The 96,350-nt window shown below is 71.7% G+C and carries 70 protein-coding genes and 1 pseudogene (1 of these 71 cut by a window edge); 50 read left to right on the top strand and 21 right to left on the bottom strand.

Annotation, left to right across the window (positions count from 1 at the left end; translation table 11 throughout):
• The 3 genes from ACFO0B_RS14110 to ACFO0B_RS14100 form a co-directional block, all read right to left on the bottom strand.
• On the bottom strand, nucleotides 1-1,305 hold a 1,305-nt coding region (locus tag ACFO0B_RS14110; RefSeq protein ID WP_378612857.1), incomplete at its 3' end, for a tetratricopeptide repeat protein.
• Nucleotides 1,244-1,828: a hypothetical protein gene (locus ACFO0B_RS14105; RefSeq protein WP_378612856.1), complete on the bottom strand. Its 585-nt coding sequence runs from the start codon at nucleotides 1,826-1,828 to the stop codon at nucleotides 1,244-1,246. The genes ACFO0B_RS14110 and ACFO0B_RS14105, both read right to left, overlap by 62 nt.
• Before the next feature lie 329 nt (nucleotides 1,829-2,157).
• A complete protein-coding gene (locus ACFO0B_RS14100; RefSeq protein WP_378612855.1) occupies nucleotides 2,158-2,634 on the bottom strand; it encodes a hypothetical protein in 477 nt (158 codons plus the stop codon).
• A 247-nt stretch (nucleotides 2,635-2,881) separates the two neighbouring features.
• On the opposite strand from ACFO0B_RS14100, the pseudogene ACFO0B_RS14095 reads away from it, so the two are divergent.
• Both ACFO0B_RS14095 and ACFO0B_RS14090 read left to right on the top strand, forming a co-directional pair.
• Nucleotides 2,882-3,210, top strand: a pseudogene (locus ACFO0B_RS14095) (transposase); the annotation flags it as partial.
• Entirely contained in the window at nucleotides 3,190-3,621 is a 432-nt protein-coding gene (locus ACFO0B_RS14090) for a hypothetical protein (RefSeq protein WP_378612890.1), read from the top strand. The pseudogene ACFO0B_RS14095 and the gene ACFO0B_RS14090, both read left to right, overlap by 21 nt.
• A 493-nt stretch (nucleotides 3,622-4,114) precedes the next feature.
• Here the strand turns inward: ACFO0B_RS14090 and ACFO0B_RS14085 are convergent, their stop codons facing one another.
• Nucleotides 4,115-5,881, bottom strand: coding sequence for a zinc-ribbon domain-containing protein (locus tag ACFO0B_RS14085; protein ID WP_378612888.1), 1,767 nt, complete (start codon nucleotides 5,879-5,881; stop codon nucleotides 4,115-4,117).
• 46 nt (nucleotides 5,882-5,927) lie between these two features.
• Here ACFO0B_RS14085 and ACFO0B_RS14080 point away from each other — a divergent pair, with 46 nt between their 5' ends.
• Nucleotides 5,928-7,349: an AlbA family DNA-binding domain-containing protein gene (locus tag ACFO0B_RS14080; RefSeq protein WP_378612854.1), complete on the top strand. Its 1,422-nt coding sequence runs from the start codon at nucleotides 5,928-5,930 to the stop codon at nucleotides 7,347-7,349.
• Nucleotides 7,350-7,450: 101 nt separating this feature from the next.
• On the opposite strand, the gene ACFO0B_RS14075 is transcribed toward ACFO0B_RS14080, so the two are convergent.
• On the bottom strand, nucleotides 7,451-8,692 hold the full coding sequence (locus ACFO0B_RS14075) for a tyrosine-type recombinase/integrase (RefSeq protein WP_378612853.1): 1,242 nt from the start codon (nucleotides 8,690-8,692) through the stop codon (nucleotides 7,451-7,453).
• A 394-nt stretch (nucleotides 8,693-9,086) separates the two neighbouring features.
• On the opposite strand from ACFO0B_RS14075, the gene ACFO0B_RS14070 reads away from it, so the two are divergent.
• From ACFO0B_RS14070 to ACFO0B_RS14060, 3 genes are all read left to right on the top strand, one after another.
• Nucleotides 9,087-9,293 (top strand): hypothetical protein, encoded by a 207-nt coding sequence (locus ACFO0B_RS14070; RefSeq protein WP_378612852.1) that lies wholly within the window; start codon nucleotides 9,087-9,089, stop codon nucleotides 9,291-9,293.
• Between the two features lie 31 nt (nucleotides 9,294-9,324).
• Nucleotides 9,325-9,804: a DUF3995 domain-containing protein gene (locus ACFO0B_RS14065; RefSeq protein ID WP_378612851.1), complete on the top strand. Its 480-nt coding sequence runs from the start codon at nucleotides 9,325-9,327 to the stop codon at nucleotides 9,802-9,804.
• Between the two features lie 294 nt (nucleotides 9,805-10,098).
• Nucleotides 10,099-17,601: a LamG-like jellyroll fold domain-containing protein gene (locus ACFO0B_RS14060; RefSeq protein WP_378612850.1), complete on the top strand. Its 7,503-nt coding sequence runs from the start codon at nucleotides 10,099-10,101 to the stop codon at nucleotides 17,599-17,601.
• A 186-nt stretch (nucleotides 17,602-17,787) separates the two neighbouring features.
• Here ACFO0B_RS14060 and ACFO0B_RS14055 read toward each other — a convergent pair whose 3' ends face one another.
• The 3 genes from ACFO0B_RS14055 to ACFO0B_RS14045 all read right to left on the bottom strand — a co-directional run bounded on the left by ACFO0B_RS14055 (nucleotide 17,788) and on the right by ACFO0B_RS14045 (nucleotide 20,875).
• Nucleotides 17,788-19,005: a PucR family transcriptional regulator gene (locus ACFO0B_RS14055; protein ID WP_378612849.1), complete on the bottom strand. Its 1,218-nt coding sequence runs from the start codon at nucleotides 19,003-19,005 to the stop codon at nucleotides 17,788-17,790.
• Nucleotides 19,006-19,184: 179 nt separating this feature from the next.
• Nucleotides 19,185-20,168, bottom strand: coding sequence for an alpha/beta hydrolase family esterase (locus ACFO0B_RS14050; protein ID WP_378612848.1), 984 nt, complete (start codon nucleotides 20,166-20,168; stop codon nucleotides 19,185-19,187).
• Nucleotides 20,169-20,344: 176 nt separating this feature from the next.
• A complete protein-coding gene (locus tag ACFO0B_RS14045; protein WP_378612847.1) occupies nucleotides 20,345-20,875 on the bottom strand; it encodes a hypothetical protein in 531 nt (176 codons plus the stop codon).
• Between the two features lie 241 nt (nucleotides 20,876-21,116).
• Between ACFO0B_RS14045 and ACFO0B_RS14040 the strand changes: the two genes are divergently transcribed.
• From ACFO0B_RS14040 to ACFO0B_RS14025, 4 genes are read left to right on the top strand one after another with little or no spacing between them, the layout of a single operon-like run.
• Nucleotides 21,117-22,049 carry an aldo/keto reductase gene (locus tag ACFO0B_RS14040; RefSeq protein WP_378612846.1) on the top strand — a complete coding sequence of 311 codons (933 nt, stop codon included), beginning with the start codon at nucleotides 21,117-21,119 and terminating at the stop codon, nucleotides 22,047-22,049.
• Nucleotides 22,050-22,105: 56 nt separating this feature from the next.
• Nucleotides 22,106-23,158, top strand: coding sequence for an aKG-HExxH-type peptide beta-hydroxylase (locus ACFO0B_RS14035; RefSeq protein ID WP_378612845.1), 1,053 nt, complete (start codon nucleotides 22,106-22,108; stop codon nucleotides 23,156-23,158).
• Nucleotides 23,158-23,820 carry a class I SAM-dependent methyltransferase gene (locus ACFO0B_RS14030; RefSeq protein ID WP_378612844.1) on the top strand — a complete coding sequence of 221 codons (663 nt, stop codon included), beginning with the start codon at nucleotides 23,158-23,160 and terminating at the stop codon, nucleotides 23,818-23,820. The genes ACFO0B_RS14035 and ACFO0B_RS14030 overlap by 1 nt, the downstream gene beginning before the upstream one ends.
• Nucleotides 23,821-23,850: 30 nt before the next feature.
• Nucleotides 23,851-24,636 carry a spermidine synthase gene (locus ACFO0B_RS14025; RefSeq protein ID WP_378612843.1) on the top strand — a complete coding sequence of 262 codons (786 nt, stop codon included), beginning with the start codon at nucleotides 23,851-23,853 and terminating at the stop codon, nucleotides 24,634-24,636.
• Between the two features lie 18 nt (nucleotides 24,637-24,654).
• Here ACFO0B_RS14025 and ACFO0B_RS14020 read toward each other — a convergent pair whose 3' ends face one another.
• The 9 genes from ACFO0B_RS14020 to ACFO0B_RS13980 form a co-directional block, all read right to left on the bottom strand.
• Nucleotides 24,655-26,148 carry a radical SAM protein gene (locus tag ACFO0B_RS14020; protein ID WP_378612842.1) on the bottom strand — a complete coding sequence of 498 codons (1,494 nt, stop codon included), beginning with the start codon at nucleotides 26,146-26,148 and terminating at the stop codon, nucleotides 24,655-24,657.
• Nucleotides 26,148-27,176, bottom strand: a complete 1,029-nt coding sequence (locus ACFO0B_RS14015; protein ID WP_378612841.1) for a radical SAM protein — start codon at nucleotides 27,174-27,176, stop codon at nucleotides 26,148-26,150. Before ACFO0B_RS14015 ends, ACFO0B_RS14020 begins: the two co-directional genes overlap by 1 nt.
• Entirely contained in the window at nucleotides 27,173-28,396 is a 1,224-nt protein-coding gene (locus tag ACFO0B_RS14010) for an FxsB family cyclophane-forming radical SAM/SPASM peptide maturase (protein ID WP_378612840.1), read from the bottom strand. Before ACFO0B_RS14010 ends, ACFO0B_RS14015 begins: the two co-directional genes overlap by 4 nt.
• A 17-nt stretch (nucleotides 28,397-28,413) precedes the next feature.
• A complete protein-coding gene (locus ACFO0B_RS14005) occupies nucleotides 28,414-28,590 on the bottom strand; it encodes a hypothetical protein (RefSeq protein WP_378612839.1) in 177 nt (58 codons plus the stop codon).
• Nucleotides 28,591-28,683: 93 nt separating this feature from the next.
• Nucleotides 28,684-29,931, bottom strand: a complete 1,248-nt coding sequence (locus tag ACFO0B_RS14000) for an amidohydrolase family protein (protein ID WP_378612838.1) — start codon at nucleotides 29,929-29,931, stop codon at nucleotides 28,684-28,686.
• A complete protein-coding gene (locus tag ACFO0B_RS13995; RefSeq protein WP_378612837.1) occupies nucleotides 29,931-30,815 on the bottom strand; it encodes an LLM class flavin-dependent oxidoreductase in 885 nt (294 codons plus the stop codon). The genes ACFO0B_RS14000 and ACFO0B_RS13995 overlap by 1 nt, the downstream gene beginning before the upstream one ends.
• Before the next feature lie 295 nt (nucleotides 30,816-31,110).
• On the bottom strand, nucleotides 31,111-31,545 hold the full coding sequence (locus ACFO0B_RS13990) for an SgcJ/EcaC family oxidoreductase (protein ID WP_378612836.1): 435 nt from the start codon (nucleotides 31,543-31,545) through the stop codon (nucleotides 31,111-31,113).
• 209 nt (nucleotides 31,546-31,754) lie between these two features.
• The gene (locus ACFO0B_RS13985) at nucleotides 31,755-34,745 is read right to left on the bottom strand and encodes an AfsR/SARP family transcriptional regulator (protein ID WP_378612835.1); all 2,991 of its coding nucleotides are present in this window, start codon (nucleotides 34,743-34,745) and stop codon (nucleotides 31,755-31,757) included.
• 104 nt (nucleotides 34,746-34,849) lie between these two features.
• The gene (locus ACFO0B_RS13980; RefSeq protein ID WP_378612834.1) at nucleotides 34,850-35,383 is read right to left on the bottom strand and encodes a MerR family transcriptional regulator; all 534 of its coding nucleotides are present in this window, start codon (nucleotides 35,381-35,383) and stop codon (nucleotides 34,850-34,852) included.
• Between the two features lie 350 nt (nucleotides 35,384-35,733).
• On the opposite strand from ACFO0B_RS13980, the gene ACFO0B_RS13975 reads away from it, so the two are divergent.
• From ACFO0B_RS13975 to ACFO0B_RS13930, 10 genes are all read left to right on the top strand, one after another.
• A complete protein-coding gene (locus ACFO0B_RS13975) occupies nucleotides 35,734-36,105 on the top strand; it encodes a hypothetical protein (protein WP_378612833.1) in 372 nt (123 codons plus the stop codon).
• A complete protein-coding gene (locus ACFO0B_RS13970; protein ID WP_378612832.1) occupies nucleotides 36,102-36,992 on the top strand; it encodes an ROK family protein in 891 nt (296 codons plus the stop codon). The genes ACFO0B_RS13975 and ACFO0B_RS13970 overlap by 4 nt, the downstream gene beginning before the upstream one ends.
• A 100-nt stretch (nucleotides 36,993-37,092) precedes the next feature.
• Nucleotides 37,093-38,223, top strand: a complete 1,131-nt coding sequence (locus ACFO0B_RS13965; RefSeq protein WP_378612831.1) for a GAF domain-containing protein — start codon at nucleotides 37,093-37,095, stop codon at nucleotides 38,221-38,223.
• Between the two features lie 65 nt (nucleotides 38,224-38,288).
• On the top strand, nucleotides 38,289-39,287 hold the full coding sequence (locus ACFO0B_RS13960) for a conjugal transfer protein (protein ID WP_378612830.1): 999 nt from the start codon (nucleotides 38,289-38,291) through the stop codon (nucleotides 39,285-39,287).
• Nucleotides 39,288-39,306: 19 nt separating this feature from the next.
• Nucleotides 39,307-39,567: a hypothetical protein gene (locus ACFO0B_RS13955; protein WP_233019411.1), complete on the top strand. Its 261-nt coding sequence runs from the start codon at nucleotides 39,307-39,309 to the stop codon at nucleotides 39,565-39,567.
• Nucleotides 39,564-39,971 carry a hypothetical protein gene (locus ACFO0B_RS13950; RefSeq protein WP_378612829.1) on the top strand — a complete coding sequence of 136 codons (408 nt, stop codon included), beginning with the start codon at nucleotides 39,564-39,566 and terminating at the stop codon, nucleotides 39,969-39,971. Before ACFO0B_RS13955 ends, ACFO0B_RS13950 begins: the two co-directional genes overlap by 4 nt.
• 3 nt (nucleotides 39,972-39,974) lie before the next feature.
• Complete coding sequence (locus ACFO0B_RS13945) at nucleotides 39,975-42,476, top strand: ATP-binding protein (RefSeq protein ID WP_378612828.1); 2,502 nt, start codon at nucleotides 39,975-39,977, stop codon at nucleotides 42,474-42,476.
• Nucleotides 42,473-44,869 (top strand): hypothetical protein, encoded by a 2,397-nt coding sequence (locus ACFO0B_RS13940; protein WP_378612827.1) that lies wholly within the window; start codon nucleotides 42,473-42,475, stop codon nucleotides 44,867-44,869. Before ACFO0B_RS13945 ends, ACFO0B_RS13940 begins: the two co-directional genes overlap by 4 nt.
• 21 nt (nucleotides 44,870-44,890) lie before the next feature.
• Nucleotides 44,891-45,733, top strand: coding sequence for a hypothetical protein (locus ACFO0B_RS13935; RefSeq protein ID WP_378612825.1), 843 nt, complete (start codon nucleotides 44,891-44,893; stop codon nucleotides 45,731-45,733).
• Complete coding sequence (locus ACFO0B_RS13930; protein WP_378612824.1) at nucleotides 45,730-47,223, top strand: C40 family peptidase; 1,494 nt, start codon at nucleotides 45,730-45,732, stop codon at nucleotides 47,221-47,223. Before ACFO0B_RS13935 ends, ACFO0B_RS13930 begins: the two co-directional genes overlap by 4 nt.
• Nucleotides 47,224-47,227: 4 nt before the next feature.
• Here ACFO0B_RS13930 and ACFO0B_RS13925 read toward each other — a convergent pair whose 3' ends face one another.
• Entirely contained in the window at nucleotides 47,228-48,430 is a 1,203-nt protein-coding gene (locus tag ACFO0B_RS13925) for a transglycosylase SLT domain-containing protein (RefSeq protein ID WP_378612822.1), read from the bottom strand.
• A complete protein-coding gene (locus ACFO0B_RS13920; RefSeq protein ID WP_378612821.1) occupies nucleotides 48,430-49,836 on the bottom strand; it encodes a DUF4226 domain-containing protein in 1,407 nt (468 codons plus the stop codon). Before ACFO0B_RS13920 ends, ACFO0B_RS13925 begins: the two co-directional genes overlap by 1 nt.
• A gap of 178 nt (nucleotides 49,837-50,014) precedes the next feature.
• Here ACFO0B_RS13920 and ACFO0B_RS13915 point away from each other — a divergent pair, with 178 nt between their 5' ends.
• Genes ACFO0B_RS13915 through ACFO0B_RS13870 form a run of 10 tightly spaced genes read left to right on the top strand, consistent with a single transcriptional unit; the run spans nucleotide 50,015 to nucleotide 64,295 of the window.
• Nucleotides 50,015-52,162, top strand: a complete 2,148-nt coding sequence (locus tag ACFO0B_RS13915; RefSeq protein WP_378612820.1) for a hypothetical protein — start codon at nucleotides 50,015-50,017, stop codon at nucleotides 52,160-52,162.
• A gap of 9 nt (nucleotides 52,163-52,171) precedes the next feature.
• Nucleotides 52,172-54,634 (top strand): hypothetical protein, encoded by a 2,463-nt coding sequence (locus ACFO0B_RS13910; RefSeq protein ID WP_378612819.1) that lies wholly within the window; start codon nucleotides 52,172-52,174, stop codon nucleotides 54,632-54,634.
• Nucleotides 54,635-54,649: 15 nt separating this feature from the next.
• On the top strand, nucleotides 54,650-56,128 hold the full coding sequence (locus ACFO0B_RS13905) for a hypothetical protein (RefSeq protein ID WP_378612818.1): 1,479 nt from the start codon (nucleotides 54,650-54,652) through the stop codon (nucleotides 56,126-56,128).
• Nucleotides 56,125-56,436, top strand: coding sequence for a hypothetical protein (locus ACFO0B_RS13900; RefSeq protein ID WP_378612817.1), 312 nt, complete (start codon nucleotides 56,125-56,127; stop codon nucleotides 56,434-56,436). Before ACFO0B_RS13905 ends, ACFO0B_RS13900 begins: the two co-directional genes overlap by 4 nt.
• Complete coding sequence (locus ACFO0B_RS13895; RefSeq protein WP_378612816.1) at nucleotides 56,433-57,125, top strand: hypothetical protein; 693 nt, start codon at nucleotides 56,433-56,435, stop codon at nucleotides 57,123-57,125. Before ACFO0B_RS13900 ends, ACFO0B_RS13895 begins: the two co-directional genes overlap by 4 nt.
• The gene (locus ACFO0B_RS13890) at nucleotides 57,122-57,481 is read left to right on the top strand and encodes a hypothetical protein (protein ID WP_378612815.1); all 360 of its coding nucleotides are present in this window, start codon (nucleotides 57,122-57,124) and stop codon (nucleotides 57,479-57,481) included. Before ACFO0B_RS13895 ends, ACFO0B_RS13890 begins: the two co-directional genes overlap by 4 nt.
• On the top strand, nucleotides 57,478-57,789 hold the full coding sequence (locus ACFO0B_RS13885; RefSeq protein ID WP_378612814.1) for a hypothetical protein: 312 nt from the start codon (nucleotides 57,478-57,480) through the stop codon (nucleotides 57,787-57,789). The genes ACFO0B_RS13890 and ACFO0B_RS13885 overlap by 4 nt, the downstream gene beginning before the upstream one ends.
• Before the next feature lie 7 nt (nucleotides 57,790-57,796).
• Nucleotides 57,797-60,274 (top strand): hypothetical protein, encoded by a 2,478-nt coding sequence (locus ACFO0B_RS13880; protein WP_378612813.1) that lies wholly within the window; start codon nucleotides 57,797-57,799, stop codon nucleotides 60,272-60,274.
• A gap of 38 nt (nucleotides 60,275-60,312) precedes the next feature.
• Nucleotides 60,313-62,220, top strand: a complete 1,908-nt coding sequence (locus ACFO0B_RS13875; protein ID WP_378612812.1) for a type VII secretion target — start codon at nucleotides 60,313-60,315, stop codon at nucleotides 62,218-62,220.
• A complete protein-coding gene (locus ACFO0B_RS13870) occupies nucleotides 62,220-64,295 on the top strand; it encodes a hypothetical protein (protein WP_378612811.1) in 2,076 nt (691 codons plus the stop codon). Before ACFO0B_RS13875 ends, ACFO0B_RS13870 begins: the two co-directional genes overlap by 1 nt.
• Nucleotides 64,296-64,441: 146 nt before the next feature.
• On the opposite strand, the gene ACFO0B_RS13865 is transcribed toward ACFO0B_RS13870, so the two are convergent.
• The gene (locus tag ACFO0B_RS13865) at nucleotides 64,442-65,344 is read right to left on the bottom strand and encodes a hypothetical protein (RefSeq protein ID WP_378612810.1); all 903 of its coding nucleotides are present in this window, start codon (nucleotides 65,342-65,344) and stop codon (nucleotides 64,442-64,444) included.
• Nucleotides 65,345-65,513: 169 nt separating this feature from the next.
• On the opposite strand from ACFO0B_RS13865, the gene ACFO0B_RS13860 reads away from it, so the two are divergent.
• The 18 genes from ACFO0B_RS13860 to ACFO0B_RS13775 all read left to right on the top strand — a co-directional run bounded on the left by ACFO0B_RS13860 (nucleotide 65,514) and on the right by ACFO0B_RS13775 (nucleotide 91,486).
• Nucleotides 65,514-66,539 (top strand): C40 family peptidase, encoded by a 1,026-nt coding sequence (locus ACFO0B_RS13860; RefSeq protein ID WP_378612809.1) that lies wholly within the window; start codon nucleotides 65,514-65,516, stop codon nucleotides 66,537-66,539.
• A complete protein-coding gene (locus ACFO0B_RS13855) occupies nucleotides 66,520-66,972 on the top strand; it encodes a hypothetical protein (RefSeq protein ID WP_378612808.1) in 453 nt (150 codons plus the stop codon). The genes ACFO0B_RS13860 and ACFO0B_RS13855 overlap by 20 nt, the downstream gene beginning before the upstream one ends.
• A gap of 328 nt (nucleotides 66,973-67,300) precedes the next feature.
• Nucleotides 67,301-69,061 carry a type VII secretion AAA-ATPase EccA gene (eccA, locus tag ACFO0B_RS13850; protein ID WP_378612807.1) on the top strand — a complete coding sequence of 587 codons (1,761 nt, stop codon included), beginning with the start codon at nucleotides 67,301-67,303 and terminating at the stop codon, nucleotides 69,059-69,061.
• A gap of 32 nt (nucleotides 69,062-69,093) precedes the next feature.
• Nucleotides 69,094-70,647, top strand: a complete 1,554-nt coding sequence (gene eccB, locus ACFO0B_RS13845) for a type VII secretion protein EccB (protein ID WP_378612806.1) — start codon at nucleotides 69,094-69,096, stop codon at nucleotides 70,645-70,647.
• Nucleotides 70,644-74,660, top strand: coding sequence for a type VII secretion protein EccCa (gene eccCa / locus ACFO0B_RS13840; protein WP_378612805.1), 4,017 nt, complete (start codon nucleotides 70,644-70,646; stop codon nucleotides 74,658-74,660). The genes eccB and eccCa overlap by 4 nt, the downstream gene beginning before the upstream one ends.
• Before the next feature lie 99 nt (nucleotides 74,661-74,759).
• A complete protein-coding gene (locus ACFO0B_RS13835) occupies nucleotides 74,760-75,086 on the top strand; it encodes a hypothetical protein (RefSeq protein ID WP_378612804.1) in 327 nt (108 codons plus the stop codon).
• A 33-nt stretch (nucleotides 75,087-75,119) separates the two neighbouring features.
• On the top strand, nucleotides 75,120-76,454 hold the full coding sequence (locus tag ACFO0B_RS13830) for a PPE family protein (protein WP_378612803.1): 1,335 nt from the start codon (nucleotides 75,120-75,122) through the stop codon (nucleotides 76,452-76,454).
• Nucleotides 76,455-76,469: 15 nt separating this feature from the next.
• The gene (locus ACFO0B_RS13825; protein ID WP_378612802.1) at nucleotides 76,470-76,835 is read left to right on the top strand and encodes a WXG100 family type VII secretion target; all 366 of its coding nucleotides are present in this window, start codon (nucleotides 76,470-76,472) and stop codon (nucleotides 76,833-76,835) included.
• Between the two features lie 51 nt (nucleotides 76,836-76,886).
• Nucleotides 76,887-77,195, top strand: coding sequence for a WXG100 family type VII secretion target (locus ACFO0B_RS13820; protein WP_378612801.1), 309 nt, complete (start codon nucleotides 76,887-76,889; stop codon nucleotides 77,193-77,195).
• Nucleotides 77,196-77,216: 21 nt separating this feature from the next.
• Nucleotides 77,217-78,047 carry an ESX secretion-associated protein EspG gene (locus tag ACFO0B_RS13815; RefSeq protein ID WP_378612800.1) on the top strand — a complete coding sequence of 277 codons (831 nt, stop codon included), beginning with the start codon at nucleotides 77,217-77,219 and terminating at the stop codon, nucleotides 78,045-78,047.
• Between the two features lie 14 nt (nucleotides 78,048-78,061).
• Entirely contained in the window at nucleotides 78,062-79,801 is a 1,740-nt protein-coding gene (locus ACFO0B_RS13810) for a nucleotide-binding protein (protein ID WP_378612799.1), read from the top strand.
• Nucleotides 79,798-81,312 carry a type VII secretion integral membrane protein EccD gene (gene eccD, locus ACFO0B_RS13805; protein WP_378612798.1) on the top strand — a complete coding sequence of 505 codons (1,515 nt, stop codon included), beginning with the start codon at nucleotides 79,798-79,800 and terminating at the stop codon, nucleotides 81,310-81,312. The genes ACFO0B_RS13810 and eccD overlap by 4 nt, the downstream gene beginning before the upstream one ends.
• A complete protein-coding gene (mycP, locus tag ACFO0B_RS13800; RefSeq protein WP_378612797.1) occupies nucleotides 81,312-82,709 on the top strand; it encodes a type VII secretion-associated serine protease mycosin in 1,398 nt (465 codons plus the stop codon). The genes eccD and mycP overlap by 1 nt, the downstream gene beginning before the upstream one ends.
• A gap of 26 nt (nucleotides 82,710-82,735) precedes the next feature.
• On the top strand, nucleotides 82,736-84,421 hold the full coding sequence (gene eccE, locus ACFO0B_RS13795) for a type VII secretion protein EccE (protein WP_378612796.1): 1,686 nt from the start codon (nucleotides 82,736-82,738) through the stop codon (nucleotides 84,419-84,421).
• 17 nt (nucleotides 84,422-84,438) lie between these two features.
• Nucleotides 84,439-84,774: a helix-turn-helix transcriptional regulator gene (locus ACFO0B_RS13790; protein ID WP_357029350.1), complete on the top strand. Its 336-nt coding sequence runs from the start codon at nucleotides 84,439-84,441 to the stop codon at nucleotides 84,772-84,774.
• Between the two features lie 67 nt (nucleotides 84,775-84,841).
• Nucleotides 84,842-85,789, top strand: a complete 948-nt coding sequence (locus tag ACFO0B_RS13785) for a hypothetical protein (RefSeq protein ID WP_378612795.1) — start codon at nucleotides 84,842-84,844, stop codon at nucleotides 85,787-85,789.
• Nucleotides 85,786-86,475 (top strand): hypothetical protein, encoded by a 690-nt coding sequence (locus ACFO0B_RS13780; protein ID WP_378612794.1) that lies wholly within the window; start codon nucleotides 85,786-85,788, stop codon nucleotides 86,473-86,475. Before ACFO0B_RS13785 ends, ACFO0B_RS13780 begins: the two co-directional genes overlap by 4 nt.
• Before the next feature lie 124 nt (nucleotides 86,476-86,599).
• Complete coding sequence (locus tag ACFO0B_RS13775) at nucleotides 86,600-91,486, top strand: NAD-glutamate dehydrogenase (RefSeq protein ID WP_378612793.1); 4,887 nt, start codon at nucleotides 86,600-86,602, stop codon at nucleotides 91,484-91,486.
• A gap of 138 nt (nucleotides 91,487-91,624) precedes the next feature.
• Here the strand turns inward: ACFO0B_RS13775 and ACFO0B_RS13770 are convergent, their stop codons facing one another.
• Nucleotides 91,625-92,662 (bottom strand): SPFH domain-containing protein, encoded by a 1,038-nt coding sequence (locus ACFO0B_RS13770; RefSeq protein ID WP_378612792.1) that lies wholly within the window; start codon nucleotides 92,660-92,662, stop codon nucleotides 91,625-91,627.
• A 135-nt stretch (nucleotides 92,663-92,797) separates the two neighbouring features.
• Here ACFO0B_RS13770 and ACFO0B_RS13765 point away from each other — a divergent pair, with 135 nt between their 5' ends.
• Complete coding sequence (locus tag ACFO0B_RS13765) at nucleotides 92,798-94,345, top strand: amino acid permease (RefSeq protein WP_378612791.1); 1,548 nt, start codon at nucleotides 92,798-92,800, stop codon at nucleotides 94,343-94,345.
• Between the two features lie 133 nt (nucleotides 94,346-94,478).
• Nucleotides 94,479-96,350, top strand: the 5' portion of a protein-coding gene (locus ACFO0B_RS13760; RefSeq protein WP_378612790.1) for a serine/threonine-protein kinase. Its footprint extends 546 nt past the window's final position; the window shows 1,872 of its 2,418 coding nt (coding positions 1-1,872); it begins with the start codon at nucleotides 94,479-94,481; its stop codon lies beyond the right edge, outside the window.

The following is a 96,350-nucleotide window of genomic DNA, read 5'->3' as shown; positions in this document are numbered from 1 at the left end:
ACCCAGAACCCGTTCACTCTCGGCAAGAGTTCGTTCGTAGAGTTCGATGGCCTCGGCAACCCGTCCTGCCGACTCGTACGCGCCCGCCAGATTGTTGTGAGATGTCAGTGTGTCGGGGTGATCGGGACCGAGGACCCGTTCACGATCGTGGAGGGTCTGTTGGTAGAGCTCGATGGCGTGGTCGAGGCGCCCGGCCGTTCGGTATGCGCCGGCGAGGTTGTTGCGGGATGCCAGTGTATCGGGGTGATCGGGACCCAAGGCCCGTTCACTCTCGGCAAGAGTTCGTTCGTAGAGTTCGATGGCCTCGGCAACCCGTCCTGCCGACTCGTACGCGTAGGCGAGGTTGTTGCGGGATGTCAGTGTGGCGGGGTGATCGGGACCCAGAACCCGTTCACTCTCGGCAAGAGTTCGTTCGTAGAGTTCGATGGCCTCGGCAACCCGTCCTGCCGACTCGTACGCGTAGGCAAGGTTGTTGCGGGATGCCAGTGTGTCGGGGTGATCGGGACCGAGGACCCGTTCACGATCGTGGAGGGTCTGTTGGTAGAGCTCGATGGCGTGGTCGAGGCGCCCGGCCGTTCGGTATGCGCCGGCGAGGTTGTTGCGGGATGCCAGTGTGTCGGGGTGATCGGGACCGAGGACCCGTTCACGATCGTGGAGGGTCTGTTGGTAAATTGCGATCGCTCGTCCGAGGTCGCCCAGCGACAGGTAGGCGCGGGCAAGGTTGGACATCAGGGCGGTCACATTGGGTACACGACTTGCAGGTCCAGCTGTAGCAAGCCGGCGAGAAATCGCTACGGCCTCTGCAGTCGCTGTTAGCGCCTCTTGGACGCGTCCAACACCCCACAAGCGATTGCCAAAGTTACTGAGCGTGAATGCAAGGTCAGGTTCAAAGTCGGCGGGATTGGCGGCAGCAAGCTGACGGTAATGCACCACTGCCTCCGCGGTCACCGTGAGGGCCTCCTGCGGATATCCTGCCGATGCCAACGCAGTACCCATATTGTTTAGGAGCGCCGGATCAGCAGACCCTTGGCGAACCGCGTACTTGGCCAAGGCAATGGCCTTGTGTAGGTCGGAAAGGCTACCCGTCTTTCCGAAACGAGCCAACAATTCTTTGCTCAGGCCCTCGGCGACGATTTGCGGATGGTGCAAGGTAGCTCGCGAAATATCGCCGAATAGTAGTCCGGTCGACTCCTTGCTGGAAGAGTGTCCAGCCTGCTCAATGCGGATCCACGCGGGAGGCTGTTCAGAGCCGCTCATCAAAGCCTCCTGTCGCCTTGAAGAACTCAACGGCTGTTTGCTGATCATTGAAACTTATCGTACCTAGACGAGGATGCTCCCAGCGAATAAGGGCACCCTGCGGTGATTGTGAAGCTGGATAATCCTCACGAGGAGGCGGATTTAGCCGAAAGGATTCGGACACGCGAACGGGCGGATGGTACCCCACGGAGCGAGAAAATGCTGTAAGCCGATAAGGGTGAGCGGTAGCCGCAGGATGTTCGGCTGGTATGGGCAGTGACAAATCGCTGCGGCTAGCCGTGATTATCCGCAGGTTCGGGTGTGGATGACGCGGCAGCAAGGCTACGATCGGCGGATTACCGACGTCTTCGTCGAGGCCATCCACCAAAAGCGCCAGGCGTCGACCCTCTGCCGCTTCCCGCTCGGCGGCCAGCTTGAGCGAGTGATCACGTAGTCCATCAAGATGTGCGGTCGCCGCGGTGATGATTTTCGCTTGATCAGGTAGCAACTCCGCCAATTGATCCAGCAATGCAGTAGTGAAAGCAGTGTGAGTGTTCTGATTGGCATGCCGGTCAGTGACGAAAAAACACACTACTGTCACTCCAGGTGGCGGTTCCAGAGCGAATCCAGCGAGCAACGCAGTCTTACCCGCCCGCCTATTGCCGTGTACCCACATGTATGACTGTTCGCCCCAGCAGAACCCAGCGAGAGCCTCCAACTCGCCTTCGCGGTCGAGCAGGCCCTTTGCGGCAGCGAAGTGTTCGAAACAGAGTTTGTACAACCCCACCGGCGGCGCGGATGCAGCGCTTGGACCGACGTTGATGTCCCCGCCGACATATGAGTCGGCAAGATTAAACCCCCCCAAGGGAATTCCATCCGGATCCGCTGTACTGGGTGGAAGTGACGCGCCCGGGTGGGGGTTTACCCGCGCGCGGTTGAAGGGTCCGCGTTATGCCTCCCGATGCGCCCCCCGCTGAACTTGATAGAACCCTTCACCGAGAGGTCCGTACCTCTGAATCCGCTGCCTCCGGTCACGGCAAGGTCGGTGATTTCGAGGTCTCCGTCGACCGCAGCTCGCGTCAGCTCCATACCCACCGCCTCGACCGCGGTAGGTGCCTGATAGGCAATCACCCTCAACAACTCTTCTGCCGCAGCGCGCACTTCGAGATCCTCACCGGCGTCGAGTTTGATCAACTCCTTGGCCAGCAGGTCGCGGCGTAGCGGCTCCTCCGGGTCGCGTTCTACACCAACTACCTCGGCCTCGATTGCCTCGAATTTGCAGGTCAGCAAACTCTTGAACGCCTGGTAAGCATCGGTCACCACCTGCGTAGCTACCTGGGTAACCCCGGCGGCGGCGCCTGCCGCCACCGCGGCCACGATCAACGTTACCGGATCCATACCACCGACCTCCCCACTCCAATTCACACCACTGACCAGCGGTGAACTCGCACAAGATAGCTAAAGATCTGTCCGTCCGCAGTCGTTCGATCCAATGACACTCCACTTGCGATCGACCTGGTCAAGGGCGACTCCCAACACGCAACTCGGAGTATCACTCCAGCACCACTTCGTGATGTTGTCGGTGTCGCTGTGAACCACCCCGGGTTTGGTGCTCACCTTCTTTCTTGGGAAGGATGGGCAGATCATGCCTGCGAAGTACGACGAAGCGACCAAGGCCAAGGCCGTGCGGCTGGTCATCGACCATCGTGAGGACTACGACAGCGAGTGGGCCGCGATGAAAGCGGTCTCGGCCCAGTTGGGGATGACCACCGAGACCCTGCGGAAATGGGTCCGCCAGGCCGAGGTCGACCGAGGCGGCGCCGAGGGTGTCACGTCGGAGGCGGCGCGCACGATCCGGGAGCAGAAACGCAAAATCGCCGAGCTGGAACAGACGATCGAGATCCTCTCGGCGGCAACGTCTTTCTTCGCGCGGGCGAGCGACCCGCGACAGAAGTGATCAACGCTCTGGCCGAGACCACGATCGGTCTCTACAAGACCGAAGCGGTCAGAGACGATTCCCCGTTCCGGCGTCGCCCGCTGACCAGGCTCACCGATGTCAAGCTGCTCACCGCGGACTGGGTCGGCTGGTTCAACCGGTCCCGGATCACCGGCTCGGCCGCCGCCCGCCTGCCGAGCGCGAAGCCGACTACTATTCACGCCACGCCGAGCTACCGGCTGGAGACAGATAACCCGGTGCGCATCGAACACGGGGCGGTTCAACGAGACCGCGGCAGCACTGTTGTGCCTGCCACCGGCAGCCTACGCACTTTGGGTCGCCCACGACCCCGACGGCCGGATCCCGCTCCCGCGCTGGCCGGGTTGGCCGTCTACGCGATCGCGGTCTTCTCCCTGGCCCTCTACCCCCTCGAGAAGATCAAACGATAAAGACCCAGCCCGGCACCCGCCTCGCGCGCGTGCCGCACGACATCAGCGGCCCCGGCGCACCAGCTCCGGGGCCGCCCTCACGTTCGCTGCGGGAAGTGAGCGCCGCCGCGGCACGGCGAGGCCCGACTCCGAGCTCTGTTGGCCGATAACCATAGTTATGGCTCAATACAGCCTCAATCTCGACGAAAGTGTCCTCTTCGTCCCGATCGCGGCCTGGAACCTTCTATCCCATGCGAGTTCACGCTGCACCCCCTGGGGCCTACCGAATAGGTAACGGTATGAGCGGAGGAGAGGAGGACGCGAGATGAACGCGAGCACAGCTGCGATGGCCCTGGCCGCTGGAGGATTCGTTGTGCAACTATTGCAGGCAAGCCTATCCGCCTGACAGCTACGAATTAAGCGACTGGCAACGTGTCAGCGCGCCCGGTAAGTCGAGGCTGCTGCACGAACAGGCGACCACAGTGTTCACCTATGCGTGCACCGGCCCCGAACCTCAAGGTGCGTTCTGCTCGGCGGTTACGTGCCTGTAGATCTCCTCGATGACGGCCACTGGATCGGGCGCGGAGGCGTGCACGACTATCTCGGTATAGTGCGGATTGGTGATAGTCAGTGGCGGCAGGGGATGCTCGCGAAGCCGGACAAGGCGGTAACCGCCAGCGAGGAGATCCCGGCTCTTGGCCATATCGACGTCTTCCTTGCCGTCGTGCCAGTAGGCGCCGTCGTATTCGATGACCAGCGTTTGCTCGTCAGGTCGGGGCACAGCGATATCCACGGTCCACGCCGGTCGGCGTGTGAAGTGTTGCGAGCGGAGCCGGACCCCCGAGCGTGCGCGGCCGAAGACGGTTTTGGCGGCGGCGTAATGCTCCAATTCGACCGCCGACTTGCCAGCCTGTTTGCAGTCGGGGCAGTCGCTGCCGTTCGTCCGAGAAGTCAGCGTTGCTGTCCATTGGTGGTCGGGGTTGTCGCTGCACACCCACTGCGGCTCGAAGGTCGTCTTGCCGTGGGGGCGCACCTGCCATGCAGAGATCGGATTGCGGGGTGACCATTCCCGGGCGAGCAGCGGGTACTGGTAGGCCAGGGAGTCGAGAATGGTCCGGCACTGCGGGCACCGGTAGCGCTGATACTTGTTGCGGTCGCGGACCGGGTCTTCCCATTCGTGGCCGCAGTTGGAGTCGAGCCACCACACCACCTTCCGCGAGTCGTGGGGCACGTCCTGTGGGGTGAGTTTGCCGTTGCGGGTGGGATGCCATTGCGTCGCGATCTCCGGGCATTCTTGCGCCAGGCGCGGGTTGCGCCCGGTGGCGAGTGACTCGGCACCCGAGCAGTGAGGGCATCCTCGTTCCAAAAAGGTGTGAGGGGTCACGCGCGGGTGATGCCCATTTGTGCAGGAGAACTTGTACAGTCCCATAGCACCGGCGATCGACACCGTGGCGGGATCGGCTGGATCGGCCCATGCTGCTGCGAGTTCCGGATGATCGGCGACCATGGTGCGTTTCAGTGCTTCGTACTCGCGGTGCCAGGCATCTCGTCGTTCGGCTTCACAGCGCGGGCACTGTGGTCGGTCGACCATGGACTGGATCGAAGCGGTGAACGTGTGGGAACAGTCCGGGCACTTCCAGGCGGCCTGCCTCGTCGCTGCGCGCGGAGCGGTCGCGAAGCTGTTCTGATCGTTGCGGTCGTGGTCCCACCACCCGACGGCTGCCGAGCCGCTGTCTTTGAACCGCACGGTTCGTGGGCGCGCCTTGGTGACGTTGACCGTGCTCTTCGCCGTAGACTTGCCGTTGCGAGAGCACGCGCATCCGAATCCGATGTCGCCGAGACGTTCCGCGCTGAGTCTGCGGCAGACCTTGCACCGAACATGATGAGGGTCATCAGCCTGAGACGGCTCCGTGAGCGGGCCCAGGTACTCGTAACCATTGGTCTCGGCGTAAGCGCGTGCTTCGTTGATGGAGGGAGCCGCTCGAGCCAGATTCGCTCTCTGCATCTGCGCCCAGCTCCTCCAGTGGCAGGCGCGGCAGGTCGCCAGTCCTGCGCTGTTGTTCCCCACGACGTAGTTGAGCTTGTGATGGGCCTGTGTGCCGCAGGCGAGACACTGCATAAGCGCGTCTGCGTTGGGCTTGAGTACCGGTTCGACCGCCGACATGCCGCCGATGCGCAGTATCTCGTCGATGCATTGGGCACACCACGCCGGTTTCGAACGGGTCCGGTAGACAGCAGGTCGGGAACATCCGTCGGTGGAGCACGGCTGAGTCTGGTCCATCGGCACGCTACCCAGTCTCGCGATTGTCACGTGCTATTCGCAAACCGTGAAAGACACGCTGGGCGCGGTGCTCACCTTCGGCACGCTGTACCGCAGAATTACTCCGGTGCAGAACTTCCCACGGCTGAGAACCATCTTCGGTGTGCCCGTCGGCGAGCTGTCCGCAGCCAACATCGCCGTGGCGATCGAACAGGGTGTACCCGAAGCCGCTGATCTCGACTGGAAGAGCGAACTCTACGAGCCGACCAACGAAGGCAACCGGGAGTTCGCGAAGGACGTAGCCGCAATGGCAAACGGCGTCGGTGGAATCCTCGTGCTCGGCGTCAAGGCTACCGACACAGGCGCCACAGAGGCATCGTTGGTCGAGATCACCAAGACGAACACCGAGCGTTTCGAGCAAATCTGCCGCGACCGCATCCACCCTTTCCTGCCCGGTGTCGCGGTCCTGCCGCTCGAAGTCAGCGACGGAAAGGGCTACTACGCCATCGTGGTCGACCGTAGTGCCGATGCTCCGCATGCGGTGGTGGTCGGTGGAAACAGTCCGGCGCTGCGGTATGCCGTGCGAGCCGGTACCACTACTCGGTACCTCCATGAAGCCGAAGTTGCGGCACGGTACAGAGACCGGTTTGCTTCCCGGGCCGAACGTGCAGCTGCTCTGGATAAGGTTCACCGCGATGGTCTCGCGAGACTTCCCTCAGCAGACGCGTGGATCGCAGTGTCGGCGTACCCGACAATCCTCGGTAGCCTCGGGGTTGGATCTTCGGCTGTTTCCAAGGTCGAAGGCTTCGTGATCACCTGGATGCGCTATCAGAGCCCACCCGTCAGCTCATTTCAGGAATATCGCAGGACGGTGCCGGGTCTTCGGCGGGCGATCATCAATCCCGAGGTCGGCTACATAGCCGAAGGATCAACACCCCATGCGCAGCTGCACTTCGACGGTGCGGGGTTTGTTGCCCTTCCCATCACCAGAGTCCTACCTGACGCTGCAACGGATGAACGAGCACCGGCTGAACTGGACCAGAATGATCTCGAGCTGCGGATTCTCGCAGCGGTCTCGATGCTGGCCCAGCACGCCGTGAATACGAGCTGCGGTGGCGATCTGACGCTTCGCGCCCAGCTGGTACTCAGTACGCGACCGTCCCATCTCGACATGGAGTTGACGCCGACCTTCATCTCGGAGGTCTCCGCCTCGGCCGAAGAGATCCAAGAAATTGCCGCTCGACCACCTTGTGCTGCGGTCGTCATGCGCAAATCTCCGTCGGTCATCGAGATCGCTGCCGATGTGAACGAGGTCGGTACAGATCGTCGCGCAACTGTCATAACCGCTCATGCAATCACCTGCGACATTCTCGGCGAGTTCGGGATCGCAGATCCGCGTCTGCTCCGTCCCGACGGCGGGCTCGATACCGAGAATTTGGCAACCGGCCTGAGAGCCGCTGTAGCAGCCTGGTGCGGTTTGGTGGACTGACGTCCGGAGCGTCCACGCTCGACCTGACGGGTGCGGTGCTATGTGACTACAGCGAGAACCGCAACTGTTCGGTGCTGGGTTCGAGCCGTCGGGGGGGGTGCTCAAGGACGGTCGGGGTTCGGAAGTTCTGCTTCCATGAGGTCGGCCTTCTTCGCGAGTCTCGAGATGTTCGATGCCAGGGTTTGTGCGCGCCCGGCTGCGACCTTCTGGTAGCGCATCGCTGCTTGGGGTGTTTTGTGCCGCAGCCGTTCCATGACCTCGGGTAGTGTTCCGCCGGCTTGGGCGGCGACTGTGCCGCCAGTGTGGCGTTGCTCGACGATGCGGAAGCCGGGGCGCCCGATCTGGGTGCAGGCTTTGTTGAAGATGCGGCGGTAGACCCATTCGCGCATGGTCGCGCCGGTGTCGGGGTCGGGGAACAGCAGTGCGTCGGGGGAGGAGTGGACGTGGCGTTGGAGGTGCAGGCGCAGTGCGGGGCGGATGTGGTCGGGGATGACGACGTCGCCGGTGGATCCGGCTTTCGGTCGGTCGATGACGATGGTCTTCTCGCGGTAGGTCGCTGCTTTGGCGACGGTGAGGACCGAGCAGTCGGGGGTGAAGTTGCGGCGGCGCAGTTCGTAGGTCTCGGACGGGCGTAGTCCGCACCAGGCGGCCAGCAGGACCGAGGTGGAGAGTTCGGGTGGCATTGCGGCGGCGAGGGCCGCGATCTCGCCGGGGGTGAGCACGGTGGTGTCGTGGGCGGGCTCGACCGCGGTGGCGCCCTTGATGCGGCAGGGGTTGTGGGTGATGAGTTCGTCTTCGACGGCGACGTTGAGGACCATGCGCAGGACTTCGTAGGCGCGGGCGCGGGTGGTGGGGACTTCGGTGTCGGCGGGGTCGGCTTTGGACTTGCGGCCGCGCGGGCGGATGCGTTCGACGTTGCTGTACCAGATGCGGACCATTTCCGGGGTGATGTCGGGTACGGGTTGGTTGCCGAAGGTGGGGTTGATGTGGTCGCGCAGGAGTTGGGTGTAGCTGTCGAGGGTGCGACGGGCGAGGGGCTTGCCTCGGCGTGAGACCCGGGTGGCGACGACCTTGGCGGCGTAGTCGGCGAACAGGACGATCTTCTCGGCTTCGGCGGCGGCTTGCGCGGCGCGTTCGGCGGGGGAGGTCCAAATGTCGAGGTCGATGAGTCTGCGTTCCGCGGACAGCCAGCCTTCGGCGCGGTCCTTGGCGTCGAAGGTGGCGGGTGCGTTGTGGAGTTGGAGGTCGGGTCCTTGGTAGGCGGCCTGGTAGCGGCCGGACGGGAGTCGGCGCAGGCGGCCGAACGCCCTCCGTGCGCGGGCTTTCGGCTTGCTCGTGGTCACAGTGATGACCTCCTGGTCGGCGTGCAACATACGTGCAATAAGTGAGCCCATCGGTGCCCACTCCTGCGCACTCCTGTGACTCGAATTCTTTCCGGTACTTCCTGGTAGATGCTACTTTCCCGCAGGCGAGAGCGCCAGGAAGTGAATGAAGAGTCGCGGGTTCGAAACCAGCTGGGACCACTCTATCCCCTCGATATTCTTGCTGGTCGAGGCCGTGCTTCGGTCGCCGGGGCTGGCAGCTATTCCGACCAGGTGAGGATTCGTCGTCGCCTCGTCGACTACCCCGGCCTCCCAGCGGACAGCGAGTACGAGGTCACCATCTCTCGTTGCGGTGAGGTTCCTCGGAGTTGGTTTGCTGACTCTCGGTCACGGACTCATCGACGGAGAGTTGTTCGTGCTGAGGCGTTACCCCGAAGAGTTCCGTCGCAAGGTCCTGGACCTGGTCGCCGCGGGGCGACCGGTGGCGCAGGTCGCCGTGGATTCGGGCATCGGCGATCGGTCCGAGCTGACCGCGGCCGGGCGGCGCATCCACTGGGCAGCACGAGACCTCGGGGTGGGGTTCGGGGTGAACCCGGACGTGGTCGCGGCGGGCTGTTCGTAGAGTTCTTCTCGTGCGAACACACGCTTTGACGGTGCGGACCGATGTCGCCTCGGCGGCTTTCGGCGTTGCCGCGGCCGCCGGCCTGGTGCACGCGGCCGCGAGCCTCTTCTGGGCGCTCGGGGGCAGGTGGCAGCTCGAGTCGGTGGGGCAGTGGGCCGTGCAGTTGGCCCACGACCATCCGATCAGGGTCGGGCTGCTCCTCGGCCTGGTCACCCTCGTCAAGGTGGCGGCTGCGGTTGTGCCGCTGGTGAACGAGCGGCGCGAGGGCCGGTTCCACCGGAGTCTGCGGTGGGGTGGCTGGGCGGGCGGAGCCGTGCTTGTGGTGTGGGGCGGTCTGTCGTCGCTGTCGGCGTGCGCGGTCCTGGCTGGTGTGGTCACACCCGGCGACGGTTACAACCGGAGCACGATGATCGGGCACGCGTTCGTGTGGGATCCGCTGTTCGTGCTCTGGGGAGCCGCATTGCTGACCGGGCTATGGCTCACCAGGGCGCGACGCCCGCAACACCCGTGAGGTCGGAGCGGGGGAACCACGCTCGCCTCGGCCTCGAATTGCGGTAGCAGGCGCGGCATGTGGGTCCGGTGAATCACTACTGCCGGTGAGTCGGCCGCGACGACGTGGTCGAAAATGTCGTGTAGCACGACGCTACCGGCGCCGACGATGCTTCCATCATCAACGTCACCTACTCGGGCACCAGCCCCGCGCCTTTGCCGGCCGGGCGGATCATACCGACCGCGCGTTCTCTCGAAATCCACTGCGCCAGTGCGTATTCGGCTGCTTAACTGGTGGGGAACCCGAGGAGATTGCATGTCCGGTCGCCAGCTTGTCAAGACGTACAGTCAACGTCGCTATGTCCACACCACCCTGGTTCAACACCAGGGTGTGACCGTGGCATTCGCGATGGACGATGCGCGCCGAGTGTTCTACTCCGTGCTGGACATGTCGCGGGATACCGGTGATGGGCTCGACACCAGCTATTGGGCCGACAACCCCTCGGAGCTGCGGTTTCCCAGCGAGATCGCGAAGGTGGGGTACGCGGCCGCCGGGGCGGTGACGCTGCCGTTGATCAAGCGCGGGGGTCGCGTGGAGGCCGGTGCGGAACGATTGCTGCCCGAGGAGATCGATCCGTTCCTGTCCAGCACCGCTCGGCTGGCGGCGTCCGCCCCCTTCCAGGTTGTCTCGGACGGGACGAACATTGTGGTGTTCCGCCAGTCGATCGATGCCGCGCACCCGGACGCGTTGTTCCGGGCGCCATCGGGCGGGCCGGTCACCGAGACGTCGGGCAGCGGACGAGTTGCGTTGGTGCACAACACTTTGCTGTGTGACCGGTTCGTGGTTTCGGGTGTCGAGCTGCGGCCCTTGATGGAGGTGCGCTACCAGCGCAGTCGTCAGCGCGCCGTGCCGGAGTCCTCGCGAGACACGTTGGGTACCAGGGACATGGAGGGTCGCCCGTTCTACGAGCCGACCCAGGAGCTGGGTTTCGTCGCGAACCTCACCGAGGGTGCTTTCTCGGTGCTGCTGCTGCCGACCCAGGTGAGCGGAGTGCGGCGCTGGCAGTTGTTCTCCCGCAACAGCCGAACTCGGCGCATCGACGCGTTCAGTGTCGAGCAGGCGGGCGATGGCCTCTTCAACACGATGGGCAGCCAGTACTACACCAGCCCCGACCCCGCGTACGCCGGGGCTGTTTTCGAACGTGCTCCGGGAGTCGACCAATTCACCGGCAAGCCGCTGGTGCCGGTGGCGAGCCGTGCCGGATACGCCGAGACCGCGTTGCGCTTCGACGGTGCCAAGACCTATGTGGATCTCGGCAATTCGTCGAAACTGGGCTTCACCGGGCCCGAGGGGACCGTGGAGGCGTGGATCCGGCCGACCGCGCCCAACGCCACCATCGTGGCGAAGTACGACGAGGGCGGCGCCGGGGGCAGTTTCGCCCTGGCCCTGGCCGACACCGGCAAGCTGACCGTGCGCCGCGGCGGCGGCGCACTCGTCGAGTCGAGCCGGACCGTGCCGATGGATGCCTACATCCACGTCGCGGTCACCTTCACGGACAGTCGGGTGCTGCTGTTCCTGGACGGCGAACCCGCCGGCGCGGGTCTGCTCCCGGTGCCGGCCGCCACGACCACGGCGCTGCTGATCGGTGCCCGGCGTGCCGGTGGTGCGCCGACGGCGCTGTTCAACGGCGAGATCGACGAGCTCCGGATCTGGGATCGTGCCCGGTCCGCCGCGGAACTGGTACGGGACAGAGGACAACGTCTTGCCGGCAACGAACCCGGCCTGATCGCCTACTACCGTTTCGACGAAGGGTCCGGCACCGCGCTCTTCGACCATACCGACGGCGCGTGCGACGGAACCCTCGTGGGTGGGCCGACCTGGGTGACCTCGCACGCGCCGATCGGCGACAATTCCGGGCTGCGTCGCGAGAGCTTCGTATTCGAGGGTCGAACGGTGATCTCCGGTTTGACATCGACGCTGTACTTCCAGCAGGAGAATGCCGCCACCGGCTACGGCTCCGAGCAGAAGCCCGTGAAGCGCCAGGCTCGCGTGCTGCTGGCCGGTGTCACCGACGGCCCGGTGCCGCCCGGCGGTGTCGCGGGGCGATCCTATGTCGCGACGCTGGATCTCGCGGTCGGCCGCGATGGCCGGTTGACACAGGTCCCGGATCAGATCACCCTGCCCGTCGTCGGTAAGCCCGACCCGAGCCGCGATCTGGAGCGGATCAGCGCGCTCGAGCAGGCGATCAAGGTCTTGCAGACCCGCAACACCGCGGACGAGGCGATCCTGGCGCGGTCGGCGATCGACCCTGCGAAGGTCGCGGCCTGGGAGTCCGAACGAACGACGACCGCCGCAGAGGTGGCCCGGCTCGCAGCCCTATACGACCGGGAGAACATCGTCACCAACTGGAGCTATCGAATCCGCAACGCGGTCGACAACTCTTATATGGCCGCCTTCGTGACAGCCAAGGGAGGCTATCGGCTCACCGCGACGGTCGACCCGAGCGACGCCGGCCTAAGCCTGTGGTCCATTCGTGACATCGGCCAGCGCAGCGCGGACGGCCGACCCTATTACCTCCTCATCCCCGGCGGGATGGCCACTGCGCCTCTGCGTGTCTCCGACGCGCGGCCGGAAGATCCGGACGGTCGCCAAACGACCGGGCCGCCGACCGGCGGCCCCGATGTCATCTCTTTCGACTACGGCAACCAGGACAAGTACAGCGCGCAACCGCGCAGCGGCCCGTGGGTGCACTTCCTCGTCCGGGTGGCGGACGAGTCCTCCACGGAGGGCGAAATCGTCGCCCGTTTCAATGGCTGCCGGGTGTTGTTCCGGCCGATGGCGTCCGCCAAGGATTACCCCGGCACCGAACCCCGCTACCGCACCGCCAAGGCCGAGGAGAGCGTCGATCCTCGTGCTGTTCGGTTCGTGTTCCAGCGGCAGTCGCTGCACTCCGGGGTCGATGTCGCCCTCCAGGCCGCCCGGGACAAGCTCAGCACACTGGCGACCGATATCGACGCGGCCCGTACTCTGCGCAACTCCCAGGACGAGGCTCGTATCCGTCTGGCGGCCGGGCGCGTGGAGCTGGCGGCGAAGCTGGCCGAGCTGGCACTGCTGACCTCGGGCGCCAAGGGCAGCGCCGATGTGGCGCTGCCGATGCCCTATCTCGGCTGTGATCGCCAAGGTCTCACCTACGCGGGCGGTTTGCTGGCCTTCGCGTGGACGCCGGATACTCCGTTTCTCGCCGACAGCACGGTCGGCCATGTCGCGCTGTACTTCCGCGGCGGGGAGGGCCAGTTCTTCGCCGCCTACTACGACACCTCCGTGTCCCGGTCCAGCCGTCGGCTTCCCACCCAGGGCGCACCGCTACGGCTGATCGGGCGGGACGCACTCGTCGACCTCGCCGCCACGACGATCACGGTCACCGACGGCGAGGTGCCCGCGCGGTGCACGGTCACCATCACCACAGGCACCGAGTCCGAGACCTTCCGATCCGTTCCCCGCGCACCGACGCAGTTCGCCGCAGTGCTCAACGGCAATCCCGATGCCACCACGGTGCTGATCGGTGCTGTGCAACGCGCTGACGCCAGCACGCTGACGCTGTCGGCCCCCTCGGTCGCCGCCGTGTCCGAGGGCGCGGCGATCAGAGTCGACGGCCGTGCGTTCCTGGTCGCCGACCACACCCCGGCCGGGGCCAAGACCATCGCCCTGGTCCCCGGCTCCGCGAGCAGCACCCGCACCACCGCGATCGAAACCGGGTCCGAGATCCGGGCGATCGCCTACGATTTCGGCTGGGCCACCGCCAGTCGCGCGGGTGTCTCGCTGACCTCCGGCTCGACCAGGATCCGGGTCGAGGTGCTCGCCGCCGCCGAGACCGTCACCAACGGCACCGCCGCGGACCTGACCGCCGGTCGCGCCTGCCAGTGGCGCGGGGAAGCGCCCGGGCGCGCGTTCACCTTCGACGGCAAGCAGACCCGGCTCGCGCTACCCGTTCCACTGCTGGCGCAGGTGCGCACTGTCTCGGATCTGACCCTGGAAGCATGGCTGCTTCCCGACCGGGTGATCCGGCCTGCTCGTGCACTCCATGCCGATACCGGCGCCGACTCCGTCGATGCCCGCTACCAGCTCGGTGTGACTCCGGCGCCGCTGATGACAGCGTTGACCTTCGACGGCGCACGGGACCGGGTCAACTGCGGGCCGATCCGTCTCGATGCCACCGACTTCACCATCGAATTCTGGGCCAAACGTCAGACCGTGACCGGGCGTGGGGAATTGATGCTCGCCCAAGGTGACGTCGGAAGCAGCAACCTCGTCCTGCATCTCGGATTCCGTGGCGACAACTCCTTCGTCTTCGGGTTCTACGGCAACGATCTGGACATCCCGACGGCCTACACCGACCTGCAGTGGCACCATTGGGCGGCGGTCTACGACCGGGCCGCGAGCACTCAGATCATGTACCGCGACGGTGTGGAGGTCGGCCGCCGCACAGTGCCCGCGCCCTATGCGGGCAAGGGTGATCTCATCCTGGGCGGTTGCAACGCGATCCCCGCGCCGGCGAATGTCGGAATGGATGACGTGCGGGTCTGGGGGCGGGTGCGCAGCGGGCAGGAGATCGACCGGGATCGGGATCGGCGCATCACCGGCCGGGAAGAGGGGCTGCTCGGCTATTGGACCTTCGCGAACAAACGCGCTGTGGATCTGTCCCCGGCGGGCCGCGACGGGGTCCTGATCGGCAGCCCCGCACAGTGCGCATCCGGCTTGGCCGGGCACCAGGTCTTCGCCGCGCTGGGTGACCGGTTCGTGCGCAGCCGCGATGCCTTTCCGGTCAACGAGTGGGAACACCTCGCGGTGTCGGTCCGGCAGTCCTGGGCGGTGCGCCTGGACGGGCGCGGCTTCCTCGACGCAGGCGCGCCCGACGCGCTCAATATCGTCGGTGACCTCACCATCGAGGTGTTCCTGCGGGTGGACAGGCTCGATCTGATACAGGGGCTGATCTCCTACGGTGGCCTGGGCGACGGCGAGCCGGGCGGTGTGCCCTACCAGCTGACGCTGCTGGCGGACGGCACATTGCGGTTCTCCTTCGAGGATCTCGACGGGGTACCGCGCCATATGACCTCGCTGCAGGGCCTGGTGGCCGGTGCGTTCCATCGCGTCGCAGTGGTTCGCAAGGGCGCCGAGGTCACCTTCTACATAAACGGAAACCAGGCCGGGTCCACTCGCCACGAGGGCAGCGCGCCGCAGGGCGGCCCGGGACCCCTCGAAATGGGACGCATCCGGGTCGGAACGGCGACAGCGGGTTTGCGTGGTGTCCTGAGCGAAGTGCGGCTGTGGAACGTGGCGCGTGCGAGCACGGATGTGTGCCGAGAGGCTTCCCCGCGCAGCTCCGGTCTGCTGGCGCATTTCAGATTCCAGGAGAACACCGGCAACGTCACGATCGACTCGATCAATTCGTACCGGGCGCGATTGAGCGGGGCGAGCTGGACCAGGAGCCCCGACCCGGCGGGCAGCCCCGCCCAGCTCTATCGCAACGGTGAACACGTGGTCATCGACGCCGTGCCCGCAGGTGACGAACTCCGCGCCGCCGGGTACGGCGAGGCCCAGTTCACCCTCGGCGGCCGCACCACGGGCAGCGTCTTGCGGGACGCCTTCAGCGGGGTGCTGGAGGAGGTCCGCATCTGGCGCACGGTGCGCACCCAGGAACAGATCCTCGACAACCTGTTCACTCGCCTCAAGGGAGAGAAAGACCAGCTCATCGCCTGCTACAGCTTCGATACCGACACCGGCACGCCCACCACGGCACTGCGCGACGGCGGGCTGCGCGGCAATCACCTCACCTTCGGCACCACGGCCGGGCAGCAACCCGAACTGGTGCTGTCCACCGCGCCGCTCTCCACCGACACCGCCCAGGTCCGCTCGGCACTCTCCGGAGTGAGCACCTCCTTCCACGAGCGGCTCAGCGGTAGTCCGGCCGTCGCCGAGTACGCCGACGCCCAATTCGACGCCCGCGGCACCCTCGGCGGAGTGATGAAGCGCTGCTACGGCTACCGTCGCGGCGACGCCTGGATTCTGGTCACCGGGTACAAGATCGGCAATCTGTTCACCGAGTGGATCAGCCAGGCCCAGTTCGACCCGCAGATCATCGGCTACATCGAAGGCGCGCCGCCGGTACCCTCGGAGAACCTCACCGGTTCGGGCACTCCCGACCTCACCGGTACGTCCTCGGTGACCTTCCGGCAAGCCGACGCGGTGAACGTCACCCAGGCCTCCGGCACCGCCGACGGCAAGAATTTCGCCTTCAAGGCCGAGCTGGAGACCGAGTTCAAGACCAAGGTGCAGGCCGTCACCGCACCGCTCGGTATCGGTTTCAGCCGCCCCGCGATCGATATCACCGCGAAACTCAAATTCGGTGGCGGATACGATTTCTCACACAATTGGACCAGCGACAACTCGGTCAGCAAGGCGGTGAGCGCCAGACGCGACACCTCGGTCAAACTCACCGGCGCGTGGGAGCACCCGGCGAAGATTCTGAATACCGGCGTGGGACGGCGGTTCCTGCCCGCCAATACCGGGTTCGCCGTGGTGCAGTCCGAAACTGTCGACATCTTCGCGGTGCGCTTGGCGCACAACAACGCGCTCGTGTCCTACCGCATACTGCCCAGCCCCGACATTCCCCGCGACTGGAACATCATCGCGTTCCCGATCAATCCCCGCTACACCAAGCAGGGCACCCTGGACGGCGCGATCGGATCCACCGACACCGGCAAGGTCCTCGACCCCGACTATCCCCAGGCCGGCGCACGCGGCGAACACAGCTACTTCAAACCCACCGAGTCCTACTCCATCAAACGCCGCATCCAGCGCGAACAACAACGCCTGCGAGCACTCTACGAGTCCATATCCCACGAACCGCCCCCCGCCACCGACGGTGCGCCGCTCGCGCGGGCGCTCAGCGATCTGGCCGGGCCGTCCTTCAGGCCACCCGCCCGCCGGCCCGACACCGCGGCCACCGGTGCTGTCGCCAAGAGCCTGGCGCAGCGCGATCTCGCCAACACCTACGTCTGGACCGCCGCCGGAGGCTTCTTCGCCGAATCCACCGAAACCACCGATGTCGTCACCGAAACGATGGCCGGCACCTACACCACCGGCTCGAACGCCACCGGCAGCGCCGGATTGGGGCTCGACTTCGGCGGCGCAGCGATCAACATCAATTTTGAACTCTCCGGCGGCGCCAGCCACAGCACCACCCACACCAAGTCCAAAGAGGCCACCCGCAGCTTCGGGCTCGACGTGTCGTGCGCTCCCAGCGGCGATCTCCACCGCTACGACGACCGGGGCCAGCTCGTCTTCGGCGCCGACGGCCGCCCCGCCAAGGTACCGGGCAAAGTAGACGCCTACCGCTTCATGACCTTCTACCTCGATGCCGACAAGAGCAACTTCGAGGACTTCTTCGGCAAGGTAGTGGACCCGGTCTGGCTCGCCCAGAGCAACGACAACAACGCCGCCGCCCTGCGCCGAGCCCGCCAGTCCGACAAGAAGCCGCCGTGCTGGCGCATCATGCACCGCGTCACCTTCGTCAGCCGAATCCTGCAAGCCGTCGCGCCCCCCACCGCCACTCCGCTGGAGAAGGCCATGCGCGCCGAGAACATCGAAAGCAACTACGAACTGATCAAACGACTCGAACCCTACGTCCGCGAATCGGCGTCCTCCCTGGACGAACTGACCGCGGCCACCGAGAAGGCCCTGACCCGCCACCTGCCCGAACTACTTCCCAGCGCCAAGGAGATCACCGACTACCTCGCCCACTACTACGGCACCGTCTGAACGCACCGGCTGAGGTGAGACGGGCACAGCCCCCGGTGGCCATCCACGAGACACCGCCCGGGGCAGGGTTCGACCGTGTGGCGGTCGCGGGGCAGCAGCGGGAAGATTCTGCGTGACTGGCGCCTGCTCGGGAACGGAGGGTTGCGTCCAGCAGCATGTAGCTCGGCCGATGACCTGGGCCCGGCGCTATGGCGCCTTTCGGGGCTGCGGCCCCGGGAACGATCCCGGGCGGGTTCGGGGTGGCCGGCCGCGTGCGATCAGCGCTGCGTGCAGTTTCCACGCTCCGTATCCGGATTGGGCGTTGCAGCCGGTCAAGGTGGCGATATGTCCGAGGCGGCGGTCCACGGTGTTGGGGTGGATGGCCAAGGTCATCGCGGTGTACTGTCTGCTGCAATTGTTGTTGAGGTGGATCTGGAGTAGCTCCAGCAGGTGCGGGTGCTCGTCGAGCGGGTCGAGGAGGGCGGCGAGGCGCTCGCGGGCAGGTCCTCGTCGGGACAGCTGGAGTTCCATCGCCATCTGCTCGTGGTGGTAGAGGTCGGGCGGGTAGCCCAGCCCGACGACGACATCCAGCAGACTGTGTGCGCGGTCGATGGCGTGGGCGGTCGGCTCCGATCTCGTGGAGAGCGTGCAGATGGTGATCCCGGCGTCCGCGTCGCGGGCGAGTGAGCGCAGTGCCGAGGTGAAGCCGTCGTCGATGACATCACGGGGCACGGTGGCGGTGCCGCCGCTGATACTGAGCCGAGCTCGCTCCCGGCCGCCACAGTGGGCGGTCAGCACGGTCCGGAGCTGTCGCACCGTTCGCCGGGCCGATTCACCGGGGGCGGTGATGTGGAATGCGAGCACCTCGAAACGGCGTGCGGGGTCCGAGCCGCCGGGGGTGGTACGGATGCCGGCGTCGACGGTCCTGCGTGGATGGACTTCGGCGGGGAGGGCCGCAGGCAGGTAGGCGGCGGTGATGGTGGAGGTGACGGCGGACATCCACTCGAGGGCGAGGGCGATGCCCGCGCGCAGGGTGTCGGTCTCCGCGAGCGGGACGTTCGCTGTTCCGAGCAGCGGTGTCTCGAGGCGGTCGATCAGGAGCGCGAATCCGGCATGGACAGCGTGGAGCACGGTATCGAGCGGTATGCCGCACTCGCGCCACCCGGCTGCGGCTTTCTCGAGCGGCGCCAGGCGCGCTGGGCCGGCGTCACCGTCGAGGAGGCCGACGAGGCTGTCCAGGCAGCGGCTGGTCACCGCCGTGGTTTCCGCATGACTGAGTTCGGCGGGAAGCGGCGCGAAGTGCTCGGTGAGCCTTCCGACGGTCTCGACGGCGACATCGGCGGTCTTGCGCAGCGGCTCGGAGAGCGGGTGTCCTGACAGGACGATCCGTCGCTGTCGATGATCGTGAACTCGCATGCGGATCATCTCTCGGTCGATGAGAACGTGCCCCCCGGGGACGGGAGCGATAACGATGGATGGGGGAGCGAACCGAGAGCACGGCCTCGTTCGCATCCGGTGCCGTGCGGGACGTCGCCGATGCCGACCCGGGCGGAGACGGCTCGGCCTCCGGCCGAACCGTCTCCGTGCACACGTCCCGCGCCGGGTCAGGGGGTGATGGGGTGGGTGCGGAAGAACTCCCAGATCAGGGCGGTGGCGTCGATCGAATCGGTGTTCGAGCCGACGATGATCGACGGGTACAGCAGCGACGAGGTGCCCGGCCAGATGTGGCCGCCGCCGAGAACCGAGTAGAGCTGGACGTCGACACCGGGCGGGCAGCGGTAGCTGTCGAGGACGACGTCCTCGGCGATGGTGCGGCGTTCGGGTGCGCCGGTGCAGCCGTCGCGGCCGGCCCAGGCCGCGGCGTTCTCGGTGATCGGGCGCGCATTCACGCCGCTGTTCTCGTCGCCGGCTGCCGACCCCGACGCGGAACCGGAGTTCGCCTGTCCGGCGTAGGGGACGATCGGATCGTCGGTGCCGTGGAAGGCGAGCACCGGCACCGGCCGCGCCGGGCGGCACCAGCTGAAGTCGCGCAGCCCGGACACCGCGGCGATCGCGGCGACGCGGTCGGCGTACTGGCAGCCGATGGAGCTGGTCGCGAAGGCGCCCATCGACAACCCGGCGACGAAGACGCGGCGGGTATCGACGCACTGGGTGGATTCGACATGGGTCAGCAGCTGCATGACCCACTCCAGATCCGCCGAGCCCGGTCCGTAGTCCCACTGTGCGGGCGCGAGCCGGTCCAGCTGCGGGGTGATCGTGACGAACCCGGTGCGGACACCGAGTTCGCCGAAGCCGCTGCCCAGCTCCGCGATCTCCTTGTTCTCCAGCAGTCCGTGCAGCGCGATCACCACCGGCAGCGGGCGATCCGCCCCGGGCGGGACGTGCCGCAGATACTGGCCCGACTTCTCGGTGCCGGTGAACTCGTGCGTCGTGCGGCCAGCCGCGGGCGCCGCCTTCCCACAGCCCGCGGAGGCTCCCGGGATCGGGCCGGGTGGTTCCGCGTGGACCATGCCACTGCTCACCGCGGTGGCGGCGAGCAGGACCGAAACACAGACCGTCCGCCGCAACGCCGCGCCGGCCGATCGCATTCTGAAAATAAAACTCTCATACACGAAAATAAGATTCTCAGCCGCGGCGCGGTGGGGGAAGATCCGACGGCGCCCATTGGACACATTCACCGGGTCAGGGCCGCACCGGAATGGGATGGGCCAGCCGTCACCCGGTCGGTGGCACCTCGCCCGGCTGGGCCGCAGTGGCGGGTCTGTCAGCCGAGCCATTCCACGAGGACTCTGCGGAGTCGGCCCAGCGGTGCGCCGAGCGCATCTTCGAGCCGGCCGGACGTGTCGCCGACGACTTGTTGAGCCCATGACAGCACGCCGTCGAGGCCGAGCGGGTACGCCACGGGTAGGACGATGGCTGCCGCTCCCACAACCACGAGAATGGGGAACGCGATGAGACTTCCGAGGCCATTGGCGATGCCGAGGGCATCCACGCGCTCGGGATCGTCCGGCCGGTAGACCACGGTGATCGGCGCACCGATGCGGGCGCGGCTCGGCACTGTGTCGGCCAGGGCGATGCGCCGGAGTTCTCCCGTCTCCGCGGTGACCGAGGTGATGACGCCACGCGTCCGATCCCCCCGCAGCCACAGCGTTGCCCGCTCGACGGTCTGCCGGAGGACTCCGACGCCGATCGAGAGCTGTACCGCCCCGAAAAGGACCACCGCCGCGGCACCCATGTAGTGCCAGAAACCCCGCACGGCAACAGGATATGGATCCGAATCGACCGCGGCGATCACCTGAACAGAGGACCGTGTCGTGTCGTGGCGCCCCGTGGGCTCACGATCGGCCTCGATGGCGGATCATCGACGCCGAACTCGATGGCGGCGACCACAGCGCCCCTGGCGAGTAGTTCCAGCGCCACGCAGCGGCCGATGCCGTTGCCTGCACCGATCACGACGAACCGGGGGATCGTGTCCCGCCGTCCGGTAGGGTCACCGCACCATGCGCTACCGATTGCTCGGTCGGACCGGCCTGCGAGTGTCGGAACTGTTTCTCGGTGCCATGTCCTTCGGCCGGGGGCCGGGGTTGGTCGATGTCGACGGGGCTCGGCGGATCGTCGATCTCTACGCCGAGGCCGGCGGCAATGTCATCGATACGGCGGACAAGTACGATTCGGGCGGCAGCGAACGGGTCGTCGGCGAGGTGCTCGCCGGTCGGCGTGACCGGTTCGTGCTCGCGACGAAGTACACGCGGTCCCGGGATCCGCGGGACCCGAACGCGGCGGGCAATCACCGGAAGAACCTCGTCGCCTCGCTCGACGCCAGCTTGCGCAGACTGCGCACCGACTACCTCGACCTGTACTGGGTGCACATCTGGGATCCCTACACGCCGATCGAGGAGACGATCCGGGCACTGGACGACGTGGTGCGGGCCGGAAAGGTACTCCACATCGGAATATCGGATGCTCCCGCATGGGTGATCACCCGCGCGAACACCATGGCGGAGTTCCGGAATCAGACGCCCTTCGCGTGCGTTCAGGTGCCGTACAACGTGCTGACGCGGGATATCGAACGCGAAGTACTCCCCATGGCCGAAATGCTGGGGCTGACGGTCGCCACCTGGCGGACGCTGCACCGCGGCGTCCTGGCGGGCAGGGCAGAGCGCGCCGCCGACGATCGGGAGCGCTCGGTGGCCGCGGCGCTGGACGAGGCGGGGCGGCAACTCGGGGTGCGGCCCGCGCAGGTGGCGATCGCGTGGGTACGAGCCCGCTCGCGCGCGATCCATCCCCTGATCGGCGTGAGCAGCCACGAGCACCTCGGTGAGTTGCTCGACGCGGTGGACGTCGTACTTCCGCCCGAGGTGATCACCGGGCTCGACGCGGCCTCCGGCTATGCGCCCGGATTCCTGGCCGACTTCATCGAAGCGGGTGGCCGGGCCGAGCTCGGTATGCAACTGGACGTATATCGTTGAGCCGACACCGTCTCGATATCGGATTCGGTAGCCGATCGCGTCGTTAAACTTGTTCTGTGACAACACAAGACGGTAGTGGCGGGCGCCAGGAGCTGGTTTCCGCGCTGCTGGGCCGCGTCCACCCGGGCGGCGTGCGCGCGGCGTGGTGGGGCGGCGAGTACCGCTTCCGTCTCGACCGCTTCGCCGCCGTCTTCCCGGAAGCCGCCGACAGCGGGGCCGACGCTGCCACGCTCGGCAAGGTCTTCGCGCATCCGGTGGTCGGTGCGATCGCCCGATCCGAAGCCGCTGACGGGCGTGACGATTGGCGGCCGGTCAGGGCGGCATTGCGCGTCGACGCCGCACTCGACGGCGGGGGCGTGGTCGCCGAGCTGGGTACCGGTGCGCCGGGCCGACGCGTGCATCTGCCCGGCACCGGGCTCGTGTGCGACACCGGCACGGGGGAGCTCCGGCGCCTCGCCGTGGTCGACGGTCTCGAGGTGAACAACATCGACCCTTCGCTGTCGGTCTGGTCCGACCACGTGGACACCGACCTGACATTCGACTGGTGCACTCTCGTCCGCGCTGCTCAGGCCTTCATCGCCGAACTGGGCGATCCCGATTTCACCGACGCGATATCACTGACGACCGTGCTCGTGCCCCTGCTCCAGCGCGACGGTGCGGAATTCGGTCGGAGCAGTCGGTTCGAGATCGAGAGCGGCTCGGTCACCAGTGCCGTCGGCGCCGCGCTGATCTCACCCGGCACCGGCGATGCGGTCAATTTCGCCGAAGCCATGGTGCACGAGTCCTATCACAACCTCTTCAACATGGCCCTGGAACTCGATGCGTTCGAGCAGCCGAACGCCGCCGAGTTCTACGCACCCTGGAAGGGGACGACCCGACCGACGAGGGCGGTCCTGCACGGCATCGTCGCATTCAGCGCGATCATGCGCTTCTGGCGACAGATCGGCCGGACCAGGACCGATTGGTCGAAGTACGCCGACGAGCTGGTGGCGCGCCGGTCCGAACAGGTTCTCGGCGCGGCCTCCGCGGTGTTGTCGGCCGGGGTACTGACCGATCTGGGCGAGGAGTTCGCCGCGGCCGCGGTCGCCGACGCCGAGGCGCTCGCCTGATGTCCACCTGGTCTCCGGCATCGGAGCCGCGCTACCCCGATGTCGGGGCCCCGCAACCCGACCTGCTCGCCCTGGTCGAGCAGGGGGCATTCCACGGCGAGGTTCTCGATGCCGGGTGCGGAGCGGGTGCCCTCACCCTCGAGCTCGCGAGCAGGGGCCACCGTGGCGTCGGGATCGACCTTTCGACAGCGGCGATCGCGACCGCGCGCACCGCGGCTGCCCGTCGTGGTCTCTCGGGCGTCACCTTCGAGGTGGCCGACATCACGGCGCTGACCGGCTTCGACCGCCGGTTCGGCACGGTGGTCGACAGTGCGTTGTTCCATACGCTCCCGGCGTCGCTCCGACACGATTATCAGATGTCGATCGTGCGGGCCGCCGCGCCGGGCGCGTCGTACTTCGCCCTGGTCTTCGATCGAGCCGGAATGCCCGCCGGTGTTCCGGTCGCGGCGGTCACCGCCGTCGAGTTGCACGACATCGTCTCGGCGTACTGGGTGGTCGACGAGATCAGGCCGGCGCGGATTCATGCCGATGCCGGTGCGGCCGTCACGAATCCAGCCGAATCGAGCGGCACGACAACGGAATCGGAACGCCGCTCCACGCCGGTGGTGATCTCGTCGGATCAGCCCTTTCCGGCCTGGTTGCTGTCGGCGCATCTCGCCTAGCGGTCTCGGCCGCGAACGACGGAGGAAATCATGTTCGAAGACTTCACGATCGAACCGGACGGGCGCGGCTTCCTGGTGTCGGTTGCCGGGGCCGCGCAGTCGCGGGTGATCGCCGACGACCCGTACGAGCTGTCCTGGGGCTACATGCGGCATGTGGCGGCGGCGGTGCGGCACCGGCGGCCGGAGCCGATCGACGTCGTCCACGTCGGCGGCGGCGGCATGGTGCTGGCCCGCTACTTCGCCCACGCGCACCCCGGGTCTCGCCAGTTGGTGATCGAACCCAATCGCGACATGACGGCCGCGGTCCTGGAAAGAGCGCCGTTCCCGCCGGGTGCGCCGGTCGTCATCCGTCCCGAGCTGGGCCGAGCCGTCGTGGAGACGCTGGATGCGGCAAGCGCCGACCTGATCATCGTGGATGCCTTCGTCGGCGGGCACGTGCCTGGCGATCTCACCACGGTGGAGTGCATCCAGCAGCTGCGCCGCGTGCTGCGGCGCAGCGGGGTCCTGGTCTATGGGCTCATCGACCATCCGGAGTCGCGCTACGTCGCCCGGGTCTGTGCCACCGTGCGCGCGAGTACCGCGATGACGGTGTCGGTGCTGTCGCCGCACCACCACTTCTTCGGCAACCATACCGTGATCTGCGCGGATGCCGATGTGCAGACCGAAGGGTTGCTGGCCGCGGTGAGTGCGGCGGATCCCCAGTACCGACGTCGCGGTGCGGCGGAGCTGGACCGGCTCTGTGCGGCGGCCGCGATACTCACCGACGCGGCACCGGCGCCGTCTCCGGACCCGCCGCCCGGGGCGCACGGTGCCTAGCGGCGGCGCCGCTGCACGCTAGGACCTCCGCACCCGCTCGGCCGCCGGTGCGTCGACGCTGACCCGGAGTCGCGCGCCGGCCAGCGGGCCGTCGATCGGCAATCTGCCGGAGATCAGGGCAGGCAGGAGATTGTCGACGATCGCCTCGTGCTGGGCCATGTAGGAGACGCAGTGCGGGTCGGGCAGCGGCGTCGATTCCGGGTCACCCGAGAGCGTGCAACCCCCGCCGCAGCTGCGCAGCCACGGGCATCCGGCACAGGTCGCCGGTTTCTGGTGCAGGCCCTCGTCGACCAGTTCGATCTTCCGCTGCAGGACCAGGTCGACGGTCTGCGGTGTCACCCGATGCCCGGCGCCGGGTTCGACGAACCGCGGACAGGCGTGCACCTCGCCGCGGGCGCTGAGCACGTGCATGTTGCGCCCGGAGCCACAGTCGCGCGAGGTACACGATTCGCGCCAGCCGCTGGACTCGCCGACCATGCGGCCGAGGAATTTCGTCGCCGACTGGTCGAGCATCCGCAATCCGTCGTGCGCGGCCCGGCGTACCGAATCGGCGAGGAATGCGGCGATATCGGTACTGGTCGCCCCGACATCCTTCCAGCCGGTGCTCGCCTCCCCGTGCGCGAGAATCGGTTTGCAGAGGAAGGTCTTCGGTTGCAGTGCGGCGATCTCATCGAGCACGTTGGCCGCGGCACTCACGTTGTGCGCACCGACGGTCACGATCAGGTGATAGTCCAGCCCCGCCGCGCGGCACCGCTGCAGCGCGGCCACCGCGCTGCGGTGCGATCCGCGCCCGCTGCGGGTCGGCCTGGCCAGATCGTGGATGTCCGCGGGCCCGTCGATGCTGACGCCGACGATGGCCTCGCGCTCGACGAGGTAGGAGATCAGACGATCGTTGAGTGTGGTGGCGTTGGTCTGAATGGCGATGCGCATCGTCTTGCCGCGCGCGGCCGCCGACTGCTCCGCGAAGGCGGCGAGCTCGTAGAACAGGGCGGTCGCCGCCGAGATCTCGCCGAAATCGAAGATCACCTGCGGCTCGGGACGGTCCAGCGCGGCGATGATCGCCGCCTCGGCGATCTCCCGGTCGATATCGTTGCGCCGCTCCGGCGCCGAGTGTCCCAGGTAGCAGTAGGTGCAGGCCAGATTGCAGCCGGAGTTGAGGATCAGCACCAGGCCGTAGTAGCTCCGGGTTTCATCGATCGCGCTCGCCCAGTCGGCACCCGCGACGACATTGTCGCCGTCGACCTCGAGCAGACCGCGCCGCCAGAAGTCGCGGACCAGCGCGGGACATTCGGCATCGGCGATATCGAAGCCGAGCGCTTCCGTGATCCGGTGGCGCTCGTCGTCGGTGGCGATGACCCAGCCCCCGGTGCGCGCCGAGATCGCGAACCAGTAGTCCTCGACCGCGCGCCAGTGCAGGTGCGCCGCGCTGAGCAGCCCCGACCGCGGCGGATCGGTGTGCGCGGCCACACGCCACGGTGCCAGCGGCTGGGCCGGATCTATCCACACCGGCATCAGCGGCCTCCGTTCGACAGGGTGGACAGCCGGTCGGCCAGGATCGCGTCGGGGTGGTCCGCGCCGGGCGGTCGCTCGCGCAACCGGAACGGCTTCTCGTGGTCGATACCGGTGCAGAGCAACCGGAATCGGCAGTCGCGGCAGACCGCTTCGGCGACCTCGCTTCCTGCTCGCAGGGTGGTCCGCCAATCACCCGCGGTGTGCTGTGACCGCACCGCACCGATGGGGTGCTCCCGCAGCGGTGGACAGGTGAAGATCGCCCCGTCGGGGCCGACGACGACGTTGTTGCTGATCTCGCTCCGCCCGCGGGGGGTGATCGGCAGCTCGGCAGGCCAGTCGTCGGTCAGTACCGGCCCCATCTGACCGATGTCGAGGCCCGGTTCGGTGCGGAGGCGGGACAAGCGCTCGGTCACCTCGGCCCACTGTTCGGCGGTCAGGCCGACCAGCTCACTCCGGCGAGCGCGACCGAGCGCCGCGACCGGAAACACCGTCCAGACGGAGGCGCCGAGACCGGTGACCATGGCGACCATGGCGTCGAACTCGTCGAGGTTGCCCTGGTGCAGCACGGTGTGCACGCCGGTCACCGCGCCACCGGCATCGCGGAGTACCTCGAGCCGCGCGGTGATGGCACGGAATGTGCCGGGACCGCGGATGAGGTCGTGCGTGGCCGCGGAGGCACCGTCCAGGCTGACATGGATGCCGACATTGCGATGGCGGCGCTGCACGGCGACGAACTCGGCCATCGCGGAGTTGCGGATCAGCCCGTTCGTCAGCAGCGTCACCCGGGCGATGCGCTGCGCTGCGGCTTCGAGGAGCAGCGGCGCATCGCTGCGGAGTGTCGCCTCGCCCCCCGAGATGGTGAGCGCCGCCACCCCCTCCGCTGCGATCAACTCGATGAAGGACCGCCACTCGTCGGTGGTCAACTCCTCGGTGACGGGGGAATCCTCCTCCGGCACCGCGCAGTGCACACAGCGGAGATTGCATCGTTCGGTGATCATGATCTGGACATTCGCGCCGAAATCAGTCATCGTTCGGCTCCGTTCATCGTGTTCAGGTCGGCGCGCATGGCCGACTCGATATGCGCGATCAGCGTGTACAGATCGGCGCAGTAGACGCTCGGGTTCTTGTAGCCGCTACCGGCGCGGTAGCGGTGGGTGTACATCCCGCCGCCGCAGACATCGCGGAAGCGGCAGTCGAGACAGGGTTCGGCCAGCGCATCGAGACCGATCTGTCTGGCGACAACGCCGGGATGCGAGAGCGCCTCGTCGAGTGGTGAATCCCGCAGCGTCAACGACGTGGCCGCCGCCCCCTCGTAGGAGGTCTTGAGGGTGTCGACCAATTCGATGGAGCCGTCGGTCTCGATACTCAGCAGGGTCACCGGACCGTGCCCGACCATCTCGAATCCACCGCCCCCGCCGAGGAGGAGATTCATGATGTCGCGGAAGATCCTGATCTTCAGCGGTTGCCGAGGTTGCCGGTACCACAGGTCGAAGATCGGGATCAGCCAGTCCGCATACGGTGTCGGCGAATCGGCGCCTGCCGCGGGCGGCGGGGTCGTCCAATTGGCGTGCGGGAACAGCAGGTCGCAGTGCTCGACGTTCAGGTCGGCCAGCTGGCGATAGGTGCCGACCGGGTCGTTGCGCAGATCTATCGTCGCGAGGACACCGGAGAACAGGTCCGCGTCCACGTTGCGCAAGGTATCGATGCCGCGCAGCACAGCGTCGAAACTCGAAACTCCGTTCCGGTACCGGCGGTGCCTGTCGTTGGCATCGCGATCGCCGTCGAGGCTGATGCCGACCCGGATTCGATTGCGCTGCAGCACCGCGGCGATCTCATCGGTGATGAGGGTTCCGTTCGACTGGCAGACCAGCGACATCTCGCAGTGACCGGCGAGCTCCGCATTCATCAGGTCGGTGAACCGCTGGATGTAGGCGGCACCGGCCAGCAGGGGCTCGCCGCCGTGCAGGGACACTCCCACGTACTCCAGCGAATGCGTGTCGGCGTGCTCGGCGATCCGACGGCCGAGCGCGGACACCGTCTCGGCGGACATGAGTTTGGGCTGCGCGCGCCAGCTCTGATCGGCAGCGTGATACATGTAGCAGTAATCGCAGTCGAGGTTGCAGCGACTGGCAATCTTCACGACGAATTCCGTGAACGCGCTCGGGCGCCATCCGGCGGCGAGCATCGCGGGTATGTCGAAGTGCGTCGCCGACGGCCACTCCGCGGAGGGAATGGCCGCCGACGGCACACCGAGTGGTGTCCCTGTTACCACGGGTGCGAGGAATGGCTGTTGTAGCTGTGGTGCTGCGAGCGCTGCTCGCGGTCATCCTCCCTGGCCCGGCGCAGGGCCATCGCCAGTGCCGACTCGCCGGCCTCCGCCACGGCGTCGGCCGCGTCCGTGTTCGCGAGCTCGCGCAGGGGTTCCTGTGTTGGTGCTGACATCTTCTCTTCTCCGGTTTCCTCTGTCGGTGATCACATCGAAGGTTTTCGGGCTGTCGGCTGTCCGGGGCGCTCTCCTTTCCGTTGCCCGGCGGGTCAGTGTGCGGACGCCGCGGCGGATCCGGCGATCGCCGGGCCGCGACCGTGCGGCAGCAGTGGCGGAATGGTGGCGAGCGGAGCGTCGATGGACCAGTCGTCGCCGAGATGGGTGAGCAGGGCCGCTTCGTCGATTCCGAAGAACCGCGCGGGGGCGTGCACGAGAATGTCGCGCTTCTGTGTCTCGGTCAGCTCGGCGTGATCGCGGACGGCGACGATCGGGTCCGGCCAGGTGCCGTCGTGGTGCGGCCAATCGGAGGCGAACAGCACGGCGCCGGGACCGAGGTAGCGGGCCGCGCGCGCGAGTTCCGGATCGTTCATGTCGCCGGACATCACGCAATGGCGCCGAAATGCGGAGACGACCGGGGTGGGGCGGGCCGGTGCGACGAGCGCCATCTTGGCCAGCGTGGCATCGAGCCGGCCGAACCAGTGCGGTACCCAGCCGATATCGCCTTCGAAGAAGCCGACGCGGAGTCCCGGGTGCCGGAGGAGCAGCTCCGAATCGAGCACGTGCATGGTCGCCAGCTGGTTCTGGAACGAGTAGCCCATCTGCCACTGCACCCGCCCGCGCAGATGCGGGTAGACGGCCAGGCAGCGGTTGTGCGGGTTGACGGCGTGCACGACCAACGGCACCCCGGCCTCGGCCAGCAGGCCGTGCAGCTGGTCGAGGGCCGGATCCGACACCGGTAGCTGCCGCTTGTTGAAGATCGGCGACACCATGACCGCACTGGCTCCGGCCGAGAGGGCGCGCTCGGCTTCGGTGACAGCCGCGTTCACATCCTCGGCCGGAACGACCGCACCCCACCGCAACCTGATCGGATCGGCGGCGCAGAATTCGCTGATCCAGTCGTTGTACACCTGCGCGTAGGCGACCTGGATACGGTCGTCGCGCATATCCGAGAGCCCGAGCATCATCGAGGGAAAGAGAATGCTGACGGCTATTCCCTGCTCGTCCATCAATTCCAGCCTGCGGCGCGGCTCCCGGACGCCCTCGTCGACCTCGGTATCGATGTCGATGTCGAGCCTGCCGCCCTCCTGGACCGCACCGGGGGTGCTCAGGGTGCCGGTCGACCATTCGATGTCGAGCGGCTCGCCGTCGTAGAAGAGCCGTTCCCGACCGTCGGCATCGACCTCGCGCCGCCAGATGAGGTCGCGGAATTCCGCAGGCATCCGGTCGGCCCACAATGCGAAGGGCTCGACGACATGGGCGTCGGCGTCGACAACCGGAATCTTCGTTGCACGTGACATTATCGGCCCAATCTCAGAATCGTGGACGATGCGGTCGCCTCGATGAGGTCCCGGCGCAGTGACTCGAGTGCGGAACCCCACTGCGCGGGCCGCTCGGCCGGGACCAGGATGTACTTGGTGACCCCGGCCGCGGTATGGCTCTCGAGCACGCGGCGCAGCGCATCGACGCCGACCGGACACAATTCGTCGGGGTGCTCGTCCGGGTACGCGTGCTCGAGCAGTTCGGTCATCGCGGCGGGTCTGCGCTCCCGCGCGTAGGGGAAGAGCAGCCCGAAGTGGCCGCGGTCGAATTCCCGGCCGATGCCGGCCGCATGGTCGGTGATCACCTCGATCGAGCGCCGGGTCTGTCGGGGATTCGCGAAACTCGCCAGCCAGCCGTCGGCGAGGCAGGCGACCCGGCGCAGCTCGGTGTCGCTGCGGCCGCCCATCCACAGGTCGGTCACCGGTGCGGGCCCGCCGCCGGTGATACACACCTCGCGCACATCGAAGAACCGTGACGATGCCGTCACCCGCTCTCCGCCGAGCAGGTCGCGGATGACGGGGAACGCGTCGTCGAACCACGGGCCGCGATCCAGGCGGGAGACGTTGAACGCCCGATGCTCAGCGCTTTCCGCGGTGCCGAGGCCGAAGACCGGCAGCAATCGCCCGTCGCAGAGTTCGGCTGCGGTCCACAGGGACTTCGCGAGCTCGACCGGACTGCGGCCCGGAATCACGGTGACCGATGTGCCGAGACGAATGCGCGTGGTGATGGCGGCGGCGAAGGTCAGTGCCGGAATCGCCGCAGGCGTCGGCCCGGTCAGATGCTCGGAGAGCCAGAGGGAATCCCATCCGCTCGCTTCGGCCGCTTCGACACAGCGGGCGAATTCGGATCGCGAGGTCCACATGGTGCCGAGCCCGAGACCGAGTCCGACGCGGATCGTGCGAGTACCCGGCGGCCGGTGCGCGGTAGCCGTCAACGCGGGCATCCGATGCTGCGGAGGACACACTGCACGCTCGCGCCTTTCGCCGACCCGTGGCGGTGCTGACCGTGCGGCGGACAGCATGCCGTTGCGCATTCATGATGCGGTCGGATTCGCGGCGGCACAGTCATCCGATGGGCGGATACGATGCGCTCCGAGGTTGTGTTACAACGTCTTTGGACGTACCCGTGACCTCGGTCCCGGCACGGTCGACGGTGGCTCAGCCGAGATCGGAGACCGAGCGGTGGTGGGCGTCGATGAGCCAGCGGCCGTCGCGCAGGGTGAGGGTCCAGGTGTCGTGTGCCCAGGCATCGGGGTGCGGCGGCGTGCTCGCGAAGACCAGATTGCTGCGGCCGGTCACCAGCGCGACGTCGCAGTGCGTACCCAGGTAGCGGACGTTCTCCAGGTCGATGACCGAGCGGCTTCCGCGCAGCCCGCGGGCGAAGACGATCGACATCTCGGTGCGGATGGCGGCGCGGCCGGCCAGCACGATGCCGGGCATGGTGGCGACGGCGCCCTCGGTGTAGCAGTGCGCGAGCGCGTCGGCGTCGTTGGCCGCCCAGGCGTCGAGGTACGGCGTCAGCAGGCCGGGGCGGGCGGGACAGTCGAGCGGGTGCGGCGCCGCCTCGGTGCTCGGGTGGACGTCGTTGACCATTATCGGGTTGCCTTTCGGACCGGTATCCACTGATCGACCGACACCGGGAAACCAGTCAGCGGGTGTACAACGGACACTAGTGCGGGGCGGTGCGCGTGGTATCGAATTCGCGCGGCATGCAGGCGATTCGGGGGATCCGCCCGGTTCGGGCGGCCCGGCTCCCACGTACCGGAGACGGGGGCTGGGCGGGGGCGCATCCGGGTAGTTTCTCAGTACTCGTTGGTATTGGGTTGGCGTCGGGTAAGCGTGCCGGAGAAGTCGGTGTCGGGTGGCGCTCCGAAATCGGTGATCAGCAGTTCACGGAGTTGATGCACCATGTCGGGCCTGCGTATTCGGGCATAGAAGCGGCAGGCGCGCAGGAGGACCGCCGCGGCCTCGTCGGTGCGGTGCAGGGCGGCGAGGGCCCGGCCGTGGACGACCAGCGCGCGGCCGCGGTTGAACATGTCGGCGCAGCCGGTGAGGATGCGCACCGCCTCGGCGGCCTGTGCCTCGGCTGCCTCCAGGTGCCCGGCATTGAGGTTCGCGCGGGCCAGCGGGGTCAATGCCCAGCCCTGCTGCAGCCGCGGGCCGTGGCGGCGGGCGTGCCGCAGTGCGGCGGTGCAGAATTCGAGTGCGCGGTCGTGCTCGCCCGCCTCCGAGAGCGCGGCGCCTGCCTCCTGCATGGCGAACGCCTCGATCTCGCCGAAACCCGCGCTGGCCGCCAGCCGCAGGGCGGCCTCGGCCTGGCCGCCCGCGGGCTCGTGCGCGCCGACGGCGAGGTAGGCCTGCGCGGCGGCGACCCGGAGAATGCCCTCGGCCCACGGCGCGCCGGTGCCGTCGAAGGACGCGACGGCGGCCGTCACCCGGTCGGCCAGCTCGGCGGCGGGGGTGAGGTGCCAGTCGATGAGCGTGAGATACACCTCGGCCCAGGCGCGGAGCCTGCCGTTGCCCTCGGCCTCGGCCAGGGTGCGGGCGCGGCGCAGCCGGGGGACGGCCGCGAGGAACTGCCCGAGCCCGACGGTCTGCAACCCGCCGGCGGCGGCGAGCAGCCTGGCCTGCGCAGGCCGGTCACCGAGCGACTCCGCTACGCGCAGCACGGCTTCCAGCGCGCGCAGCGTCTCGCCGGGGTTGCTGCCCAGGTCGGAGAGGCTGACCAGGGCCCAGGCGATATCGGCGGCCACGCGGACCACGTGTGCCCCCGCGGCGGTGCGGAGCAGCGCGATCAGGTTGGCCCGCTCCAGGTCGAGCCAGGCCTGTCCGGCCTCGTTGTCGGCGAGCGGGCTGCCGCTCGCGGTCGTCGGCAGCAGGCACCCGCGGACGGCGCTGCTCCGGAAGATCCGGTGCAGGCGGTTCAGCGTCGCCAGGTAGTGGTCGAGCGCCCTCGGCAGCGCCGCCGCACCCTCCGGCTCCGGCTGCTCCAGTGCGAAGAGCCGGATCAGGTCGTGGAAGCGGTAGCGATCGGGGCGCGGGGTGTCGAGCAGGCTCAGATCGACCAGCGCCTCGCAGATCTCCTCGGCCCGCTCCGGGGTGCAGTCCAGGACGGCGGCGCAGACCGCGAGCGGAATCTCCGGGATCCCGATCCGCGCGAGCAGGCGGAATGCCCTGGCCTGCGCGGAGTTCAGCTGGTCGTAGCCGAGCTGGAAGGCACGCGCGACGGTCAGCTCCCCGACGTGCAGCAGCGCCAGCCGGGAGCGCTGGTCGGCGAGCCGGTCGCTGATCCTGGCCACGCTCCAGCCGGGCCTTGCGGCCAGCCGCGCGCCGACGATCCGCACCGCCAGCGGAAGGAAACCGCAGCCCTCCACCGCGCGGTGCGCCGCCGCGAGCTCGGTTTCGATCCGCTCCGGGCCCGCGATCTTGGCGAGCAGCCGGAGCGCGTCCGCGCGGGGAAGCACCGGCAGCCGGAGCGGGTGCGCGCCGGAGAGCTCGCTCAGCGCGGTCCGGCTGGTGATCAGCACCGCGGTGCCGGTGGTGCCCGGCAGCAGCGGGCGCACCTGCTCGACGTCGCGGGCGTCGTCGAGCACGACGAGTACCCGCCGGGTGGCGAGCAGGCTGCGCAGCAGCGCCGCCCGGTCCTCGACGGCGGCGGGCAGCTCGCCCTCGGGGACGCCGAGGCCGCGCAGGAAGCCGCCGAGCAGCACATCGGCCGCGGCGGGGGCGGGGCCGGCTCCGCGCAGGTCGGCGTAGAGCTGGCCGTCCGGGAAGTGGTCGCGGATCCGGTGCGCGACGTGGATCGCCAGGCTGCTCTTGCCGACCCCGCCCATACCGCTGATCACCACCGCGGGCACGCCGTGCGGGTCGGAGCGGCGGAGCCGGGCGGCGAGCTGGGTGACCACCTCGGCGTGGCCGGTGAAATCGACCAGGTCGGCGGGGAGCTGCGCGGGGATCACCGGGACGGGGGTCTCGGCGGGTGCGGGGGATGGTTCGTCGCGCAGCAGCTCGCGGTGCAGCCGGACCAGGTGGGCGCCGGGTTCGACGCCGAGCTCGGCGACCAGCTCGCTGCGGGTGCGGGCGTACACGGCCAGGGCCTCGGCGCGTCTGCCTGCCCGGTGCAGTGCGGTCAGGTGCAGGCCGCGCAGCCCCTCGCGCAGCGGGTGTTCGGCGCTGAGCGCGGCGATCTCGGGGAGCAGCGGCTCGGCGGGGCCGAGCGCGAGGTCGAGCGCGAGCCGCCGCTCCTGCGCGGCCAGCCGGAGCTCGGCCAGCCGCTCGCGGTGCCGCTCGGCGAAGGGGCCGGGCAGCCCCGCCAGCGGCGAGCCCTGCCAGAGCTCGAGCGCGGCGGCGAGCTGTTCGCGCGCGGCCGCCCGGTCACCGGCGTGCTCGCTGCGCCGCGCCCGCTCGACCAGGGTGCGGGCCAGCACCGCGTCCACGCTGCCCGCGGGCAGTCGCAGCGCGTAGGCCCGGCCGATCGAGATCAGCAGTCCGGCCGGCTGTCTCGCCGCGCGCTCGGGTTCGAGCACCCGCCGGAGATTGGCGATGTGGCTGCGGATTCCCTGCACCGCGTGGCTGGGCGGACGGTCGCCCCAGACCGCGTCGACCAGGTCGTCGAGCTCCACCGGGCCGCCCTCGTGCAGCAGCAGCACGGCGACCACCAGCCGTCGCTGCGGGCTGCCGAGCTCGAGTTCCCGCCCACCGAGCCTGCCGCGCACCGCGCCGAGCAGCGTGAAGCTCGGCGCGCCCGCCGTTCGCTCGCGGATGACGCTGCCCGCGGGGCCGACCTGGCGCAACGTCTCGACCTCCCGCGAACCCGAACTGATTCGTACATCTAAGCTTCCGGCGGAATTTCCCGCATCGGAAGCCCGGGTACTTTTCGTTCTGTTCGCGAAGCGGGTCAGGTGTTCTGCGGCGCCGGATCGGTGAAGGCGTGCTCCAGCATCTCGGCGGCGGCGCGGCCGACAGCGCGCCTCGCGGCGTCGACATCGGCCGGATCCCGGCCCGCCATCCGCTCGCGCAGCTCGGTGGCGCAGCGCTCGGCGAGCTGCGCGCAGTCGCTGCGGAGCTGCTCGACCAGCTCCAGGGTGTCCTGGGCGAGCAGCCCGGAGGCGGTCAGCCTGGAGGCCAGCTCCAGGCTCTGCGGATCGGTGACCAGCGGCTCCTCGGGGCCGACGCCGAGCACGTCGGCGAGGCCGTCGCCGCGGTCCCAGGCATCGAGCAGCTCCCTGATCCCCGCGAGTTTCATGCCGCGGCCGAGCAGCCTGCTGATCGTCTGCAAGCGGTCGAGGTGGTCACCGCGGTAGTACCCGACCCGGCCGCGCACGTCGGGGGAGGGCAGCAGGCCGCGCTCGTGGTAGACGCGCACGCTGCGCACGGTGATATCGGCCGCCCTGGCGAGCTCGTCGATGGTGAATTCGGTTTCTGCGGCCATGTTCACAACGAAACCTCACGGGGCAACCGGCCTGATGGACCGTTCGATAGCGTATCGCTGGATACCGTAGCGCTCGACACTCCCTCTAGTCAACGTGCCGTTATTCAGGGGTATGAAGTCTTGCCGACCGGCCAACGGTGGGTTACCGTTCGGGGTGTCGGCTTCTCGCGGCCGGCCTTCCGGGGACTGTCGTCAGCCCCGATGATCGTCCGATCCCATGGGACACGCACCGGGTGTGACGTGTGCCCTCGGTAATTCCGGAGATGACCATGAGCATTACGCGAATCCGTCCGTCCGGCGCGAATCATTCCGCGCCGGTTGACATTTCGGCATCACCCCCGAAGAACGCCGTGCGCCCGCCATGTGCGGGCAGCCCCGCCGACTGGGACCTCGACGCCGGTGGCCCCGAGGCCTGGCGCTCCGCCGTCCGGGTCTGCGCGAGCTGCCCGCTCGCGGACCGCTGCGCCCAGCTCGCCCAGACCTTCATCGACCGCGGTGACACGCCCCGCGCCATGATCTGGGCCGGGGTGGCCTACGACAACTCCGGGCGGGTGATCGAGAACCTGGACGCGCACCGCCCCGCGCTGATCGACCACAAGCGCCCGGTGCGGATCATCCGCACCGGCAGGCGGCCGCGCGATACGGTGCCCGCGCTGCCCGCTCCGCGCAGGCACTTCGTGCTCGGCCGCCCGCTCGCGCCCACCGGGACGGACGGGCTGTGACGACGCTGGCGCTGGAGATCGGCTCGACCGAGCTCGCCGCGGTCCGGATCGCCGAGGATGTCGACGCCGACGCGGTGCGCCGGATCCCGATGCCGGCCAGGAACGTCTGGGAGAACTGCCGCTCGCTGCTCTTCGAGGCGTCGGACGGACTGGAGGTGACCGGGCTCGGCATCGCCTCACCGGGGCCGATCGACATGAAGGCGGGCGTCGTCGCGCCCGGCGGGGTACCGGAGTGGCGGGCGGGCTTCGGCATCGTCGAGGCGGCGACGGTGTTGTTCCCCGGCGCCGCGGTGCGGCTGGGGCTGGACGGGGTCTGCCTCGCCATGGCGGAGCGCAACTTCGGGGCCGCGCGGGAGACGCTCGACGTGCTCACGGTCGCGCTCTCCGGGCACGTCGCGGCCGGTGTCGTGGTCGGCGGGTACACCGTGGTCGGACGCACCGGCAATGCCGGGCACCTCGCGCACGCGCTGGTCCCCGGCTTCGACGATCGCTGCGACTGCGGCGGCCGCGGCTGCCTGGAGGCGGTCGCGGGCGGGGCATCGATGCTGCGCTGGGCGCGCGCGCAGGGCTGGGCGGGCGGTTCGCTGACCGAGCTGCTCGACGCGGCGCGGGTCGGCGTCGAGGTGCCTGCGGCCGCCGTCGGGCGCGCGGGCACCGCGACCGGGCGTGCGGTGGTATCGGCGGCGGCACTGCTCGACTTCGACCTGGTCGTGCTCGGCGGCCCGGTCGCCGAGGCCGGTCCGGCGCTGTGGAAACCGCTCGGCGAGGCGATCGCGACGCACGCCAGGTTCAGCGCGGTCTCCGGGCTGCGCGTGGTGCCGTCGCCGCTCGGCGGGCTCGGGCTGCTGGCCGGCGCCGGGGTGCTCGCGCTGGCCATGGCGGAGTAGCCGCCGCTCCCGGCGGCCATCTCGCGGTCGCCGGGGCGTCGAGCGCTGTTCACGCGCCGGTTGAACACGCCGCTAAGTAACGGTACATTGAATGGGTGCGATGTGGACTGGCCCCGTGATTCCGTGGGTGACGATCGAGACGTTGACGCCGGAGACCATGTCGGTGGCGTCGGTCGGGGAGTCGCCCCGCGATTTCGCGAGCTGGCAGCGGGTACTGCAGCGGCTGCTCTCCAAGACCCCCGCCGTGTACGACGGGCTGACCACGCTCGAGGTCGCCGAGGCCATCCGCGCGTCCCGGGTCGGGGCGCAGGAGCTGGCCAGGACTGTGCGGACCGGCGCGGGGCGGTTCCGGCTGCTGCTGCGGCCGGTCTTCGGCCCCGCCGGTGACGTGCACGCGGTGCGGCTGTGGCTCGGCCCCGAGGACACCCCGGCGCCGGAGCCGCCGCCCGCGGTCGGCGCGGTCTGGGACCTGGACAGCCAGACCATCGAACAGCCGGTCGGCATCACCCGGCTGACCGGCGGCTCGGCGGAGCAGTACGTGCCCCGGCTCTCGCTGGCCGAGCTCTTCCACCGGGCGGCGACCTTCGACCGGCACGCCGAGGTGCTCGACCTGCTCTACGCCCCGGCCGCGGGCGCCCGGCTGCAGTTCGACGCCGCCATCACGCACGGCGGCCTGCGAGCGGGCCGCTGGCGCTTCACGATTCGCTCCCGCGAGGACGAGCGGACCCGCGGCGCCTGGCTGCTGGTCGAGGACGTCACCGTGCCGGACGCCCCCGCGGCGCCGCCGACGCTGGAGCGGATCGGTCTGCGCGAGGCGCACCGCCGGGCAGGGACCCACCTCGCGGTGCTGCAGCTGGACTCGCCGAGCATCTCGCACTGGCTCACCGATCCCGCGCCCTGGATCCGCTGGGACTACCTCTTCCGCCCGGTCGACGTCTTCCACCCGGGCGACCGGGTGCGGCTGGCCTCCCTCGGCGCGCGGCTCGATACCGGGGAGAGCGCGGGCGTCACCGTGGGCACGCTGAACTACGCGGGCGGCTACACCCCGACCTCGCTGCTGCTCTACCCGTACCCCGGCTGCTCGAGCACCCGGCTGGCGATCGCGCAGCTGGTCCGGATGGCGGGCGACCCGGCGCGGCCCGCGCCCGCGGATTCCGGCCACCCCATCGGGTACGACGAGCAATTGCACCACCGGCTCGCGGCCGGTGGCGACCGGAGTTCCGCCTGCTGACCGATTCCCATTCCTGGGAACCGCGTGGACGAGTGTGCCGAGCGGTCCGCTCTACCATTTCCGACATGAGGAACACGGTCCGCGAACGGGACGATTCGGAGGCTCTGCTCCGCCGGATGGTCGCCCGCCGCCGCCGTGACAATGCGATAGTAGCGATTCTCGCGGTGCTCGCCGTCCTCGGCGGCGGGAACGCGCTGCACGGTTTCTTCACCCCGGCGCCACCCGGCCCCTCCGACGATTCCACGGCGGCACTGATCGGGCGCGCGCAATTGGCCGGCTCGTTCGCCGAGCAATTCGTGGTGAGTTATCTGTCCGCGAATACCGCGCAGCGGGACAAGCTCGGTGAGTACGCCGCCGTCGGGCACGTCGCGCTGCCGTCCAGCGGAAGGCCGGTCTCCGATCCCGCGGTGGTGTACGTGGCGCGCACGGTCTCCGGCGGCGGGCTGGACGTCTGGAGCGTGACGGTCTCGGTGCGGCACGGCGCGCGAACCGGTGCGGCGGCCGAGCCGCGGCAGTTCTACCGGGTCGCGGTCTCGACCGCGGCGGGCAGGCTGCGCGCGCTGGCCCCACCCGCGCTGGTGCAGCCGCCGGCGCGCGGCGCCGACCTGAGCCTCGCGTACGGCGCCCCGTGCGGCCAGGAGACCCCGCTGCACCAGGTCGCCGCCGGCTTTCTCGCCGCCATGCTCGCCGGTAGCGGCGATATCGCCCGCTACACCCAGCCGGGCTCGGCGATCGCGGCGGTGCAGCCCGCGCCGTTCAGCGCGGCCGAGGTGACGGCGGTGGACTCCGACGACCGCAGCTGCGGTGCGGAGAGCGCGCGGGCCCGGCTCTCGGTGCAGGTGACCCCGAAACTCGACGGCGCGGCGGCGGCGACCCTGGTGTACCCGCTCACGCTGGTGCGCACCGGCGGGCAGTGGCAGGTGGCCTCGGTCGACCCGATCCCCGCGCTGACCGAGCCGCTCACCGTGGTCACCGGCGGCGAGGCGGGCCAGGCGGGCCCGGCGAACGCCTCGACGGCACCGGCGACGACGACCGCGCAGATTCCGCCGCCCACCCAGAACTGAGCAGGAAAGAGACAGCCCCATGAGCAGCTTGACCAGCATTCTGGTTATCGTCCTGAATTTCGTCCGGTGGGCCGGGCTCATCGTGATCGCGATCGTCGCGATCGGAATTCTGATCGCGGAGAGCGCGCGGACCAAACTGGCCGCGACGCGGATTATCGGCGTCGGCGCCTCCGCGGTGCTCGCCGGTGTCGTGCTCTGGGTGCTGCCCGCGCTCATCAATTACGCCCGCATCGATTCCAACAGCATCGTGCCGAATTTCCCCGTCGGTTACGGTTCATGAGTGACGTCGTCAAGGTCTTCACCCCGATAAAAAGGGTGCCGACGGTCATCGGGAAATCCCAGAACGGGCAGAAGCTGCCCTTCGGGCCGTACACGCTCCCGCAGGTCGCGGCGGGCATGGCCGGGCTGCTGCTCACCGGCATCGGCACCATGACGCTGCCGGCCAACCCGGCGGTCACCTTCGGCATCGGCACCGCGGTGACGGTGCTGATCGTCTTCGCCGGCGGCCTCGTCCCCTACACGGGGGTGCGGCTCTCCTCGCGGATCTGGTGGATCGGCAGGCTGCTCGTGCTGCGCAGGCCGGTCTCGGCCTCCGGGATGCCGATCGGCTCGGACTCGGCGGAGCAGACCACGTTCATCGAGGAATCGGTGGTGCTGCTGCTCCCGGACGCGAAGGCGGCGTAGGCGATGGCATTCGACCGGGATCTGCAGCCGACGGCAGCGGTCAGGGGCAACCTGCAGTTCACCCACTCCGGGCTGGTCACCGCGACCTACTTCGTGGAGCCGCTCGGCTACGGCCTGCGCAGGGGGAGCGACAAATTCGACGTGAAGGCGGCGCACCACGCGCTCGTCACCAGCCTGCCGGACGGCGCGCTGCTGCTCGGCATCCAGGCCAGGCTGAACACCCTCGACGTGCTGACCAAGATGGTGGAGGGCGTCGACCTGGACACCTGCGAGGACTACGCCGACGAGGTCGTCGCCTCCTTCGAGCGGATGCGCGCGATCGGGCCGCGCACCCGGATCCACCTGCTCTCCATCCCGGTCGGGGCGGGCAACACCGGCATCTCCGGGCTCGCCAGGGTCTGGCGCGGCAGCACCACGGCCGTCGACGCCACCGCGATCTCCCGGGCCGAGCTGGACGGCTACGCGGAGAAGGCGAACGAGATCCTCTCCCGGATCGGCGGCGACTTCGACCCGGTCCCGGTGCCCGCCTCGCTGTTCCAGTGGCTCTGGGAGCACTACCTCTCGCGCGGCGCGGTCGGCGATCCGGTGGCGCCGGCGCGGGCGGGCGCGCTGGACGACGCCACCGCCGCGGTCTTCCGCTCCGCGGCGCTGGACGAGGGCGCGCGCAGCGACGGCAACCGGCGGCTGCGCCCCTCCTTCGTCCCGGTGATCAAGGTGGTGCAGCCGGACTTCGAGTACCGGCCGTCCTACCAGGCCATGCTCACCCCGCACTCGTTCCCCTACTCCGGCATGGTCTTTCCCGGCGGCAGCGAGTTCCTGACCGTGCTGGAGGCGATGGAGAACGTCACCGTCGACTGGGCGATGCGGATCGCCACCCGCTCCGCCGACCAGGTGCTGAAGAACAACGAGCTGAATCTGCGCCGGCTCGGCGACCAGATGGACCAGCGCGACCAGGAGGTCTCGTTCGCGCAGAACACCCTCGCCGCCAAGGCGCAGATGCTCGGCGAGTACAACAACCACTTCGAGGTGAACAGCGGCGAGTCGGAGGTCTCCTTCACCACCGTGATCGCCGTCGGCGGGCCGTCCCGGGAGATCGCCATGGACGCGGTGAACACGCTGAAGCGGCGGTACAAGCGGTTCCAGGTGGAGCTCGCGGCACCGGTCGGCGCCCAGGTCGACCTGTGGTCGATGTTCGTGCCGGGCAGCCCGCCGCGGCGCGCCTTCGACGATTTCGCGCACATCGTCCCCTCCGACATGTGGGCGGGGTTCGTCCCGTTCACCACCAGCCAGGTCGGCGACGACAGCGGGCCGGTGATCGGGGTGAACCTGCTCTCCGGCAATTTCGAGCCGATCCACTTCGGCATCATGGAGGCGGCGCTGCACGACTTCTCCGCCTCGTTCGCGGTGACCGGCGAGCTCGGCTCGGGCAAGTCGTACTTCCTGAAGCTGATGGCGGTGCTCGTCCACGACATGGGCGGGCAGTTCCTCGCGCTCGACCGCAGCCAGGTCGGGGAGTGGGAGCACTTCGCGGGCACCATCGACGACGCGGTGGTGATCGACCTCGCCGACCCGGCCGTCTCGCTGGACCCGCTGCGGCTGTTCGACCCGCGGATCGCGGGCGAGCGCGCGCTCGACTCGATCCTGCCGCTGCTCGACCTCTCGCCCACCTCGGGCGCGGGTGCCGCCGCGAGCGCACTGCTCTCGGTGAAGGGCCTGGCCGAGCACGGTATCCGGAGCATGCTCGACCTCTACCGCACGGCCCGGCGGCTGCGCGGCGATGGCGAGCTGGCCGCGGAGTACGCGGACCTGGCCGCCCGGCTCGGCACCATCGTGGAGCGGGTGCCGGTGCTCTTCGACCCGGATCTGCCGCCGCTGCGGCTGGACGCCGCCGCCACCGTCGTCCGCAGCCACAGGCTGGCGCTGCCCAGCGCGGAGGAGCTGACCACCCCGCACCTGTACCAGCGGCTGCCGCTCACCAAGCGGCTCGGCACCGCGCTCTACGAGCTGGTCGGGGTGGCGGCGCGGGAGGCGTTCCTCAGCGACAACGGGCGGTTCGGGCTGCTGGTCGGCGACGAGGCGCACCACTTCACCCAGACCCAGGTGGGCGCGGCGGTCACCTCCGACTTCAGCAGGGACGGCCGCAAGCACCTGGCCGCGATCGGGCTCGCCTCGCACGACCCGGCCACCGACTTCCAGGGCGCCGCGCACAATCTCGTCCCTAACCGCTTCGTCTTCCGGCAGCGTGACGAGGTGCTGGCGCGGAACAGCCTGAGCTGGCTCGGCGTCGACCTGGAGGAGGCGCCGTTCCTGCTGCAGGTGCTGCGCGAGGAGACCTCGCCGCCGGTCGGGGTGGGGCGCAGGGTGCCGGAGGAGCGCCGCGGCGAGATGTTCATGCGGGACGCGCTGAACCGGATCGGCCGGGGCAAGGTACTCGGCCCGGCCCGGCCGGACCGGGCGGCCGCGATCACCAGCACCCCGACCGCCGCGCGACAGACCGTGCCGTGACGGCGGCGAGCGCGGTCATCGGGAAAGCGACGCGGTGGCGGCGCTGGGTCACCGCGACCCGGCGCAGGCGCTGGACCGCCCGGCTGCTCGCGGTGCTCGCCCTCGCCGTCGTCCTCCCGGCCGCGCTCGGCGGGGTCGCGCTGGCAGGCAGCGGCTCGCCGAGCACCCCCGGCTCGGTCAACAGCGCGCTGAGCTGGATGGCGGTCCAGGACTCCGCCGGGGTCCCGCTGGCGCAGTACATGTTCGTCACCGACCGCGGCGGCGTGCTGAACCCGGGCAACACCGTGCTCTCGACCATTATCAGCCTGGAGTTCGCCGGCTGGGTGGTGATCGTGACGACGGCGATCTGGATCATCGGCTACGCCCTGAGCTTCCAGTGGCTCGCCTCGATCGGCTCTGCCCTGGAGGGGGTCGCCGCCAACCTCAGCGGGCAGCTCGCCACCCCGATCATGCTGCTCACCGCGGCGGCGATCGGCGCCTTCTTCGTGGCCTACTTCATCGTGCGCGGGCAATCGGCGAAGGCGGTGGCGCAGGTCTGCACCATGGTGCTCGTCGCCATCGCCGGGCCGTTCTTCCTGGCGCACCCGCTGGAGGACGCGCTGGCCGCGGACGGGGTGCTCGCCAAGGGAAGGGACGTCGGCATCACCGTGGCCGCCGGGCTGAACGGCAACACCGAGGTCAACCCGATGCGGCTGGTGGCGGCCATCCAGACCACGCTCGCGGACAACCTCGCGCGGCGCCCGCTGCAGGTCTGGAACTTCGGGCACGTGATCGACGACCGGCCCGTCTGCGGCGGGGTCTGGACCAGCGGGATGCTCGCGGGCGACGAGGACCGGGTCAAGGACGGGCTGGAGAAATGTGACGCCGCCGCCTTCGCCGCCGCCTCGAACCCGGGCGCCGGGCAGATCGGGGCCGGGCTGCTGATGCTGGTCACCGCGCTGATCATCTGCGGGCTCGGGGTGATGCTCGCCTGGCGCATCCTGCGCGCCGGGATGCGCGTGCTCAAGCACGGCATCTACTCGATCTTCGGCTTCGCGGCGGGCGGTTTCGTGTACGGGCCGACGCAGTCGTTCCTGGTGTACAACATCGTGGACGGGCTGATCGCGGCCGCGGCCATGGTCGTCAACACCATCGCGCTCGGCGCGGCCTGCCTCTTCTACGGGAACCTGTTCCGGCAGGCGGGCGGGCAGGTCATGTCGGTCCTGGTGATCAGCGCCGGGGCCGGGCTGGTGCTGATCGTCGAGCTGAACCTGCTGAACCGGAAGATCGCCGGGGGCACCGACTGGATCGTCGACCGGATCGGGAACGCCATGCGCGGCGAGAGCGGCCGCGCGGCGGGCGGCGGTGGCGCCATGGGGACGGGCGGTGGCGCGGGCAATTCCATCGGCGGGCTCGGGCTGCTCAATACGCTGGCCGCGGTGAGCACCATCAACAGCTCCCCGGTGACGGAGTGGCTGTGGGCCGGAACCAGGAATCCGCTGCGGCCGCGGGCGCACGCGGAGCGCGGGATGCAGCAGGCGCTGTGGGGGATGTACAACGCGCCCGGCCTCGGCGGCCCCACCGGCTGGATGGTGCAGGCGCAGCTCGGCCGCGAGCAGCTGGCCGTCGCCGCCCGCTCCGGCGCGGTGCACGGCGGCGGTATCGACACCCCGCGCGGCGCCGCGGCGGCGATCCGCAGGCTGCGGAACTCCGGCGGCCTGCTGGACAGCGCCTACGGCGCGCTCACCGGCGCGGGGTTCGCGGACCGCGAGATCATGGCCCGCGCCGTCCGCTCCTGGGGAATGATGGAGGACAACGCCGAGGACGAGACGCTGGCCAACAAGCACCTCGGCCACGTGGTCGCCGCGATGCAGATCGTCGGGCACGCCTCCGACCGGTTGATGGCGGGCAACGGCGACCCGGACGAGATGGTGTCGCACCTGGCGACCCTGGAGGCGGTCGCGAACCGCTGGCGCAACGCGCACGCGGGCGGGGTCACCCTGGACGGCGGCGCCGTCACCGGCGCCCAGCGCCGGTACGTCGAGGACTACATGCGGAACCCGACCATGCAGAAGCTGAAGGATCTGCAGTCGGTGGCCGACGGCGATTCCTCGACCGCGCCCACCGCCCTGCACAGCATCGACCGGAACGCCGCGGGCCGGATGATGAAGTGGATCGGCAACGAGCACGCCAAACGCACCACCGAGGCGGTCGACTCGATCCTGCGGGACATCTCCGATCCGCAGCGCATGCGCGACGCCAGGGCGGTCATCCACGCTGCGACCGACACCGACCTGTGGAGCTCCGGCGTGGAGCGTGGGACCTGGCACACGGTGACGCCGCCCAGTACCCACCGGGCCGACGTCGCGGCGTGGCGGCGCGCCATGGCTCCGGTGGAAGAACGGCTGCGGTAGGCGACGATGTTCGGTCGACTGATGATGCTCGCGTGGCTGGTGCCCCGGCCGCGGCAGCGGGACCGCGACCGCTCCGGCGGGCGCGCCGGGTGGTGGGCCGGTGGCGCGGTGGTGCTCGCCCTGCTGGCGATCCCGGCCCTCGCCGTGGTCGCCGCGGCGGGTTCGGTCTCGACCTCCGCCGCGGACCTGCGCTACCAGTGCGACAGCGCGGTCGGCCCGGACCCGTCCGGCGGCGCACCCGAGCCGCCGCCGCTCACCGCGACCCCGGGCCGCGCGGCCGCACCGAGCACCAATCCCTATGCCGCGCTGACGATCCCACCGGAGTCCGATGCCGTGTCGGCCTGGGAGCGCAGCTGCGTGGCCGCCATGCGGACCGCCCCCTACCAGGAGCAGCCCTGGGGGCACGGCAATACCGGCGCCGCCGCCGCGTGCGCGCGGGAGCTTGCGCTGGCCCGGCTCGACGCGCAGCAGGTCGCCGACCCGGCGACCTTCACCAGGGCGGTGATCTACGGGGCCTCGCTCGCGGCTGCCGGCGGCCGGTGTGCGGAGCCGGCCGTGGTGCCTGCCGATCCCGGCGCGGGCGGCGCGGCCTGCGGGCGTCCGGTTGCCGGCGCCGCGGCGGTGCTGCTGCCGGAATCGACTGCGGCGCAGGGGGGCTGCGGGCAGCGGGTGCACCGGACGGCGGTCTCGGCGGGTGATCTGGTCTTCTGGGACTTTCGGGGGAACGCGCCCGCCAGGGCCGGGATCGCGGTCGGCTCCGGGCAAGTGGTGACGGTGGAGCCGGGCACCGGGCGGGTGGTGTGGCAGGCGCTGCCGACCGGCGGCGATGTGCGGGTGAAGCGGGTGCTGGGCGGGGCGGCATGACGAGCGCGGAGCTGTGGTCGATCGCGGAGCCGGTCGACGCGGAGGGTGCCGAGGCGGTCGAGGGTGGGCAGGGGGAGCGCGGTGCGGCGGTGACGCCGTGGTCCGGGCAGCGTGGCGGGCGCGGGGGGCTGCCCGCGGTGCCCGCGGTGAGCGCGGTGACCGCGCCCGCCGCGCCCGTGTCCGCACCGGCGCCGGCCCCGCCGGGGAGCGTCGGGATTCCGGGGTTGCCGGGGATCACGGTGCCATCGGCCCTGCTGCCGCCCGCGCTGCGCCCGCAGACGCCGGGTGGCGCTGCGGTGCCGGGCAACGCATCGGGTGTCGCCGCCGCATCGGGCGCCGCCGGGCCGGGTGTCGCCGGGCCGGGTGCCGCCGCGCCCGCGGCTCCGGCTGTCGCGGCGCCGGTGCAGGATCCGCCGCCGCCCGCGGTGGACCCCGACACCCTCGGTGCCGTTCTGCCCGCCGCCGCCACGGCGGGCACCATGGCGCTCGGCATGCTGCCGACCCTGGCCGAGGCGCTGCTCGGCGGCGGCGGGGGTTCCGCCGGGACGGGCGGCAGCGCTCCGGCGACCGGTGGCACCGCCGCACCGGCGGGCGGCACCGCGGCGGCCGCGGGGTTGAGCCCGCAGGATCAGCGGGTGCTCGAGGTGCTGAAGGCGCTGGTGGCGGCCTACGGCGACGGCGACACCAAGGACCCGCGGGTCGCCGCGTTGCGCAGGGAGCTCGGATCGGGCTCCGGCACCGGCAGCGGCGCCGCCGGGGTCAAGGCCAGGCAGCTCTACCAGGCCAACTTCGCCAACGCCTACAACACCCTGGACAACCAGCTCGCCGGCTACATCACCCGCGCCGCGGGCAACACCGAGGTCGACCGCACCGCGATCCACAACCTGCTCCGCGAAGTCAATGTCGCCGTCAACGAGCTGGGCACCCGGGCGTACACCAGGGAGGGGCAGCAGCAGGTCCACAAGATCCTCACCGCCGCGCTGGTCAAAGCCAACGCCATTGCCGGGGGCACGCACGCGGGCAACACCGACACCGCCGCCTTCATCAATCAGCTCACCGCTCAGTACCTCGGCAATATCGCGGGCCGCAAGACACCGGCGGCGGGCGTCGGCGGCGCGGGAGCACCCGCGAGCGGCAAGGTGAAGACCGCGCTGGACACGGCGCGGGCGCAGTTCGGCAAACCCTACGTGTGGGGCCACGAGGGGCCGAACTCCTTCGACTGCTCGGGGCTCATGCAGTACGCGGCCAGGGCGGCCGGGGTGAAGATCCCGCGGGTGGCGGCGGACCAGTACCGCGCCCTCCCCAGGGTGACCGGGCCGCTGAAACCCGGCGACCTCGTCTTCCCCGCGGATTCCTTCGACAGCAACGGCAATCCGGGGCACGTGATCATGTACGCGGGCAACGGCGTCTGCTACGCGGCATCCAAGAAGGGGGTGCCGCTCGGCGAGGTGCCGCTGCCCAAGAACTACCGCGCCGCCCGCTGGGCCTGAGCGCTCAATACCCGACGTACCCGCTGCCGTCGCGCAGCCCGACGATCCCGGGCACATTGCTCACCGAGCCGTAGCGCTCGATCGCGTACCGCGTCCCGGCGATGATGTTGTCCACCGGGTTCCAGATATCGCCGTGCCCCGGCAGCGCGTAGGCGGCGAAGGTGGGGTCGATGGTCTGCATGAGCCCCTTGGACGGAATGCCCTTGGCGGCATTGCTGTCCCACAGGTTGATGGCGTTCGGGTTGCCGCCGGACTCGTGCTGGATGATCGCCGCGATGGCGGCGGGATCGATCTGCCCGGTGTCGTAGCCGTGCTGCCGCAGCACCCGCATGGCCTCGTCGATCCACTGCCCCTGCTGCCCGGTGGGGCGGGTGCGCGGCGGCCCGCCGCTGCCGCTCGCCGCGACCGCAGGGCGCTGGGTCGCGCGCTTGCGCGGCGCGGACTGCTGCAGATACCGGTCCGCGAGCCCGGCGACCCGGTCCGCGGTGAGCGCCGCCGCGGCCTGCCCCTGGCCGAGCACCGCCCCGGCGCGCTGCAGCGCATTGCCGAGCGTGCCGATCACGAGCCGCCTGCCGACCGCGGTGTTCTCGACGCTGCCGAGCGCGGTGAGCGCGGTATTGACCTCGGCGATGATCGCGCCGATCGCGGCCCTGCCCCGGACGGAGTTGTCGACGGCGCCGTCCAGGATGCGGTTCAGTTCGGCGTTCATGGACTGCGCGGCGGCGTCCTGCCCGGCGGTGATCCCGCTGTCGGCGGCGTAGCGGGAGTTCAGCGCGCCGTCCCAGGCGATCGGGCCGGTCGGGCGGCCGTCGGCGAGCCGCGGCGGCGCGTACGGCTGGCCGGTGGCGGCGAGGGGGGTGCCCTGGCCGTACTGGGCGGCGATTATCGCCAGCGTGCCGAGTGCGGCGGCGGCCATCGGCATGCTCGCGCCGGATTGCGCGGCCACGGCGTCCGCGCGGATCGGGGCCGTGCCGCCGGTGGCCGCGGTGGTGCTCGCGGCGGGGGCGGTGGCGGCACCTGCCGGTGCCGGACCGGCGGTGCCGCCCTGACGTGCCGGGGGCGCGGCGCGGGCCGGGTTGCGGGTGGCGGTGGTCGCGCGGCGCGGCCGCTCCGGGGCGGCGGTCGTGGCGCGGGGGGCCGGATCGTCCGGGCCGGTGGCCGGATCGGGCGGCCGGTCGGGGGAGTGCGGGGGTCGGGTGGCCGGCATCAGTACCCCACGTACTTGCGGCCCGCCCGCACCGCCACCACGCCGGGCACATTGCTCACCGACCCGTACCGGTTGACGGCGTACCTGGCGGCGGCGACGATATTGTCCACCGGGTTCAGGATGTTGCGGTGGCCGTCCACCGCCCAGCGGTCGAAGGTCGGGCCGATGGTCTGCATGAGCCCCTTCGACGGAATTCCCTTGGCGGCATTGCTGTCCCAGTTGTTCACCGCGCTGGGGTTGTTGCCCGACTCGTGTTTCGCGATGATCGCCAGCGCGGCCGGGTCGATCTTGCTCGGGTCGTAGCCCATGCCGCGCAGGATCTGCACGGCCCGGGCGATCCAGTCGCCGACCTTGCCGCCGGGGAGCCCGCTCACCGGGGTGGTGTCCGGTGTCTTGCGGCCCGCGATATTGCCGAGGTACTGAGCGGTGAGCTGATTGATGAAGGCGGCGGTGTCGGTGTTGCCCGCGTGCGTGCCCCCGGCAATGGCGTTGGCTTTGACCAGCGCGGCGGTGAGGATCTTGTGGACCTGCTGCTGCCCCTCCCTGGTGTACGCCCGGGTGCCCAGCTCGTTGACGGCGACATTGACTTCGCGGAGCAGGTTGTGGATCGCGGTGCGGTCGACCTCGGTGTTGCCCGCGGCGCGGGTGATGTAGCCGGCGAGCTGGTTGTCCAGGGTGTTGTAGGCGTTGGCGAAGTTGGCCTGGTAGAGGCGGCGGGCCTGCACCGATTCGGCGGCGGAGCCGGTGCCCTGGGTGCGGCCGATGTCCTTGCGGAGGGCGAGGACATCGGGGTCCTCGGTGGCTCCGTCGCCGTACGCGGCGGCGAGAGATTTCAGCAGTCGCAGCGCGCGCTCGGCCTGCGGACTCAATCCTGTTGCGGTGGTGAGTGGCTCGTCGGTGGTGCCAACGGTGGGCGCGGCCGGGGCGGCGGTGCCGGTGCCGGTGCCGAGCTTGGCGAGCGCGTCGGCGAGGGTCGGGAGCAGGTTCGTCGCCGGGTTCGCGGCGGCGGAGGTGTCCGGGGCGTCGGTGTCGTCGTCCTCCGCGCGGGTGCGGTCCGCCGTGCTCCCGACGCCGGTGTTCGGGGCTGCGAGCGGGGCCACCCAGGGCGCGGCGGCGGTGGGCGGGGCGGGAAGTGCGGTGCCGGCCGGCGCCGCCTGCCGCAACAGGGCGGAGGGGGCGGTGATGCCCGCCAGCGCGGAGAACTGTTTCGCGGGAGCGGGATTCGACGCCGCCACCGGGGTGACCGGGGGCTCGGCCGGAGCGCCGGCGCGCACCGGTATCGCCGCCCGGCGCTCACCCCGCGGTGACCACGGCGTCACCGTGACGGCAGCGGTCTCGTCCGCCGCCACCTCGGCCTGCACCACCTCGGCCCCCTCGCCGGGGGGCCGGAGCCCGGCGGTGGTCATCGGCGGCCGTCCGCGCGCCGGCGGTGGGCGGGGTTCATCCGGCGCTCCCTCCTCGTTGCGACGGTCGGCCGGTGGGCTCGGCGGCACGGCTCCTCAATCTTGGCCGCTGCCGGCGTCGATCGCGTTCCCACCGGTGGGAATCTCGGACAATGGTGCTCGAGTCGAAAGGGCGAACGCCGTGTCACTGTGGGGCGACATAGCCACCGGGCTGGCAGCCACCGCCGGCTTCGCGCTGGGCGGCCCGGTCGGGGCCGCGCTGGCGGGCGGGGTCGTCGGCGGCCTGATAGCCGGGGCGGAGAACGGCTGGGACATGGACGCCGTCCTGAAGGGGGCGACCGTCGGCGCGATCGGCGGCGCGCTCACGATGATCGGCGGTGGCGTCGGTGTCGCGGCGGCCAGGGGCGCGATCGGAGCCAAGACCTCGCTCGCCATGGCCTCGCCCGCGCAGTTGATGGAGCAGGGGCTCTTCAAGGGGTTCATCCCGCGTGCGGTGGGCGGAGCCCACGTCGCCCCGGGGAAGCTCTACGGCGCGATGGCGGCCCCCCTGGCCTCGCCGCTGTTCAACGCCGGGATATCGCTGCTGGCCCCGCCCGGGCAGGGCGCGATCCCGCTGATCGACATCAGCCTCCCGACGTTCCCGCAGCCGATGCCGCGGGTCATGATGCCGGATCCGGCGAAACTGCCGGACGGGCTCTCGCTCTCCGGCGCGGTCGTCGACCACTACCGGAATCTCCCGCCGCTCTACCTCGCGAACTGGGAGAGCTTCGGCACCGGACCCAAGGAGCCGCCGCCGAAGACCTGGTCGGTGCCGGCGATCACCGCCGAGGGCGCGGCGAACATCCCGAGTTACGCGCAGCGCGTCGAGCAGCTGGCGGCCACCTACGAGCGCATGCGGGCGCACGACAGGGAGGTCGCCGAGGCCGTGGGCCGGGTCGGGGAGCAGGCGGCCGCCGGGCAGCGGATGGTCGGATCCCAGGTCGAGGTGCTCACCGCCATGGCGCAGGTGCATCCGGCCGATACCGCCGCCATCGACACGCTGGTGGAGGAGAAGGTGCTGCGACCCATCCCGCCGCAGGCAGGCGGGCCGGTGGTCTCCGAGGACAACTACGTGATGACGGTGATCGAGTCCGTCACCCACCGGGCCGAGGCCGACATGCGCGAGATGACGGAGGCGTTCCGCAAGCTGGCCGGGGAGGTCGAGCCGCCCGCCGCGCCGCGGGATACCGGCGCCGACCCGAAGGCGGAGCCGAAGACGCGGTCCGACTCGGACGATTCCGGCGCCCCGACCGGCCGGACGGACGAGCGGGGCGGATCCACAGCGGACACCACCGGTACCGGCCTGCCACCGGTCACGGCCGTTCCGCCACTCGACTTCCAGGCCGGGCAATCCGTGCCGCCGGGGTCCGGTGACCTCCTGAGCCCCGGATCGGCCGCGGCACCCGCGAGTACCACTGCCCCGGCCGGGATCGCGGGTACGACAACCGCCGCGCCCGGTACAGCGGGCACGCCGCTCACCCCCGCTGTTCCGGTCGCACAGCAGCAGCCCGGCGCGACGTCGACCATGGGCTCCGGTGGCCTCGACCCGATGCTGCAGCAGGCCATGCTGCAGCGCGCGGCTGCCGAGCAGGGGCGGGGGTCGAACCGCGGTGATCGGGAGCGGGAACGGCGTGGCTCCGGTCCGGCCCCGTCCGTGCGGCCCACCGCCGCCGGGCCCGCCACCCAGACGGCGTCCGCACCGCGGCCAGGCACGGTGCAGCCCGCGTCGACCAGCACGGCGGCGCAACCGGCGAACGCCGCGCGCACGGTCTCGGCTCCCGCGACAACGGCGCCGCCTGCCGCAGGCCCGGCGGCCGACGGCAACCGGCTCCAGGAGTTCGTCTTCCGGGACGGTCGCTCGGTCATGGTGCCGGAGGTGGTCGCGCACGCGCTCGCCTCCGCCGTGAGCGACCACGTCGGCACCGACGCGCGGGCGGCCTACCAGCGCACCGCGCTTCCACTGCCGCCACCCGGACAGCCCTCCGGACTTCCCGTCGATCCGTCCGAGCTGCGCACCGGGGACATCGCGCAGTGGTTGCCGCCCGACGACGGCTCGGCGACGACCGTTGCCTCGGCGGCGGCATCGACGGCCATCGTGGTGATGTTCGACAACGCGCCGCCCGAGGTGATCGTCGCGGGAGAGCCGCGGCCGCTCGCCGAGGTGCTCGAGCGCGACGGCGGCGCCTTCGGGGTGTTCGGCGGATTCCGCCGTCCGCCCGGCGCCGACGCGGGCGCCACCGCCGTTGCCGTCGATCCACAGGCCGCCGTGCCGGTCACGATTTCGGGTTAGGGGCGCGCGATGCCGGACTGGGGCGAGGAATGGGGTTTCGTCGTCGACCTGGGGGTGACCGCCGTCGCCAACCGGTTGCTTCCCGGTAGCGGTGGTGCCGTCAAGATGCTCGGCGCGGCCGCGCTGGCGGGTGGCGCGGGCGGTGCGGCCGGTCAGGTCATGAGTGGTGACGGTGACAAGGCGGTCTCCGGGTTCCTCGTCGGCGCGGCGGGCGGCGCGGCCGGCTTCGGCGCCGGAAAGGCGCTCCAGGCCGGGGCCGGGAGTCTCTCGAGAGGCCCGAGGGCGGCACTCGACAACGTCGCCGCCGCCGACGGCAAGGTGACGGATGCGGTGGCGAAGCTCGCGGACGCGCGCAAGGCCGTGACTCAGGCGAAAGCCGATCTGGACCAGGCGAAGGCCGCCGCCGCGGCACGCCCGGGCAGCAAGAAGCTGCAGAACGCCGAGCAGCAGGCGGAGGCCGCGCACCGGGCGGCGACGGCCGCGCGGGCGGACGCGACGAAAGCGCTCCGCACGGGGCGCGCGGACCGGGCCGCGCTCGCGGAGCCGACGGGAGTGAAACGGCTGCTCGGCCAGCAGGGGCACCGATTCGCGCAGGCGATGGGCTCGTCCTGGGCGAGGGCGCTCGGCGTCGGGCTCGGGTCCGCCGCCTTCGTGGCGCTGTGGGATGTCAAGTCGGCGGTGGCGCTGCCGGGGCAGGACCCCACGATCGAGCTCGTCTGGCGCGGCGACCACGTGCCGCAGTACCTGACGCCGCCCTTCAGCCCCGACCCGATGTTCACGGCGACCGGGGCGGGCTTCCTGCTACAGCCCGGTGGATTGCCGCACGAGGTGGCGGAGTGGCACGGGGGCAGCGGGGACTCGGTCGCCACCGCGCTCTCCGAGAACTACGAGCTCTTCGGCGATCCCAGTAAGAAGACGCCACTGGACGACAAGGTCATCCCACGCTTCGCGCCGGTGGAGATCACGACCGGGGCCGACGCGATCCCGGCGAACTACCCGCAGGTGGTGGACCGGCTCAACGGAGCCGCCGGTCGGTTCGACGCCATGCAGAACACGATCCTGAACACGGTGCTGCCCGAGCAGGACGAGATCACGAGGGTCGGGCGGGCCAATATCGCGGACCTCATCGACGGCATGAATCGGCTGGTCGCGGCGAATCCGGGCGGGAACTTCTCCGAACTCGCCGCCAAGGCGCTCGCCGACGTCAGCGAGAACACCGCGCGCAGAGCGCGGGAGTCGGGCGACAACGCGAAGGATGTGCCCGATCCGGACAAGATCACGGACACCGAGGCCGTCACGAAGCTGATGGAGCAGCTGGCTCGATCGGGGCAGCAGGGCGCTCCCGCGGCCGGGACCGCCGGAACCACCCCCGGTGACTACGGGCTGCCCGGGATCGACGGCTCGGACCTGCCCGGCTCCTCCCTGCCGGGGATCGACGGCACCGGCTCGGGCAGCGATTCCAGCCGCAGCGCCGACGCGCTGGACCGTGCGGTGCAGGCCGCGCAGTCGGCGAACCAGCCCGCCCCCGGAACGCCGATCACCCCGGGTTCCGCGCCGGGGGTGAACCCGGGGGCCGGGATCGGCTCCGGTCTCGGGATGGGCTCGGGCATGGAGATGCTGCTCCCGATGCTGGCCCAGCAGGCCATGGCCAGGAACTTCGCCGACCAGGACCGCGACCTCGGCCGCGATCTCCGCGACCCGGACCGCGGGAACCGCCCGCCCGCCGTGCAGACCCCGCCGATCACCACCCCCGCGACCCCGGCGCCCGCGCCGCAGGCCGCCGCGCCGGGCACGAACCCCGCGCCGAACGCGAATCCGGCGGTGCACGCGCCGAACACCGCGCCCGGCCAGCCCGCGGTCGCGCCGCCCGCCCGGGTCGTCGGCGAGGACGGCAAGGTGCCCTACGACTTCCCGGACGGGCGGCACCAGCGGGTCTGGCCCGCCGTCGCCGAGGCGCTGGACGCCGCGTTCGCGGACCGGGAGCACACCGACGCGCACGCGGCCTACCAGAAGACCGCCGCGAAGTGGAGCGACGTGAAGTCCCTGGAGCGGGTCGACCCCTACGCCATGCAGACCGGTGACGTCGCCACCTGGGTCTCGGTCACGAGCCCGGCCGGCGCCGAGCCGACGGAGCCGCCGAAGGCCGAGATGTCCACCGGTGCACCGCCCATGGGCGCGAGCGTCGGCGGCTCGGCGGGTGGCGAGGTGGCGCCGCCGCAGGACGGCGCGCGCGGCTCCGCGCCCGGCGCCGACCGCACCGCGATCGCGGTGGTCTTCCCGGCCGATGAGGGCGGCACCCTCGAGGTCGTCGTGCAGGGCGAGCTGCGGCCGTTCCAGGCCGAGCTGGCCGATGCCACCGGGCCGCTCGGCGATTTCGGCGGCTTCGCGCATCCGCCCGGGGTCGGGGCCGCCGCGCCGCGCGGCGGCGAGCAGGTGCCGGTGGGCGACCCGGTCGCGGTACCGGTGGTCTGAGCGAGGGGAGGAGCGATGGTCCTGAATGTCGATGCCGACGAGCTGGTCCGCACGGCGGCGGCGCTCGCCGCGCTCGCGCGCGAGGCGGGCGCGGCGATGCCGGGCGGCTGGGTGGTGCCCGCGGGCGCCGACCCGATCTCGGCGGCGGCGGTGCCGCGGCTGAACGGCCAGGCCGCCGCGCTGCTCAACGAGCTCGGCGGGCTGCTCGGCGAGATCCAGGGCACCGCGAGCAAGGTCGGCGCCGCCGCGGTGGACTACACCGCCACCGACGCCGCGGGCAGCCGCGCGCTCGGCGGCAGCGGCGGCGAGCAGGCCGCCAACCCGGTGCCGGAGGTCGTGCCGCTCCCGCTCCGGCTGCCGCCCCCTGCGGGCGGCGTGCCGGATGCCACCGTCGACCCGCTGACCTTCGCCCGCGCGCTGCACACCGGCCCCGGCCCCGGCCGCGCCACCGAATTCGCGGGCACGGTGCGGAATTTCGCCGGCTCCCTGCTGGCCGGCACGGCCCCGGGGGTGACGGCGGCCGCGGGCGCGCTGCAGGGCTGGACCCCGGTGGGCGCGGCGGCGAGCACCGAGCTGCTCGGCCAGCAGGGCAGGTTGACCGGGCTCGGCGCCCGGCTCGGCACGCTCGCCGACGGCATCGACAGCTACGGCACCGCGTTCCGGCTGGCCAAGGCGAAACACCCCACGCCGCAGGAGATCCTGGCCGCGCGCCGCAAGCTGCTGACCGCGCTGCGCTCGAAGGACCCGGTCGGGACCGAGCTGGCGCTCGCCGAGTTCCAGGAGCAGAACGCGCGCTCGGCGGAGACGATCACCGGCTACACCGGCGCCGTCGAGTCCGGTGTCGGCGCGGGCGCGGCCGCCGCGGGCGCCGGCGCGGACGAGAGCTCGGGGCAGGGCGATTCGAGCATGCTGAGCGCCATGCTGCCCGCGCTGATGAGCGCCATGAGCGGCATGGAGGGGCAACAGGGCGGCGACGAGTACGACGACATCGGCTACGACGACTACGGCTACGACGACGGCTCCTACGCCGACGACTACGGCATCCCGAGCTTCACCGGCGCGGGCCCCGGCTCGCCCGGCGCACCGGGCGGCGTGCCCGGCGTCGATGCCGGGATCCCCGCCGACACGGCGTTCGCGGTCGGCGCCATGCCGATGGTGAGCGGCACCGGCACCGCGCCGAGCACCGCGGGGCTCCCGCGCGCCTCGGTGATCGAACCGCTCGGCGGCGGCTCGCAGGCCGGGGCGAACGGGTCGCGCGCGGGCAGCCCGTACATGCCCTACATGCCGATGGCGCCCGGGATGGGCGGCGGCCAGGGCGGCGCGGGCGGCGACCGCAACCGGGTCGTGGCCTGGCACCCGGACCGGCTCATGTACGTCGACGACACCCCGCACACCGACCCGGTGATCGGCGAACGGCCGAGCATCGCCCCGACGGTGACGCCGCCGACCCCGGCGCCGCCCACCCAGCAACCGTCCTCCGGAGGTACCCCGTGAGCAGCATCCACCCCGACGTCCAGGCAGCGCTCGACGCCGCGCGCGACCTGCGCCACCGGATCGCCGACATGCGGGAGCGGATCGACGCCATCCGGGCACGCAGGCCGTCGCCGAGCGGCGCGGTGATCCCCGAGGTCGACGCCATGGGCAACCTCACCGGTCTGTACCTGGCGCCGGGCACGACCGCCCGGTTCACCGGCGCCGAGCTGGCCGCCGAGATCATGGCCGCGATCAGGGAGAGCTCCGCGGACGCCGCCCGCCAGTACCGGGCCGTCATGGACGACACCGCCGAAACGGTTCCCTCGTGACCGTCGGCTCCGAGCTCGCCGAGGTCACCGTCGCCGACACCGTGCGCTGGCTGCACGAGGAGGGGCTGGTGCGGCTGGCGGCCGTCGCCGACCAGGCGCTGCGCAACTTCTGCGCCTTCACCGTCGACGTGCGCACCGGGCGGGTCGGCGCGCACCCGGAGACCGGTGGCGAGGAGGGCGCCGAGGTGACCTCGCTGGCCGCCGACGACCTGCCGCACCCGGTCGGCTCGGCGCAGCGGCTGGTGGTCGTCGGGGTCACCGTCGCCGAGGAGGTGCTCGTGGTGGATCTGGCCGCCACCCTCGCGCTCTCCATCAACGCCGACCGGCCCGCGCTCGCGGCCCGCTCCTGGGTACTCCAGCTCATGCTGAACCCTGAGGTCACCGTCACCACGAACAGCGCGGAGGTGGCGGCGGGGGACAGCCCGCGGCTGCGGCAGAGCTTCATCCCCGGCAGCGGCGCGACCCTGGTGAACATCGACGACGACCGCCCGCCGCTCACCGCCATCACCTTCAACGCCGCCGACGACGGCCCCGACCACCTCGACGTGGAGCCGGACGGCACCGGTGAGATGTACCTGGGCAGTCGCTTCTGGCGGCTGCGGCACGTGCTGTGCGTCGCGGACGAGCCGTGGGCCGAGCTCGCGCGGCGGCTGGATTCCGCAGGCGAACCCCCCGAGGAGGAGTTATGACCGACGAACCCGTTTTCCGGGACGACGACGAAGAGCGGGAACCGGCCGAACCCGACTGGGAGCACGCCGTCTACGAGGTGTTCAACCCCGAGCACACCGTCGGCGTCGCCTGCGACCGGGACGGCGAGGTGGTCGGCATGCACCTCGCCGACGACGCCGGCGAGAACGGCGAGCCCTGGCTGGCCGCGGAGATCCTGCGGGTGGCCCGGCTGGCGCACGAGAAGTCGCGGGTCGGGCTGCGCGCCGAGATGGAGTACAAGGGCACCAGGCCCTACACCGTCGACTCCTTCGACCTGCCGACCGAGGAGTCCTACCGGGCGCTGGAGCAGGCCGAATTCGGCAGGGCGCGTTCGTGAACCTCGACATCGACGACCCGGACGAGGTGATCGCCGCCGCGACCGGGTTCAGCACCGCCATCGACACCGTCGGCGAGCTGGTCACCCTGGTCACCGGGGAGCTGGAGCCACCGCGGCGCCCCGGCTCCGCGCTCGATCGGGTGCTCACCGACCGGCTCGGCTGGATCGTCGAGACCTTCGGCGGCGCACTGCGCAACGACGCGGGCCGCACCGCGCTCACGCTCCGGCAGATCACCGAGGCCGCGCGGGCGCTCGGCGCCGCCGACATCGCGGGCGGGCAGGCGATGCGCGGGACCGGAGCCGGCTGACGCCCCCATGCAACCGGACCTCGGCAACCCGCACTGGACCGCGATCGTCGGCGGCAACTGGCCCGCCGTCACGCCCGCGGAGTGGAACGCGCTGGCCCGCATCGCCGAGGCGGGCGCCGCCGGGCTCGACCCCGGCGCGGCCGAACAGCACCGCCGCGCCTTCGAGGAGCGGGTGCGCTCCAGCGCCGGGCTGCACCTCGCCGGGGACGAGCTGCTGCGCCAGCGCGGCACCCCGCAGGCCTTCGCCGACGCACTGCTCGCCACCGCCGCGGTACTGCGCGACTTCGCCGACCTGGTGTACCGCACCGGGAACCGGATCCTGGACATCGTCGACCGCGCGACCGCGCGGATCGCCGCCGCGAACCGCAGCGCCGCCGCCGCCGAGGACGACGCGGAGGCGGACCGGCTGCGGGCGCGCATCCCCCGGCTGATCGCCGAGGCGCGGGACGAGGTCGATGAGGTCGCGCGGGCGGCGCTGCGGGAGACCGGGCCGTCCGGGTTCCCCGGGTTGCCGGTGATCGCGGAGCTGCTCGGCATGCCGGGGCCGTGGGTGCCGGGGAGTCCGGGCGCGGTGCGGCGGCCGGGGCGGGGGCCGTGGCAGCGCGGGCCGGGGCGTCGCCGCGACGGTGGGCCGCCCGAGCCGGGGACCGATCCTGCGGTGCCGGTGGCGTTTCCGCTGCCGGAGCCCGGTGCGGAGGTACCGGTTTCCGAGGTGCCCGGTGCGTTGGGGGCCGGGGAGCCGGTTCCGGTCGTGCCGAGGGGGTTCGAGCCGGCCGTGGTCGCGCCCGATGTGGCCGCGCCCGGCGCGCCGGGCCCCGGCGCGCCGGTGTCTAGCGGGGCGGGGCCGGGCGGGGCCGGGTACGGGCCTGCCATGGCCGGGCCCTACGACCGGTCGGGTGGCGGGCCGGGCGGCGAGTCTCACCCCGGCGCCGACGCGGGGCAGGACCTGGATCGAAGCGGGCCCGTCGTGGCCGCCGCCCGGTCCGGGCCGGGGGAGCGCGCGGTGGGCTTCGATCCCGCGACCCTCGCGGGCGGTCCCGGTGCCGAGACCACCGACCCTGCCCGGTTCGGCACCGGATCCGCCTCTGATGCAGTGCCGTTCGGGGTTCTTCCGGCGCTTCTGGGGCCGTCCGGCGCGGCTGGAGCGAACGGCGCCGGGCCACCCGTGGCCGGAGCAGGCCGCGCCGGTGCGCCCGGCTTCGGCGGACCCGGTGGCAGTCCGCCCGGTGCCGGTTCGGCCGGTGCCGGTTCCGGAGCGGCCGGAGGCAGCGGCGCCGTGGGTTCCTCGGCGGGCGGGAGCGCGCAGGGTGCCGATCGAACGGGCCGGTCCGCGGGCGCTGTACCGGCGGACAGCCGCGCCCTCGGACCCCGCGTCTCCACCGGCCTGGGTGGCCCGACCGCCCCCGGACCCCTCCCGCCGATCCCGCGCACCCGATCCGGCCGCGCCACCGGCGACGCCACCGGTAGCGACGACCTCATCCGCGAAACGGTCGGCGCCGCCATGCTCTTCGCCGCCGAACCGTCGTTCGTGCTCGGCGAGCGCGTCGACGGCGACCTGGTGCTCGCCCGCACCCTGCTCGCGGGCATCCTGGCCGCCACCCCGGACGTGCTCGGCGTCTCCTGGGCGGTCGCCGTGCTGCGCAGACCGTCCGGCGTGAGCGCCTTCGTCACCTCGAACGAGGGGCGGGGCTGGCTGCCCGCCGGGCTGTACCTGCCGCGCGAGCTCTCCACGCCGTGGGTGTGGGAGATCGCCGAGGGGTTCGCCTGGGAGGGCATCGCCGACCCGGCCCGCGTCCTCGCGGAATTCGGGCAGGCGCTCGGCCGCCGCTCCGGGGCGCGGCTCTCGGCGCTCGCCTCCTCGGAGCGGATCGCACCCGCGCTGCGCGGGCAGCTCGGCGAGGTGGCGCTGGCAGGCGAGGTGCCTGCCTCGGCCGCGCTCGACCTCACCGCCGCGAGGCCGGGGCTCACCGACCGGCTCGGCCTGACCGGCGCCGCCGCACTGCTGGAGCGCGCCGCCGCGGTGCCGGAGCCGGAGCTCGCCGCACGCTGCCTGAGCGCGGCGCTCGACGCGCACACCGGCGTCGGCCGCAGGCGGCTGCACGCACCGGAGGCGCTGGACGCCCCCGCGCTGCGGCAGCGGATCCTGCTCGCGCTGCGGCAGCGGCAGCCGGTGCCCGAGCAGTGGTGGGCCGAGCTGCGCGACGCCGACGATCTGATCGCCGCCGCCGTCCCCGCCCGCCGTGCCGACGTCGCGCGGATTCCGCTCGGCGAGCTGCGCGCCGAGACCCCCGGCGCCCGCTCCGGGCCGGAGCGGGCGGCGCTGCGCGCCCTCGCCTTCCAGCGCCGCTGCGACGAGCTGGTGCTCCTGCTCGCCGAGCCGCCCGACCGGCAGCGGCTGCGCGACGCGATCTACGCGCACGCCCAGGTCACCGGGCACCCGGCCTACGCGGCACCGACCGGAATCCCCACTGGTGGGAATCGCTGAAAATGAGTTGATCGGTACGGGAAAGGATCTGAGCAGGCATGCCGGAAAGCATGAACATCGACCCTGCGGTGTTGCGCCAACTGGCCACGCAGCACGACCGGATCGCCCAGGACACCAGGGAGTGGGGGAAGCCGCCCGCCGAGTGGCTGGCGAACTTCCTGCCCACCTACGGCAAGATCGCGCAGCCGGTCTACGAGGCGCTCGGCCGGTACTACGACGCCAGGCAGCGGGCGGCGGAGAACCTGGCACGGGAGCACGACGACACCGCGGCCGCGCTGCGCGCCTCCGCCGACACCTACGAGCAGACCGACGAGGACCTGGCCGCCCGCACCCGCACCGCCGGTGCGGAGGTCAGCGAGCGGACGGGCACGCCGTCGGTCTCCGCGCCCCAGCCCGGCACCGCCGAGACCGAGCAGCAGCCCGTCTCCGCGGCTCCCGCCGCACAGCCGTTCGGCGAGCCCGCGCACGCCGCGCCGGGAACCACCGGCAGCAGCGCCCCGGCCGCCGCGTCGGCGCCGGTCGCCACGGGCACCGACGGCGCGGTGCCGTCCGGCGCGACCACGTCCCCGATCACCCCTTCCGCCCCGGTCACCATGGCAGGCACCGACCAGGGCGGCACCGACCGCCCGGCCGGGATCGCCCCGGTGAGCACCGACCAGGGAACGACCGCCGCGCCGAACTCCGGCGCAGCCACCGCGCCGTCCGGAGCCGGTGTCGCACCGCCCGTTCCGCTCGTTCCGCTCGCGGCGGGCGCCGACGAACGCCATCCGGCACAGAACGGCGCGAACCGGGGCGACGCCGTCCCGGTCGCCCCGATGCCGACTCCGTTCGCGGCGGCGGTCGCGAACGCCAGGCAGGATGCCGCGGAGCCGGGCCACGTCGTCGGCGCCGCGATCGACGACGACCTGGTGCTGGCCAGGACGCTGCTCGCGGGCGTGCTCGCCGCCACCGAGACGGCGGTCGGCACCACCTGGGCCGTCGCCGTGCTGCGCGGCCCCGCCGGGGCAGGCGTCTTCATCACGAGCAACGAGGGCCGCGGCTGGCTGCCCGCCGGGCTGCACCTGCCGCGCGAGATCTCCACCCCGTGGCTCTGGGACGCCCTGCTGGAGACCCCCTCCCACGGCGGCTCGCCGTGGGAGGGGATCGCCGACCCGGCCCGGGTGCTCGCCGAGTTCGCGCTCGCCTGGGGCGCCAAGGCGAATGCCGGGCTCTCCGCGCTGGTCTCCTCCGGGCCGATCGACCCCGGGCTGCGGCTGCGGCTCGGCAGCACCGCGATCGCCGACCACGTCGCCCCCGCCTACGAGCTCGACCTGCGAATCCCGACCCCGGACACCACCGACCGGCTCGGCCTGGCCGGCTCCATCGCCGGTCTCGAGAACGCGGCGGCCGTGCCCGATTCGCAGCTCGGGGCGCACACCCTGGAGCTGGCGGTGACCGCGAACGCGGCCACCGGCCGCGCGGGCCGCACCCCGCCGGAGGCCCGCGCCGCGCGACAGCTGCGCGAGCGGATCCTGATGGAGCTGACCGCGGGCGGCACCGTCCCCCGCCGGCTCTGGGACGAGCTGCGCGACGCCGACGACCTGCTCGCCGCCTCGATGCTGGCGCAGCGCGTCGACGTCGGCCGGGTCGAGCTCGGCGAGCTGCGCGTTGACACCGCCACCACCCTGCTGCGGGACCTGGTCTTCGAACGCCGCTGCACCGAGCTGGTGCTCTTGCTCGAGGGCGAGCCGGCCAGGCAGACGCTGCGGGACGCGATCTACGCGCACGGCCAGATCACCGAGCACCCCCAGTTCACCGCGGTCCCGGCCGCGGTCTCGGTGCCCGAGCGGGTCGCCGTGCCCGCCGGTGCCGCCGCGCCGGGCGCGGTCACCGCGCCCGCTGTCGCCGGGCCGCCCGCGGGCGCGGTCGCCGCCCCGAGCACACCCCCGCCCGAGCGGTCGGTCTGATGGCTCCGCCGAAGGCGCCCGAGCCGAAGATCGACGACAAGGTCGTCGCCAAGGGTGACACCACCGGAAACGGCGTCGACGTCGGCGGCGCGATCCTCTCCGGCTCCTCGATCAAGTCCCAGGACGGCAAGTACCAGCTGATGCTGGAGAACGGCAATCTGGTGCTGCGCGGGCCGAACGGCGTGGTCTGGGAGTCCGCGACCACCAACACCAACCCGTCCACCGACCGGGGCAGCGGCAATATCCTGGCCGCCTCGATCGGCCCGGACGGGCAGATCATCCTCGAGGCCGACGCCTACTATCAGTCGCTCCCGGTCTGGGCGACCGACAAGGTGCCCGGCGCGGTCCGGCTCCAGCTGAACAACGACGGCAGCCTGGTCTTCCTGGACAAGGACAACAAGCCGATCGGCACCGTCGCCGGCCCCGACCCCGATCGCGGCCTCGACTGGCACCTGCACCACCCCTACGGCGCCTCGGCCAACCTGGACAAGCACATCGACATCTGCGAGAACTTCCTGATCACCTCCTGTGCCGAGGAGCTGTGGGGCAATGGAAAGGAGACCCCGAACGCCTCGCTCGACAAAGTGTTCACCAATGCCGGGCTGCCGGGCACCAAGATCAACTCCACGATGACCGAGCGTTACGAGGGCAAGACCGATCGGCTCGATCGGGTGAATGCCGACCTGTACGAGAAGGTGCGACAGGTCCACGTCACCACCAATGACCTCTCGCAGCAGTCGGTGAACGCGCTCAAGGCCATCGAGGCGCAGGTCGACTCCACGAACGAGAAGCTGCGGGCGCCACACCGCGTGTACCAGGCGCCGCCGGCCGTCGCCGATCCCCCGTCGTATATCGAGTACGACGTGAAGGGCAACGTGGTGGGGGAGCCCAAGCTCCCCCCGGCCACCGAGGACTTCCTGCTCGGCGTGCTGCACGACATGGTCCACTTCGTCGAGCGCGAGGTGAAGAAGGTCAGCGACGCCGCGGACGCGGGTGCTGTCGATGTCGACGACAAGAAGCCGAAGTACGGCGGCGAGAACAACGGCAACGGGCAGTACAACGGCGGGCAGTACGGCGACACCTCCGGTGGCACAACGCCGCCTGGTGCCGGGAGCCAGGATTTCAGCGGCCTCTACGGCGACCTGCTCGGCACCGGCACCGCGCTCGGCACCGATCCGCTCACCGCGGGCGGCGGCACCGGCTCCGACAAGATCGTCGATCTGCTGAACTCGGCGATCGAGGAGATCGAGGGCGGCGCGGGCACGACGGCAGGCGGGACCGGCGGCGCCACCGTGGCGGGCGGCGGGGGAACGACCGGCGGCGGTTCGTCCGGCGGCGGCGGGGCCGGCTCCGGCATGAATCAGATGATGCAGTCGCTGCCCATGATGATGATGATGCAGCAGATGATGCAGTCCATGTCCCAGGGCCGCGATCGCGACAGGGACCGCGACCGCGAAGAGGACGAGGAGAAGCGGGAACCCGAGCCCGGGCAGGACCCGAACGCGCCGGTGCAGCAGGTGCAGAACCAGGGCGCCGCCCCGCCGCCGGGGACGGTGACCGCCGACCCGGCCGCCCCGCCGCCGGTCGTGCTCGGCAACAAGTCCATGGTCGACGTGCAGATTCCGACGAAACCGCCGAGCACGCAGCAGGTTTCGCAGGTGGTGGCGGAGGCGATCCAGCGCGAGCTGAACAACCCGAACGGCAGCGATGCCAGGGCCGCCTACGTGGGCACGCCGGGCGAGTCGTCGGCCGCCAATCCGTGGATCGTGGTGGACGGCAACGACGTCCGGACCGGGGATGTCGCGCAGTGGCGGGACCACACCGGGCTCGTGGTGGTGGTGGACGGGGTGCCGCACATCATCACCGACGGGCAGATCGTCCCGCTGGACCCGAACAACCCCGCCGACGGCGAATTCCTCGGCTTCGCCCGCCCCGGTGGCGCCGGTATCGGCGAGCAGACCCCGGCCGTGCCGGGTGCGGGGGAGGCGCTGCCCGTTCCCGCCACCCCCTCGACCCCGCCCGCGCCGATGCCGCCCGCGGTCACCGCGCCGCCGCCGGTCAGCGTCACCATCTGACCCTTTGCGGTCGGCCCACCGCCGTCGAGGAAGTCGGGACCGCTATCGCGAAGTCTCGGCCGCCGGAGCGGAGAATTACTCTGCCGCAGCGAAGCTTCGGGGCGGGAACGCGAACTGCCGCGGCGGCATCGGACTGCCGCCGCGGATCACTGGACCACGGCGGTGGGGTCGGGAATCGGCTCGGCGACGACCGGCGGGGGCGGCCCGCCCGGCTGCGCGCCGGGATCGACCGCGGGAGCCTTCGGATCGGCGGGCGCCCCCGGCGCCTGCTCGTCCTTCTCCTTTTCCTCCTCCGCCTCCTTCCGCTTCTCCTCCTGCTGCTCGAGCAGCTCCGGAATCTGCGAGAGCAGCGGCATCGCGGCCATCGGCAGCATGGCGAGCATCGGCAGGATGCCGCCGAGCCCGCCGTCCCCACCGCCCCCGCCACCGCCGGTCGTCGCCCCGCCGGTCGAGACCTGCTCGGTGCCGCCCCCGGTCTTGTTCCCGCCCGCCATGTCCTCGTTGAGCTTGGCGACCGCCTCGACCTTGTCGTAGACCGCGTCGACGGCGTCTGCGACCTTCTTCAGCAGCGCCTTCTCCTGCGCGGGTTGCAGTTTCGCCTTGCCCGCGGCGGTGAGCGCGGCATTCAGCTCCGTGACGATGGTCTTGATCGCCCGCAGCGTCTCGTTCTGCTCGGCGGCGACCACCACCGAGGTCTTCAGCACCTGGGTGTCCAGGGTGAGCAGGGTGGTCTGGCGGGCCTGGACCGCGGTGATCGCCTTCTCGTACTCGGCGACGCCCTTACCCTTGCCGATGTTCTCCAGCACCACCGGCTGCAGCAGGTCGTCGACCTTGGGCGGCGGCTTCGGCATGCCGCGGCCGAGCAGGTCGACCGCGGTCTGGATCGCGACCTCGGCCAGCGCGACGAAGGCGAGCAGCCCGGGCGAGCCGCCCGGAGGCCGGACCAGCCTCACCGGCCAGTAGTTCTTTCCCGCGGCGAGCGTCATCAGCGGCGTCGCGGCGATCGTCGCGGCATCCTCGGTGCCGGTTTTCGCGGCGTCGACGGGCATGGCGCACCACCTTCCTCGAATCCCGTTCATTCTCCCGGCTTCTCCCCGGTGGGAATGCGGACGAAACCGGGCACCCCCAGGATTGGGAATGGTCGCGCGCCCGGCCTCTCCACAATGAGCGGATGCGAATCGAGAGATGGTCCGCACCGCGCGAGGGCGAGCCGGTCGAATGGCACCGACGCTGAGCGGCGATGTGGACGGTGTGCTGCGCTCGATGCTCGAGTTGTACGGCGCGGGCAGCCCCGACGCGAACCGGGCCGCCGGGCCCGCCTACGCCGTGACGGCCGGGGCGCCCCCGGTGGCAGGCGCCGCCGCGGCGGACTACTCGCACGCCGAGGGAATGCGCAGCTCGATCGCCGATTCGCACAGCAGGCGGGACGGCGTGGTCGGCCGGGCGGTCGGGGAGTCCGGCGACGGCACCGTGCACGGCCGCTCCCGGCTGACCGACCAGCTCGCCGACTTCCGCAGCCGGGTGCAGGCGCTCGCCGCGCTCGGCGGGGCCAGGTTCTCCGGCCCCGCGCTGCTCGACGCCGCGCACACCACCGTCACCAATGCCGTGCGCCAGGTCGACGCCGACGTGGCCGCGGCACGCAAGCAGGCGGCGCAGATCATGCCGCCGGACGTGCCGCTGCAGAAGTTCACCCGCGCCTCCCCCGCCGCGCGGCGCAGGCGCAGCCGTGCGCGCTCGGGCCACCGCGCGCGCTCCCGCACCGGGACCGCCACCCGCGCGGGCCGCAGCCGGGACCCGGTCCCGCCGGGGACGTTCCGCGACGACGGCACCGCGGGCAGCGCCGCCGTGCAGGCGGCCTTCGGCCAGATCGGCCTGGACTACGTGTGGGGCGGTGGCGGCGCGAGCGGGCCGACCGGCGGCGGCTTCGACTGCTCCGGGCTGACCCAGTACGCCATCGCGCAGGCCTCCGGCGGCGAGGTGATCCTGCCGCGCACCACCTACGACCAGATCTACAGCGGCAGGCAGGTGCCGATGGACCAGGTGCAACCGGGCGACCTGGTGTTCCCGAAGGATTCGTTCAGCGCGCGCGGGCCGGAGCACGTGCAGCTGGCGGTGGACCGCAACACGGTGGTGGAGGCGCCGACACCGGGCGAGAAGGTGAAGCGGACGTCCATGCCGGACCAGGCGATCATCATCCGGGTGCTGCCGTCCGGGGGAGCCGGGCGTGCCGATCGAGATGTCTAGCGAGGTCGCCTTCCTCCTCGACCTCATCGGCGTCCCGTACTCGGAGCTGGGCGAGGACGACGTGCGGGCGCTGGTGCGGCACCTCGATGTCGACGCGGTGCGATACCGCGTGCGGCTGCTGGAGGAGCTGCTCGGGCAGGTGTCGGCGCTCGCCGGAGTGGTCGCGGCGCTCGACTTCACCGGACGCGGGGTCGGCGCGGAATCCGAGACGGGCGCGCGCCAGGTCGCGGGTGCGCTGTCGCCCGAAGAGAGGGGAGCGGAGGGGAACCGTGCGACCCACACACCCTGGCGCAGACCCCCGCGCACCCCGGCGAACGTCGAAGCCCCCGCCGCCGGGCCACGCCCCCGCACCCCCTGGCGGACCCACCGCACCGCACCGAACGTCACCGTCCCCTCGGCGCACCGCTCCCGCCCCCGCGACGAGAGCGGCTGAAACCCGCGGAAACGCCGACGGAGATCGGTGGCGTCCGACACCACCGATCTCCGCGGTCGGAAGCGGGATCCGCCCGCGTCCTGAGAGGGGTTCCGGTGGTTACCGATGCCGTGCCGGCGTCACCGGTAACCGCCGGTGTGCGGATCGGCAGGATGAGGGTCTGACCGATCCACCGCAAACCTTACACCTGAATAACGGCACACGCAATGGCGTACACCTATGAGACGTCATATAACTGCTTCCCACCCGTGGGAAGCGCGCGGCGCCGGTCGACGCCTGCCGGAACCTATCGTTCTCGCAGGCGAGATCGGCGGAAGGGAAATCCGAGTTGTCAGCGGCCGAGGACGCGTTCTACACCGGGGTTCAGAATCTGGGACTGGTCACCGGTGCGGCGCGCAATGAACAGCATGCGAGGGCCGCGTTCCGGGCGGCCACCGATCTCGATCCGGATATGTGCGATGCCTGGCTGGGCCGGGCGATGGCGGGCGAGGTCACCCCGGAGGTGATCTACGGCGCGTTCCGTTCGGTGCACAACCTGTACCGCGATCAGCAGCGTGCCGGGCTGGTGGATCGCGCCCTGTGGTGCCAGGTGGAGATCGGGATGTACGGGCTGCGGGTGGCGATGGCCGACCGCGACCAGATCTCGATCGCGCAGGCCTGCTCCTACGCCGCGGACGGCGAGTGGGCCGAGGCGGCCACCATCCTGGAGAGCGTCCCGAGCGACGACATCGCCGACTTCGTGCGGATGTCGCTGTACTTCCGCACCAAGCGCTGGCCGGACGTGCTCGCCGCGCGCACCGCGCGCCCGGTGCTGGAGGACGGGCTGCTCGACATCGCCGCCGAGCTCATGGCGGCGACCGCGCTGGCGCACACCGGCCGCACCGGCGAGGCGCTCTCCCGGGCCCAGCGCATCGTCGACGACAGCCGCTCCGGCAACCTCTCCTACATCTGGGCCGACGCGCACTACCTGCACGGCATGCTGCTGCGGCACAGCGGCGACCACGAGGAGGCCGATCGCGTCCTCGGCGGGCTGCGCAGCTCGGCGCTCTGGCCGGACCGCCCGGAGTGGCAGCAGGCGCTGCAGGACAAGGCCTTCCGGCTGGAGATCGCCACCGCCGAGATCATCGCCTCGCGCACCGACGTCTGGGACCCGGCCTCCGGCCTCGACCCGGCGGAGGCGGCCGCCTCGGCCGCCAAGGCCGAGCGCGACACACTGCTCGCGGAGGCCTCCGAGCTGCTGCAGGCGCAGATCGGCATGGATTCGGTGAAGGAGCAGGTGGAGCGGCTCAAGTCCGGCGTGCTGATGGACCAGGTGCGGGCCGAGCGCGGGCTCGCGGTCGACTCCAGGTCGCAGCACCTGATCTTCTCCGGCCCGCCCGGCACCGGCAAGACCACGATCGCGCGGGTGATCGCGAAGATCTTCGCCGGGCTCGGCGTGGTGGAGAACGCCGACGTGATCGAGGTGTCCCGCAACGACATGGTCGGCACCCACCTCGGCCACACCGCGCCGAAGACCAACGCGCTCATCGACTCCGCGCTCGGCGGGGTGCTCTTCATCGACGAGGCGTACACGCTGATCCAGGAGGGGCTCTCCGGCGGCGACGCCTTCGGCAAGGAGGCGGTGGACACGCTGCTGGCCCGGATGGAGAACGACCGGGACAAACTGGTCGTCATCATCGCGGGGTACGAGGACCAGATCGACCGCTTCCTCGCCTCCAACGAGGGGCTCGCCTCGCGTTTCACCAAGCGGATCCGGTTCGCCAGTTACGAGGCGGACGAGCTGGTCCGGATCGCCGATCACATCGCGCGCAAGAAGGATTCGATCCTCTCCGGCGAGGCGCGCGAGGCGCTCCGGGAGCGCTGCGCGCACCTGGCCGCGAACCGGAAGGACGGCCGCAGGCTGATCGATCTGGCAGGCAACGGCCGCTTCGTGCGCAATGTGGTGGAGGCCGCCGAGTCCGAGCGCGACTACCGCTTCACCCGCACCAATATCGACGTCCTCGCCATGACCGACGAGGAGCTGATGACCATCGACGTACTCGATGTCGCCGGCGCGCTGGAGGGGCTCGCCCCGGTGGCGCGGGCGTGAACCGGCGCCGGGCGCCGCGGGGGGAGTGAGCGGTGGCGCGCTTCCGGGTGGTGACCAAGCATCAGATCTCCGGGTGGCGGTTCCTGCTGCGCCGCATCGAGCACGCGCTGGTGCGCCGGGACGCCTCGATGATCGACGACCCGCAGCGCGGCCGCTCGACCGCGCTCTCCATCGGGGTCGCGCTGGCCTGCGTGGTGGTCGCGGGCGCGGCGGTGCTGTCGTTCTTCAAGCCCGCGAAGAAGGTCGCGGACGCGAAGATCGTCTCCGAGAAGGACTCCGGCGCGCTCTTCGTCCGGATCGGCGACCGGCTGCACCCGGCGCTCAACCTGACCTCGGCGCGGCTGATCATCGGCTCGGCGGACAAGCCGGTCCCGGTCTCGAAGGACGAGCTGGCGAAGTATCCGCGCGGCCCCTGGGTCGGCATCCCCGGCGCTCCCGGCACCATCGCCGACAACGCCGAGCGGGATTCCTCCTGGACGGTCTGCGACACCTCGCGCAGCGGCGCCACCGCCCAGGTCGACCCGAGCACCGGGCTGCCGACGGCGCGGCTCTCCGCGCCGCACACCACCGCGATCGGCGGCCCGCTCACGGTGGACGGCACCGTGGTGCGCGGGCTCGCCGCGGACGAGGCCAGGCTGTTCCGCGACGACACCACCACCTGGCTGGTCTACACCGACGGCGAGCGCGGCGTCGTGCGCGCCGCCATCGACCCGAAGAACTCGGCGGTCGCGCTCGCCCTCGGCATCGATGCCGCCGCGCCGGTGCTCGCCGTCTCGAAGGGGCTGATCGGCGCCATCCCCGAGGCGCCGCCGCTGACCGTGCCCGACGTGCCGGGGGCGGGCGAGGTCGTCACGCTGAACTCCGGGCTCACCATCCCGGTCGGCTCGGTGCTCACCACCTCCGCGCCGGACCAGCCCGCGGCGTACTACCTGGTCGCCAGGGACGGCCTGGTCCGGGTGACGGCGCTACTGGCCGCCGTCGTCCGCAATGCCGACGCGCACGGTGCCGCGTCGGCGCGGACGATCGGGCCGGACGTGCTCGCGGCCAACCTGCGGCCGGGCACCTGGCCCGGCACCGCGAGCTACCCGGCCAAGCCGGTGCGGCTGGTCGACCCCGAGCGGATCGGGGTGAGCTGCTACCACTGGTCGCGCACCGACCGCGACCCCGCCGCCGTCACCGAGCTCCTGGTCGGCACCGGGCTCCCGCTCTCCGCCGAGGAGCAGCGCCGCACGGTGTCGCTGGTGACCGCGCCCGCCTCCGGCGGCAGCACCGCCGACGCCGCCCACCTGCCCCGCGACACCGGCCGATTCGTGCAGGTGACCGGTGCCGACACCGGGTCGCCGCTGCGCGAATCGCTGTACTGGATCTCGGACAGCGGGGTCCGCTACGGGGTCGAGGCCGCGCTCACCGGCAGCGGCACCGATCCCACGCTGACCGCGCTCGCGCTGCGCACCCCGGTGCCGGCGCCCTGGCACATCGTCTCGCTGTTCGCCGTCGGGCCGACGCTCTCCCAGCGCGACGCCCGCGTCATGCACGACGGCATCCCACCGGATCAGCTGGTGGCCGGCTTCGGAGGTCCGTCGTGACGGTGACCCGCCGCTTCGTGCGGCCCGCGCGGATGGTGCGCGGGCCCAAGGTGCCCGCGGTGACCGAACTGCGCTTGCAGCCCCCCACCGAGCTGCCGAAACCGGTGCCGCCCTCGCGGCTCAAGATGATCATGCCGGTGGTGATGGTGGCGGCCATGTGCGGCATGGTCGTGATCATGGTCCGCGGCGGCGGCATCGGCAGCTCGCCGATGGCCATGCTCTTCCCGGTCATGATGATGGTCTCGATGTTCGGCATGATGGGCGGCTCGATGGCGGGCAACTCGTCCGGCGGCGCGGCGAGCCTGAACGAGGAGCGCAAGGACTACCTGCGCAGCCTCACCGACAACCGCAGGACGGTGCACGATTCCGAGGCCGAGCTCTTCGAGTTCCTGCGCTGGACCCACCCCGGCCCCGCCGCGCTGACCAGGCTGATCGGCGGCAAGCGGATGTGGGAGGTGCAGGTGGCGCACCCGCAGTTCCTGCGGGTGCGGGTGGGGCGCGGCCGGATCGCCAACCAGGTGCGGGTGATCGTGCCGGAGGCGGCGCCCACCTCGGACCTGGACCCGGTCGGCGTGGTGGAGCTGACCCGGTTCGCCAAGGCGTACTCGACGGTCGGCGGGATGCCGGTCGCGATCAACCTGCTCTCCGCGCCGCAGCTCGGCCTGGACGGCGACCCGGAGGCAGTGGCCGGGCTGGTCAGGGCCATGATCGCCGAGGCCGTCGTGCTGCACGGCCCGGATCAGGTCGCGGTGGCCGCCGTCCTCACCGACCCGGACGCCGAGCAGTGGGCCTGGCTCAAGTGGCTGCCGCACACCCAGCACCCGGCCGACACCGACGCCATCGGGCCCGGCCGGATGATCTACCGGACCGTGAGCGAACTGCGCGCCAAGGTCCTCGCCGGGCTGAACCGCGGCCCGTTCTCCGCCAACTCCCAGCCCACGCTTGACCGCCGGCACTACCTGCTGCTGGTGGAGACCGCGGGCGCCGCCACCGACCGGGACATCTCCGGCATCGACGGCTGCACCTGGATCCGGATCGGCGCCGCCGAGCAGTACCTGCCGCGCGCGCTGCGCTTCACCGTCGCCGCCGACGGCGCGCTGCGCGAGCTGAGCGCGCGCGGGCCGCGCCCGGTCGGCATCGCCGACACCATGTCGGCGCCCGCGGTGCGCGCGCTGGCCCGCACCCTCTCGCCGTACCGGTTGACCACCGTGGTCGAGGCGGTCGCCGCCGAGCAGGCGGGCACCGGGACCAGCTGGGAGGAGCTGGTCGGGATCGCCGACCCCGGCGACATCCGGGTGGCGCGGCAGTGGCCGCAGCGCCGGGACGCCGACCGCACCCGGCTGAACATCCCCTTCGGCCACGACCCCGCGGGCGGGATCGTGCACCTGGACATCAAGGAGTCCGCCGAGGAGGGGATGGGGCCGCACGGCATGTGCATCGGGGCCACCGGTTCCGGCAAGTCGGAATTCCTCCGCACACTGGTCCTCTCGGCCGTCGCGACGCACCCGCCGGACCTGCTCAACCTGCTGCTCGTCGATTTCAAGGGCGGCGCCACCTTCCTCGGCTTCGACCGGCTCTCGCACGTCACCGCGGTGGTCACCAACATGGAGGAGGAGGCCGATCTCGTCACCCGCATGGAGGACGTGATCAACGGCGAGATGGCCCGCCGCCAGCGCATCCTGCGCGACGCGGGCAACTTCGCCAGCGTCGCCGATTACGAACGGGCCAGGGAGCAGGGCGCCGAGCTGGCCCCGCTGCCGACGCTGCTGATCATCCTCGACGAGTTCGCCGAGCTGCTGGAGCAGTACCCGGGCTTCGCCAAGCTGTTCGTCGCGATCGGCAGGCTCGGCCGCTCGCTCCGGATCCACCTGCTGCTCGCCTCGCAGAAGGTGCCCGCCAACCGGATGGGCGAGCTGGAGGCGCACCTGTCGTACCGGATCGCGCTGCGCACCAACCAGACCAGCGATTCCCGCGACGCCATCGGCACCGCCGACGCCTACCACCTGCCGAAGAAGCCGGGCGCCGGGTACCTGCGGGTCGGGGCGGGGGAGCTGCAGCGCTTCCAGGCCGCCTACGTCGGCGCGCCGTACGTGGCACCGGTGCAGAGCGCGGCGGGCGCGCAGCGGGTGCGGCGGGCGGGCGGCGGCTACCGGCCGCCGCAGCTCTTCGTCTCCGGGGTGATCGCCGAGCACCGCCCCCCGGTCGTCGAGCCGGAACCCATCGCGCCGGAGCCGGAGTCCGGCGCCGACCCGGTGACCGTGATGGAGACGGCGCTGCAGCAGCTGGCCGGGCACGGCAGGCGGGCGCACGCCATGTGGCTGCCGCCGCTGCTGGTCCCGCCGACCCTGGACCGCATGGTCCCGACGGTGCGGCCGGGCGCGCTGCAGCTGCCGGTCGCGCTGGTCGACCGGCCGCGCCAGCAGCGCCAGGACATCTGGTCGGTCGATCTGGCCGGCGCGGGCGGGCACGTCGCCGTCGTCGGCGGGCCGCAGTCCGGCAAGTCGACCACGCTGCAGACGCTCGTGCTCTCCGCGGCGCTGACGCACACCCCGGAGCAGGCGCAGTTCTACTGCCTCGACTTCTCCGGCGGGCTCGCCGGGCTGCGCAGGCTGCCGCACGTCGGCTCGATCGCCTCCTCCCGCGACGGCGACCGGATCCGGCGCACCTTCGCGCTGCTCACCACTCTGATCGCGAGCAGGCAGGCGCTCTTCGCCGAGCTCGGCATCGACTCCATGCGCGAGTTCCGCAGGCGCCGCGGCACCGCGGCGGGCGCGGCCGAGCTCGCCGCCCGCGGCGACCGGCACGGCGACGTCTTCGTCGTGGTGGACGGCTGGGACATCGGCTTCGCGGTGAACGGCCCGTACTTCGACGAGTACCTGCCGCTGATGGAATCGATCGCGCTGCAGGGGCTCAACTTCGGCGTGCACCTCATGGTGAGCAGCTCGCGCTGGGTCGCGATCCGCCCCGCCGTCAAGGACCTGCTGCAGACCAGGATCGAGCTGCGCCTGGGCGACCTCACCGACACCGTGTTCGGCAATCACCGCGCCGCGGTCGCCGCGGTGCCCGCCGAGCGGCCCGGCCGCGGTATCACCGCCGACGGGCTGCACATGCTGGTCGCGCTGCCCCGGGTGGACGGCTCCGGCGACGTCGAGACCGCGGGCGCCGGGCTGGCCGCCGCGGTCGACCGGCTCGGCGCGCAGTACCGGGAGCGGCACGCACCCGAGGTCAAGCTGCTGCCCGCGCGGGTCACGCTGGCCGAGATCGGGGCCGGGCTGCCCGCGCCCGCCACCCCGGCCGAGCGGCTGCGGGTGCCCTTCGGCATCCGGGAGTCCGACCTCGCCGCCGCCACCATCGATTTCGGCGTCTCGACGCACCTGATCGTGCTCGGCTCCTCCGGGTCGGGGAAGTCGACGGTGCTCGGCGCGCTGCTCGCCTCGATCCGGGAACGCTTCGACCCCGCGCAGGCCAGGGTGCTGCTGGTCGACTACCGCAGGCAGCACATGGACGCGCTGCCGGAGGAGCAGCTGGTCGGCTACCTGACCAGCGAGCGCGACGCGGTCGAGAACCTGCCCGCCTTCGCCGAGCGGATGCGCGCCCGCCGCGCCCCGGACGGCGTCACCTCGCAGCAACTCAGGGAGCGCTCGTGGTGGAGCGGGCCGGAGATCTTCGTCGTGGTGGACGACTACCACATGGTCGCGCAGCGCGGCGCGCGAAATCCCCTGGAGCCGCTGAAGGATCTCATCGTCGACGGCCGCGACACCGGATTGCACGTCGTGGTCGCGCGCAATATCGCGCAGGCCGACACCGCGATGTACGACAGCGTGCTCGGCCAGATGAAGAATCTGAACTCCTCCGGATTCATCATGGACGGCTCGAAACTGGACGGCATTCTGGTCGGCGACGTGAAGGCGACCAAACAACCCGTCGGCCGCGGAATTCTGGTGGAGCCGCTGCATTCCCGGAAGGACCTCGTGCAGTCCGCGTGGATTCCGCCGGACGAATCGTCGGGCTGAGCCCCGTTTTTCGCGGGGATTCCCACCGTTGGGAATGGCTTAACGTTTTGTTTGTACCGCCCGGTACGGGTCGACACCCCCGCTTCACTAGGAGTTTCCATGACTGTCGACGTAACTCCGGAACATCTCGTCGTGACCAGCGGTAATCTCGCCGCCGCCGAAGCCGCGCTCAGCGCCGCGCTGAAAGCGACGCACGAGGCCACCACGACCACGCTCGCCGTCACCAACACCCCGGAACCGGTCATGCAGTTCTGCGGGCTGGTCTTCCAGGCATTCGAGACCCCGTTCGCCGGCTGCAACGAGGGCGGCGCCACCTATCTGCGCGACGGCCACCAGGTGCTGCCCGCCGTGAGCGCCGGGTACGAGACCACCGATATCGCGGGTGGCGTGTCGACCGCCGCCGCAGGCGCGCGCTTCGGGAAGTAGCCCGATCCGAGCTCGGAAGGAATCGGAGGCGTCATGCCCGCAGTACTGTTCGATTTCGGCGCGATGCCGCCCGAGGTCAACTCCGCCAGGCTGAGGCTCGGACCCGGCCCCGCCCCGATGGCGGTGGTGGCGGACTGCTACGCGAACGTCGCGCTCGCGCTGATGACCATGGCGGCCGAGTCCGCCGCTGCGATGGGCGCGCTGGAGACGACCTGGCGCGGCCCGGCCGCGAGCCGGGCGCAGGGCGCCTTCCGCAACTACGGGAACTGGCTGCAGCAGCAGGCGCAGGTCGCGGCGCAGGCCGCGGCGAGCGCGTCGGGGGTGGCGACGGCCTGCGCGGCGGCCTACGCGACCATGCCGTCGCTGGAGGCGATCCTGGCCAACCGCGCGGCCTCGGCCACTCTCGCCGCCAGCAACTCGATGGGGCAGAACACCCTCGCCATGGCGGTGAACGAGGCGGTGTACATGGCGATGTGGTTCGCCGCGTCCGCGACGATGAACACCTACGCGGGCGCCGCGCTCGGCGCTACCGCCGGACTGCAGCCGCCGGTGCCGCCGCCGCCGATCACCACGCTCGGCACCGGGTACGACGCGGTGCAGACCTTCGGCGAGCTGGCGGGCGAGGACGTCGGCGGGGCGGACGACACCGGCGTCCGCCTCGAGAAGCTCGCCGACACCGGGGGCGGCGGCGGTGACAGCGGCGGCGGCGACAACGGCGGCGGCGACACCGGGCCGAAGGACGTCACCCAGCCGGCCGACCCGGGCGGCAACCCCGGCACCGACATCACGAACCCGCCCGCCGAACCGCCGCGGTCGCCGGGTGATCCGGCGCAGGCGCTCGGCGACGTGCAGCGCGCGGGCGCCGGGCTGCCCGACTCGCTGGCGGACGCGACGTCCGGCGGCGGCGAGGTCATCGACCAGCACGGCTTCCTCGGCACCTCGCCGTACTCCAGCACCCTCGCCGCGCTGAACGGCGGCGCGCTCGCCACCGCGGGCGGGCTCGGGCTGATCACCGGCGGGCTCGGCGCGCTGGCCGGCTCCGCCACCGGCTTCCGGATGCCGCGCACCTGGACCCCGGGTGCGGGCACGGCCTTCGGCGCCGCGCCGAGCGCGCCGTCGGCGGCCCCGGTGAGCAGGCAGGCGCCGCGCGGGGTGACCGCGCCGCGGGCGACCATGCGCCGGCGCCGGGACGAGGAGCGGGACGGCGATGTCGCCGTCTATGTGCCCGGTGGCGATCCGGGTGTGCCGCTGCTGGAGGAGATGCCGGTCTTCGGCGTCATCGAGTACGACGAGGACCAGCGGGAGGACCGCTTCGCCACCGACCGGCAGTACGAGGTCGGCGTTCTCGAATCGGCCTACGACCACTAGAGGAGAGGAACCACAGTGGCAACCTTGATGAATGTCAGCCCCGAATCGATCCAGGCGTCGGCGGGAAAGACCGCCGCCGGGCTCGGTGAGCTGGAGAGCCACCTGAAGGGGCTGTCCGGTGCGCAGGACGAACTCTATGCCGCCGTGCAGGGCCAGACCGGTGACGCCATCTACCAGGCCATGAGCCAGGCGTACACCTCGGGCAAGGCGCTGGCCGGGACGCTGCAGGAGATCGTCGACGCGATGACCGCCGTCGGCGCCAACTTCGACGCCGCGGATCTCGACTCCGCGGGACAGTTCTACCGCGACCTCGGCACTGACGGAAAGCTCGACACCGGCGCCGGTTTCGGCGGCGGCTCCAAGCTCAACATGAATTTCTGACCGGCGCGTTCCCGGCCATCGAAGACCGATCACGAGAAAGGCGGCGAACCGATGAGCGGTAAGCCAATCCACGTCAATTTCAGCGCCGCGGACGCGGCCACCGGCAATGTCGGCTCCCTGGTCGCGGCCATGGAGACCAACACCGCGAACCTGCGGAAGATCTACCAGCAACTGCTGCAGGAGTTCCAGGGCTCCGGCGGCACCGGCTACGAAACGGTCATGGCGAACTTCGACAGCAAGCTGACCGCCTACGACGGCAGCGTGAACAACGTCAAGGCCAAGCTGGTGCAGAACGTCAACACCGGCGGTATCCACCACGAGACCGATATCGCCCAGGGCAACCGCTTCCTGGGCGTGTAGCTCGCGGATCGGCATTCGTTCGTGGAGAGCGACCCCGTCGCGGTCGAGTTGAACGTCGACGCGGCGCTGCTGCTGCAGGAGCTGGCCGGCATCGAGTCCTACCCTCCGGTGCTGGCCGTGCTCCCGAACATCTACGACCTGGACGACCGGCACCGGGTGCGCGTCGCCGTCGCGGCCGAGCTCGGCGAGCTCGGCATCCTGGCCGGCGGCGCCGTGCACCCGGTGGTCGAGCGCTGGCTGCACTGCCTGCACCGGCCCGACGTCGAGCTGGTGGCGCGGATCGTGGACACCGGCCGGAGCGGCGGCGACCGGACCATGCTGCGGTTCTCGCTGGTGCGCAGCGCGCGGGAGCACGTGCTCGCGCTGCGCTGCGAGGACAGCATCGTCATCCAGCCGGTGTTCCAGGGCGGGCGGGAGCTGCGGAACGTCACCGCGGCGCTGACCGCGGCGCTCGGGTACCTGCCCGCGGTGCGGTTCGAGCCGGTCAGCGCCGACCTGGCGGAGTTCGAGGCGGTGCCGGGCGACCCGGTCGAGCGGCGGGCGGCGCTGCTCGCGCTGGGCGCGAACCCGCACAGCGCCGGGGTGCTGACCCGGGTGCTGGACGAGGTGGTGCGCCGGGCCGAGATCGTCGCGGTGCAGCACCGGGACGGCGGGTCGGTCGAGACCGAGGTGTGCCTGAGCGTGCTGGACACCGTCTCCGGGCGGCTCGTCGTCGTTCCGCACCCGACGCTGGACGGGCGCGTCAGCTCCACCTTCGCACCCGGCGACGACGCGGCGGTGCACGCGGGGGTGGCGGCGCTGCTGGAGCTGCTGCCCGGGCGGAGCTGGTTCGACACCAGCCGGATTCAGTGAGAGAGAGGAATCGGATGCCGAGCACCAATGGCCGTTCGACCGAGTCGGTCCGGCCGCTCGGCGGCTACGACGCGTACTTCGCGCAACCGGACGTGGCGCCGGCCGCCCCGCTCCGGGCGGAGACGGGCGGCCCGGCCGCGCCGGTGCCCGCCGAGCCCTTCCAGGTGCCGGACGCCGCCCGGCTGCTCGCGCAGTCCGGCGCGGCCGCCCCGCCCTCCGCGCCGCAGGTCCCGGAGACCTCGGCTCCCGGCGCCGACGGACCGAGCCGGGAACCGGCCGCCGGCCACGACGGCACCCGCACCGCAGCCGACTCCGGCGTGGCCGGGACCCGCACCGCAGCCGACTCGGGCCACGACGGGCCGCGAACCGCAACGGATTCCGGCCACGCCGGGCCGCGAACCGCAGCGGACTCCGGCCACGCCGGGCCGCGAACCGCAGCGGACTCCAGCCACGACGGGCCGCGAACCGCGGCGGATTCCGGTTACGCCGGGCCGCGTGCGGCGGGGGATTCCGGCCACGACGGGCCGCGCGGCGCACTGGGCTCCGGCGTCGATACGCCGCGCCCACCGGCCGGGTTCGACGCGCCGGAGCCGACCTCGTGGGCCCCGCCCCCCGAGCCGTCGATCGTGATCGAACCCGCCCGCGCGTACCAGGATTCCGGCGAATCGCGCGCCGAGATCCGGCGGTACACCGCGCCCTCCCGGGCGCAGACCGCGGCCCGCAGGCGCGCGGAGTACGGCGTGGCGGAGCCGAGCCCGCTGGTCCCGGAGCGCTACGACCGCGCGGCCGAACCGGCGCAGCGGATCGAGGTGCTGCCGGCGACGCTCACCTCGATGGACCTGCTCGCCGACATCGCCGCCGCGAACCGCGCCAAGCTCCGCTCCACCACCGGCATGCGCGGCGCGCTGAACAAGGTCGGCTTCAAACTCGGCCTCTCCCCGGCCGAGCAGCGGATCGAGGAGCGCCGCGCGCGCATCCGCCGCCAGCTCACCTCCACGTACCAGATCGCCGTGGTGAGCGTGAAGGGCGGCGTCGGCCGCACCACCGCCGCGGCCGCGCTCGGCTCCACCTTCGCCGCGCTACGCCCGGACCGGGTCGTCGCCATCGACGCCAACCCCGACTTCGGCGACCTCGCCACCCGCACCAGCCGCCACCCCTACGGCCTCACCCTGCGCGACCTGGCCCAGGCCCCCGACCTGGACGCCTTCTCCGCGGTGCAGTCCTTCACCTCGATCAACACCGCCGACCTCGCCGTCCTCGCCTCGCCGTGGACGACCGATGCCACCGAGCCGCTCTCCGGCCCCGAGTACACGACCGCCGTCGAGGTCCTGCGCAGGCACTTCAACCTGCTGCTCGTGGATTGCGGCACCGGCGTGCTCGACTCCGCCTCGGCCACCGTGCTGCGCGCCAGCGACGCCGTCGTCGTGGTCACCCCGGCCACCGTCGGCGGCGTCACCGGCGCCGTCGCCACCCTGAACTGGCTCGGCTCGCACGGCCTCGGCCGCCTGGTCGCGAGCTCGATCGTCGCGATCGTGCACCACCAACCCGCCAAGCCGACCGTCGAGGTGGAGGCCATCGAGCAGCTCTTCGCGACCGCGCAGCGCCCCACCCGGGTGCTGCCCTACGACGCGCACCTGGCCGAGGGCGGCGAGATCGACCTGCGGCTGCTGAACGGCGAGACCGCCGCCGCCTTCGAGGAGCTCGCCGCCGAGCTGGCCGACGGCTTCCCCGGCCACCAGGGCGGGTGGCGATGAGCACGGCTGTCGCGCCGCCCGCCCCCGTTGCCGCGCAGGCGTCGGCCGAGGTCGCCCGCGCCCGGATCGCGGTGCTGGTCGCGACCTACCAGGTCGACGTGGTGGTACCGACCAGGTTCACCATCGAGACCTTCATCGACGACCTGCTCGCCGTGCTGGCCGCCGCCATCGACGACGAAAACGTGGATTTCGTTCCGCCGCAGGGGCAGTGGAGCCTGGCCAGGCCGGGCGAGCCGCCGATGCCGCGCTGGCGCAGCCTGGCCGACCACGACATCGCCGACGGCACTGTGCTCATGCTCGCGGCGATCGAGTCCACCGAGATCTTCACCCCGGTGGTGGAGGACATCACCGACGCGCTCGCGCAGATCAACGAGCGCGAGTTCGCCGAGTTCGACCCCGGCACCGCGACGGTCGTCGGGCTGGCCGCGCTCGGCGCGGGCGCGACCGCGGTGGCGACGCTGCTCGCGCGCTCCTGGTTCGCCTCCGGGTCGCTCTGGTGGTGCGCGCTGCCCGCGCTGCTGCTCGGGCTGGCCTGCTGGGGCGGCGCCGTGCTCGCGTTCCGCCGGGCGGCCCCGCCGCGGCTCCCGCTCGGGCTGACCCTCGCCTCGGTCCCGCTGCTCTTCGCCGGCGGCGCCATGCTGGTGCCGCCCGCCTACGGTGAGCCCGGCCCGTTCGCCGCCGCCAATCTCGCGGCGGGCGCGGTGGTGGCCGCGGTGGCCGCGGCAACCATGCTGCGGCTCACCGGCATCGGCACCGCCGCGCTCACGGCGATCACCGTCGCGGGCGCGGTGCTCGCCTGCGCGGCACTGCCGCTGACCTACCTGAACCTCTCCGTGGCCCAGGTGAGCGCGGGCGCTGCCTTCGCAGGCATCGTGCTGCTGACCGCCGCGCCCCGGCTCGCCGTCGTGATCGCCCGGATCCGCCCGCCGGACCTGCCCGACCCGGGCACCGAGGTGGCGCCGACCACGCTCACCGACCTGTTCGACGCCGAGACCGGCCGCGCCGTCGAGGACGGCGACCGCCCGCGCGCGACCGCCGAGCCGGGGATCGAGGCGCGGGCCCGGCTCGCGGTCACCAGCCTGCGCGGCCTGATCGCGGCCGTCTCCGCGGTGCTCGCCACCGCGGTGGTCTGCACCGCAGCGGCCGCGCCGGGCGGGATCAGGGAGCTGGTGCTCGCCGCGGCCGTCGCAGGCATCCTGGCGCTGCGCTCGCGCTGGTTCCCGGACCGGGTGCAGGCGATCGCGCTGCTCACCGCGGCGACGGCGGTGGTGGCCGCGACCGGCATCCAGCTCGCCGCCACCTACCGCACGCCCGGCGCCGACCTGGTGGTCGCCGTCGTGGTCACGCTGCTCGCCTGCGCCGGGTGCGTGGCCGCGCTGCGGTTGCCCGGCAGGCGGCTCTCGCCGGTCACCCGGCGGATGATCGACCTGCTGGAGTACGCGCTGATCCTGGTCGTCCCGGTGATCGCCTGCTGGATCATGGGCATCTACACCGCCATGCGGAGTCTCTGATGCGGCCGACCGGGCGCCGCGGTCGTACGCTGGCGAGCCGGGCCGGCAGGGGAGCGCTGGCCGTGCTCGCGGCGAGCGTGCTCGCGACCACCGCCGCGCCCGCGGGCGCGCTGGCGCCACCGGAGGTGGTGATCGGCTCCCCGCCCGCCGACGACCCGCCCGGCCCGGAGTTCCCGGTCAAGCAGGACAAGGGCTGCCTGGCCGCGGGCGTGTTGCCGGACAGCGACCTGACCAGGACCCCGCCGCCGGAGGAGGCGCTCGACCTGGACCGCGCGCGGGCGCTGAGCCGCGGCGCCGGGGTCACCGTCGCGGTGATCGACACCGGCGTGCAACCGCAGCCACGGCTGCCCAACCTGATCGGCGGCGGCGACTACGTGACCCCCGGCGGCGACGGCCTCTCCGACTGCGACGCGCACGGCACCCTGGTCGCCGGGATCATCGGCGCCGCCGACGACCCGGCGGACGGGCTGACCGGCGTCGCCCCGGATGCGCGGATCATCTCCATCCGGCACCACTCCGGCGCCTTCGTGCCGGACGGCGGCAGCCTCGACCAGGCCCAGCGCGCCGCCGCCGAGATCAGGACGCTGGCGAGGGCCATCACCAGGGCGGCGAACCAGGGCGCCGGCGTGATCACCGTGTCGCTGCCGATCTGCATGCCGGTGGAGCAGCAGCTCGACCAGGCCATGCTCTCGGCGGCGATCGGGCACGCCGTGCACGTGCGCGGCGCGCTGATCGTGGCGGGCGCGGGGAACACCGGCAGCACCGGCTGCCAGGAGCAGAACCCCGCCATCGACCCGGCCCGCCCCGGCGACCCGCGCAACTGGGAGAAGGTGCGCACCATCGCCACCCCCGGCTGGTTCGCCCCCACCGTGCTGACCGTCGGCTTCACCACCGCGACCGGCGTGCCCATGCCGGATTCGCTCGCCGGGCCGTGGGTCTCGGTGGCCGCGCCCGGCACCGGGGTGGAGTCGCTCGGCCCCGGCGGCAGCGGCCTGGTCAACGGCGTCGGCTCGCCGGACAAGCTGGTGCCGGTCGGCGGCGCCTCGTTCGCCGCGGCCTACGTGAGCGGAGTCGCGGCGCTGCTGCGCTCGCGCTTCCCGAACGAGACCCCCGCCGAGATCGCGGCACGGCTGACGGCGAGCGCGCACGCGCCCGCCCGCGGCATCGACAACGCCGTCGGCGCCGGGCTGATCGACCCGGTGGCCGCGCTCGGGTACCGGAGCCCGCCGCGGCCGCCCGCCGGGCTGTTCCGCGGCACCCCGTTCACCATGCCGGTGCCGCCGCGCCCGGCGGACCCGGTGCCCGCGGTCGCCGCGACGGTGGTGGTGCTGGCCGCGGTGCTGCTCGGGGTCGGCGGCGCGGCGGGCGCGAGCGCGGTGCGCCGGAGGCGCCGGTGAGCTTCCCATCGCTGCGGATCGGAGGTGTGGAGCGTGTTCCCTTCGCCGCGATCGTGATCGCGGGCGGACCCCCGGTGGTCCTGCTCTCGGCGCACACCCCGTGGTGGGTGGTCGCGCTGGTCTGCGGTGCGCTGCTGGTCCTGGTGACCGTGCGGGTCGGCGGCCGCACCGGGGTGCGCATCCTGCTCGACCGGATCGCCTACCGCGCCGGCTACGCGGCCAGGGCGGCGGCCCGCGCCGCGCCGCTGCCGATCACCGACGTCGCGGTGCCCGCGGGCGTCTGCGGGATCGGTGGGCGGGACGGCGTGCTGGTCGCCATGATCCAGCTCGCCCCGAACCTGGATCTGCCGACCGTGGTCACCGAGGCGTCGCTCTACACCGAGGACACCATCGGGATCGCCGAGCTGTACCCGATGCTCGACCAGTTCGGTGTCGGGGTCGACATCGACGTCGTCACCACCGGGCGCCGGGTCCGCGCCGACGGCGGCTACAGCATGCTCTACGACCAGCTGATCGGCACCCACCCGGTGGTCGGCGACCGCCGCACCTGGCTGGTCGTCCGGCTCGACCAGCGGCGCGACCTGGTCGCGCTGGCGCGGCGCGGCCCGGTCGAGGTGACCGGGCCGCAGGCGCTGGCCACCGCGGCGCACCGGATCGCGAACCGGCTGCGCGAGCGCGGGATCGCGGCGCACGCGCTGCCCGCGGGCGCGCTGCGCGAGGCGATCCGGTCGCTGCACGCCGGGGTCGAGCTGGACGAGCTGCGCGAGACCTGGCGGCAGCTCGAGTCGTCGGTACCGGGACGCAGCGTGACCAGCTTCGCCATCGACTGGCCCCGGCTCGGCGAGACCGGGCTGGACGACTGCTGGTCCTGGAGCCGCGGCCACACCACCCTCGTCATCGGGCTCTCCGCGGCGGCGGCGGGCCCGCGCGCGCTGGTGCGCTACGTCGGCCCGCCGGTCTCCAGCGCGGTGCCGGAGTACCTGCGCCCGCTCGGCGGCGCACAGTCCGCCGCGCTGCTCGCCTCGCTGCCCGGCGTGGTCGCGGTTGGCCGGCTGCGCGGCGCGGAGTCCGGCGCCGATATCGCCCCGGCCGAGCTGGTGGCCCGGCTCGCGCTGCCGATCGGGCCGAACGGCCAGATCCTGGGGGCGATCAGCGGGCAGCCGCGGCACAGCCTGGCACTCCCGCTCTTCGACCCCGCCCGCTACAACCCGCGCCGCCGGGCCGTCGACGTGCACGCCGTGCTGCCGGTGGCGCAGCAGATCGTGCTGCGCGCCATGGTCGTCGGCGCCGACATCGAGGTGCATACCGCGCGGCCGCAGAGCTGGCAGCAGCTGGTCGCCGCGGTGGGCGACGACCGCTCGCTGCGGCTGGTCGACACCTATGCGGCCGAACCGGATTCGCCCCGGGAGCCGCCGGCGACCATCGCGGTCTTCGACCAGCTCCCGCCGCACGGCTCCGAGGCACCGACCACCGTGACGATCAACGAGCTGGGCGGCCCGCGCCAGCGCTCGGCCGACCTGGCCATCACCCAGGTCGGCGCGACCGCGGTGGACGTGAGCATTCCCATGCGTACAGTGCGGGTCGAGCTCATCGAACCACGCGGCGAAACCCGCTACGTCGATCCCGCCGACGGCCCGCGCACACCGAGCGCGCCCGCCGGTTCCACTGTCCCCCGAGCGATTCCGCCGACCGGCGGACGTCGCGTGAGCTGACGAGGTGCGCAGGCGCTATGACTATTTCCGTGGCAGCGGATTCCCCCGGCGACGCGGCGGAGACGCCGGGTGACGGGGCCGCGCTGACGCCGCGCCAGGCGGCGGCGGCCATCTTCTCCCGCAGGCTGTCGGATCTGATCGCGGAGTCGGTGGTCTCCACCGAGGACGGCTCGACCCGATCGCTGACCCTGTACTCGCTGGCCAGGCATCTGGAGCTGGCCTACCCGGACGTCCCGGTCTCGCAGTCCGGGCTGTACCGGCTGATCCACGGCGACGCCATCCCCCGGCTGGACCTGGTGATCGCGCTGGCCCGGGTATTCGACGTGCCGCAGGAGTACTTCCTCTCCGAGTGACGCCGGTTCCCACCGGCGGGAATGGCGCCCGAGCCGGGGCCGGAGCTGCCCGGATACGCTCTGCGACATGCCCGGCGAGGACTCGGGAGATGTCTTTCTCCACCATCGCGCGCTGCTCCTCGACACCCTGCTCGCCGATCCGGCGCTCGCGGGGCCGGGCCGCGGCGCGCCGGACCCGGATCCGGAACACTCCGGCCCGGTCTCGGCACCGCGGGGTGCCCGCGGGCCCAAGGCCAGCGAGCGAATCCTGGCGCTGCTCAACGGCGAACAGTACGACCCGGAGCCGCCGCCCGGCCTCTCCGCCGTCGCCCGCTCCGAGCAGGCCGCGAGCCCCGGGCCCGACCCGGAGCCCGAACCGCCCCGGCAGCGGCGGGCGGAGCGGCCGCTGGCCGCCGGGCTCGCCCTGCTGCGCAGGCCGAAGGTGGCCGTCGCGGCGGCCGTGGCGCTGGCGCTCGCGCTGATCCTGACGCTCGTCACCACCGGCGGCCGCACCGACGAGCAGGCGACGGTCGGCACGCTCGTGGTCACCGCGCCGCCGCTGACCACCGCGCCGAGCACCTCGGCGGTGCCGCTCACCGAGCCGATCGAGGTGAAATCGGCGCAGTCCACGTGCCCGCCGGGCAGCACGGCGGCGATGGACGCGTTCAGCGGGCTGCCGGAGAAGGCGTGGAGCTGCGTGCGCGCCTACAAGGTCGACGGCCAGGTGCTGACCATCGACCTGGGCCGGACCTACGAGGTGGACTCGATCGGCATCGTCCCCGGCTGGGACAGCGTCGCCGCCGACGGGACCGACCAGTGGAGCAGATTCCGCACCGTCAGCCGGGTCTCGTACCAGTTCGACGACGGCAACTCCACCGTCTACACCCAGCAGACGCTGAACCAGCGCACCCTGGTGGTCACGCCGATCCGGCCCGCGCTGCGCGCCTCCCGGATCGTGCTCACCGTGCTGCAGTCCAGCGGGGACGCCGCGGTGAACACCACCGCCATCTCCTCGGTCGTGGTGACCGGCCGGTGAGCGGCCCGCTCGAGCTGGTCTGCGAGTACTGCGCGCACCGCAGCCGGGGCGGCGAGTCCAGGTGCGGCCACTGCGGCGGGCCGCTGCGCGCCGCGCTCGACGTCGCCGAGACCACGGTGCGCGGCGCGCGGGAGGTGGTGAAGGGCGCGCACGAGGTGGTGCGGAACGCGGAGAAGGTCGCAGGCGTGGTCGGCGGGGAGTGGCAGCGCTTCGTGCTGCCCGCCGTCGGCGTGCTCTTCGCGGTGCTCTGCGCGGTGCTGGTCTGGTCCTGCTCGCCGCTGCGCTCGGCGGTGGCGCCGCCGCCACCGGTCTCGGCGGCGCAGGCGCTGCCCGAGCTGCTCGCCGCCGCCGCCACCTCCTGCGAGCGGGCCGACGCCGGGCGCCGCGCCGAGCGGTGCGTGCTGCCCGCGGGGAGCCCGCTGCTCTTCGGCGGGCTGGCCGGCGGGCGCGAGCTGACGCTCCACACCGAACTCGCCGCGCCGGAGGAGCTGGCCGCCACCGTGCGCCGGTGGCGGTCGGCGGGTGGGACCGTGCTGCTCGACGGCCGCGTCTACGCCGCGGTCGGCCCGTCGACGACGGTGCTCTACGCCGACTCGCGCACCGGATTACTGCTGGAGACCAGCGCTTTCACCGGCCCCGGTGCCGCGCGGACCTTTCTGAACCGGGCCGGCCTGCTGATGCCGTGACGCGCCGCTCGCAGCTTGTTACACTGTTCAACGTGCCGCTATATAACGGCTCGTTCGTTCAGGAGTAGACGGTAGCCGAACGGGCGCGGCGCGGACGAACCCCGCTCGGGAAGGCGACAGGTCGATGGTGGCAACCACTCAGTTCACGAATCCGCGGCAGCTCGGGGACGACCCCGAGGCGGCGTACTTCCGCTGGCTCCCGCCCGGCGCCGCCGCGGCGGGCGCCGGCCGCGCCGAGCAGATCTTCCGCCGCCACCGCGAGCTGGCCGCGGTGCGCGCGCCCGGCTCGGCGGCCACCCGGGTGTACCGGCAGGGGGACGCGGGCGGGCTCGGCGCCGCGGTGCAGATCGTCAACGACGACATGCCGATGCTGGTCGACTCGGTCACCGCCGCGCTGCGCAGGCTCGGCGCCACCGTGACCGAGGTGATCCACCCGGTCTTCGCGGTGACCAGGGACGGCGGCGGCGCCCTGACGGGGGTCGCGGTCCCGGACGGCGAGCCGCTCGCCGGGCTCGCCGAGTCCTGGATCCATGTGCAGCTCGCGCCCGACCTCACCGCCGAGACCGCCGACCGGATCGCCGCGGCGCTGCCGCCGCTGCTGCACGACCTGCGCCGGGTCGCCGAGCACCGGCCCGCCATGCTCGGCACGCTCGGCGAGGTGGCAGGCAGCCTGGACCGGGCCGCCGCGCGCGCCGACGACCCGGAGATCGCCGAGTGCGCCGAGCTGCTGCGCTGGATGGGCAACGGCCACTTCACCGTGCTCGGCTACGGCTACTACCGGATCCGCCGCGCGAACCCCACCGCGGACGAGGCGTGGCAGGTGCCTGGCACCGGGCTCGGCGTGCTGCGCAACGACGCGTCGGTGGCGCTGACCGTCCCGCTGCTCGGGCCGAAGCGCTCGGTGCTGCGGATGTCCAACGGCACCGTCGAATCGCTGCTGCCCGGCTCGCGCGACCTCTACTTCGTGAGCGTCGCCGACTACGGCGCGGGCGAGCGGGGCCAGGCCGCGGTACCGGGCGAGACCGTGCGCATGGTGCAGGGCGAACACGTCTTCGTCGGCACCTTCGCCGTCACCGGGCTGCACGAGAACATCCTGGACATCCCGGTCGTCTCCCGGCGTGCGCTGCAGGTCATCGCGCGGTCCGGGCTGGCGCTGGACTCGTTCTCCGGGCAGACCATGCTGGAGCTGATGCAGTCGTTCCCGCGCGCGGAGCTCTTCTCCACCGACGCGCGCAGGCTCTACGAGACCGTGGCCGACGTGATGACGCTCGGGCTGCGCAGACAGCTGCGGCTCTTCGTCCGCCGCGACGTGCGCAGCGACGCGCTCTACTGCCTGGTCTACCTGCCGCGCGACCGCTACTCCGCCGAGGTGCGGCGGCGGATGACCGAGGTGCTGCGCGCCGAGTACGGCGGCGAGCGGATCACCTACTCCGCACGGGCCACCGAATCCGAGCTGGCCGTGCTGTATTTGACCGTGCACCGCGCCGCGGGCGCCGCACCCGCCGACCTCTCCGGCGACGGCCGCGCGCGGGTCCAGCAACTGCTCCAGGACGCCACCCTGACCTGGGCCGATCGGCTGCGCGGCGCCGCCGCCGCGGCACCCGACATCACCCCCGCGCTGCTCGACGCGTACGCCGACGCCTTCCCGCCGAGCTACCGGGACGAGCACGGCCCGGACCGCGCGCTGGCCGACCTGCGCAGGCTGGAGCGGCTGCGCGACGGCGAGATCGACACCCGCCTGGCCCGCGACGCGGGCGCGCCGTCGGGGGAGTGGCGGTTCACGCTCTACCTCACCGGCGCGGGCGTCTCGCTCAGCCGGGTGCTTCCGGTGCTGCACAGCCTCGGCGTCGAGGTCGTCGACGAGCGGCCGCACCGGGTGCGGCGCGCGGGGACCGCGGATCGCTGGATCCTCGACTTCGGGCTGCGGGTCCCCGCGGCGCTGCTGCGCGCTGCGCTCGACCCGGGGTTGGAGGCCGGGCTCAGCGCGGGCGATATCGGCGCGGGGCCGCGCACCGGCGTCGGCCGCGGATTCCCCGATGCGGTCGAGGCCATGTGGTTCGGGGACGCCGAGGTCGACGGGCTCAACGAGCTGGTGCTGCGCGCGGGACTGCACTGGCGGCAGATCGCCATGCTCCGGGCGTACGCGAAGTACCTGCGGCAGGCCGGGTTCCCGTACACCTCCGGCCACATCACCCGGGTGCTGCTCGGCCACCCGGCCATCGCCGCCGCCTGCGCGGAGCTGTTCGCCGCCCGTTTCGACCCGGACGCCCCCGAGCCGACCCGCGGGGTGCGCGCGGCGGCGCTCGCCGCCCGGCTCCGGGCCGCGATCGACGAGGTCACCGGGTTGGACGCGGACCGCATCCTGCGCGCTGTGCACGGGCTGATCGAGGCGACGCTGCGCACCAACCACTACCGCCGCGACGCCGCGGGCAGGCCGCCGGAGTACCTCTCCTGCAAGCTGGATCCGCCCGCCATCGCCGAGCTGCCCGAGCCAAGGCCGAAGTACGAGATCTTCGTCTACTCGCCGCGGGTCGAGGGGGTGCACCTGCGCTTCGGGGCGGTGGCGCGCGGCGGGCTGCGCTGGTCGGACCGGCTGGAGGACTTCCGCACCGAGATCCTCGGGCTGGTCAAGGCGCAGGCGGTGAAGAACGCGGTGATCGTCCCGGTCGGCGCGAAGGGCGGCTTCGTGGTCAAGCGCCCGCCCGCGCCGACCGGCGACCCGGCGGCCGACCGGAAGGCCGCGCTCGCCGAGGGCATCGCCTGCTACCGCACCTTCATCGCCGGGCTGCTCGACCTCACCGACAATGTCGACCGGGCCACCGGCGAGACCCGCCCGCCCACCCGCGTCGTGCGCCGCGACGGCGACGACAGCTACCTGGTGGTCGCCGCGGACAAGGGCACCGCGACCTTCTCCGACATCGCCAACGAGGTGGCCGGGGAGTACGGCTTCTGGCTGGGCGACGCCTTCGCCTCCGGCGGCTCGGCCGGGTACGACCACAAGGCCATGGGGATCACCGCCCGCGGCGCCTGGACCAGCGTCGAACGCCACTTCCACGAGCTGGACGTGGACGTGGCCACCCAGGACTTCACCGTGGTCGGCGTCGGCGACATGAGCGGCGACGTCTTCGGCAACGGCATGCTGCTCTCCGAGCACATCCGGCTGGTGGCCGCCTTCGACCACCGGCACATCTTCCTCGACCCCGCCCCGGACGCCGCGCGCTCGCACGCCGAGCGCGCCCGGCTGTTCGCGCTGCCGCGCTCCTCCTGGGCCGACTACGACACCGCGCTCATCTCGCCCGGCGGCGGCGTCCACGACCGCACCGCCAAGTCGATCCCGGTCACCCCCGAGGTGCGCGCGGCGCTCGGCATCGCCCGCGAGGTGACCGCGCTCGCGCCCGCGGAGATGATCAGGGCGGTGCTGCAGGCCCCGGTCGACCTGCTCTGGAACGGCGGCATCGGCACCTACGTGAAGGCGAGCAGCGAGTCCGACGCCGAGGTCGGCGACAAGGGCAACGACGCGGTGCGGGTGGACGCGGACCGGCTGCGGGTCAAGGTGATCGGCGAGGGCGGCAACCTCGGGGTGACCGCGCTCGGCCGGATCGAGTTCTGCCGCGCGGGCGGCCGGATGAACACCGACGCGCTGGACAACGCGGCGGGCGTCGACTGCTCCGACCACGAGGTCAACATCAAGGTGCTGCTGGACGCGGCGGTCTCGGCGGGCGAGCTCGCCGCCGCCGACCGCGACCCGCTGCTCGCCTCGATGACCGACGAGGTGGCGGAGCTGGTGCTGCGCAACAACATCGCGCAGAACGTCCGCCTCGGCATCTCCCGCGCGGACGCGCCCGCCATGCTCGGCGTGCACCGGCGGCTGATCGGCGCCCTGGAGTCCGGGCACGGGCTCGACCGCCGCCTGGCGGCGCTGCCCACCGACGCCGAGCTGGACCGCAGGGGCGCCGACGGCCGCGGCCTCTCCTCGCCCGAGCTCGCGAACCTCATGGCGCACGTCAAGCTCGCGCTCAAGGCCGAGCTGCTCGAGGGCGAGCTGCTCGACGGCCCCGCCTTCGCCGGGGTGCTGCCCGGCTACTTCCCGGCCCCGCTGCGCGAGCGCTTCGGCGCCGCCATCGCCAGGCACCCGCTGCGGCGGCGGATCGTCGCCACCGTCGTGGTCAACGACATGGTCGACAACGGCGGCATCACCTACGCCTTCCGGCTCGCCGAGGAGGCGGGCGCGACCACCGAGGACGCCGTCCGCGCCTACACCGTCGCCTCGGCCATCTTCGACCTGCCGGTGCTGCGCGAGCGGATCCGCAGCACGCCGATGCCGACCGCGGTCCGCGACCAGCTCGAGCTGGAGGCCGAGCGCACCCTGGACCGGGCATCGCGGTGGCTGCTGGCCAACCGGCCGCAGCCGATCGCCATCGGCGCCGAGATCGCCCGCTACTGGGACCGGGTCCGGGTGCTCGCCGACGCGGTGCCCGCCCTGCTCACCGGCTACCTCGCCGCCGACCTCGCCGCGCGCTCGCGCTGGGCGGTCGAGCACGGCGCGCCCGCGGGCATCGCCGCCGAGGTGTACCGGCTGATCCAGCTCTGCCCGCTGCTCGACGCCGTCGACGTCGCCGAGATCGCCGAGCGCGACCCCGCGGAGGTGACCGCGCTGATGTACGCGCTGAACGAGCACTTCGCCATCGAGCGGCTGCTGACCGCGGTCGGCAGGCTCGCCCGCGGCGACCGCTGGCACACCCTGGCCCGGCTCGCGGTCCGCGACGACCTCTACGAATCCTGGCGGCTGCTCACCGGGGACGTGCTGGCCGCCACCGGCCCGCAGGACGGCGTCGCCGCCAAGATCGCCTACTGGGAGTCGATCAACCGGGCCAGGCTGGCACGGGCGGGCGCCGCGCTGCGCGAGATCTTCGCCGCCGACGACCACGACATCGCCACCCTGTCGGTGGCGGCGCGGCAGGTGCGCGGGCTGGTCGGCGGTGAGTCGGGGAACGCCTCCCGATCCGGCTGAACCGGCGCGTGTTCCGCGGCTCCGGCACCCGCCGGGGCTCGCGGCGCACCGCCGGGTGCGGCCTCGAGGAAGCGGCGCGCCCGGTCGTCGCAACGGCTGGCAGCTGCCGAGCCACTGGTCGGGCGGCGACCGGACCGCTCAGCCGGGCAGTCGGGCGCCGCAGGCGGCGCAGAAGCGCGCGCCGGGGGCGGCCTCGGCCCCGCAGCCGGGGCAGTGCCGCGGCGCGGCGGCGAGCCGGGCGCCGCACCCGGGGCAGAACCGGGCGCCCGCCGGGCCCGCCGCCCCGCACCCGCCGCACCCCACGGCGGGCTCCGCCGCCGCGGGCGGAACGGCCCGTGGCTGCTGCAGCGCCGCCAAGCCCAGTGCGGCGCCGAGCAATCCACCCTCGGCGCCACCTCCGCCGCCGTGTGCGAGCCCCTGCCCGGCGCCGAGCGCGAGCTCACCCGCGGCGTACCGCTGGAAGTCGCCGGCCAGCCGGATGTAGGTGACGTCCTTGGCGAGCCGCTTCAGCCGCTCGGCGTCCTCCGGAGCGAGCGTGATGTCGAAGTTGCCCATCCGCGGAATGCGCAGCCCGTACTCGTAGAGCGCGAGATTGGTCTCCCGCAGCACCGCCGCCTCGATCGGCCGCAGCTGCTCGGAGAGCCCGAGCACCGGCCACGCGCCGCCGGAGACCCCGCGCGCGACGGCCACCTTCATGGACTTGAGCAGCAGCTCGGCGGCCCACGAGGTCACCGAGACGGGGTCGGTGAGGTCGGTGGTCCCGGTCAGCGCGGTGATCAGCACCGCCGGATCGCGGACCGCGAGCGCGAACTCGCCGAAGGCGCGCAGCGTCACCACCTGCTCGCTCACCGGGTCGCGGACATCGGCCAGCCTGCCGCCGAAACGCAGCCCGGTGACCTCGCGGGCCGCGACGAAGTAGAGCTCCGCGCGGTAGAGGTTGCCCCCGGTGACGCCGTCGAGCAGCGCGCCGAGCACCGGGAGCTCGACCGCGTCGATCCGGTGCCTGCCCGGGCCGAGCGTGGCCAGCACCTGGCCGGAGCGCACGAAGAGCGCCAGCTCGTCGGCGTTCACGATGGCGCGCGAGTAGCGCCGGATGGTGACATCCGGCCACTTGTAGACCAGCTGGTTCTTGCGGTCCTCGGGGACCGCGATGAACTCCCGTGCGAACCAGGCCATCCGCGCTCCTCCGTCGAGTCGGCTCCCTGCGGTTCACTATAGCGGCACTCCAATCAGAGAACCGCTATTGAACGTGCCGCTGTTTGGCGGTACATTAATCACCGATATGATCGCCGTCACGCGAAAGGCATCGGCATGACTACAGTTCGCGCACCAGAAGCGCAGAGCCCCGGCCCCGCGGCGGACGCGCCGCTCGCGGAGGACGCCGGCTATCACAAAGCGCTCCGCCCGCGGCAGATCCAGATGATCGCCATCGGCGGCGCCATCGGCACCGGCCTCTTCCTCGGCGCGGGAGGCAGGCTGGCGCACGCGGGCCCCGGGCTCTTCCTCGTCTACGCCATCTGCGGCGTCTTCGTCTTCTTCATCCTGCGGGCGCTCGGCGAGCTGGTGCTGCACCGCCCGTCGTCGGGCTCCTTCGTCTCCTACGCCCGCGAGTTCTACGGCGAGAAGCTGGCCTTCGCGGTCGGCTGGATGTACTTCTTCCACTGGTGCATGACCGGCATCGTCGACATCACCGCCATCGCCACCTACGTGCACTTCTGGAGCAGGTTCGAGGTCGTGCCGCAGTGGGTGATCGCGTTCGTCGCGCTGGCCGCGGTGGTCGCCATCAACATGGTCTCGGTGCGCTGGTTCGGCGAGCTGGAGTTCTGGGCCTCGATCATCAAGGTGGTCGCGCTGGTCGGGTTCCTGATCATCGGCACCGTTTTCCTCGCCAGGCGAACCGAGATCGACGGCGTGCCGACGGGGCTGAGCATCATGGCCGACAACGGCGGGTTGTTCCCGAGCGGGTTGATGCCGCTGGTCCTGGTCACCACCGGCGTGGTCTTCGCCTACGCGGCGGTCGAGCTGGTCGGCACCGCGGCGGGCGAGACGGAGCATCCGGAGAAGGTCATGCCGCGCGCGATCAACTCGGTGATCGCCCGGATCGCGCTGTTCTACGTCGGCTCGCTGGTGCTGCTCGCGCTGCTGCTGCCCTACACCGCGTTCCGCTCCGGGGAGAGCCCGTTCGTCACCTTCTTCTCCAAGATCGGCGTCGACGGCGCAGGCTCGGCGATGAACCTGGTGGTGCTCACCGCCGCCTTCTCCAGCCTCAACGCCGGGCTGTACTCGACCGGCCGGATCCTGCGCTCGATGTCGATGAGCGGCAGCGCCCCCGGGGTGGCCGCCCGGATGTCGAAGGGCGGCGTGCCCTACGTCGGCATCCTGGCGACCGGCGTGATCGCGCTCTTCGGTGTCGGGCTCAACGCCCTCGTCCCGGAGCAGGCGTTCGAGATCGTGCTGAACATGTCGGCGCTCGGCACCATCGCCGCGTGGAGCGCGATCATCCTCTGCCAGCTCAAGCTGTACAGGTGGGCCAGGGAGGGGCGGATCGAGCGGCCGAAGTTCCGGCTCTTCGGTGCGCCGTACACCAGCTACGCGACCCTGGTCTTCCTGGCGGCGGTGGTGCTGCTGATGCTCTTCAGCGACGACGCGGTGCAGCGCGGCGCGGTGATCGCGACCCTGCTGGTGGTGTGCCCGCTCTTCGTCGGCGGCTGGTTCCTCGCCCGCAAGCGGGTGCTGGCCATCGCGACGGCGAGGGTCGGGCACACCGGGGCCTTCCCGGTGGTGGCCGAGCGGCCGCCGGGTAGCGGCGGCCCCGCGGTGGTGCTCGGCACATCCGACGCGGCCGACGACCGCGACTGACCGTTCTCCGCTCCACCCCGGGCCACCCGCCCGGGGTGGAGTGCTGTTCCCAGCGCTGGGAATGCGAGGTTGCCCGGAACGAAAGGTGGTGGATCACAATGGGGCGCCGAACGAGTGGGTCCGAGAGGTTCGCATGCCGGAGCAGCCCGACGCCGACCGCCCCCTGCCGCACCCGTGGTCGAGCAGGCGGATCAGGGGTACCGAGCTGCCCAGGGGCGCCAGGCACCCGTGGGCTACCAGGCGCGCCCCGAACGCGGCGGCGCGGCCGGGCCGGACCGCCGTCGCCGACCGCGCGGCCGAGCGCGGCACCGAGCCGGACCCGGGAACCGGACCGGGCATCGGCACCGAGCCGGATTCCGGCGCCGGGCAGATGGACACCGCCGCAGCCCTTTTCGCGGCACTCGACACCGGGACCCAGCCCGGATCCGGCCGCAGCGCGCGATCGCGTCCCGGCACCCGCAGGCTCGGCGACGGCCTGGTGTCCATGCCCCAGGTGAGCCCGCTCGACCCGCGCGGCGCGGTGCTGCCGAACCCGGAGGTGGCCGAGCACAAGCGGCACTGCTGGAAGTGCCAGCACCCGGTCGGCCGCGGTACCGGTGGCGAGCCGGGCCCGGCGGCCGGCGAGTGCGCGCGCTGCCGATCGCCGTTCAACTTCCGCCCCGCGCTGGCCGCGGGGGAGATGGTCGCGGGCCAGTACGAGGTGCAGGGCTGCCTCGCGCACGGCGGCCTCGGCTGGATCTACCTGGCCATCGACCGGAATGTGAGCGACCGCTGGGTGGTGCTCAAGGGGCTGCAGAACCCGCTCGACTTCGAGGCGCACGTGGTCGCGCTCGCCGAGCGGCAGTTCCTCTCCGAGGTGGCGTACCCGAGCATCGTCAAGATCTACAACTTCGTGAAGCACCGCTCGGTCCGGGACACCCCGGACGGCTACATCGTCATGGAGTACGTCGGCGGCCGCTCGCTGAAGACGCTGCTCGATCTGGCCGCGCCGGAGCGGCTTCCGGTCGCCGACGCGATCGCCTACCTGATGGAGATCCTGCCCGCGCTCGACTACCTGCACTCCTCCGGGCTCGCCTACAACGACCTCAAGCCGGACAACATCATGGTCAGCGCGGACGAGGTGAAGCTGATCGACCTGGGCGCGGTGGCCGCCGTCGAGTCCTACGGCAGTATCTACGGCACCCCCGGCTACCAGGCCCCCGAGGTCACCGAGACCGGCCCGACCGTCGCCTCCGACATCCACACCGTCGGGCGCACGCTGGCCGCGCTGGTGCTGGAGCTGCCCAAGGACGAGCAGGGCCACTACCGCGCCGGCATCCCCGGCGCCGACGAGGTGCCGCTGCTCGGCCGCTACCCGGCGCTGCGCAGGCTGCTCGTCCGCGCCACCGACCCGGACCCGGCGCGCCGCTTCCCCTCGGCCTACGCGCTGCACTGCCAGCTCGCCGGGGTGCTCAGGATGGTGCTCGCCACCGACACCGAGCTGGAGCACCCGCAGTCCTCGGCCGAGTTCGGCTCGATGCGCGGCGCCTTCGGCATCGAGACCGTGATCGGCCAGACCGACGGCATGGCCGACGGCAGACACCGGCTGCCGACCCTGGACGCCCCGAGCGTGGTCGCCGCGCTGCCGGTGCCGCTGGTGGACAGCGAGGACCCGAGCGCCGAGCTGCTCTCCACGCTGCCGCACGCCGACCCGATCCACGCGCTGGACTCGCTGCGCCGGGCCGCCGACCGGATCGTCGCGGGCACCATCGAGGAGCCGGCGACCTTCGAGCTGGAGGGCACGCTCACCGTCGTCCGCGCGCACCTCGACCTCGGCGACGTCGGGCAGGCCCGCGCGCGCCTCGCCGAGCTGCGGCCGCGGTACGGCGGCGACTGGCGGATCGAGTGGTACAGCGCGATCGCCGCGCTGCTGCACGGCGAGCACCGCACCGCGTACGAGCACTTCGACCAGGTGCACACCATGGTTCCCGGGGAGCTGGCGCCGCAGCTCGCGCTGGCCGCCACC

Source organism: Nocardia jiangsuensis, from assembly GCF_042650385.1.
In the GTDB taxonomy this organism is placed as follows: domain Bacteria; phylum Actinomycetota; class Actinomycetes; order Mycobacteriales; family Mycobacteriaceae; genus Nocardia; species Nocardia jiangsuensis.
The sequence above is the reverse complement of the archived record's forward strand: the minus strand, read 5'-3'. Positions and strand labels throughout refer to the sequence as shown.

Bases quoted from the DNA above. Each gene is read 5' to 3' on its own strand.
- ACFO0B_RS14100 (WP_378612855.1), bottom strand. From the start codon at position 2,634: ATGGATCCGGTAACGTTGATCGTGGCCGCGGTGGCGGCAGGCGCCGCC.
- ACFO0B_RS14085 (WP_378612888.1), bottom strand. From the start codon at position 5,881: ATGGACCAGACTCAGCCGTGCTCCACCGACGGATGTTCCCGACCTGCT.
- ACFO0B_RS14060 (WP_378612850.1), top strand. From the start codon at position 10,099: ATGTCCGGTCGCCAGCTTGTCAAGACGTACAGTCAACGTCGCTATGTC.
- ACFO0B_RS14055 (WP_378612849.1), bottom strand. From the start codon at position 19,005: ATGATCCGCATGCGAGTTCACGATCATCGACAGCGACGGATCGTCCTG.
- ACFO0B_RS14050 (WP_378612848.1), bottom strand. From the start codon at position 20,168: ATGCGATCGGCCGGCGCGGCGTTGCGGCGGACGGTCTGTGTTTCGGTC.
- ACFO0B_RS14030 (WP_378612844.1), top strand. From the start codon at position 23,158: ATGTCCACCTGGTCTCCGGCATCGGAGCCGCGCTACCCCGATGTCGGG.
- ACFO0B_RS14025 (WP_378612843.1), top strand. From the start codon at position 23,851: ATGTTCGAAGACTTCACGATCGAACCGGACGGGCGCGGCTTCCTGGTG.
- ACFO0B_RS14020 (WP_378612842.1), bottom strand. From the start codon at position 26,148: ATGCCGGTGTGGATAGATCCGGCCCAGCCGCTGGCACCGTGGCGTGTG.
- ACFO0B_RS14015 (WP_378612841.1), bottom strand. From the start codon at position 27,176: ATGACTGATTTCGGCGCGAATGTCCAGATCATGATCACCGAACGATGC.
- ACFO0B_RS14005 (WP_378612839.1), bottom strand. From the start codon at position 28,590: ATGTCAGCACCAACACAGGAACCCCTGCGCGAGCTCGCGAACACGGAC.
- ACFO0B_RS14000 (WP_378612838.1), bottom strand. From the start codon at position 29,931: ATGTCACGTGCAACGAAGATTCCGGTTGTCGACGCCGACGCCCATGTC.
- ACFO0B_RS13995 (WP_378612837.1), bottom strand. From the start codon at position 30,815: ATGTGGACCTCGCGATCCGAATTCGCCCGCTGTGTCGAAGCGGCCGAA.
- ACFO0B_RS13990 (WP_378612836.1), bottom strand. From the start codon at position 31,545: ATGGTCAACGACGTCCACCCGAGCACCGAGGCGGCGCCGCACCCGCTC.
- ACFO0B_RS13980 (WP_378612834.1), bottom strand. From the start codon at position 35,383: ATGGCCGCAGAAACCGAATTCACCATCGACGAGCTCGCCAGGGCGGCC.
- ACFO0B_RS13965 (WP_378612831.1), top strand. From the start codon at position 37,093: ATGTGGACTGGCCCCGTGATTCCGTGGGTGACGATCGAGACGTTGACG.
- ACFO0B_RS13960 (WP_378612830.1), top strand. From the start codon at position 38,289: ATGAGGAACACGGTCCGCGAACGGGACGATTCGGAGGCTCTGCTCCGC.
- ACFO0B_RS13955 (WP_233019411.1), top strand. From the start codon at position 39,307: ATGAGCAGCTTGACCAGCATTCTGGTTATCGTCCTGAATTTCGTCCGG.
- ACFO0B_RS13950 (WP_378612829.1), top strand. From the start codon at position 39,564: ATGAGTGACGTCGTCAAGGTCTTCACCCCGATAAAAAGGGTGCCGACG.
- ACFO0B_RS13945 (WP_378612828.1), top strand. From the start codon at position 39,975: ATGGCATTCGACCGGGATCTGCAGCCGACGGCAGCGGTCAGGGGCAAC.
- ACFO0B_RS13935 (WP_378612825.1), top strand. From the start codon at position 44,891: ATGATGCTCGCGTGGCTGGTGCCCCGGCCGCGGCAGCGGGACCGCGAC.
- ACFO0B_RS13930 (WP_378612824.1), top strand. From the start codon at position 45,730: ATGACGAGCGCGGAGCTGTGGTCGATCGCGGAGCCGGTCGACGCGGAG.
- ACFO0B_RS13925 (WP_378612822.1), bottom strand. From the start codon at position 48,430: ATGCCGGCCACCCGACCCCCGCACTCCCCCGACCGGCCGCCCGATCCG.
- ACFO0B_RS13920 (WP_378612821.1), bottom strand. From the start codon at position 49,836: ATGACCACCGCCGGGCTCCGGCCCCCCGGCGAGGGGGCCGAGGTGGTG.
- ACFO0B_RS13910 (WP_378612819.1), top strand. From the start codon at position 52,172: ATGCCGGACTGGGGCGAGGAATGGGGTTTCGTCGTCGACCTGGGGGTG.
- ACFO0B_RS13905 (WP_378612818.1), top strand. From the start codon at position 54,650: ATGGTCCTGAATGTCGATGCCGACGAGCTGGTCCGCACGGCGGCGGCG.
- ACFO0B_RS13890 (WP_378612815.1), top strand. From the start codon at position 57,122: ATGACCGACGAACCCGTTTTCCGGGACGACGACGAAGAGCGGGAACCG.
- ACFO0B_RS13880 (WP_378612813.1), top strand. From the start codon at position 57,797: ATGCAACCGGACCTCGGCAACCCGCACTGGACCGCGATCGTCGGCGGC.
- ACFO0B_RS13875 (WP_378612812.1), top strand. From the start codon at position 60,313: ATGCCGGAAAGCATGAACATCGACCCTGCGGTGTTGCGCCAACTGGCC.
- ACFO0B_RS13870 (WP_378612811.1), top strand. From the start codon at position 62,220: ATGGCTCCGCCGAAGGCGCCCGAGCCGAAGATCGACGACAAGGTCGTC.
- ACFO0B_RS13865 (WP_378612810.1), bottom strand. From the start codon at position 65,344: ATGCCCGTCGACGCCGCGAAAACCGGCACCGAGGATGCCGCGACGATC.
- ACFO0B_RS13860 (WP_378612809.1), top strand. From the start codon at position 65,514: ATGGCACCGACGCTGAGCGGCGATGTGGACGGTGTGCTGCGCTCGATG.
- ACFO0B_RS13835 (WP_378612804.1), top strand. From the start codon at position 74,760: ATGACTGTCGACGTAACTCCGGAACATCTCGTCGTGACCAGCGGTAAT.
- ACFO0B_RS13830 (WP_378612803.1), top strand. From the start codon at position 75,120: ATGCCCGCAGTACTGTTCGATTTCGGCGCGATGCCGCCCGAGGTCAAC.
- ACFO0B_RS13820 (WP_378612801.1), top strand. From the start codon at position 76,887: ATGAGCGGTAAGCCAATCCACGTCAATTTCAGCGCCGCGGACGCGGCC.
- ACFO0B_RS13810 (WP_378612799.1), top strand. From the start codon at position 78,062: ATGCCGAGCACCAATGGCCGTTCGACCGAGTCGGTCCGGCCGCTCGGC.
- eccD (WP_378612798.1), top strand. From the start codon at position 79,798: ATGAGCACGGCTGTCGCGCCGCCCGCCCCCGTTGCCGCGCAGGCGTCG.
- mycP (WP_378612797.1), top strand. From the start codon at position 81,312: ATGCGGCCGACCGGGCGCCGCGGTCGTACGCTGGCGAGCCGGGCCGGC.
- ACFO0B_RS13790 (WP_357029350.1), top strand. From the start codon at position 84,439: ATGACTATTTCCGTGGCAGCGGATTCCCCCGGCGACGCGGCGGAGACG.
- ACFO0B_RS13785 (WP_378612795.1), top strand. From the start codon at position 84,842: ATGCCCGGCGAGGACTCGGGAGATGTCTTTCTCCACCATCGCGCGCTG.
- ACFO0B_RS13775 (WP_378612793.1), top strand. From the start codon at position 86,600: ATGGTGGCAACCACTCAGTTCACGAATCCGCGGCAGCTCGGGGACGAC.
- ACFO0B_RS13770 (WP_378612792.1), bottom strand. From the start codon at position 92,662: ATGGCCTGGTTCGCACGGGAGTTCATCGCGGTCCCCGAGGACCGCAAG.
- ACFO0B_RS13765 (WP_378612791.1), top strand. From the start codon at position 92,798: ATGACTACAGTTCGCGCACCAGAAGCGCAGAGCCCCGGCCCCGCGGCG.